The following is a 104,212-nucleotide window of genomic DNA, read 5'->3' as shown; positions in this document are numbered from 1 at the left end:
ATCAGAGAAACGAAACGATCGAACAAGTACGCGGCGTCATGCGGACCCGCCGCCGCCTCGGGGTGGTACTGGACACTGAAGGCGGGACGGTCCAGGAGCTGCAGACCTTCAACGACCTGGTCGTTCAGGCACACGTGGGAGACCTCCGCGCGCCCGAACCTGGTGTCGGACACCCTGTCCAGGGGCGCATCGACGGCGAAACCGTGATTGTGCGCGGTGACCTCGACCTTGCCGGTCGTGCGGTCCTGCACCGGCTGATTGATCCCCCGATGCCCATACTTCAGCTTGTACGTACCGAAGCCGAGCGCCCGGCCCAGAATCTGGTTACCGAAACAGATACCGAAAAGCGGCGTCGACCGCTCCAGAACACCCTGCATCAGGGCGACCGGGTGATCGGCCGTCGAGGGGTCACCGGGACCGTTGGAGAAGAACACACCGTCCGGGTTCACCGCGTACACCTCCTCCAGCGTCGCCGTCGCCGGCAGGACGTGCACCTCGATGCCGCGCTCCGCCATCCGGTGCGGCGTCATCCCCTTGATACCGAGGTCGACCGCGGCAACCGTGAACCTCTTCGTCCCGATCGCGGGAACGACGTACGCCTCCTTCGTCGCCACCTCGGCGGAGAGGTCGGCGCCGGTCATCTCGGGGGCCTGACGCACCCTGGCCAGCAGCGTCCCCTCATCCGCGATCGCGTTCCCGGAGAAGATTCCGACCCGCATCGCCCCCCGCTCCCGCAGGTGGCGGGTAAGGGCGCGGGTGTCGACACCACTGATGCCCACCACGCCCTGCGCCACCAGCTCCTCGTCCAACGACCGCCGCGAGCGCCAGTTGGACGGCCTACGCGCAGGATCACGGACCACATAACCCGACACCCAGATACGCGCCGACTCCGGATCCTCGTCATTCACCCCGGTGTTCCCGACATGCGGAGCCGTCATCACCACCACCTGCCGGTGGTATGACGGGTCGGTCAGCGTCTCCTGATAGCCGGTCATGCCGGTGGAGAACACCGCCTCGCCGAAGGTCTCCCCCACGGCCCCGTAAGCACGGCCACGGAACGCACGGCCGTCCTCCAGGACGAGTACGGCGGGAGCCTGGGCTCCCCGGGTGGAGATCGTCATCGTGCGGTGCCTTCCGTAGTGGTGCTGGTGAGGTGGGTGACCGCGTCGACCCAGGCCTGGTGCTCGGCCGCGTGGTCGGAGCGGAAGCCGGAGTCGATCAGGGTCTCGCCATGTGCCCAGGTGATGATCAGCAGGCCGCCCTCGGGGAGGACCTTGCCCGCCAGTGCCTTGTCGAGACGGGCCTCTCGCAGGGCCTCGGCCGGGATGAAGAAGTCGCTCGCGCCGGGGCGTACGACGTCCAGGCCGCGCGCGGTGAGCGTGAGCTCGGCCCGGCTGCGGGTGCCGAGGCCGTGCGCCACGATCCGGTCGAGCCACTGCCCGGCGGTGGTGGAGGCGTGGTAGCGCCCGGTGAGCGTGAGGAGCACCTCATCGCCGTCGAAGCCCTCGGGGGTGGCCGTCAGCTCGGGCAGGTCGGACTGGAGCCTTCCGCGCCACTTCCAGCCCTCGCGCATCAGCCAGTAGACGAGGGCGACGAAGACCAGCAGGCCGATCACCCAGGCGATGCGGGCGGACCAGTCCGTCACTTCCGCCGACTTCTGCTCGGCGGCCAGGAGGTACAGGGGGGTCAGTGTTGTCACGCGAGCTTCCCGTCGACGACCGTGGCACGGCCCCGCAGGAAGGTATGGGTGACGCGGCCCGGCAGCTCACGCCCCTCGTAGGGGGTGTTTCGGCTGCGGGACGCGAAGCCCGCGGGGTCCACTGCTCCACGGTATGCCGGATCGACCAGGGTGAGGTTGGCGGGCTCACCCGCCGAGACGGGACGGCCGTGTCCTTCGAGGCGGCCGATGGCCGCGGGGCGGAACGACATGCGGTCGGCGACGCCCGCCCAGTCGATCAGGCCGGTGTCCACCATCGTCTGCTGGACGACGGAGAGCGCGGTCTCCAGGCCCACCATGCCCATGGCCGCCGCCGCCCACTCGCAGTCCTTGTCCTCGTGCGGGTGCGGGGCGTGGTCGGTGGCGACGCAGTCGATCGTGCCGTCGGCGAGCGCCTCGCGCAGGGCCATGACGTCGGCCTCGGTGCGCAGCGGCGGGTTCACCTTGTAGACGGGGTTGTAGGAGCGGACCAGCTCGTCGGTGAGGAGGAGGTGGTGCGGGGTGACCTCGGCGGTGACGTTCCAGCCCTTGGACTTGGCCCAGCGGACGATCTCCACGGACCCGGCGGTGGAGAGGTGGCAGATGTGGACGCGTGAGTCGACGTGGGCGGCGAGGAGGACGTCGCGGGCGATGATCGACTCCTCGGCGACGGCGGGCCAGCCGCCGAGGCCCAGTTCGGCGGAGACGATGCCCTCGTTCATCTGGGCGCCCTCGGTGAGGCGGGGCTCCTGGGCGTGCTGGGCGACGACGCCGTCGAAGGCTTTTACGTACTCCAGGGCGCGGCGCATGATCACCGCGTCGTCGACGCACTTGCCGTCGTCGGAGAAGACCTTCACCCCTGCGGCCGAGTCGTGCATCGCGCCGAGCTCGGCGAGCTTCTTGCCCTCCAGGCCGACGGTGACGGCGCCGATCGGCTGGACGTCGCAGTAGCCGGACTCCTTGCCGAGCCGCCAGACCTGCTCGACGACGCCGGCGGTGTCGGCGACGGGGAAGGTGTTGGCCATGGCGTGTACGGCGGTGAAGCCGCCCGCCGCCGCTGCCCGGGTGCCGGTGAGGACGGTCTCGGAGTCCTCGCGGCCCGGCTCGCGCAGGTGCGTGTGGAGGTCGACGAGGCCCGGCAGCAGGATCTGGCCGGCCGCCTCGATGACGGTGGTGGCGTCGGGGGCCTCGATGCCGGTGCCCACCTCGGCGACGGTCTCGCCGTCGATCAGCACGTCCTGCGGCTCGCCGCCGAGAATCCGCGCACCGCGGATAAGGATCTTGCTCATGGTTACTTGGTCTCCTCGGTACGGGCGGGGCTCTCGGCACGAGCAGGGCCCTCGGGACGGGCAGGGGCTGACAGGGCGGTGTCGGAGCCGCCGAGCAGCAGGTAGAGGACGGCCATCCGGATGGAGACGCCGTTGGCGACCTGCTCGACGACCGTGCAGCGGTCGGAGTCGGCGACCTCGGCGGTGATCTCCATGCCGCGGACCATGGGCCCGGGGTGCATCACGATGGCGTGCTCGGGCATCTTCGCCATGCGCTGGCCGTCCAGGCCGTAGCGGCGGGAGTACTCGCGCTCGGTCGGGAAGTACGCGGCGTTCATCCGTTCGCGCTGCACACGCAGCATCATCACCGCATCGGACTTCGCCAGCACGTCGTCGAGGCTGTAGCTGACGTCGCAGGGCCACTGTTCGACGCCCACGGGCACCAGGGTGGGCGGGGCCACCAGGGTGACGTGCGCCCCCAGGGTGGTCAGCAGGTGGACGTTGGAGCGGGCGACCCGGCTGTGCAGGATGTCGCCGACGATGGTGATCCGGCGGCCGTCCAGGTCGCGGCCGAGGCCGGTGTCGGCGCCGACGAGCCGGCGCCGCATGGTGAAGGCGTCGAGGAGTGCCTGGGTGGGGTGCTCGTGGGTGCCGTCGCCGGCGTTGACCACGGCCCCGTCGATCCAGCCGGAGGTGGCGAGCCGGTAGGGGGCGCCGGAGGCGCCGTGCCGGATGACGACGGCGTCGGCGCCCATCGCCTCCAGGGTGAGCGCGGTGTCCTTCAGGGACTCGCCCTTGGAGACGGATGAGCCCTTGGCGGAGAAGTTGATGACGTCGGCGGAGAGGCGCTTGGCGGCGGCCTCGAAGGAGATGCGGGTCCGGGTCGAGTCCTCGAAGAAGAGGTTGACGACGGTACGGCCGCGCAGGGTCGGAAGCTTCTTGATCGGCCGGTCCGCGACCCTGGCCATCTCCTCGGCGGTGTCGAGGATCAGGACGGCGTCGTCGCGGGTGAGGTCGGCGGCCGAGATGAGGTGGCGCTTCATCTGGGGTTCTCCGGTGGCTGGAGGGCGTGCGTTCAGGCGTGCGGGCGCGCAGGAGTCAGCCGTACGGTCCCCCGGAAGGGTGTACGGAGGGCTCGGGCTACTGCGCGTCCGCGGGAGCGGCCTGCTGGACGCCGAGCAGCACGGCGTCGCGGCCGTCCTCCTCGGCGAGCTGGACCTTGACCGTCTCCCGCAGCGACGTGGGGAGGTTCTTGCCGACGTAGTCGGCGCGGATCGGGAGTTCGCGGTGACCGCGGTCGACGAGGACCGCGAGCTGCACGGCGCGCGGGCGGCCGATGTCGCCGAGCGCGTCGAGTGCGGCGCGGATCGTGCGGCCGGAGAAGAGCACGTCGTCGACCAGGACGACCAGCTTGCCCTCGATCCCCTCGCCGGGGATGTCGGTACGGGCCAGGGCCCGTGCGGGGCGCAGCCTCAGGTCGTCGCGGTACATGGTGATGTCGAGGGAGCCGACCGGCATCTTCCGGCCGGTGATCTCTTCGAGTTTGTCGGCGAGCCGGCGGGCGAGGAAGACGCCCCGCGTCGGAATGCCGAGCAGCACCACGTCGTCGGCGCCCTTGGCGCGTTCGACGATCTCGTGGGCGATACGGGTCAGAACACGGGCGATGTCGGGGGCCTCGAGAACGGGGCGTGCCGCGTTGCCGGTGTCGTCGTGCTGTGCGTCCATAAGAAACGGACCTCCTTCTCCGCCTCACGGGACGGACCTTAAAGGACGTCGAAATTACGTCATCCACGTTACCAGGGCTTGTGTACGGCCCTGGCCCCGCCCCCTGGAGGTGCCGGTCCGGACCATTCGGCTTGACGCATCCAAGTAACGCTGCGTAACCTCACAGTGAGTTACCAGCCACGCGGCGGAGCCGCACACTGTTCCAGCGTCCGGGGAGCCATATGTCCAGCGAATACGCAAAACAGCTCGGGGCCAAACTCCGTGCCATCCGCACCCAGCAGGGCCTCTCCCTCCACGGCGTGGAGGAGAAGTCACAGGGTCGCTGGAAGGCCGTCGTGGTCGGTTCGTACGAGCGCGGCGACCGTGCCGTGACCGTACAGCGCCTCGCCGAGCTGGCGGATTTCTACGGGGTCCCGGTGCAGGAGCTGCTGCCCGGTACGACTCCGGGCGGGGCCGCCGAGCCGCCGCCGAAGCTCGTCCTGGACCTGGAGCGCCTCGCCCACGTCCCGCCGGAGAAGGCCGGTCCGCTGCAGCGCTACGCGGCGACCATCCAGAGCCAGCGCGGTGACTACAACGGCAAGGTGCTCTCGATCCGCCAGGACGACCTGCGCACGCTCGCCGTGATCTACGACCAGTCGCCGTCCGTGCTCACGGAGCAGCTGATCAGCTGGGGCGTGCTGGACGCGGACGCGCGTCGCGCGGTCTCCCACGACGAGAGCTGAGACCTGCCGGGGTCCGGGCAGCCCGCTGCCGCGGACCCCACAGCAGAAACGTGCCGCCGGGCCGGCGGGAGCCTTCGGGTTCCCGCCGGCCCGGCGTTTCTGTCCGTACCAGGGGGTCCGTACCGGGTGGTGCGTACGCCGAAGGGCCCACGGTCGGCTGACCGTGGGCCCTTCGTGGCGTGCGGGCCGAGCGGATCCGGCCAGGAGGTCACTGCTCCCGGCGGAGGTTCGGCTTGAGGTCCTTGAAACGGGCCAGCATGCCGTTCACGAACGACGGGGAGTCGTCGGTGGAGAACTCCTTGGCGAGCTGGACCGCCTCGTCGATCACCACGGCGTCCGGGGTCTCGTCCATCCAGATCAGCTCGTACGCGCCGAGCCGGATGATGCTGCGGTCGACGACCGGCATGCGGTCGATCTCCCAGTCCACGGCATAGGTGACGATGAGGTCGTCGATCCGGTCCGCGTACTGCGCGTACCCCTCGACGAGCTCCATCGTGAATTCGCCCACCGGCGGCTGACGGTCGTCGGTCCGCGAGTGCCGGACCCAGTCCGCGAGGACGCTCTGCACGGACTCACCGCGCTGGTCGGCCTCGAAGAGGATCTGGAAGGCGCGCTTGCGGGCCTTGTTCCGAGCAGCCACGGTTAGCTGTTCACCCGGCCGAGGTAGTCGCCCGTGCGGGTGTCGACCTTGATCTTCTCGCCGGTGGTGATGAAGAGCGGCACGCCGATCTCGTAACCGGTCTCCAGGGTGGCGGGCTTGGTGCCACCGGTGGAGCGGTCGCCCTGGACGCCCGGGTCGGTGTGCTGGATGTTCAGCTCGACCGCGGCGGGCAGCTCGACGTAGAGCACCTCGCCCTCGTGCTGGGCGACGGAGGCGGTGAAGCCCTCGATCAGGAAGTTGGCGGCGTTGCCGACGGCCTTGCGGTCGACCATGAGCTGGTCGTACGTGTCCATGTCCATGAAGACGAAGTACTCGCCGTCCATGTACGAGAACTGCATGTCGCGGCGGTCAATGGTGGCCGTCTCGACCTTCACGCCGGCGTTGAACGTCTTGTCGACGACCTTGCCGGAGAGCACGTTCTTGAGCTTGGTGCGCACGAAGGCGGGGCCCTTGCCGGGCTTGACGTGCTGGAACTCGACGACGGACCAGAGCTGGCCTCCGTCGAGCTTGAGCACCAGGCCGTTCTTGAGGTCGTTCGTGGAAGCCACGGTTGCGGAATCTCCTGGACTGAAGCTGGTGGAACGACCGGGAACGCGCGCTAGAGCGCGAGCAGCTCCTTGGTCGTCATGGTGAGTAGCTCGGGTCCGCCGTCCGCCTCGGGGCGCACGACGAGCGTGTCATCGATCCGGACACCGCCCCGGCCCGGGAGGTGGACCCCCGGTTCGACGGTGACCGGCACACAAGCGTCCAGTTTACCCATGGCTGTCGGTGCCAATTGCGGGTCCTCCTCGATTTCGAGGCCCACACCGTGCCCGGTCCTCTGCTGGAGGCCCTCGCCGTGTCCCGCGGACTCCAGCAGATGCCGGGCCGCACGGTCCACGTCACGGTAGGCGGCGCCCGGCGTCAATGCCTCCCTCCCTGCCCTCTGAGCGGCGAAAACGAGGTCGTAGAGCTCGATCTGCCACTGGGCGGGGGCCGTGCCGATGACGAAGGTCCGGCCGATCTCGCACCGGTAGCCGTGGTAGCTCGCGCCCAGGCGGACGGAGAGGAAATCCCCCTCCTCCACCCTGCGGTCGGAGGGCCGGTGGCGTCCCTGGCCGGAGTTGGGGCCGGTGGCCACGGAGGTGGCGAAGGCGGGGCCGTCCGCCCCGTGGTCGACCAGGCGGCGTTCCAGTTCCAGCGCCAGATGGCGCTCGGTGCGGCCGACCAGGATCGATTCGAGGAGTTCACCGAGGGCCTGGTCGGTGATCTCCGCGGCGATCCGCAGACAGCCGATCTCCTCCTCGTCCTTGACGATCCGCTGCTGCTCCACGGTGAAGCCCAGATCGGCCAGGCGCAGGCGCGGGGCTGCCTTCCCCATGGCACGGTGGCGGGCCACGGTCAGGTCGTGCTCCTCCACTGCGAGCGAATCGGCGCCCGAGGCGGCGGCGAGGCCGGCGGCGGCCACCACCGGATCCTCGTCCGGGACGGGCAGGACGTCGACCCGGAGGGCCTCGTCGGGCCGCCCGTGGCCGGACTCACCGGTCGGGGCGCGGGGGCAGAGCAGGACGTCCTCGCCGGGGCCGAGCAGCAGCACGGCGCCGGGAGGCGCTCCGCCCGCGAGATAGCGGACGTTGGCGGGGCGGGAGACCAGGGCGGCCGCGGACCCCGCGGCGGCGCACCGGTCGCGGAGCAGCCCGCGTCGGACGGCGTGCACCTCAGACATGCTCCGAGCGTACGAGCGGGGGCGGCTCCCCGCCCGGCCAGCGCAGCCGACCGGGGGGAGGGGCGCCGCGGCGCCCTTATATGCGGCCGCGGCACCCTGTAAGCGGTCGATTCCCTCGGAGAGGGCCTGGGCTACCAGGCGGGCGGGGAGGCGATGGAGCGGGCGAGCACGTCGTCCAGGACCCGGGCGGTGGTCTCCACGTCGTACGTCGAGTTGTCGATGATCGGCAGGCCGGAGCCGTACCAGCCGGCCATCCGGCCGTGGATGCGGGCGACCTCCTCGTCGGAGAGCCTGCGGTTGCCGCTGCGGGCGGCGTTGCGCTCCAGCACGATCTCCAGGCCGGGCAGCAGCACGACGGGCAGCAGCCCCGGGCCCACATGGCGCTTCCAGCCGCCGAGGCCGACGACCGGGCGGTCGGGGAAGACGGCGTCGTCGAGGATGCAGGAGATGCCGTTGGCGAGGAAGTTGCGGGCGGCGAAGCCGCAGGTGCGGCGGGCCAGCCGGTACTGGGCCTCGGAGTGGTCGTTCCAGCCGGCCTGCGGGTCCGCGAAGCCGGAGCAGACCCATTCGCGGACGTCGTCCAGGGAGACATGGGCGGTGGGCACCCGGCGGCGGGCCGCCCAGAGCCGGGCCACGGTGGTCTTGCCCGCGCCAGCCGGGCCGATCAGCAGCACGGCGAGCGTGGCGCTGCCGGTGCCGGGCTCGGCGGGGGGTGCGGGCAGCGGTACGGGGCCGCCGGGGGGCAGCTGGACGTACCCGGTGGCCTGGCCGCCGGCGGGCGGTGGCGTGGGTCCGGTGCCGCTCCAGCCGTGCTGGGGGGCCGGAGGCTGCGGGGCGTGCCCCTGGACCGGAGGCGGCGGGGCCTGGCCGGGGGCCGGGGGCGGCGGGGGTATCGGGGGCGGGCCCGGCGGACCGGGGTGGCCGGGGTGCTGGGCCTGGTGCGACCAGCCCGCAGGCCCGTTACCGGGTCCATGGGGCGGCGGCAGTGGGGCCCCCACTGCGTGCTGCATCCGGTGCCACTCCGTCTCGTAACCGCAACTGACGCTGATGGGACGGCCACCGTACCTTCCCGGGCCGTCTCGGGGTGAACGGCCCGGGAGGGTACGAAGTGCCCGCCGGCCGCGCGGGCCGGTACGGGTGTCAGTCCGTCAGTTCGTCGGACAGGGCCCGCAGGGCGAGCCGGTAGGAGCCGATGCCGAACCCGGCGACCGTGCCGGTGGCCACCGGGGCGACCACGGAGGTGTGCCGGAACTCCTCGCGGGCGTACGGGTTGGAGATGTGCACCTCGATCAGCGGGGCGGTGCGCTGGGCCGCCGCGTCCCGCATCCCGTACGAGTAGTGCGTGAAGGCGCCCGGGTTGAGGACGACCGGAATCGAACCGTCCGCCGCCTCGTGGAGCCAGCGGATCAGTTCGCCCTCGTCGTTGGTCTCGCGCACGTCGACGTCGAAGCCGAGCTCCTTGCCGAGCGTGGTGCAGGTCTCGACGAGTCCGGCGTAGGAGGTGGCCCCGTAGACGTCGGGCTCGCGTGAGCCGAGCCGGCCGAGGTTGGGGCCGTTCAGGACGAAGACCCTGCGGGTCACGCGGAGACCTCCCCGTAGGCGGCGAGCAGCACGGCCGGGTCGGGGCCCTCCAGGACGGTGGGCTTGCCGAGGGCGTCCAGGACGATGAAGCGCAGCAGGTTGCCGCGGGACTTCTTGTCGACCTTCATGTTCTCCAGCAGCTTGGGCCACTGGTCGGCCCGGTAGGCGAGCGGCAGGCCCACCGACTCCAGGACCGTGCGGTGCCGGTCGGCGGTGGCGTCGTCCAGGCGTCCGGCGAGCCGGCCCAGCTCGGCGGCGAAGACCATGCCGATGGAGACGGCGGCGCCGTGGCGCCACTTGTAGCGCTCGTTCTTCTCGATGGCGTGGGCCAGAGTGTGGCCGTAGTTGAGGATCTCGCGGAGCCCGGACTCCTTGAGGTCGCTGGAGACGACCTCGGCCTTGACCCGGATGGACCGCTCGATCAGCTCGGCGGTGTGCGGCCCGGCGGGTGTACGCGCGCCCTCGGGGTCGGCCTCGACCAGGTCGAGGATGACCGGGTCGGCGATGAAGCCGGCCTTGATGATCTCGGCCATGCCGGAGACGTAGTCGTGGACCGGCAGCGAGTCCAGCGCGGCGAGGTCGCAGAGCACCCCGGCGGGCGGGTGGAAGGCACCGACGAGGTTCTTGCCCTCGGCGGTGTTGATGCCGGTCTTGCCGCCGACGGCCGCGTCGACCATGCCGAGCACGGTGGTGGGGATCGCGATCCAGCGCACCCCGCGCAGCCAGCTGGCCGCGACGAACCCGGCGACGTCCGTGGTGGCGCCGCCGCCGATGCCGACGATGACGTCGGTGCGGGTGAAGCCGGTCTGGCCGAGCGCCTTCCAGCAGTAGGCGGCGACCTCGACGGTCTTGGCCTCCTCCGCGTTCGGCAGCTGGATCGCGATGGCCTCGTACCCCTGGTCGGCGAGGTCCTGGCGGACCGCCTCACCGGTGTCGGCGAGCGCCTCGGGGTGCAGGACGGCGACCCGCCGGGCGCGGTCGCCGATCAGCTGGGGCAGCTCGCCGAGGAGCTGGTGGCCGACGAGGACCTCGTACGGGTCGGAGCCCGCGGAGCCTGCGACCTGGATGCGGGTGGGGCCCTGCTGTGTCATGCCGGTGTTCTCCACGCCGGGGGCCGCTTGGCCCTCCGGCAGTTCCAGTGCGTCGATGATCGCCTGGGCGACCTCTTCGGGGGTGTTCTCGTCGGTGGCGACGACCGTGCGGGCGACCTCTTCGTAGAGGTGGCGGCGGGCGTCCATCAGCTCGCGCCACTGCCGGCGCGGGTTGACCGCGAGCAGCGGGCGGGCGGCGCCGAGACCGACGCGGCGGACGGCCTCGTCCACGTCCATGGAGAGGTAGACGACCGGCCGGTCCGCCAGCAGCTCCCTGGTCGCCCCGTCCAGGACGGCCCCGCCGCCGAGGGAGAGGACGCCCGCGTGCCCGGCGAGGGCCGCGGCGACGGCCCGGCGCTCCAGGGCGCGGAAGTGCTCCTCGCCCTCGTCGTAGAAGATCTCCGCGATCGGCTTGCCGGCCTCGGCGACGACGTCCGCGTCGGTGTCCCGGTAGGTGGTGCCGAGCCGGGCGGCGAGGAGCTCGCCGACGGTGGACTTGCCGACGCCCATCGGGCCGACGAGGACGACCAGGGGGCCGCTCATCGGATCTGGAGGTTGTCGAGGTACGACCGGACGTTGCGGGAGGTCTCGGGGACGCTGTCGCCGCCGAACTTCTCCGCGACCGCGTCGGCCAGGACCAGGGCGACCATCGCCTCCGCGACGATGCCCGCGGCCGGGACGGCACAGACGTCGGAGCGCTGGTGGTGGGCCTTGGTGGCCTCGCCGGTGACGACGTCCACGGTGGCCAGGGCGCGCGGCACGGTCGCGATGGGCTTCATCGCGGCGCGGACCCGCAGCAGCTCGCCGGTGGTGAGCCCGCCCTCGGTGCCGCCGGAGCGGCCGGAGGTGCGCCTGATGCCCTCGTCGGTGGCGACGATCTCGTCGTGGGCCTTCGAGCCGGGGACCCGGGCCAGCTCGAAGCCGTCGCCGACCTCGACGCCCTTGATGGCCTGGATGCCCATGAGCGCGGCGGCGAGACGGGCGTCGAGGCGGCGGTCCCAGTGGACGTGCGAGCCGAGCCCGACGGGCACGCCGTACGCCAGCACCTCGACGACTCCGCCGAGGGTGTCGCCGTCCTTGTGGGCCTGGTCGATCTCGGCCACCATCGCCTTGGAGGCGTCCGCGTCCAGGCAGCGGACCGGGTCGGCGTCCAGCTTGTCCACGTCGGCGGGGACCGGGTAGACGCCGTACGGCGCCTTCGCGGCGGCCAGTTCGACGACATGGCTGACGATCTCGATGCCCGCGGTCTCCTTGAGGTAGGAGCGGGCGACGGCTCCGAGGGCCACACGTGCGGCGGTCTCCCGGGCGCTGGCGCGCTCCAGGACTGGCCGGGCCTCGTCGAAGCCGTACTTCTGCATCCCCGCCAGGTCGGCGTGGCCGGGGCGGGGCCGGGTCAGCGGGGCGTTACGGGCCAGCTTGGCCAGCTCGTCGGGGTCGACCGGGTCGGCCGACATGACCTGCTCCCACTTGGGCCACTCGGTGTTGCCGACCATGACGGCGACCGGGGAGCCCATGGTGAGACCGTGCCGTACGCCGCCGAGGAAGGTGACCTCGTCCTGCTCGAACTTCATCCGCGCACCGCGGCCGTAGCCGAGCCGTCGCCGGGCGAGCGCCTCCGCCACCATCTCCGTGGTGACCGGGACGCCGGCGGGAAGACCCTCCAGCGTCGCCACCAGTGCGGGGCCGTGCGACTCCCCTGCGGTCAGCCAGCGCAACCTGCTCAACGGTGCTCCCTCATGCTCGCGCCTGAAAATCAAACGGCGCGACCGGGTGCGCGGCCCCGGCCCGCCGCCTTTGATCCTCCCACGACTGTGCGCGGTGTCCGGCCGCCGGTCCAGCAACCGGACGCCTCTTCATCAGGTCGAACGTGTCAGCGGGCCGCGATCGCGGCTTCCCCTGCCTGCCGCATGGCCGCCAGCGGGACCGGGCTCCGGCCTGTCATCTGCTCGACCTGGAGCAGCGCCTGGTGGACGAGGAGGTCGAGCCCCCCGACGACCGTGCCGCCGCGCGCCGACCAGGCCGAGGCGAGGGGCGTCGGCCAGGGCTCGTACAGCACGTCGAAGAGGATGCCGGGGCGCTGCGGTACGTCGGCGGCCACGGAGTCCGTCGTACCGGCCGGGGTGGTGGCGATGACGAGCGGTGCCTCCAGCGCGCGTGCGCCCTCGGCCCAGTCGGCGATCCGGACGTCCACGCCGAGACGCTGCCCCCAGCCCCGCATCTCGTCGCCGCGTTCCCGGCTGCGTACGTAGGCGGTGACCGGTCCGGCGCAGATCACCGCGAGCGCGGCGAGGGCGGAGGAGGCGGTGGCGCCGGCGCCGAGGACGGCGGCGGAGTCGACCTTCTCGACCCCGCGCTCGCGCAGGGCGGCGATCATGCCGGGGATGTCCGTGTTGTCGCCGACCCGTCGGCCGTCCTCGGTGAGAACGACCGTGTTGACGGCCTCCACCGAGGCGGCGGTCGGGCTGATCTCGTCCAGCAGCGGGATGATCGCCCGCTTCAGCGGCATGGTCAGGGACAGCCCCGCCCAGGAGCGGTCCAGCCCCCCGACGAAGCCGGGCAGCGCCGCCTCGTCGACCTCGAACCGGTCGTAGGACCAGTCGTCGAGGCCGAGCTCGGCGTAGGCGGCGCGGTGCAGGACCGGGGAGAGGGAGTGGGCGATGGGCGAGCCGAGGACGGCGGCCCGGCGGGGCCCGTTCACTGGCCGGACTTCCCTTCCTCGTACTCGCGCCGGTTCTTCTCGTGCTCCTCGTTGGTCTCCGCGAAGACGGTCTTGTCCTCGTTGATGGAGACGAAGTAGTACCAGGGACCCGGCGTCGGGTTCATGGCCGAGTGCAGAGCGTCCCCGCCCGGGTTGCTGATCGGGCCGGACGGCAGGCCGATGATCTTGTACGTGTTGTACGGATCGTCGAGCTTCCGGAGATCGTCGACGGCTCCGATGTCCAGGGTGCTCTGACCCTTTATGTAGTTGACCGTGGAGTCGAATTCCAGCCGCCCGACGGTCTCCATGTTGCCGGGCTTGAGCCGGTTGTAGACGACGCGCGCCACCTTGTCGAAGTCGTGCTTGTACTTGCCCTCGACCTGCACGAGGCTGGCGACGGTGATGAGCTCCCACGGGCTCTTCAGGCCGAGCTTCTGCGCGCTGGTGGCCAGGTCGAGCTTGTCGTACTCCTTGTTGGCCCGGGTGACCATCCGCTTCAGCGCGTCCTCGGGCTTCGATCCCTTGGCGACGGGGTAGGCCGCCGGGTACAGGAAGCCCTCCAGCGGATCCTTCACGTCCGGGTTGTCGTCCGCCCACTCGGGCAGGCCGAGCGACTCCGCCTTGGTCTTGGCGACCTTCGCCGTGGAGCCCTTGTCGAGCCCCAGGCGGAGGTCGATCTTCTCGTAGACCGTGGCGTTACGGGTGCCCTCAGGGATCACCAGGAGGTTCTGGCTCTTGGAATCGAGCATCAGCGCGACCGCACTGGCCCCCGACATCTCCTTTTTGAGGAGGTAGACGCCGGCCTGGATCGACCGGCCCTTGGGGTTGCCGTTCTGCGCGGCGACGAAGGCGTCGGAGGACTTGACGACACCCTGTTTGCGCAGGATGTTCGCGATGTCGTAGCCGAGCGCCCCCTCGGGGATCTCGACCTCGACCTGCTCCTCGGTGCCCTCCCCCGCGAAGTCCGCCGGGGCGCCGAACTGCTTCTTCCAGTAGGTGTAGCCGACGTACGACACTCCCCCGAGGCCGCCGACCAGGACGAGGGAGACGACCAGGCAGGCGCAGCCGTTGCGGCTCTTTTTCTTCTTGCCCTTGCCGCCCCGCCGGTCGCTGCCGCTGCGGTCGCGGCGCGCGGAGCGCGAGGAGTCGTCGTCCGGGTCATCGTCGTCGTCGCGGGGCTCGCGGCCGACGGGTTCGTCGGAGCCGGTGAAGAAAGGATGCGTCTCTTCCTGCGGCTCGTCCGGATCCCAGTCCGTCGACGGCTTCTGCTGCTGCTCGGGCTGCTGGTGCTCGGCCTCGCGGCGGCCCGGTGGCTGCGGCGGGGGGTAGGCATCGGGTGTGCCGTAGTAGTCGTGCGATTCGCCGTAGGCCGACTGCTGCTGGGCGTACGGGTCCTGGGGCTCGGCCCCGTACGGCATGGCGCCCTGCTGCCCGGTGTCCCAGCCGCCGTTGTACTGCGGCTGGGCGGGGGGCTGCTGGCCGTACGGGTCCTGCTGGGGCGTGCCGTACTGCTGGTGCTGCTGCGGCTGCTCGTACTGCTGGTGGTTCTGGTGCTGCTGGTTCTGGTCGTACGGCTGCTGCTGCGGGTACTGCTGGTGGCTCTGCTGCTGATGCTGCTGGTGGTTCTGCTGCTGGGCGTACGGGTCCTGCGGATAGGACTGCTGCTGGTCGCCGTACTGGCTCTGGCCGTGGGCGGCCTGCTGGCCTCCCCATCCCTGGTCCCCGTACAAGGGGTCCTCGGGATGCCACGGTTCGGAGCCGGGGCCCCGGCCATACTCAGTCATCGATCCCCTAGAGCCGCGAGACGACGTTCCGTCTCTTCGCTTCGCTGTGCGGTGTTTGTTCGAACCACCGACGCATCGCGCGGAACGTTACCGTATCGCGATCAGACAACCACTTCGACGCCCTCACCCGGGGGATTGCCTGACGCCCGTTCGGACTCCAGAGCGTTCTGAAGGATCACCACAGCGGCAGCCTGGTCGATGACAGACCGGCCCTTCTTGGACTTCACGCCCGAGGCGCGCAGCCCCTGAGTGGCCGTCACTGTGGTCATCCTCTCGTCCACCAGACGCACCGGAACGGGTGCGATCGAACGGGCGAACGTCTGGGCGAACTCGCGGACCTTGGCTGCCGCCGGGCCCTCGCCGCCGCCGAGGGAGCGCGGCAGGCCGAGGATGACCTCGATCGGCTCGTACTCCTCCACGATCTGGCGGAGCCGCCGGTGGGCGGCCGGGACATCGCGTCCCGGCACGGTCTCCACCGGCGTGGCCAGGATCCCGTCGGGGTCGCACGAGGCGACCCCGATCCGGGCGTCCCCGACGTCGACGGCGAGCCGTCGTCCGCGGCGCATCTGTGTCATGCCGCCCGTCACGCCGTCTCGGTGACGAGGCGTTCGACAGCGGCGACGGCGTCGCCGATGGCGGCCGGGTTCGTACCGCCGCCCTGGGCGACGTCCGGCTTGCCGCCGCCACCGCCGCCGAGCGTCTTGGCGGCCGTACGGACGAGGTCACCGGCCTTGAGACCCCGCTCGCGGGCGGCCTCGTTGGTGGCGATGACCGTGAGGGGGCGGCCGTTGGCCGTGGTGAACAGGGCCACGACGGCCGGGCGGCCGCCCTGGATACGGCCGCGGACGTCGAGGACCAGCTTGCGCAGGTCGTCGGCGGAGGTGCCGTCGGGGACCTGGCCGGTGACCAGGGCGGTACCCCGGACGTCCTTGGCGGACTCGACGAGTCCGGCGGCGGCCTGGAGGACCTTCTCCGCGCGGAACTTCTCGATCTCCTTCTCGGCGTCCTTCAGCTTGCCGAGCATGCCCGCGATCTTCTCCGGGAGCTCCTCGGGGCGGCCCTTGACCAGCTCCTGGAGCTGGGCGACGACCGTGTGCTCCCGGGCGAGGAAGTTGTACGCGTCCACGCCGACGAGGGCCTCGATACGGCGCACTCCGGAGCCGATGGAGGACTCGCCGAGCAGCTTGACCAGGCCGAGCTGGGCGGTGTTGTGGACGTGGGTGCCGCCGCACAGCTCCTTGGAGAAGTCGCCGATGGTGACGACCCGGACCCGCTCGCCGTACTTCTCGCCGAACTCGGCGATGGCGCCCTGCTTCTTGGCCTCGTCGATCGACATGACCTCGGCCTGGACGTCGAGTTCGCGCGAGAGGACCTCGTTGATCTTCTGCTCGACGTCGGTGAGGACCGTGCCGGGGACGGCGGCGGGCGAACCGAAGTCGAAGCGGAAGCGGCCCGGGGAGTTCTCCGAACCGGCCTGGGCGGCCGTCGGGCCGAGCGCGTCACGCAGCGCCTGGTGGGTGAGGTGGGTGGCGCTGTGGGCGCGGGCGATGGCCCGGCGGCGGGTGTTGTCGATGGAGGCGAAGACCGGGGCCCCGACCGTCACCTCGCCGACCTGCACGACACCCTTGTGGACGTGGACGCCGGGGACCGGCTTCTGGACGTCACGGATCTCGATCACGGCACCGGTGTCGAGCCGGATGCGGCCGGTGTCGGCGAGCTGGCCGCCGCCCTCGGCGTAGAAGGGGGTGCGGTCGAGGACGACCTCGACCTCGTCGCCCTCGGTGGCGGCGGGCGAGGGCACACCGTCGACCAGCAGGCCGACGATGGTGGACTCGCCGGCGGTGGAGGTGTAGCCGGTGAACTCGGTGGCGCCGGAGTTGTCGGCGACCTCGCGGTAGGCGGACAGGTCGGCGTGACCGGTCTTCTTGGCGCGGGCGTCGGCCTTGGCCTTGTCGCGCTGCTCCTGCATGAGGCGGCGGAAGCCGTCCTCGTCCACGGAGAGCCCCTGCTCTGCGGCCATCTCCAGGGTCAGGTCGATCGGGAAGCCCCAGGTGTCGTGGAGCAGGAACGCCTTGTCACCGGCGAGGACCTGGCCGCCGGCGGCCTTGGTCTCGGTGACGGCGGTCTCCAGGATGTTGGTGCCGCCCTTGAGGGCCTTGAGGAAGGCGGCCTCCTCGGCGAGCGCGACCGTCTCGATGCGCTTGCGGTCGGTGATCAGCTCGGGGTACTGGAGCCCCATCGTGTCGATCACGACGTCGACCAGGTCCTTGACGACCGAGCCGGTGGCGCCCATCAGGCGCATGTTGCGGATGGCGCGGCGCATGATGCGGCGCAGCACATAGCCGCGGCCCTCGTTGCCGGGGGTGACGCCGTCGCCGATGAGCATCACCGACGTACGGATGTGGTCGGCGACGACGCGGAGCGAGACGTCCGTGCCCTTTTCGGCGCCGTAGCGGACGCCGGTCAGCTCGGTGGCCTTGTCCATGACGACGCGCAGGGTGTCGGTCTCGTACATGTTCTGTACGCCCTGAAGGATCATGGCGAGGCGTTCGAGGCCGAGACCGGTGTCGATGTTCTGCGACGGCAGGTCCCCAAGGATCGGGAAGTCCTCCTTGCCGTCACCGGCACCGCGCTCGTACTGCATGAAGACCAGGTTCCAGATCTCCACGTAGCGCTCGTCGTTGACGGCCGGGCCGCCCTCGACGCCGAACTCGGGGCCGCGGTCGTAGTTGATCTCCGAACACGGGCCACAGGGTCCGGGGACGCCCATGGACCAGAAGTTGTCCTTCTTGCCGAGGCGCTGGATGCGCTCGGCGGGGACACCGATCTTGTCGCGCCAGATCTGCTCGGCCTCGTCGTCGTCGAGGTAGACGGTGATCCAGAGCTTCTCGGGCTCCAGGCCGAAGCCGCCGTCCTCGACGGAGTTGGTCAGGGCCTCCCAGGCGTACTGGATGGCGCCTTCCTTGAAGTAGTCCCCGAAGGAGAAGTTGCCGCACATCTGGAAGAAGGTGCCGTGCCGGGTGGTCTTGCCGACCTCTTCGATGTCCGGCGTACGCACGCACTTCTGCACGCTGGTGACGCGCGGGGCGGGCGGCTTGACCTCGCCGAGGAAGTACGGCTTGAAGGGGACCATGCCCGCGGGGACCAGCAGCAGAGTCGGGTCGTCCGCGATGAGCGACGCCGAAGGCACGACGGTGTGACCGCGCTCCTCGAAGAAGCTCAGCCAGCGGCGGCGGATTTCAGCCGACTCCATTAGTGGTCCTCATTCCGGTTGTTCGAGTTGTAGGGGAGCTTGCGGTACGTGTTCGGGTGCGCGGCGGGCCCGCCCGCCTCGACGGCGTAGTGCCGCTGGACGGGGAGGTCGGGGTCGACCGGTGCCTCCAGGCCCAGGGCGCCGCCCAGTTCGGCTTCGCGCCGGACCATGTTGTCGCGGACGTCGAGGGCGAAGTCCTTGAGCTTGTGGCCGGTCTCGATCGCCTTGTCCGCGGCCTGCGCGGCGAGGCTCTCGGGCGTCAGCTGCTTGATCTTGCGGTTGACCTTGGTGGTGGCCCAGACACCGGCGGCTGCGCCGGCGGTGAACCAGAACGTGCGGCGGAACATCGCTGGATCAGTCCTTCTGTCCGCGGGCGTTTCGGCGTTCGCGCTTGCGTCCGCGCGCCGAAGGTACGGTCCGGCCGACGATCACCGTACGGCGGGAGGAGCGGCCGCGCGCCGGTTCCGGTTCGGGCTCGGGGGCGGTGCGGCGGCCGAGGGCCTGCCGTACGCCGTAGCCGAACGCGGCGACCTTGACGAGCGGTCCGCCGAAGGTGGAGGCGACGGTGGAGGAGAGCGCGGAGGCGTTGGAGGTGACCTCCTGGACGTCGCTCGCGATGGCGTCCACCTTGTCCAGCTGGGTCTGCGCGGACCGTACCGTCGCCGAGGCGTCGGCCAGCAGCGGAACGGCCTGTTCGGTCACGTCCGCCACCAGCTTGGTGGTCGCCCTGAGCGTCTGGGCGAGCCTCACCAGCACCACGGCGAGGAACGAGACCAGGATCGCCCAGAAGACGGCCACGAGAATCCCGGCCACCTCTCCACCGGACACTGTGCACCGCTCTCTGCTCGTCGGTCGGCCCCCTCGGGGGCTTGCTCTCCGTCGGTGCGGCCGGCTCCTGCCCGCGCGCCCGATCGTCGTCCCACGAGCCTATCGCGCCGTACATCGCCTCCCCTACCGCATTCCCGGCGGGCCCTGCGGCATTCTCCGGGGGCGGGCCCGGAGTTCGACAACGAGATTGTACGGAGAGCATCCGTGACAGTACTCTGCGTGTTTCATGCGACGCCTGCAGCACCCCTGCCCGAACCCGGACGATCCGGACCCGCGCCCCACCCCTTCCACCGGCAACGTCCCGGCCGAGCTGAACCGGTTCATCGGCCGTGCGGACGAACTGGCCGCGCTGGGCGGGCTGCTGGAGGAGTCCCGGCTCGTCACCGTCGTCGGAGTGGCGGGTGTGGGCAAGACCCGGTGTGTCAGCAGGGTCGCCGCACTGATGGAGAAACGGTACTGCGACGGGGTCTGGCTCGCCGAGCTGTCCCCCGTCCACGATCCCGGCCTGCTGGAACACGCCGTGGCCGAGGCGCTGGGGCTGACCGATCACACCGGCCGGCCGCCGCGCACCGCCCTCGTCGAGCACCTCCGTGACCGCCGGGCGCTGCTGGTGCTGGACGGTTTCGAGCACCTCGTCGACGGCTGCGCCGACCTGGTACGGGAGTTGCTGCGCCGGGCGCCGGGGCTCCAGGTGCTCGCGGCGGGGCGCCGCCCTCTCCTGGTGGACGGTGAAGTGACGTTCACCCTCGCCCCGATGTGCGACGAGGACGCCGTGGAGCTCTTCTGGGGGCGGGCCCGCTCGGTGCGGCCGGACCGGGAGCCGACGGCCGGGGACCGGGCGGCGGCCCGGGAGCTCTGTCACCGCCTCGACGGGATTCCGCTGGCGCTCGAACTGGCCGCCGGGCGGCTGCGCGCGCTCTCGGTCGACCAGGTGCTGCTGCGCCTGGACGACCGGTTCCGGCTGCTGACGGGCGGCAGTCGCGGCGCTCCGCCCCGCCACCGGGCGCTGCGTACGGCGATCGGCTGGAGCCATGAGCTGTGCACGCCCGCGCAGCGGCTGCTGTGGGCGCGGCTCTCGGTCTTTGCCGGGCAGTTCGACCTGGAGGCCGCCGAGTACATCTGCGGCGGCGACGGCCTGGCGGCGGACTCGGTGCTCGATGTGCTGGAGGAGCTGCTGGCCCAGTCGGTGGTGGAGCGCGAGGACAGCGCGGTCGGGACCCGCTACCGGCTGCTGGAGTCGGTCCGCGAGTACGGCGCCGAGTGGCTGGCGGCGACCGGGGACACCCGGCGGATGCGGCGCCGCCACCGGGACTGGTTCCTGGGGCTCGCGACCTGGTGCGAACTGGACTGGTTCTCCGCGCGCCAGGCGGAGGTGGCGGCCCGGATCGACAGTGAACTGCCCAACCTCCGCCGGGCGATGGAGTGCTCCATGGAGAGCCCCGACGAGGTGCATCTGGCGCAGCACCTGGCGGGCTCCCTGTGGTTCTACTGGGCGGGGTGCGGGCGGCTGTCGGAGGGCCGGTACTGGCTGGAGCACGTACTGGAGGAGCCGACCCCGTACGACGCCTCGCGGCTCAAGGTGCTCTGGGTGCTGGGGTATGTGGCGGTGCTCCAGGGCGACGCGGTCGCGGCGGTCTCGGCGCTCCAGGAGTGCCGGGAGGAGGCCGAGCGGGCCGGGGACGCCACGGCAATGGCGTACGCGGTGCACCGCACCGGCTGTCTGGCGATCGTCACGGACGACCCGCCGCGCGCCGAGGAGCTGCTGCGCGAGGCGCTCGGCCGCTATCGGGAGATCGGCGAGCTGAACAGCAATGTGGTGATGGCGCAGGTCGAACTGGCGATGGCGGTGGCGTTCCTGGGCGATCTGGATGCGGCGGCGGCCATCTGCGAGGAGGTCCGGGAAGTCTGCGAGGACCACGGTGAGCGGTGGGCGCTGGCGTACGCCCTTTACGTCCTGGCGTACGCGGCGTTGCGGCGGGGGCGGCCTGAGCAGGCGCGGCAGATGCTCGGGGAGTGCCTGTCGATCGGCCGGACCTTCGACGACCTGCTGTCCACGGCGCTCTCGCTGGAGCTGCTGGCGCTGGTGACGGCGGTGGAGGGGGACGCCCGGGAGGCCGCGGTGCTCCAGGGGGCGGCGGAGCGGATCTGGCCCTCGGTGGGGCTGCCGCTGTTCGGCTCGGTGTATTTCGGGCGGCCGCGGGTGGAGTGCGAGGAGCAGGTGCGGCGGGAGCTGGGGGACACGGCGTACGAGGCGGGGCTGCGGGCCGGGAAGCGGCTGGACCGGGCGGGCGCGGTCGAGCGGGCGCTGGGCGGGGGCGGTGGCGGGGCTCGGGTGCACCGCGACACGCCCGGGACGGACGGGGGTCCTGCTGCCGGGGGAACGCGAAGGCCCGCCGCCTCCCGGATGACAGGGAGGGGCGGGCCGGAGCGCTGGTGAGAGCGGCTACGCCTGGATCAGCGGGCGTAGTACTCGACGACGAGCTGCTCGTCGCAGATCACCGGGATCTCCTTGCGGTTCGGGTCCCGGTCCAGGCGGAAGGCCAGGGCCTTCAGGTTCACCTGGAGGTAGCGCGGGGTCTCACCGTCGGTGTCGTAGCCACCCTCGCGGGCCACCTGGAAGGGGACCTTGGTGCGGCTGCGCTCGCGGACCTGGACGACGTCGTCGGGGCGCACGCGGAAGGACGGCTTGTCGACCTTGCCACCGTTGACCTCGATGTGGCCGTGGACGACCATCTGACGGGCCTGGTAGATGGTGCGGGCGATGCCCGAACGCAGGACCAGGGCGTCGAGGCGGCGCTCGAGCTCGACGACCAGCGCCTCGCCCGTCTTGCCTTCGGCCTTCTTGGCGCGGTCGTAGGCGCGCGCCATCTGGCGCTCGCTGATGTCGTACTGCGCACGCAGGCGCTGCTTCTCCAGCAGACGGACCTTGTAGTCCGAGTTCTGCTTGCGGCCACGGCCGTGCTCGCCCGGCGGGTACGGACGAGCTTCGAAGTACTTGACAGCCTTGGGCGTCAGAGCGATGCCGAGGGCACGCGACTTCTTGACCTTGGGACGCGACTGGTTAGGCACGTTCTCCAGACCTCCGTTGTAGGTTAGGTTAGGCTTACCTTACTCAAGGAGATCGCATGTCTCGCCCTGGGAACACCACTCACGTCACGGACAGCACAGACAGCGGCAGCACATCAGAAGGTGCTGCTACGACGGAAGGCCGATCTGATCGTGGTCAGCCGCGTCCCAGCGGGCTTGAAAACACTCGGATGCCGTCAGCAGCCGAGCGCACACGAACTCTCGTACAGAGTACCTGCTCCGCGCTGCTCGTCGTACCGGGGCTCGATCTGGCCCGTGCGGAGCCCCTGGTCCCGGACAGCAGGAGCGTGGGGCCCGAGGGCGACCTGTTCCTCGAATTCCCCGCGGACTCCCCGGCCGTACGGGCCGCGACGCACGCGCAGGGCGACGAGCTGACCGCCGTGCTGGAGATCACGGACGTCGCCCCGGTCTCCGTACCGCACCGCATCCGCGGCCGGGCCTGGATCTCCGGCTGGCTCACCTCCGTACCCGGTATCGCGGAACCGGGCCGCATGATGCTGCGGCTGGAGTTCGGAGAGGCGTACGTGGACGACCTCTGGGGCGCCGAGGACATCGAGGCGGAGGACTTCCGGGACGCCGCCCCCGATCCGCTGGCCGGCCACGAGGCGGAGCTGCTCCAGCACCTGCACTCCGCCCACGACGACCAGATGCGCACCCTGTGCGGGCTGCTGGGCGAGCGCACGGCGCGGGCCTGCTCCTCCCACCGGCCCACCGCCGTGCCCGTGGCGCTGGACCGCTTCGGGCTGCGGGTCCGGTTCGTGGAGGACAAGGGGTCGTGCTTCGACGCCCGCTTCGAGTTCCCCGAGCCCGTGCGGGACGTCACCGGGCTGCGGCGGGCGATGCACACCCTCTTCGAGGCGGCCGCGTCCTGATACCGGGGGCCGGCTCCCGTCGCCCGGCTGTTCAGGACGGGTCCGCGCCGCCGCCCGTACGCCCCAGGCGCTCGCGGACCCGCTCGACCACGTCCGCGTACCTCGCCTCGGCGCCGTGCCGGGTGGGGGTGTAGTACTGCCGGTCGCGGACCGCGTCCGGCGCGTACTGCTGGGCGGCGATACCGCCCTGGACGTCGTGCGGATAGACATAGCCCTGGGCATGGCCGAGCTTGGCCGCGCCCTTGTAGTGGCCGTCACGCAGATGGGCCGGGACGGGCCCGGCGAGCCCCTTGCGCACGTCCTCCTGCGCGGCGGAGATCGCGAGCGTCGCCGCGTTGGACTTGGGCGCGAGCGCGAGGGCGATCGTGGCGTGGCTGAGGGTGAGCGCCGCCTCCGGGAAGCCGATCATCGCGACGGCCTGGGCGGCCGCCACCGCCGTCGGCAGTGCGGTGGGGTCGGCGAGGCCGATGTCCTCGCTGGCGGAGATCATCAGCCGCCGGGCGATGAACCGGGGGTCCTCCCCCGCCTCGATCATCCGGGCCAGATAGTGCAGGGCGGCGTCCACGTCGGAGCCGCGGATCGACTTGATGAGCGCGCTGGCCACGTCGTAGTGCTGGTCGCCGTCCCGGTCGTACTTCACGGCGGCCCGGTCGACGGTGGCCTCGACCGTCTCCAGGGTGATCTCCGCCTCGTGCGTGGCGAGCGCCGCACCGGCCGCCGCCTCCAGGGCCGTGAGCGCCCGGCGCGCGTCTCCGCCCGCGATGCGCAGCAGATGCGCCTCCGCGTCCTCGGGCAGGGTGAGGGCACCGCCGAGCCCGCGCTCGTCGGTCAGCGCCCGGCGCAGCAGATCACGCAGGTCGTCGTCGGTCAGCGATTCCAGGGTGAGCAGCAGGGACCGCGACAGCAGCGGGGAGATGATCGAGAAGTACGGATTCTCCGTGGTGGCGGCGATCAGGGTCACCCAGCGGTTCTCCACGGCGGGGAGCAGGGAGTCCTGCTGGGCCTTGGAGAAGCGGTGGATCTCGTCCAGGAAGAGGACGGTCTCCTTGCCGTACCCACCGGTGGCGCGGCGCGCGCTCTCGATGACGGCCCGGACCTCCTTGACCCCGGCGGTGATCGCGGAGAGCTCGACGAAGCGCTTGTTGGTGGCCTTGCTGACCACGTACGCCAGGGTCGTCTTCCCGGTGCCGGGCGGGCCCCACAGGATCACCGACGACGCACCGGCCGGACCGCCGCTCCCCTCGACGAGCCGGCGCAGCGGCGAGCCCGGCTTCAGCAGATGCTGCTGGCCGACGACCTCGTCGAGGATGCGCGGACGCATCCGGACAGCGAGGGGGCTGCTGGACGGGTCCTTCTCCTGGCGGTCTTCTGCGGCTGCGGTAAAGAGGTCGGGCTCCACGTCATGAAGCCTATGCGACCCCACTGACAGAGCCCCGGGCGGCGGGCGCCGGTCAGCTGGTCCAGAAGTCCCACCAGCGCGTCAGGATCAGCATCCCGATGACGCCGATCCACAGCACCGGAAGCACCCAGGGGAACTCGGTCAGGCCGTTCCGCAGCCACGCGGGCGCGGGAAGGATGCGGTGCTTGACGTTGTGCGTGGTCACGTAGCAGAACATGACGATGGTGGCGACCCAGGCCAGGCAGCACCACAGGCAGAGCGAGTTGATGTTGTAGAGCGACTGGTACTGGAGCCAGGTGCAGAAACCGACGCCGAACAGGGTGCCCGCGTTGAGGCCGAGCCAGAACCAGCTGCGGTACCGGGCGCCGGCGAGCAGGCCGATCCCGATGGCGATGACCATGCCGTACGTGACCAGGCCGAGCATCGGGTTGGGGAACCCGAACGCCGAGGCCTGCTCGCTCTTCATGATGTTGCCGCACGCCACGACCGGGTTGAGGCTGCAGCCGGGCGTGAAGGAGGGGTCCTCCAGCAGCTTGAACTTGTCGATCGTGATGACCCAGGAGGCCAGCAGTCCGGCCGCGCCGGTGATCACCAGGAGCAGGGCGAGACCCCGTCCGGCCCCGAAGGTGCGCTTGCCGCCGCCCTCGTCCTGGTCGGACGAGGGGTGGTGGTCTACCGCTGCAGTCGTCATATCGCCGTTCCATCACTGAGTGGTCAGCCGGGCACGGTCATTGTGCCGCACCCCCGGACGGGTCAGCCGTTCGATGGACATAAAGGTGTACGCCCGGGGGGTGGGGAATCCCGTCCACCGCGGGATGCTCGGGTCCATGACGGAACACGTGGTGGATGTGCGTGAGGATGAATCCGCACCCGCCGGGTTGACGGTGGGCGCATCGGTCGCCCGTGAGGCCCGCCGGTCCGATGCCTGGGCCCGGCCGTTGCGCCCCTGGGACGGGTACTTCGCCGTGGTCTGGGCGGTCACGGTCGTCCTCGTGCTCGGCGCGGCCGAGCCGTCCTGGCGGCTGCGGGTCGTGGCGGCCGCGCTCGTCGGGCTGACGCTGCCCTGGTACCTGTGGGCGGGGCGTCCGGCGCTGCGCGACGACACGGCGGCCGGCACGCCGGGCCGGCGCTATGTCCTCGGTGCCGTCCTGCTCTTCCTGCCCGCGGCGGTGCTGGTCGGTGAGACGCAGCTGGTGACCTTCGCGCTCGCCCCGCAGTGCTTCACCCTGCTGCGGCTGGGCACCGCGCTGCGGGTGCTGGGCGTCCTGGGCGCGGTGCCGTACGCGGGATGGGTGCTGGTGTGGCGGCCACCGGCCGGCGAGGCGGGGTTCCGTCTCCTGCTGGCGGCGGCGACCTTCGCCTTCGCCGCGTTCCTGGGCCGCTGGACGATCCGGATCATCGACCAGAGCAGGGAGAGGGCCGCGCTGATCGCCGAACTGGAGGCGGGCCGGGAGGAGATCGCCCGGCTCTCGGCGGCCCACGGTGCGCTGGCGGAGCGGGAGCGGATGTCGCGGGAGATCCACGACACGCTCGCGCAGGGGTTCACCAGCCTGCTGATGCTCGCCCAGGCCGTCGAATCGGAGCTGGACCACGATCCGCCGCGGGCCCGCCGCCATGTGGCGCTGATGGCGCGGACCGCCCGGGAGAACCTCGCCGAGGCCCGGTCGCTGGTCGCCGACGGCTCCCCCGCCGATCTGGCCGGCGCCTCGCTGGCCGACGCCCTGCGCCGGCTGACCGGGCGCCATACCGCGCAGACCGGCGCCCCGGTCCGGCTGCGGGTGTCCGGCACCGCCCGGCCGTTGCCCACCGCGCACGAGGTGGTGGCCCTGCGCGCCTGTCAGGAGGCCCTCGCCAACACCCGTAAGCACGCGGGGAACGCCGTGGCGGTGGCTGTCCTGCTGGAGTACGCCCCCGATGCCCTGACCCTGTCCGTACGGGACGAGGGCCAGGGCTTTGATCCCGGGGCACCGCACGAGGGCTACGGCCTCGCCGGGCTGCGGGCCAGGGCCGAGGAGGCGGGCGGAGTGGCGTCCGTCCGCAGCGCTCCCGGCTCGGGCACGTCGGTGACCGTACGCCTCCCCCTGAATCCGCTGTCCGGCGAACCTCCGAGGAGCCCCCGATGATCCGTGTCCTGCTGGCCGACGACCACCCCGTCGTACGGGAGGGGCTGCGCGGGATGCTCGACGCCGACCCCGGTCTCGAGGTCGTCGGCGAGGCGTCGAGCGGTCCGCGGGCCGAGGCGCTCTGTGCCGAGCTGCTGCCGGACATTGTGCTGATGGACCTGCGGATGCCGGGCGGCGGGGGCGTGGAGTCCATCCGGCGGATCCGGGCGGCGGGGCTGCCGTGCCGGGTGGTCGTGCTCACCACGTACGAGAGCGACAGCGACATCCTGCGGGCCGTGGAGGCCGGGGCGTCCGGTTATCTGCTCAAGGACCTGGGACGGGCGGAGCTGGCGGCCGCGGTGCGGGCGGCGGCCCGTGGGGAGACGGTGCTCGCCCCTTCGGTGGCGGCCCGGCTGGTGGACCGGTTGCGGTCGGTGCCGGAGCTGCCCCGGCTCTCGGAGCGGGAGACGCAGGTGCTGCGGCTGGTGGCGGAGGGGTGCACCAACGCGGAGATCGGGCGGCGGCTGTTCATCGGGGAGTCGACGGTGAAGACGCATCTGCTGCGGGCGTTCGGGAAGCTGGGCGTGAACGACCGGACGGCGGCGGTGACGGGGGCGATGCGTCAGGGGCTGATCTGAGGCCCTGCCACGCGAAACGGCGCGGGCGGGAGGGTATGGAGCCCTTCCCGCCCGCGCCCTGTTCCGCTGCGTCTCAGCCGAGCCGCGTCGTCAGCTCCGCCACGACCTCGGCCAGCGGCACCGCGCTCTGCTCGCCGGACTCCATGTCCTTGAGCTGGACGACGCCCTCGGCCAGATCGCGTTCGCCCGCGACCAGGGTGAAGCGGGCGCCCGAGCGGTTGGCGCTCTTCATCGCGCCCTTCAGGCCGCGGCCGCCGAACGCGAAGTCGGCGGCGATGCCTGCGCGGCGCAGTTCGGTGACGACGGCGAAGAGGGCCCGGCGGGCCTCCTCGCCGAGCGGGACCGCGTACACGCTGGTGGTGGCGGGGATGTCGAGCTCGACGCCCTCCGCCTCCAGTGCGAGGACCGTGCGGTCCACGCCGAGGGCCCAGCCGACCGACGGCAGCGCGGGGCCGCCGATCATCTCGGACAGGCCGTCGTAGCGGCCGCCGCCGCCCACCGCGGACTGGGAGCCCAGGCCGTCGTGGACGAACTCGAAGGTGGTGCGGGTGTAGTAGTCGAGGCCGCGGACGAGCTTCTCGTCGTCCTCGTACACCACTCCGGCCGCCGTCAGCAGCGCGCGGACCTCCTCGTGGTACGCCTTGCAGGCGTCGCAGAGGTAGTCGCGGAGCTTGGGGGCGTCGGTGAGCTGCTTCTGTACGTCGGGCCGCTTGTCGTCCAGGACGCGCAGCGGGTTGATCTCGATGCGGCGGCGGGTCTCCTCGTCGAGGTCGAGGTCGCGCAGGAAGGTCTGGAGCGCCTCGCGGTAGACGGGACGGCACTCCTTGTCGCCCAGCGAGTTCAGCAGGATGCGGAACTGGCGCAGGCCGAGCGAGCGGTACGCCTGGTCGGCCAGGATGATCAGTTCGGCGTCCAGGACCGGGTCCTCGGTGCCGATGGCCTCGGCGCCGACCTGCGAGAAGTGGCGGTAGCGGCCCTTCTGCGGGCGCTCGTAGCGGTAGTACGAGCCGGAGTACCAGAGCTTGACGGGGAGGTTGCCCGCCTTGTGGAGGTTGGCCTCCAGGGCCGCGCGCAGGACGGACGCGGTGCCCTCGGGGCGCAGCGCCAGCTCGGCGCCACCCTTGGTGGTGAGGGTGTACATCTCCTTGGTGACGATGTCGGTGGACTCACCGACACCGCGCGCGAAGAGCTCGACGTCCTCGAAGCCGGGCGTCTCGATGTAGCCGTAGCCGGAGTCGCGCAGGGGCGCGGAGATGGCCTCGCGCACCGCCAGGAACTTCGCGGAGTCCGGCGGGGTCAGGTCGTACGTGCCCTTGGGGGCCTGAAAGGTGCTCACGTGGATACGTCTCTCGTCTTCTACAGTCCTCGGCGCGGCGACGCGTCCAGACCGTTCATGAACGGGTTGGAGGCGCGCTCGCGGCCGATGGTCGTCTGGGGGCCGTGGCCGGACAGCACCACGGTCGAGTCGTCGAGCGGCAGGCACACGCGGGCCAGCGACTCCAGGAGCTCGGCGTGGTCGCCGCCGGGCAGGTCGGTGCGTCCGACGGAGCCGGCGAAGAGCAGGTCACCCGAGAAGAGGACCGGCGGAATGTCCGCGGCCTCGGGCATCCCGAACGTCACCGACCCCTTGGTATGGCCGGGCGCGTGCGAGACGCCGAACTCCAGGCCGGCCAGGGTCAGCTTCGCGCCGTCGGTCAGCTCCTTGACGTCGTCCGGCTCCCCCACGGTCAGCTCGCCCATGAGCGGCATCCCGATGGAGCGGCCCAGGGCCTTCTCCGGGTCGCTCATCATGTAGCGGTCCTCGGGGTGGATCCAGGCGGGGACATCATGGGCGCCGCAGACGGGGACGACCGAGGCGACATGGTCGATGTGGCCGTGGGTGAGCACGACGGCGACGGGCTTGAGCCGATGCTTCTTCAGCGCTTCCTCGACGCCCTGGGCGGCCTGGTGGCCCGGGTCGATGATCACGCACTCCTCACCGGCGGCGGGGGCGACCAGGTAGCAATTGGTCCCCCAGGCCCCGGCGGGGAACCCGGCAATGAGCACGATCGTCCTTAATGTTCGTCCGGAGGATGCGGCCGCAGCGGAGGATGCAGCAGATCAGAGCCTACCGGCGCTCCTCATGACACAGGTAACCCATATACGGTACGGGCAGCCCAGCCCTGATCTCACGACGTAACAAGGAGCCCAACCGGTGTCCAGCAGCGAACAGCGGCGGCGGCAGCTCGCCCGGGAAAAGTTCGAGCGCCAGCAGAAGCGCCGCGAGGAAGCCCGTCTCAGGACGAGGCGCATCACGGCGATCGTCGCAGCGTCGGTGGCCGTGGTCGCCGTCGTGGGCGTGAGCGCGTTCGTCGTGGCGGGCAAGGACGACGGCAAGGACGGCAAGAAGAACGACGCGGCCGCGAGCCAGAGCCCGGAGCCGACGCCCTCGGAGAGCGAGAGCAAGGCTCCCGCGCCGCCGATGACGATCGACAAGAAGGCGTCGTACACGATGTCGCTCGGTACGAGCCAGGGCGACATAGCGTTCACCATGGACGCGGCGAAGACCCCGCAGACGGCGAACTCCTTCAAGGCGCTCGCCGACAAGGGCTACTTCGACGGGACCAAGTGCCACCGGCTCACCACGCAGGGCATCTTCGTCCTGCAGTGCGGTGACCCGAAGGGCGACGGCACGGGCGGCCCCGGCTACAACATCCCGGACGAGAACCTCACGGCGCTCGGCAAGGCGGGTGCCGACGGCGCGGTGACGTTCCCCGCGGGGACAGTGGCGATGGCCAACACCGGCCAGCCGGGCACCGGCGGCAGCCAGTTCTTCCTGGTCTACAAGGACACGAAGCTGCCCCCCACCTACACCCCGTTCGGCAAGCTCGACAAGGCCTCCCTGAAGGCTGTGGAGAAGGTCGGCGCCGCGGGTGTCGAGGGCGGCGCGGGCGACGGTGCGCCGAAGCTGGCCGTGGAGATCAAGAAGGCGACCGTGAAGAAGGTCTGATCCGGCCGCACGGCCCGGGGCGGCTCTCGCGCCCCGGGCCGTCGTGCGCGAGCGGATAATTTCAGCCGCGCTGAGTGCGGACAGCCGGGTGGCCGGTCGCCTAGATTGGCGTTGTGCAGGGCGGGCGAGGCCCGCCCGAGGAAACTGTGGACGATGCCCGGGGGGCGAACCCCCTCGCAGGCATCAGGTGGAGGAGGCGCTGTGAGCAGCGACCCGTGGGGCCGCGTCGACGAGACGGGCACCGTGTACGTGCGTACAGCCGACGGCGAGCAGGTCGTCGGATCGTGGCAGGCCGGTTCCCCCGAGGAGGCTCTGGCCTATTTCGAGCGCAAGTACGACGGCATTGTGGTCGAGATCGGCCTCCTCGAACGGCGGGTGAAGACCACCGATCTGTCGGCGAAGGACGCGACGACCGCGATCGACCACCTGCGTCAGCAGGTCGACGAGCACCACGCGGTGGGCGACCTGGACGCACTGCGCAAGCGGCTGGACGCGCTCGTGGCGACGGTCGAGGCACGGCGCGAGGAGCGCAAGGTCCTCAAGGCCAAGCAGACCGACGAGGCCAAGCACGCCAAGGAGGCTCTGGTCACCGAGGCCGAGGAGCTGGCGCAGAGCGAGCAGTGGCGGTCGGCCGGTGAGCGACTGCGGGCGCTGGTGGACACCTGGAAGGGTCTCCCCCGTCTGGACCGCAAGTCGGACGACGAGCTGTGGCACCGCTTCTCGCACGCCCGCTCGGCGTTCTCCAAGCGGCGCAAGGCCCACTTCGCCGCGCTGGACGCCCAGCGTGAGGACGCCCGTAAGGCCAAGGAGAAGCTGGTCACGGAGGCCGAGGCGCTGTCCGGCTCCACGGACTGGGTGACCACGGCCGCGCGCTACCGCGACCTGATGACCGAGTGGAAGGCCGCGGGCCGCGCCCAGCGCGAGTCCGAGGACGACCTGTGGAACCGCTTCCGCGGCGCCCAGGACGTCTTCTTCGCCGCCCGCAGCGAGGTCTTCGCGGAGCGCGACGCCGAGCAGGGCGAGAACCTCAAGCTCAAGGAGGAGCTCGCCACCGAGGCCGAGAAGCTGGTGCCGGTGAAGGACCTGAAGGCGGCCCGTGCCGTCTTCCGGGGCATCAACGAGCGCTGGGAGGCCATCGGCCACGTACCGCGTGACGCCCGCCCGAAGGTCGAGGGCCGGATGCAGGCGGTGGAGCGGGCGCTCCAGGAGTCCGAGGAGTCGGAGTGGCGCCGGACGAACCCGGAGGCGCGGGCCCGCGCCGAGGGTCTGACCGGTCAGCTCCAGGCTGCCGTGGACAAGCTGCGCGGCCAGATCGACACCGCGCGCGCTTCGGGCAACAACGCCCGCGCGGACAAGCTGGCCAAGGAGCTGGAGGGCCGCCAGGCGCTGCTGGACCAGGCGCTGAAGGGCCTGGAGGAGTTCGGCGGCTGATCACGGCTGTCAGAAGGCCCCGGTACGCGATGCGTACCGGGGCCTTTCCGTTGCCGCTGTTACGGCCTGCGGGCAGAAGTGACCCGGTAGACGTCGTAGACGCCCTCCACACCGCGTACGGCCTTCAGGACGTGGCCCAGGTGCTTGGGGTCGCCCATCTCGAAGGTGAAGCGCGAGGTGGCCACTCGGTCGCGGGAGGTCTGGACGGCTGCCGACAGGATATTGACGTGCTGGTCGGAGAGGATCCGGGTGACGTCGGAGAGGAGCCGGGAGCGGTCCAGCGCCTCGACCTGGATGGCGACCAGGAAGACCGAGGACTGGGTGGGGGCCCATTCGACTTCGAGGATCCGCTCGGGCTGCTGCGAGAGGGACTCCACGTTGACGCAGTCGGCGCGGTGCACGGAGACGCCGCTGCCCCGGGTGACGAAGCCGATGATCGGGTCGCCGGGGACGGGCGTACAACAGCGGGCGAGCTTGACCCACACGTCCTCGACGCCCTTGACGACGACGCCGGGGTCCGCGTTGGCGCGGCGCTTGTTGCGGCCGTGGGAGGGCGGGGTGGACTCGGCGAGGTCCTCGTTGGCCTCGTCGTGGCCGCCGAGGGCCTGCACCAGCTTCTGTACGACGCCGGCCGCCGCAACATGGCCCTCGCCGATCGCCGCGTACAGCGAGGAGATGTCGGGGTAGCGCATCTCGTGGGCGAGGGTGACCAGGGAGTCGCCGGTCAGGATCCGCTGGATCGGCAGGTTCTGCTTGCGCATGGCCCGCGCGATGGAGTCCTTGCCCTGCTCGATGGCCTCGTCGCGGCGCTCCTTGGAGAACCAGGCGCGGATCTTGTTGCGGGCGCGCGGCGACTTGACGAAGCCGAGCCAGTCCCGGGAGGGTCCGGCGCCGGCGGCCTTGGAGGTGAAGACCTCCACCAGGTCGCCGTTGTCGAGGGTCGATTCGAGCGGGACGAGCCGCCCGTTGACGCGTGCTCCTATGGTCCGGTGGCCGACCTCGGTGTGGACGGCGTACGCGAAGTCGACGGGCGTCGCCCCGGCGGGCAGCGCTATCACGTCGCCCTTCGGCGTGAAGACGAAGACCTCGTTGCGCGAGAGGTCGAAGCGCAGGGACTCCAGGAACTCGCTGGGGTCCTCGGTCTCCTTCTGCCAGTCCAGGAGCTGGCGCAGCCACGCCATGTCGTTGACGGTGTCCTGGCCGCGGCCGGTGTTCTTGGGGATGTCGGTGCGCACCTTGGAGGCGCCGGCGACGGCCTCCTGCTTGTACTTCCAGTGCGCGGCGATGCCGTACTCGGCGCGGCGGTGCATGTCGAACGTACGGATCTGGAGCTCGACGGGCTTGCCGCTGGGGCCGATCACCGTGGTGTGCAGCGACTGGTACATGTTGAACTTGGGCATCGCGATGTAGTCCTTGAACCGCCCGGGCACCGGGTTCCACCGGGCGTGGACGGTGCCGAGCGCCGCGTAGCAGTCGCGGACTGTGTCGACCAGTACCCGGATTCCCACCAGGTCGTAGATCTCGGCGAAGTCGCGGCCTCGCACGATCATCTTCTGGTAGACGCTGTAGTAGTGCTTGGGGCGGCCGGTGACGGTGGCCTTGATGCGGGCGGCGCGCAGGTCGGACTGGACCTCGTCGGTCACTATGGCGAGGTATTCGTCGCGCTTGGGGGCCCGCTCGGCGACGAGGCGGACGATCTCGTCGTACATCTTGGGGTAGAGGATCGCGAAGGCGAGGTCCTCCAGCTCCCACTTGATGGTGTTCATGCCCAGCCGGTGCGCCAGGGGGGCGTAGATCTCCAGCGTCTCGCGGGCCTTCTTCTCCTGCTTCTCCCGCTTGAGGTAGCGCATGGTGCGCATGTTGTGCAGCCGGTCGGCGAGCTTGATGACCAGGACCCGGGGGTCCTTGGCCATGGCGACGACCATCTTGCGTACGGTCTCGGCCTGCGCGGCCTCGCCGAACTTGACCTTGTCCAGCTTGGTGACGCCGTCGACGAGGAGGGCGACCTGGTCGCCGAACTCGCGCTTGAGGGTGTCCAGGCCGTACTCGGTGTCCTCGACGGTGTCGTGCAGCAGGCCGGCCATCAGGGTGGCCGGATCCATACCCAGCTCGGCGAGGATCGTGGTGACGGCGAGCGGGTGCGTGATGTACGGGTCGCCGCTCTTGCGCTTCTGGCCGCGGTGCCAGCGCTCGGCCACCTGGTAGGCGCGCTCGATCTGGCGCAGCGTGGCCGTCTCGATCTTGGGGTCGTTGCCCCGGACCGTACGCAGCAGGGGTTCGAGAACCGGGTTGTACGGGCTGGAGCGCTGTACGCCCAGTCGGGCGAGGCGGGCCCGCACCCGGTTGGAGGAGCCGCCGGAACGGGGGGCGGCACCGGCCGGGACAGCGGGCTTCACGGGGGCCGGGGGCGTGGGGGCGGGGGGCTTCGGCGCAGGCGTGGCGGCCGGTTCCGCGGAGGGCTCGGACGCCTCAGGGGCCTTGGCGGGCGGGCTCGCGGGCGTGGCCGGTTTCGGCTGCCCGGCGGGGGGCGTGGCGGCCTGGGGGCGCTCGGAACCGGCTTCGGGCTCCGGGGGCGCGGGCTTCGGCGCGTTCGAGGGCGCGGCCTTCCCGGGCGTGGCGGGGGCCGCCACGGGCTTGTCGGGCTGCGGGGCGGCGGCTGACTGGGCCTCGTCTGGCAAGAGCGCTCCTCGTGCGGATCCGGGGTACCCGGAGAGCCCATGGTAACGATCCCCCGGCAGGTCCTCGCCCGGGGACGGTGAGAGCTTGGAGAACGAAGGGCGGGCACCCGGATGTTCCCGGGTGCCCGCCCTTCCTGCTCGGGTCGTTCTCAGACCGTGATCAGCGCTTCCAGCGGAGCGCCCCGCAGAGCGGGCTCCAGCCGGGCCCGGCCCGCCAGGAAGCCGAGCTCCATGAGGACCGAGACCCCCGCGACCTGGGCGCCGGCCCGCCGGATGAGCTCCAGCGAGGCCTCGGCGGTGCCGCCGGTGGCCAGGACGTCGTCGATGACCATGATCCGGTCCTCGGCTTCGAGGTCCTCGGCGTGGATCTCGATCTCCGCGCTGCCGTACTCCAGCTCGTAGGACTGGCTCAGCGTGGCTCCGGGCAGCTTCCCGGCCTTGCGGACCGGTACGAAGCCGATGCCCGCCCGGACCGCGACGGGCGCGGCCAGGATGAAGCCGCGCGCCTCCAGGCCGACGATCTTCGTGGCGCCGTGCCGTACGCACAGCTCCGCGAGAGCGTCGGTGAGCGCCGCGAAGGCCGCCGGGTCCGCCAGCAGCGGGGTGATGTCCTTGAACACCACGCCCGGCTTCGGGTAGTCCGCGACATCGCGGATCCGGCTGAGCAGCAGCTCCCTGGTGGATTCGGTGGTGCTGGTCATCGGCGCTTCCCCGGCGTGCGGCCGTGGCCGCGGGGCTGCTGACGCTGGCCCACGACGGCACCGGCGGTCTCGCCGTCCTCGTCGTCCTCGTCGGCCTGCCGGTACACCGGGCCGTCGTCCTCGGGGGACTCGCCCCGGGCGGCCGCGGCCGCCCGCTTGGCGAGAATCCGCTTCTTCAGCGCCTTCATCTGCGGCTCGCGCTCCTTGAGGTCGGCGACGAGCGGCGTGGCGATGAAGATCGAGGAGTACGCACCGGCGGCGAGACCGACGAACAGCGACAGCGAGATGTCGTTCAGCATGCCGGCGCCGAGGACACCGCCACCGATGAAGAGCAGGCCGGCCACCGGCAGCAGCGCCACCACGGTGGTGTTGATGGAGCGGACCAGCGTGCTGTTGATCGACCGGTTGGCGATCTCGCTGTACGTGTAGCGGGTCTGCTTGGTGATGTCCTTCTGGCCCTCCTTGAGGCTGTCGAAGACCACCACCGTGTCGTACAGGGAGTATCCGAGGATGGTCAGCAGACCGATCACCGTGCCCGGGGTGACCTCGAAGCCGACCAGGGCGTAGACACCGACCGTGATGGTGATGTCGTGGATCAGGGCGATGAGGGCGGCGACGGCCATCCGCCACTCGAAGGCGATCGCCAGATAGATCACCACCAGGACCATGAAGATCCCGAGACCCGTCCACGCCTTGTTGGCGATCTGCTCACCCCAGCTGGGGCCGACCAGGTCCGCGTTGATCTCCTCGGCCGGGATACCGAGCTCTTCGGAGAGGGTCTCCTTGATCTCGTTGGCCTTGGCCGTGTCGACCTCGGTGATCTGGATGCGCAGACCGCCGTTGCCGAGCTCCTGGACGATGGCCAGGTGGCCCGAGGCCTCGGTCGCCACGTCCGTCGCCTCGGAGGTGGAGATCTGGGCCCTGCTGTCGGTCGTGAAGACCGCGCCGCCCTTGAACTCGATCCCCATCCGGAGGCCGCCGACCGCCACGCCGATGATGGCCGTGATGGTGATCAGTATCGAGACGCCGTACCAGATCTTGCGGTTGCGGATGAAGTCGTAACCGACCTCGCCTCGGTAGAGCCGGGCGCCGAGATTGCCGAGTCGCGACATCTCACGCCTCCTTCGGGTCGGTGGAAACGCCGGCACGGCGCGAGCGGCGCAGCGGCGGCTGGGCGCCGAGCCGCTTCGGGTCCAGACCGGACCAGGAACCGCCACTGGAGAAGAACTTCGTCCGGCCCATCAGCGTCATCAGGGGCTTGGTGAAGAGGAACACGACGACGACGTCGAGCAGCGTGGTCAGGCCGAGCGTGAACGCGAAGCCCTGGACCTTGCCGACGGTGACGAGGAAGAGCACCGCGGCCGCCAGGAACGACACGAAGTCGGAGACCAGGATGGTGCGCCGGGCCCGGGGCCAGGCGCGCTCGATGGCCGGGCGCAGGGTGCGGCCCTCGCGGATCTCGTCCCTCACGCGTTCGAAGTACACGATGAAGGAGTCCGCTGTGATGCCGATCGCGACGATGGCGCCACAGACTGCCGGGAGGTTCAGCGCGAAGCCGATGGCCGGGCCCAGCAAGGCCATGATCGTGTACGTCAGGATGCCGGAGACCAGGAGGCTCAGCAGGGCGATGAAGGCCAGGCCGCGGTAGTAGGCGACCAGGTAGATCACGACCAGCGCCAGACCGATCGCACCGGCGATCAGGCCCGCCTTGAGCTGCTCACCGCCGAGGGCGGCGGTCACCGTGGTGACGCTCGACTCCTCGAAGGTCAGCGGAAGCGCACCGTAGGACAGGATGTTGCCGAGGTCCGCGGCGGACTCCTGGTCGAAGCTGCCGGAGATCTGGGCGTTCTTGCTGAGCGCCGTCCGCACGGAGGGGGCGGAGACGACCTCGCCGTCCAGGACGATCGCGAACTGGTTCATCGGCGGCTGCTGCTGCGAGAGCCGGCTGGTGATCGTCTGGAACTTCTTGGCGCCGGCGGAGGTGAACTCCATCGACACGATCCACTCACCGGTCTGCTGGTCGATGGCGCCCTCGGCGTCGTCGACGTCACCGCCGGAGACCTCGGCCGGGCCGAGCACGTACTTCTCGTAGCTGCCGGGGACGTTCGAGCCGCAGGCGACGATGGAGTCGGTGGGCAGGGCGTCCTTGCCGGCCGCCGTGCGCTGCTCGGGGTCGGTGCAGTCGAGCTTGGCGAACTCCTCCTGGAGCTTGGCCGTCGCCGGGTCCGCGGAGGGCGAGGCCTCGGGGGTGCCGGACGGCTTGGGCTCGCCGGAGCCGGTGGGGGTCGGCGTGGGGGCCTTCTTCAGGGCCCCGGTGACCGCACGGCCCTGGGTGGTGGAGCTCGGGGAGGGGGTGGCCTCCTCTCCGGTGGCCTCCTCGCCCTTGTCCTCGGGCTTCGCGGACTCACCGGCGCTCGGCGTGGCGCTTCCCGAAGGGGTCGCGGAGCCGGAGGGCGTGGGCTGCTCGGGGCCGCTCGCCGCCACCGTCAGAACGGGCCGGAAGTAGAGCTGGGCGGTGGTACCGACCTGCTCCCGGGCCTGCTCGGAGTTGGTCCCCTTGGGGATGTTGACGATGATGTTGTCGCTGCCCTGGGTCTGGACCTCGGCCTCCGAGACGCCCAGACCGTTGACGCGGCGCTCGATGATCCCGACCGCGGTGCCCATGTTGGTCGCGTTGATCGCGTTGGGCTTGCCGGGCTGGTTCTTCGCCTTGAGCGTGATCGACGTGCCGCCGGCGAGGTCGATGCCCAGCCTCGGCGTGGTGTGCCCGGACAGGAACATCCCGCCGGTGAGCGCGACCATGGCGATGAGGATCAGGACCAGGGAACGCCCCGGCCTGCCCTGACCGCCGGACGGCCCTCGGCCCTTCTTGGGTGCTGCCACCTTCTCGTTTCTCCCTGTCCAACCGCCCCGCGCCGGGTACGCGCCCGAGCGGCCACGAAGTGTTGTGGGGACCTGCCCCCGCAGACGACCTGCACGGTCCCGGGGACGCCGCGCGCCGGTGGGCGCGCGACGTCCCCGGGATCGTGAGAACTACTTGGCTTCGGGTTCGCCGTCGGCCTTGCCGTCGCCCTTGGAATCCTTGACGTCCTTGGCCGCCGCGTCCTCGGTCCCGGCGTCGTCGGCCGTCTCGTCCTTGCCCAGGTCGATCTTGGCGACGTCGGCCTTGTCCGCGCCGGACTCACCGGTCAGCGAGGAGGCGTCGTCGGGAACGACCGTGCCGTCCGCGTCCAGCTCCTCGTCGTCGCCGTGCACGATGCGGTTGTACTCCGCGTCGTCCAGAACGGCACCGATCGAGTTCTTCGCGTAGATGGCGTGCACGCCGGGAGCGACCTCAAGGAGAACGGTGTCGTCGTGGACTTCCTTGACGGTCGCGTACATGCCCCCGATCGTCCGGACGCCGGTACCGGGCTGCATGTCGCTGCGCATCTGCGCGGCCGCCGCCTGCTTCTTCTTGGCGGAGCGGGTCATCAGGAACATGGCCCCGATGAGCACGATGAAGGGGAGGAGAGTCAAGATATCCACGGGACGGGAATTCCTTCGCACGACCGCGCTGGCATGCGGCCTGTATATACGGGGGTGGGTACACCGACCTGTAAGGGCGGCATCGGCGGAGTCTAAGCGAGTCCGCATCGTTGGAACAACGCCCAGCATGGCACCGTGGTTCCTGTCCGCGCGAACCTGTGAATTATCACGCCCCGAACAGACCCTGTTGTCCCTTTGCTCCGTGCTGCGGCGGAACCAGTCCCAGGTGGGCCCAGGCCGCCGGGGTCGCGACACGGCCGCGCGGCGTCCTGGCCAGCAGTCCTTCCCTGACGAGGAAGGGTTCGGCGACCTCCTCGACGGTCTCGCGCTCCTCCCCCACGGCGACCGCGAGGGTGGACAGGCCGACGGGGCCGCCGCCGAAGAGTTTCAGCAGGGCGCCGAGGACCGCACGGTCCAGCCGATCGAGTCCCCTTTCGTCAACCTCGTACACCTTGAGGGCCGCCGCCGCGATGTGCCGGTCGATCGTGCCCTCGGCCTTGACCTGGGCGTAGTCCCGGACGCGGCGCAGCAGGCGGTTGGCGATACGGGGGGTGCCCCGGGAGCGTCCGGCGATCTCGGCGGCGCCCTCCACGTCGATGCCGACGTCCAGGAGGCGGGCGGAGCGGTGGATGACGCGCTCCAGCTCGACGGGGGCGTAGAACTCCATGTGGCCGGTGAAGCCGAAGCGGTCGCGCAGCGGGGGCGGCAGGAGTCCGGCCCGGGTGGTGGCGCCGACCAGGGTGAAGGGCGGCAGCTCCAGCGGGATCGCGGTGGCGCCGGGGCCCTTGCCGACGATGACGTCGACGCGGAAGTCCTCCATCGCCATGTAGAGCATCTCCTCGGCGGGCCGCGACATGCGGTGGATCTCGTCGAGGAAGAGGACCTCACCCTCCTGGAGGGAGGAGAGGATCGCCGCGAGGTCGCCGGCGTGCTGGATGGCGGGGCCCGAGGTGATCCGGATCGGGGCGTTCATCTCCGCCGCGATGATCATCGAGAGGGTGGTCTTGCCCAGGCCGGGGGCGCCGGAGAGCAGTACGTGGTCGGCGGTGGCGCCACGGGCGCGGGCCGCTTTGAGGACCAGGTCGAGCTGTTCGCGGACCTTCTCCTGGCCGACGAACTCGTCCAGGTCCTTGGGGCGCAGGGCCGCCTCGACCGCGGTGTCCTCGCCGTCAGCGTCCGCGTCGACCAGCCGGTCGTCGAAGGCCGGCCCGGTCGGCTCGTCGGTCTCGGGTCCGGTCTCGTCCCAGTTCATCAAGGGCCTCTTCGGTGGTTCGGTGCCGGTCAGCGGGCGCGGTTGAGAGTCTGCAGGGCGGCCCGCAGCAGCTGCGGTACGGGGGGTGCGACGCCCTCGGCGACGGCTGCCTCGGCCTGCGGGGCGACGGCGCTGACGGCTTCGTCGGCCTCGCGGCTCGCATAGCCGAGGCCGATGAGCGCGGCCTGCAGCTGGTCGCGCCAGCCGGAGGTGACGGGGGTGCCGATGCCCTGCTGCCCGATGTGCGCGCCGACCGGGGCGCCGAGCCGGTCCTTGAGCTCCAGCAGCAGCTTCTGGGCGCCCTTCTTCCCGATGCCGGAGACGGCCGTGAGGGCCTTCTCGTCTCCGGTGGACACGGCGAGGCGGAGCGCGTCGGGGCTGTGCGTCGCGAGCATGGCCTGGGCGAGCCGGGGGCCGACGCCGCTGGCGGTCTGGAGCAGCTCGAAGACCTGGCGCTCGTCGTCGTCGGCGAAGCCGTACAGGGTGAGGGAGTCCTCCCGGACGACGAGGGAGGTGGCGAGCTTGGCCTCCTGGCCGACGCGCAGGACGGCCAGGGTCTGCGGGGTGCACTGGATGGCCATGCCGATACCGCCGACCTCGATGACGGCCGTGGTCGGGGCGAGGGCGGCCACCGGGCCGGAGACGAAGGCGATCATGCGGCGGGGCCTTTCAGCGTGCGAGGCGTGCGGGGTGTGCGGGATGCACCGGGCGTACGGGAGATGCCGGGCGGGGGCTGAGTCCGGGACGCGCCGGAGGTGCGGTGGGCGGCGACTGCCTGCTGGAGCCGGTTCTGCGCGGGTGCCCGCCAGATGTGGCAGATGGCGAGCGCGAGGGCGTCGGCGGCGTCGGCGGGCTTGGGCGGCGCGTCCAGCCTCAGCAGCCGGGTCACCATGGCGCCGACCTGCGCCTTCTCGGCGCGGCCCGATCCGGTGACGGCCGCCTTGACCTCGCTGGGCGTGTGCAGGGCGACCGGGATGCCGCGGCGGGCGGCGCAGAGCATGGCCACCGCGCTGGCCTGGGCCGTGCCCATCACCGTACGGACGTTGTGCTGGGCGAAGACCCGCTCCACGGCCACGTAACCCGGGGAGTGCTCGTCCAGCCACTGCTCTATGCCGCGCTCGATGGCGACGAGCCGGTCGCCGAGCTCCGCGTCGGCGGGGGTGCGCACGACACCGACGCCGAGCATGGTCAACGGGCGGCCCGCGACGCCCTCTACCACGCCGACACCGCACCGGGTCAGCCCCGGGTCAACACCCAGAACCCGCATGGAGCCCCCCTGTCCTCGACGCTCACAACGCCCACTCGTTCATCTGTTCCCGCAGGCTATCGGCTCGCGCTGACAATCCGTCGCAACCGAACCGCCGCAACCGACAAGACGACGGGCCGACGGGGTGTGTCCCCGTCGGCCCGTCGCACCGAGCTGTGCCGGCCGCGCCTCAGGCGTCGACCTTCTCCATGACCTCGTCGGAGACGTCGAAGTTGGCGAAGACGTTCTGCACGTCGTCGCTGTCCTCCAGCGCGTCGATGAGCTTGAAGATCTTGCGCGCGCCCTCTTCGTCCAGCTCGACCTGCATGGTCGGCAGGAAGTTGGCCTCGGCGGAGTCGTAGTCGATGCCCGCCGCCTGGAGCGCGGTGCGCACCGCGACCATGTCGGTGGCCTCGCTGACCACCTCGAAGGACTCACCGAGGTCGTTGACCTCCTCGGCACCCGCGTCGAGCACCGCGCCGAGGACGTCGTCCTCGCCCAGCTCGCCCTTGGGGACGATCACGACGCCCTTGCGGTTGAAGAGGTACGAGACGGAGCCCGGGTCGGCCATCGAGCCGCCGTTGCGCGTCATGGCGACCCGGACGTCCGAGGCGGCACGGTTGCGGTTGTCGGTGAGGCACTCGATGAGCACCGCGACACCGTTGGGGCCGTAACCCTCGTACATGATCGTCTCGTAGTCGGCGCCGCCCGCTTCGAGACCGCCGCCGCGCTTGACCGCGGAGTCGATGTTCTTGTTCGGGACGGAGCTCTTCTTCGCCTTCTGGATGGCGTCGACGAGGGTCGGGTTGCCATCGGGGTCCACGCCGCCGGAACGCGCCGCGACCTCGATGTTCTTGATCAGCTTCGCGAAGAGCTTGCCGCGCTTGGCGTCAATCACGGCCTTCTTGTGCTTCGTCGTAGCCCATTTAGAGTGGCCGGACATCTGCCTTCTCCTTCGCGTCACCAAAATCGAGTCGAACCCGAGAGATCCTACCGGGGTCCGCTCAGTTCACTGCGCGCACCATCTCCACGAACAGAGCGTGCACGCGATGGTCGCCGGTCAGTTCGGGATGGAACGACGTGGCGAGGACATTCCGCTGCCGGACGGCCACGATGTGGCCGCCGTGCTCGGCGATGACCTCGGCCTCGGCCCCGACGGACTCCACCCAGGGGGCGCGGATGAAGACACCCTCCACCGGGCCGCCGTCGATGCCGTCGACCTCGACCGCGGCCTCGAACGACTCGTTCTGCCGGCCGAAGGCGTTGCGCCGCACGATCATGTCGATGCCGCCGACGGTCTCCTGGCCCGAGCGCGGGTCGAGGATCTTCTCGGCGAGCAGGATCATCCCGGCGCAGGTGCCGTAGACCGGCATCCCGGCCCGGACCCGCTCGCGGAGCGGCTCCATCATGCCGAAGAGGACCGCCAGCTTGGACATGGTGGTGGACTCGCCGCCCGGGATGACCAGGCCGTCGACCTCGGCGAGCTCCTCGGGGCGCCGGACCGGCCTGGCCAGGGCGTCAGCCGAGGCCAGGGCGATCAGGTGCTCCCGTACGTCGCCCTGCAGTGCGAGGACGCCGATCACAGGGGTGTCGCTCATCAGTGGTTACCAGCCGCGGTTGGCGTAGCGCTCGGACTCGGGCAGGGTGTCGCAGTTGATGCCGACCATGGCCTCGCCCAGGTTGCGGGAGGCGTCCGCGATGACCTTCGGGTCGTCGTAGAAGGTGGTGGCCTTCACGATGGCGGCGGCGCGCTTGGCCGGGTCGCCGGACTTGAAGATGCCGGAGCCGACGAAGACGCCCTCGGCGCCGAGCTGGCGCATCAGCGCGGCGTCGGCCGGGGTGGCGACGCCACCGGCGGAGAACAGCACGACGGGCAGCTTGCCGAGCTCCGCGACCTCCTTGACCAGCTCGTAGGGGGCGCGGAGGTCCTTGGCGGCGGCGTACAGCTCGTTGTTGTCGAAGCCGCGCAGACGGGCGATCTCGTTCTTGATCTGGCGCAGGTGGCGGACGGCCTCGACGACGTTGCCGGTGCCGGCCTCGCCCTTCGAGCGGATCATGGCCGCGCCCTCGGCGATGCGGCGCAGGGCCTCGCCCAGGTTGGTGGCGCCACAGACGAAGGGGGTGGTGAAGGCGAACTTGTCGCTGTGGTTGACCTCGTCGGCCGGGGTCAGGACCTCGGACTCGTCGATGTAGTCGACGCCGAGGGACTGGAGCACCTGGGCCTCGACGAAGTGGCCGATGCGGGACTTGGCCATGACGGGGATGGAGACGGCCCCGATGATCTCCTCGATCATGTTGGGGTCGGACATCCGGGCCACGCCGCCGTCCTTGCGGATGTCGGCGGGCACCCGCTCCAGGGCCATGACGGCCACGGCGCCCGCGTCCTCGGCGATCTTCGCCTGCTCGGCGTCGACGACGTCCATGATCACGCCGCCCTTGAGCTGCTCGGCCATGCCGCGCTTGACGCGGGCGGTGCCGATGGCGGTGGACTCGGCGGACTGCGGGGTGCTGGGAAGCGTGGACACGGGACCTCACTCGGTGAAAGACGCTGAAGACTGCACCGCCGAGCAAACGCTGTGGGACCAGTCCACAGCAAGGGCCAATAGGGAGGCCGTGGATCGTTTTGGCCCTGTATCCGCTGCCGGCTCAGGTCCCGGGGCGGTCCGCCAGGGCCACCGGCGGGGCGTCGTCCATCTCGAAGGCCAACGGGAACGGCGCGTGCCCGGCCAGCCGGAACAGCCGCACGGTACGGTGCCGGCGCAGTGCGCGGGCGGCGCGCACGGAGTCGTTGTGGAAGCGCCGGGCCATCGGTACGCGGCGTACGGCGGCGGCCAGTTCGGTGGCCGCGTCCTCGCCGCCGGGCACCTCCTTCACCGCCTCCACCTGGGCCGGTTCGCCGAACACGGCGCGCAGGGCGGTGCTCAGCTCGCTCTCGGCGACCTCGCGGTGGTCCTCCTCGGCCTGCCGGGCGGCGTGCGCGGCCTCGTACAGCACGATGGAGGCGGCCGGGTCCAGGACACCGGAGGTGGCCAGCTCCTGGGTGACCGAGGCGCGGCGCAGGAGCTGGGCGTCGAGTGCGGCGCGGGAGGCGTCGATGCGGGAGTGCAGTCGGTCCAGGCGGCCGGCGGTCCAGCTGAGGTACACGCCGATCACGACGAGGGCGACGGCGATCCAGATGATCAGGGTTACGGTCACGGTCGCACACGCTACCGTCGCCGGGGCCCTCCCTTCTCAACGGGAGGCCCCGGCTCTCGACGGGAGGCCCCGGCCCCGCTCTCAGTCCCGCGCCAGCCCGAACCGGGCCCGCAGCCCCGACCGCTCGTCCGCCGCCACCGAGGCGGCCCCGTCCGTCACCGTCTCGTACACCGAGAGGATGTCGGCCCCTACCGTCGCCCAGTCGAAGCGCCGCACATGGGCCTCGCCCCGCTCCCGCAGCCCGGCCCGGCGCTCGGGATCGCCCAGCAGCCGGATGGCGGCGGCGGCCAGCGCGTCGGCGTCCTCGTTGGCGAAGAGGTCGCCCGCCGCGCCCTGGTCCAGCACCTGCGCGAAGGCGTCCAGGTCGCTCGCGAGGACCGGCGCACCCGCCGACAGCGCCTCGACCAGGATGATGCCGAAGCTCTCGCCGCCGGTGTTCGGGGCCACGTACACATCGACGCTGCGCAGCAGCCGGGCCTTGTCCTCGTCGCTGACCATGCCGAGGAACTCGACGCGCCCGCGCAGCTCCTTCGGCAGGGATGCCACCGCCTCCTCCTCGTCGCCGCGCCCCGCGACCAGCAGCCGGGTCTCCGGGCGGGCGGCGAGGATCGCGGGCAGCGCCTTCATCAGGACGGGCAGCCCCTTGCGGGGTTCGTCGATGCGGCCGATGAAGCCGAGGGTCTGGCCCTGCCACTCGGCCTTCGGCTCGGCCTTGGCGAAGAAGCCGACGTCGACGCCGTTCGGGATGACCACGGCGTCCCCGCCGAGGTGCTCGACCAGGGTGCGCCGCGCGTACTCGCTGACCGCGATCCGCGCGCTGATCTTCTCCAGGGCGGGCTGGAGGATCGGATACGCGGCGATCATCGCCCGGGAGCGCGGGTTGGAGGTGTGGAACGTGGCCACGATCGGGCCCTGCGCCGACCAGCAGGCGAGCAGGCCGAGCGACGGGGAGGTCGGCTCGTGGATGTGGATCACGTCGAAGGTGCCGTCGTGCAGCCAGCGGCGTACCCGGGCGGCCGACAGGAAGCCGAAGTTCAGCCGGGCTACGGAGCCGTTGTACGGGACGGGGACGGCCCGGCCCGCCGAGACGACGTACGGGGGCAGCGGGGTCTCGTCGTCGGCCGGGGCCAGGACGGAGACGGTGTGGCCCAGTCCGATGAGGTGCTCGGCCAGGTCCCGGATGTGGAACTGCACGCCGCCGGGTACGTCCCAGGAGTACGGGCAGACGATGCCGATCTTCACGTGGGTTCCCCCCGGGGGTCCAGGTCGTCCAGCCAGAGCCTCTGGAGCATGTGCCAGTCCTCAGGGTGTTCGGCGATGCCGAGGGCGAAGGCGTCGGCCAGTCCCTGGGTCATGGCGGCCGTCTTCTCGGCTCGGGTGCCCTCCTCCGGCAGCTCGACCGCGGGGTGGATGATCCCCTTCATCACCGGCGTGCTGTCGTACGAGAGGGTCACCGGCAGCAGCATCGCGCCCGTCTGCTGGGCGAGCAGGGCGGGGCCGGCGGGCATCCGGGCGGTGGCGCCGAAGAACGAGACCTCCACCCCGGAGGCGGAGAGGTCCCGGTCGGCGACCAGGCAGATCAGGCCGCCCGCGCGCAGCCGCCGCGCCAGGGTCCCGAAGGCCGCCCCGCCGCTGTGCGGCAGGACCTCCATGCCCAGGCCCTCGCGGTAGGCGACGAACCGGTCGTAGAGCGTCGCGGGCTCCAGCCGTTCGGCGACGGTGGTGAAGGGGACCTTCAGGTCGGTGGTGACCCAGGCGCCGGCGAGGTCCCAGTTGGCCAGGTGCGGCAGGGCGACGATGACCCCGCGCCCGGCGTCCAGCCCCTCGGCCAGCCGGTCGGTGCCGGCGATGTCGATGCTGTTCCTGATCCGCTCCGGGCTCCAGGCCGGCAGCCGGAACGACTCCATCCAGTAGCGCATGTACGAGCGCATCCCGGCCCGCGACAGCTCGGCCAGCCGTTCCGGGCTCGCGTCCGGGACCACCCGGGCCAGGTTCGACTCCAGGCGCAGCACGCTCTTGCCGCGCCGCTTCCAGACCTGGTCGGCGATGGTGCGGAACAGGGCCGTGGCGGCGGGCTCGGGCAGCTTCTTGACCGCGCCCCAGCCGAGCCCGTACAGACTGTCGGTGATCTTGCCCTTGAGCGCGCTCATCGGTCGGCCGGACCGTTGGCCGCGGAGGCGGCGTCGGCGTCGGCGGACTCGCGGCGCACGGTCACCACGCGCTGGATCAGCGTCACCAGGGAGCCCACGGCGACGATCCACAGCGCGATCGGGAGCAGGATGTCGATGTGCGGGACGCCGAACGCGTGCAGTCCGGCGAGGCCTGCCGCGACCAGCGAGATGACCAGGCGTTCGGCGCGCTCCACCAGCCCGTTCACCGCGACCGGCAGGCCGATCGACTCGCCGCGCGCCTTGGTGTACGAGACCACCTGGCCGCTGGCCAGGCAGAAGATCGCGACGGCGCACAGGACGTTGTCGTCACCGCTGCCCGCGTACCAGAGGGCGAAGCCGGCGAAGATCGCCCCGTCGGCGACCCGGTCCAGCGTCGAGTCGAGGAACGCGCCCCACCGGCTGGAGATCCCGGCCTGCCGGGCCATGTTGCCGTCGACGAGGTCGGAGAAGACGAAGAGCGTGATGACGATGGTGCCCCAGAAGAACTCCCCCATCGGGAAAAAGACCAGCGCACCTGCCATCACTCCGGCCGTGCCGATGAGAGTGACCGCGTCGGGGCTGACCCCGAGACGGAGCAGCAGAGCGGCGAACGGTGTGAGGACACGCGTGAAAAATGCACGCGCGTACTTGTTCAGCATGGCTTTCCCGAGGGTTCGGTTGGCCGAGCGGCCCCTTCGGCCACCGGCTGGCCCATCGTAGTCACGACCGGTGCCCTCCACCGGACGGGCACCCGCCGCAGGGTGTCACGGGATGCTGCCGCCGCCCCCGACATATGGACGCGCCCCCTCCGCGGTGCCAAGCTCGAAGGACCGCGGGCGTCGCCGGGGCCGCCGCGACGGCCCTCCCCGTGCCCGTGACCACCGCTCCCCCATCGCGCGGTCGGCTCCTCTCCCGTACCCGCACCGCGCCACCCGCCGGGAGGCACACCATGGGCGAGAAGACGCACGCACACCCCGGGGCCGCCGGAGGAGTACCGGCGGCCGGCCACCCCTCCGACGTACGGAACGTGGTGCTGGTCGGCCACAGCGGATCGGGCAAGACCACCCTGGTCGAGGCCCTGGCCCTGACGGCGGGGGCCGTGAACCGGGCGGGCCGGGTCGAGGACGGGGCGACCGTCTCCGACCACGACGAGATCGAGCGGCGCCGGCGGCGTTCCGTCCACCTCTCCCTGGTCCCGGTGGCGTGGGACGGCCGCAAGGTCAATCTGCTGGACGCCCCCGGGTACGCCGACTTCGTCGGGGAGCTGCGGGCCGGTCTGCGGGCGGCGGACGCGGCCCTCTTCGTCGTCTCGGCGGCCCAGGCGGCCGAGTCCGTGGCCGCGACGACCCGGGCGGTGTGGGAGGAGTGCGCGCTCGTGGGGATGCCCCGGGCGATCGTCGTCACCCATCTCGACACCGCGCGCACCTCCTTCGAGGAGATGACCCGGATCTGTGCGGCGACGTTCGGCGGGGACGACCCCGATGCCGTACTCCCCCTCTATCTGCCGGTGCTCGGCCCCGAAAGCGCCGATGGGCACGCGCCGCTCACCGGGCTGACCGGGCTGCTGACCCAGCGGATCCTGGACTACTCCTCCGGGGAGCGGGCCGAGCTGCCGCCCGCGCCCGGCCAGGAGGCACCGTTGAAGGAGGCCCGCGACCGGCTGATCGAGGGGATCATCGCCGAGAGCGAGGACGAGTCGCTGATGGACCGGTACCTCGACGGCGGAGGTGGCAGCGACATCGACATAGCGACACTGATCGCGGATCTGGAGCGGGCCGTCGCCCGGGGCACCTTCTTTCCGGTGCTGGCCGCCGCCCCCGCGGCCGAGGGCGCCCGGCAGGGCATCGGCACGGTGGAGCTGCTGGAACTGATCACGCGCGGCTTCCCGACCCCGCTGGAGCGCACCCCGCCCGTGGTCACCACACCGTCCGGCGAACCCGAGGCCGCCCCGGTCTGCGATCCGGAGGGCCCGCTGCTCGCGGAGGTCGTCAAGACGTCGTCCGACCCGTACGCGGGCCGCGTCTCGCTGGTCCGGGTCTTCTCCGGCACCCTGCGGCCCGACGACACCGTGCATCTGTGCGGCCACGGCCTGGACGCGGCGGGGCAGGCCCCGCGCCCCTGTCACGAGGCGGAGATCCGGGTGACCGCGCTCTCCTCACCGTTCGGCCGGCAGCAGCATCCGGTGGACCGGTGCGTCGCGGGCGATCTGGTCTGCGTGGCCCGGCTGGGCGAGGCGGAGACCGGCGACACGCTCTCCGCCTCCGGCGCCCCGGTCCTCATCGAGCCCTGGTCGACCCCGGACCCGCTGCTTCCGACAGCGGTGAGGGCGCACGGGAAGGCGGACGAGGACAAGCTCTCCCACGGGCTGGCCCGGCTGGTCGCGGAGGACCCCACCCTGCGCCTGGAACAGAACCCGGACACCCACCAGGTGGTCCTGTGGTGCCTGGGCGAGGCCCACCAGGAAGTCGCCCTGGAGCGGCTGCGCAGCCGCTACGGCGTCCAGGTCGACGCCGAACCGCACCGGGTCGCGCTGCGCGAGACGTTCGGCGGGCGGGGGGCCGGGCGCGGGCGGCACGTCAAACAGTCCGGCGGGCACGGGCAGTTCGCGATCTGCGAGATCGAGGTGGAGCCGCTGCCCGCGGGCAGCGGCATCGAGTTCGTGGACAAGGTCGTCGGCGGTTCGGTGCCGCGCCAGTTCATCCCGTCGGTGGAGAAGGGCGTACGGGCCCAGGCCGCCCGGGGCCTGTCCGCCGGGCACCCGCTCGTCGACGTGCGCGTCACCCTCCTCGACGGCAGGGCGCACTCGGTGGACTCCTCCGACGCCGCGTTCCAGACCGCCGGGGCGCTCGCCCTGCGCGAGGCCGCGGCGGACGCCCGTATCCAGCTCCTGGAGCCGGTCTGCGAGGTCACCGTGCTGGTCCCCGACGACTATGTGGGCCCGGTGATGAGCGATCTGTCGGGGCGGCGGGGCCGGGTGGTGGGCACCGAGCAGAGTCCGGGCGGACGCACCCTCGTACGGGCGGAGGTGCCGGAGACGGAGATCGGCCGGTACCCGCTCGACCTGCGCTCCCTGACGCACGGCACCGGCCGTTTCGGCCGTACGCACGCCCGGTTCGAGGCGATGCCGCCGCAGCTCGCCGACCGGGTGCGCGCGGAGCGGGGCGCCGGATCACCCGGCGCGTGACCGGCGCACTGTCGCAAACACCACCCGCGTCGCTTGAGGTGACGGGTGGTGCGGGGATCCGGGCGATACGCTGTGGGCGCAGCTCAGAAGGTATGCCGCGTAGGGTAGTTGGGCACACCCGCAGGAGCAGACCGTGCGGCGAGTGGGGGCGGCAGTGGCCAACGACGTATTCGACTTCTCACCCGGGGCGCAGATCCCGATCCAGGGGTCCGGCGGCCAGTCCGTGGCGACCAACGCCCTGGCCTCGGCCGCGTACCGGGACAGCCCGGTGGACGTGATCCTCGATGCCAACAGCGAGTGGCACAAGTCCACCGTGAAGCCGGGGGCATCGAAGCTCTTCAAGTCCGACTATTTCAAGCCCAATCTCGGCGAGGCGTTCTCCCGGGCCGTCCAGGAACGCATGCTGGGCGGCTCCCGCGCGGCGCTCATCCAGTCCTTCGGCACCGATCCGCAGACGGTGGTCGAGCACTGCCTGTCGGCGACCAACCTCCGTAAGGCGCGCGACACCCGGCTCACGATGATCACCGCGGTGTTCGGCTTCCTGTTCCTGCCGGGGATGATCGCCTGGGTCATCGCGTTCCGCATCAAGGACGCCCTCGCGAAGTCGAAGGACGCCGCGTTCCGGGCGGTCGGCACGGTGCTGCTCGCCGTGTTCGGGATCGGCGCGCTGATCCTGGTGTGGAAGCTGCCCACGGACGGGGTCCTGCCCCTGTACGTCCGGGGGGCGATCGTCGCCCCGCTGATCGGCTGGTTCCTCGCCAAAAGGGTCGCGGAGACCTCGGCCAAGGACCTGCGGGCCCGCTGGGACGGGCTGCTGTCCGGCACCGGTGTCATCGCGAAGATCCCGGAGGCGGTGCCGAAGAACCCCAACGAGACCGCGCGCGAGGAACTGCGCCAGTCGCTGGAGAAGCTCTCCGCCGAGCAGCAGTCCAACGCGGTCTTCTACGCCGGTCCCAAGGGCATCCTCGGCATGGGCACCCGGTGGGGCAGCTGGCAGCTGGCCGAGGAGCTGACCCCGAAGGACCCGACGCGGGAGATCCACCAGTTCCGCAGCTGGGACCTGATCCGGATCATCCACGACCAGCTGAAGATGCTGGAGCGCGGCCCGCTCAACACCGGCGGCTTCCCCAAGCCGTCCGTGAAGCACTGGATCGTCTCCCCCATCGGTGAGAACGCCGACTCCGTCTCCCGCCCCGACGGCGAGGACGTCGCGACCTTCCAGGTGAAGCCGCACGAGATACAGCGGATCTGCAACCACCAGCAGTTCGGCAGCGGTGACCGGCACTACCTGGGTGTGCAGTTCACCCTCTGGGACGGTCAGCTCGTGATCACCATGATGATCACGGTCACCGTGCTCCACGAGACGCTGCGCATCGAGGTCACCGGGCATGCGCTGGGCCCGGTGCACGGGCTGTTCTTCGCGAAGCCCGCGGCCCGGACGAAGACGGTCAACAAGACCGTCAGGTTCTGGGAGACCCGGGACATCCAGCTGCCGGTGGTGGAGGCGCGGGAGGTCGTCCGGCTCGCCCTGCGGGCGCCCTTCACCTGGTATCCGCCGGTGCTGGACTACCTGGGCGGGAAGATAGTGCTTCCGGAGCCCTTCGGACTGCGGCACGCGTGGGCGGCCAAGCCGTGGAACCACCGCTTCATGGCGGACGACGCGATGCGCGCGGCCACCCCGGTGCTGCGCGTGGTCCACTCGGCGGCGATGCGGGTCCTCGCGGAGAACGGCGTGGACACCGAGCGCTTCGACAGCCGCTCGATGATACTGAGCGGCCTGGTCCAGGACCCGGCCCCGCGCAAGGCCGACGTCTACGACGCCTAGTCCGTACGTACAGGGAGAAGGGCCCCCAGGTGGGGGCCCTTCTCCCTGTACGGCTCGGTCCCGCTCAGGCGGCCGGCCAGGCGCCGGCCAGCATCGCCCGGGTGTCGCCCAGGAGCTGCGGCAGCACCTTGGTGTGGCCGATCACCGGCATGAAATTGGTGTCCCCGCCCCAGCGCGGCACCAGGTGCTGGTGCAGGTGGGCGGCGATCCCGGCCCCGGCGACCGAACCCTGGTTCATCCCGATGTTGAACCCGTGCGCCCCGGAGGCGGTGCGCAGGGCCGCCATCGCCCGCTTCGTGAAGTCCGCCAGCTCCGCCGTCTCCGGACCGTCCAGCTCCGTGTAGTCGGCGACGTGCCGGTAGGGGACGACCATGAGGTGCCCGCCGTTGTACGGGTAGAGGTTCAGCACCGCGTAGACGTGCTCGCCGCGCGCCACCACGAGCCCGTCCTCGTCGGATTTCGCCGGAATCGAACAGAACGGGCAGCCGTCCTCGGCGCCCGGGCCGCTCGGCTTGTCCTGGCCCTGGATGTACGCCATCCGATGGGGCGTCCACAGACGCTGAAACGCGTCGGGCGTCCCCACGCCGATCTGCTGCTCCGGCTCACTCGTCATGCCGATCAGCATATTGCGTCACCCGCGCGGAGCGTGTCGCCGGGGCCGCACCCGAGCCCGCCCGGCGATGCTGAGGCGATGAGCCAGCGACCCGCCCCGGAGGCCCCCGCCCGGCCGACCCGCTGGGAGCAGCGCACGGAGCTTCCGCTCTTCGCCGCCTCCCTGCTCTTCCTGGCGGGGTACGCGGCCCGGGTCCTGGCCCCGCGCGACGCCCAGCCGTGGCACGACATCTCCCTGATCCTGGTCTGGTCGACGTGGCTGCTCTTCCTCGCGGACTACGCGGTACGGCTGCACCTCAGCGGCCAGGGCGCACGCTTCGTCCGCACGCACTGGCTCGACACCCTGGTCCTGCTCCTGCCGCTGCTGCGCCCCCTGCGCATGGTCAAGGTCTACACGGCGGTGCAGCAGCGCCGTGACCGGCCGCGGCTGAACCTGTACGCCCGGGTGATGTCGTACGCGAGCCTGAGCGCCGTCCTGCTCGGCCTCTCCGCCGCGCTCGCGGTGTACCGCCTGGAACGCGCGGCGCCCGGCGCCTCCATCCGCACCTTCGGGGACGCGGTGTGGTGGGCGTGCGCGACGCTCTCGACGGTCGGTTACGGCGATGCCGCACCGGTCACCTTCTGGGGGCGGACGGTGGCGGCGGGGCTGATGGCGTGCGGTCTCGCGCTGCTGGGGGCGGTGACGGGCTCGTTCTCGTCGTGGCTGATCCAGGTGTTCACGCGGGAGGACGAGCAACGGCCCCCGGAGCGCGGGTAGCGCTCCGGGGGCCGTTGCCCACTGCCGGATCAGACCTGTACGCGGTCCTCGACGGCCTTCGCGATCTTGGCGATGGCCTCGTCGACCGGGATGCCGTTCTCCTGCGATCCGTCGCGGTAGCGGAAGGAGACGGCACCGTTGGCCATGTCCTCGTCACCGGCGATGATCATGAACGGAACCTTGTTCTTCTGCTGGTTCCTGATTTTCTTCTGCATCCGGTCCGAGGAGGCGTCCACGTCCACCCGCAGCCCCTGCTTGCGCGCCTTGGCGGCGAACTCCTGGAGGTAGGGGATGTGGGTGTCGCCGATCGGGATGCCGACGGCCTGGACCGGGGCGAGCCAGACCGGGAAGGCGCCCGCGTAGTGCTCCAGGAGCACCGCGAAGAACCGCTCGATGGAGCCGAACAGCGCGCGGTGGATCATCACCGGGCGCTGCTTGGAGCCGTCCGGGCCGGTGTACTCCAGGTCGAAGCGCTCGGGCAGGTTGAAGTCGAGCTGCACGGTCGACATCTGCCAGGTGCGGCCGATGGCGTCCTTGCACTGCACGGAGATCTTCGGGCCGTAGAACGCGGCGCCGCCCGGGTCCGGGACCAGCGGGAGGCCCTGCTTCTCGGCGACCTGGCGGAGGGTCTCGGTGGCCTCCTCCCAGGTCTCGTCGGAGCCGACGTACTTCTCCGGGTCCTTGGTGGAGAGCTCCAGGTAGAAGTCGGTGAGCCCGTAGTCGCGCAGGAGGTTCAGCACGAAGGTGAGCGTGCGGTCGAGCTCCTCCGCCATCTGCTCCTTGGTGCAGTAGATGTGCGCGTCGTCCTGGGTGAAGCCGCGCGAGCGGGTCAGACCGTGCACGACGCCCGACTTCTCGTACCGGTACACCGTGCCGAACTCGAAGAGACGCAGCGGCAGTTCACGGTAGGAGCGGCCGCGTGCATCGAAGATCAGGTTGTGCATCGGGCAGTTCATCGGCTTGAGGTAGTAGTCCACCCCGTCGTCGAGCTGCATGGGCGGGTACATGCCGTCGGCGTACCAGTCCAGGTGGCCGGACTTCTCGAAGAGCTTGCCCTTGGTGGCGTGCGGGCTGTAGACGAACTCGTAGCCCTCCTCCTCGTGACGGCGGCGCGAGTAGTCCTCCATGGCCCGGCGGATGACGCCGCCCTTGGGGTGGAAGACCGCGAGGCCGGGGCCGATCTCGTCGGGGAAGGAGAAGAGGTCCAGCTCGTTGCCGAGCTTGCGGTGGTCGCGCTTGGCGGCCTCCTCCAGGAACTCCAGGTGCGCCTTCAGCTCGTCCTTGGTGGGCCAGGCGGTGCCGTAGATGCGCTGGAGCATCGGGTTCTTCTCGCTGCCGCGCCAGTAGGCCGCGGCGTTGCGCATCAGCTTGAACGCCGGGATGAACCGGGTGGTGGGCAGGTGCGGACCCCGGCAGAGGTCCTTCCAGCACAGGTCGCCGGTCTTCGGGTCGAGGTTGTCGTAGATGGTCAGCTCGCCGCCGCCCACCTCGACGTCCGCGCCGTCGTCCGAGGAGGCGGAGCCCTTGATGCCGATGAGCTCCAGCTTGTACGGCTCGTTCGCGAGCTCCTCGCGGGCGTCCTCGTCGGAGACCACGCGGCGGGAGAACTTCTGGCCCCGCTTCTGGATCTCCTGCATCTTCTTCTCGATGGCCTTGAGGTCCTCGGGCGTGAACGGCTTCTCGACGTCGAAGTCGTAGTAGAAGCCGTCCTTGACCGGCGGGCCGATGCCGAGCTTGGCCTCGGGGAAGAGTTCCTGCACGGCCTGGGCCATCACGTGCGCGGTGGAGTGGCGCAGGATGTTCAGGCCGTCCTCGGAGGAGATCTCCACCGGCTCGACGGACTCGCCGTCCCGGAGCTCGTAGGAGAGGTCCTTCAGCTCGCCGCCGATGCGCGCGGCGACGACGGTGCGCTGACCGGGGAAGAGCTCGCCGGCCGTCGTGCCCGTCGTCACCACGTGCTCTTCCCGCTCGGAATCGCGTTGGATGATCACACGGACGTCTGACACCGGTCTCTCCTGACTGAGGGGGTCGCCTGCCTTCGTATGGCTAAGCAATGCGAATCGTACCGAGCCCCACGCCCCCGATGCCAACGCCTTCCCCCTCGCTACAAGGGCTCCTCCCCCGCGCACGCCTCCTCGAAGAAGTCCACGTTCTCCTGGAGCGACTTCATCAGCCGGTCCCGCTCGGCCTCGTCGACCTGGACGGGCGCGACCTGCGAGGCCCCGGTGAGCCGCCGGAAGCCGCCCCGCCGCTCAAGGCGTCCCTCCACCCGCAGCGGCAGCCCGACGAGGTGGGCGTGGCCCGCGATCCGGTACGCCTCCTCGTCCAGCTCCACCCGTACGTGCGCGACCTCCGCCCCCGCCAGCACCCGCAGCCGTACGATCCCGGCGCCACGCGGCCCCGAGCGGCGCAGCCGGACCACCGCGCCGGTGATCCGGACCGGGACGGCGGGCTCCTCCCGGAGGTAGCGGGCCCCGGCGGAGCGCAGGGCGGGCAGGTCGCCCGGGGAGAACTCGACCGGCGCGGGGCGGGCCGGGCAGCCGTCCGGGGTGCCTGCGGCGGGCGCCCACCGCAGGTCGATCCCGGCGCCCTCCGTACCGCGCACCAGGGTCACCAGGGCCTCGGTCAGCTCCCGGCTGACGCCCGCCGCCACCGCGCTGTCGAACGCCTCCATGCCGCCGGTGGCCCGCTGGTAGTCGACGGCCTCCCGGGTGGCGTGCAGCGCGTGGCAGAGCTGGACGGCGACGGCCCGTCCGGAGTCGACGGGGACGAACGCGGTGAGCCGGCGGCCGCCCGGCGCGGGCCCGATGAGCGTCCCGTCCAGCGCCGCCCGGGCCTTCCGCCGGTGCCGGGCCCCGTGGTAGCCGGCCCGGCCGCGCGCCGCGAGCGCCCCGGCGAGGAGGATCTGCCGGGCCGCCGAGCGCAGCTCCTCCGTCTCCGCCCATCCCGAGGCGCCCGCCGCCCCGGCCGCCGATTCGGGGATCTCGCGCCACCAGCGGACCTCGTCGCTGGGGACGGCGAGGGAGACCAGGATGTCCCGGGCCGAGGGGGCGGCGCTGCGGGAGAGCGCGGTGAGCGCCTCGGCCAGCAGGTCCTCGGTGTCGGGGAAGGCGGTGTTCTCGGGGACCAGCAGGCTGGCTCCGGCGGCCGTTCCGGGCGGGGACCAGCGGCTGTACCGCCCGGCCGCTCCCCCGCGCCGCTGCCAGCCGTACCGGTGCAGGAGCGCGGTGAGGACCGCCGGGTCGGGCAGCGGGGTGCCGTCCCCGCCCGGGTCGGCGTACTCCGTGCTCGCGGCGGGGTGCGACCGGGCGCCGGGCAGCTCCGCCGGTCCCGTGGGTTCGTCCATCGACCGGTGCATCAGGGTCTCCCTCCGGCCCCGACCCGGGCCATGATGTCGCAGAGTGCGCGGTCGTCGAAGATCCGTGAGGTCGGGATGCGCACGGTGGTCCGGTACCGGCCCGTCACCGCGTGGCCGGCCAGGTTGGTCCAGTAGCAGCAGTGCCGCAGATCGAGGCTGCCGGGCCCGGCGCTCAGCCATTCGTCCTGGCTGCGGGGCACGAGCATCACCACCAGGATCTTGTGCACCGAGACCGGGGTGCGGGCGAGCTTGACGAGATGGGCGTTGTCGAGCGTGAAGGAGAACGCCCCGCCCGCCGGGTGCGGCGGTATCTGGTAGGTGCACTTGAGCTGCACCTTGATGGTCACTTCGTCGTCGACGGTGTGGGCGGCGGCGCCGTGGCTGACGTGCCAGTCGATGCCGTTGTCGGGGAAGGGCTGGGAGAGCGAACATCCCGCCGCCGCGGCGACGGCGTGCAGGTAGCCCACCTGGAGGGTCTCCATGCAGGCGGTGGTGGCGAGGGAGCCGCGCAGCGGGGTGTTCGGCTGCTCCACCGTCCCGAACCCTTCGGCGCGGGCGGGCCCCCCGGGATCGGGCTGCGCGAGCGCCATGGCTCCGTATGCCTTCCGGACGTGCCATCAGATAGGACCGGGGACAGGACCGACGGGCAACTTCCCTCCCCCTCACCTGTGTTGTCACCGCAGGAGAACGCCCGCAAACGGCGTATCAGGCAAACAGCACGGGTATCACCGATATCGGGCAGAGGAATCACTCCATCTGCCGTGCAGGTGCGAGGAGTTCGGGGATGATGCACTGGTTCGAAGGGCCGCTGGCCGCTTTTGACACGGAGACGACAGGCGTGGACGTCGAGCAGGACCGGATCGTTTCGGCCGCTCTCGTCGCGCAGGACACGACGGGCGGACGCGTCCGCGTCACCCGCTGGCTGGTCAACCCGGGGATCCCGGTGCCCGCGGGGGCCACGGAGATCCACGGTCTGACCGACGATCACCTTCAGCGCAACGGCCGTTGGCCCGCTCCCGTGGTCGACGAGATCGCCCGTTCGCTGGCCGAGCAGTGCGCGACGGGCCGCCCGCTGGTCGTGATGAACGCGCCGTTCGACCTGACCCTGCTGGACCGCGAGCTGAAGCGGCACCGGGCCTCTTCCCTGGCCGGGTACATGGCGGACGTGCCGCTGCGGGTGGTGGACCCCCGGGTGCTGGACAAACATCTGGACCGCTACCGCAAGGGCCGCCGCACGCTCACGGATCTGTGCGAGCTGTACGAGGTGCCGCTCGACGGTGCCCACGACGCGGCGGCCGACGCCACGGCCTCACTGGAGCTGGTGCGCGCGATATGCCGCCGCTTCTCCTCCCGGCTGGAGCGGCTCTCCCCCGCCGAGCTGCACACCCTCCAGGCCACCTGGCACGCGGCGCAGGCCCGGGGCCTGGAGGCGTGGTTCGCCCGGAGCGGGACACCGGAAGTGGTGGATCAGGCCTGGCCGCTGCGCCCGGAGCTGCCCGCCGCTGCCGCCTGAACACAGAGAAGCCGGTCCGCCGTGATGCTGGCGGACCGGCTTTTCCCGGTGGGCGATACTGGGTTCGAACCAGTGACCTCTTCGGTGTGAACGAAGCGCTCTCCCACTGAGCTAATCGCCCGGGAACGGGTTGAACCATACAGGGCTCGGCGGGCTTCGTTCAAACCGCTTCCGGCGGGGCCGGCCCCGGGACTTACTCAGACGCGGAAACGCGGAAAGTGAGTATCCGAGCGCATGTACGAGGCAGCGGGCCGGGGCCACACTCCGGTACATGGAACATGTGCCGCCGCCCGCCGAGGAACTGGCGCTCCTCGACCGAGAACTGGCTCAGCTGGACGCCCGCAGGGCCCACCTGCTGACCCGCCGCGCCTGGCTGGTCAGCGCATTGCAGCCGCAGCCGCAGGCGCCGAACGCACCCCGCTGGGGTACGCCGCCCGTGGGCCACGGCTGGGCCCCGGGGCAGCCGTGGGGGTCCGGGCCGCGGACCGCGAAGCCGTCCGCGCCGCGCAGCGCGCAGAACGTGCTGCTGACGCTGGGCGGTCTGCTGCTGACGGTCGCGGCCGTCGCGTTCACCCTCGTCAGCTGGGGTTCGATGGGCATCGGCGGCCGGTCGGCCGTCCTGGCCCTGGTGACCCTGGCGGCGCTCGCCGCCCCCGCGGTCCTGCTGCGCCGCAAGCTCGCGGCGACGGCGGAGGCGCTGGCGGCGCTCGCCCTGGTGCTCACGCTGTTGGACGTCTACGCGATCCATGCGGTGGCGGCACCGGACGCCGACGGGCTCACGTTCACGGCGGTCGCGTCGGCGGTGCTGGCCGCGCTCTGGGCGGCCTACGGCCTGGCGCTGGGCAAGCTGCACCTGCCGCTGCCCGCGGCCGTGTTCTTCGTCCAGTGGCCGTTGCTTCTGGGGGCCTGGGCCGTCGGCGCCCCGGCGATCGTGGTCGGCTGGGCGCTGCTGGTGACGGCGGTCGTCGACGGGGCGATCGCACTGTGGGGCAAGGGCCTCGGTGTACGGGTCACGGCGGGGACCGGTCTGGCGGTGATGGGGTCCGCCGCACTGCTGGTCGGGCTCGGGGAGTCGCTGACGGCCGGCGGCCCGCTCGGCGCCCTGCTGCCGGGCACGCTGCTCCTGACGGCGGCCGTCGCGGCGCTGGCCGGTGCGTGGCGCACCCCTGACGGCTATGCGCAGGTGGGCGGCGCGGTGGCCGGCCTGGCGGCGGTGGCCGCGGTCGGAGGCGTGCTGCGGGCGGCGGTGCCGGGCACCTGGCAGGTGCCGGTGTATCTGCTCTGCGGCCTGGCCCTGCTGTTCGTCGTACGGGTGCGGCTGCCGCGGAGCGCGGGGCGCGGGGTGCTGCTAGCGGCGGGCGCGGTGGTGGCCGGTGCGCTGGTGTGGGCGCTGCCTCCGGTCGCGGCGGTGCTGCTGGGTCCGGTCCAGTTGGTCGCCGAGGTGTGGGCGGGGGCGCCGGACGGGTTCCGGGGCACGCTCGGGGCTTCGATGCCGTGGTCGGAGATGGTCGCGGCCCCGGTGGTGCTCGCGGTGGTGGCCGGGGGGCTGGGAGCCGCGTTCCGGTGGTGGCCGGCGCTGGTGCGGGTCGCCGCCCCGCTGATCACGCCGGGTGCGAAGGTGCGCGGCGCGGCGGGCGCGGGGGCGCTGGGCCTCGGCTGGGGGACGCTGCTCCTGGCGGCGGCGACGCTGGATGTGCCGTACCCGGTGGCGGTGGCCCTGGAGACGGTGCTGGTGGCGGGGCTGCTGGCGGTGGCGGTGGCGGTCCGGGGTGCCGACCGGGGTGCCGGTGGCGCGGGATCGGCCGAAGGCGCCGGACCGGGCGGTGGTATCGGGACCGCCGTGCGGGTGGGCGCGCTGGTGGGTGCGGTCGGCGGGGCGGTGAGCGCGGGGCTGCTGTCGCTGGCCTCGGAGGCGGCGACGTACGCGGTGTTCGGGGCGCTGGCCCTGCTGTTCACCGGGGCGGCGCTGCGGACGCGTGCGGTGGTGGAGCAGGCGGTGCTCGCGGTGGCCGCGGTGGTGTGGGGCACGGTCCTGACGGGATGCGCGGCCCGTTCCCTGGGGCTCGCGCCGCACGAGGCCGCGCCGCTACTGCTCGTGGTGCCCGCGGTGACGGTGGGGCTGGGGGCCCGGCTGCGGCGGCACCCGGTGGCGTTGCCGGTGGAGCTGACCGGGGCGCTGGGTGCGCTGGTCGCGGTGGGGCTGGCGGTGGGCCGGGCGCCGTTCCTGGCCCTGGTGCTCGCCCTGTGCGGGGTGCTGGCGGCGGGAGCGGCGGTGCGCCCGGAGCGGCGGCCCGTGGCGGGGTACCTGGCGGCGGTGCTCTTCGTGGCGGCGACCTGGGTCCGGCTGGCTGCTTCGGAGGTCTCGGTGCCGGAGGCGTACACCCTGCCGGTGACGGTGCCCGCGCTGGTCGTCGGCGTACTGCGGCGGCGCAAGGACCCCGGGGCGTCCTCCTGGACGGCGTACGGGCCGGGGCTCGCGGCGACGCTGCTGCCGAGCCTGGCCGTGGCCTGGACCGACCCCGACTGGCTGCGCCCGCTGCTGCTGGGCGTGGCGGCGCTGGTGATCACGCTGCTGGGGGCGAAGTACCGGCTGCAGGCGCTGCTGCTGCTCGGCGGTGCGGTGCTGGCCCTGGACACCCTGCACGAGCTGGCGCCGTACGTCGTCCAGGTGGCCGGTGCACTGCCGCGCTGGCTGCCGCCGGCGCTGGCCGGGCTGCTGCTGCTGGCCGTGGGCGCCACGTACGAGCAGCGGCTGCGCGAGGCACGCAGGCTGAAGGACGTGCTGGGCCGGATGCGGTGAGCGGTGCCCGGTCCGGGATCCCGCAGGGGGTTCCGGACCGGGAACGCAGAGGGCCCCGAGACTTCGGAAAGTCTCGGGGCCCTCTGTCCGGGTGGGCGATACTGGGTTCGAACCAGTGACCTCTTCGGTGTGAACGAAGCGCTCTCCCACTGAGCTAATCGCCCGGGCGCACCGCAAACATTACCCCATGTCAGCGGCGCTCCCGGACCGTCCCCGGCGCTACTCGCCGACCTTCCACGGCAGGGCGAGGCCGAACTTCCAGACGTAGATCCCGACCAGCACCGCCATGATCACCAGCCCCACCGTGGTGAGGATGATGTTGCGCCGCCGGACCTTGGGGTCGAGGGCCCGCTGGGCGGCCTCGGTGACCTTGCGCTTGGTCCAGCGCAGCACCAGCTGGGCCCACACGAACTCGGTCGCCCAGATCGCCATGCCACCGAAGATCACCAGCCAGCCGGGGCCGGGCAGCACCAGCATCAGCACTCCGGCCACCACCACACCCAGGCCGACGACGAAGACGCCGACCTGCCAGCTCACGTGCAGCGGCTTCGACGCCTTGATGAAGCCCGGCGCCCGCGATCCCAGCTCGCGTTCCGCCTTGGCCGTTCCCCCCGTAGCGGACTCCGGGGCCGCCTCTTCGGCGACCACGCTCCGCTCGTCACTCTCCGCGTTCATGAAGCTCAACCTACCCGACCCGTCGTCGTCACTTGAATGGGCGCATGACTCAAAGTTACACACCGCTGGGCGAGGGACCCGAAGCATCACAAATGGGTCAGAGGGGTTTACAACGCCACCGTAGGTGGCATGTCGATTTCGCCGACGTGCGAATCCCCGAGCGCACACTGAGCGAAAGGCCCTGGCGCTTATGAACACCACGGTCAGCTGCGAGCTGCACCTGCGCCTCGTTGTGTCGAGCGAGTCCTCACTGCCTGTACCCGCGGGCCTGCGGTATGACACGGCCGATCCCTATGCCGTGCACGCCACCTTCCACACCGGAGCGGAGGAGACGGTCGAGTGGGTTTTCGCCCGTGACCTCCTTGCCGAGGGGCTGCACCGGCCCACCGGCACCGGAGACGTCCGCGTCTGGCCATCACGTAGTCACGGTCAAGGCGTCGTCTGCATCGCACTGAGCTCCCCAGAGGGCGAAGCCCTGCTCGAAGCCCCGGCGCGAGCCCTGGAGTCGTTCCTGAAAAGGACCGACGCCGCGGTTCCGCCCGGCACCGAGCATCGTCACTTCGATCTCGATACGGAGCTCTCACACATCCTGGCCGAGAGCTGAGCCAGGCAGAGAGCTGCCCGGCGCCGTCCGACTCGGGGAGACGGCGTCGCGCGGACAACCTCATAGGGCAGACACAGGCGCCGTCGCCGCGGAATCCACCGCGGTGACGGCGCCTGTGCGTGCGCCACGGTCCCGGCGGCAGGTGGACGGCCCTGCGTGGTGCCCCGCTCCCCCGGAGGCCCGCACCGGGCCGGGGAGCGGCCGGGCGAGCCAGTAGAGTCAGCCGCCATCGGCAGGCGCCCGCCCGCCGGAAGGCCAGGGAGCGAAGCGTGCTGATCCCTCACGACACCCGGATCGCCCTCGACACGGTGGTCGATCTGGTGAACACCGCCCCGGAGGGCGAGCTGCCGCCGGACGGCCCGACGGACGGACTCGTGGACGGGCTGGAGGACGGGCTCGCCGACATCGCGGCGCTGTACGACTTCGCCGAGCGGCACCACATCAGCGGCGTCGGCACCCTCGGCGAGAAGGACCTCGGGGCCGTGCGGGACGTCAGGAGCCACTTCGCCGAGGTCTTCGCGGCGCCCGACGCCCGTACCGCGGTCGACCTCGTCAACCGGCTCGTGGCCGCGGCCGGGACCACGCCCCAGCTCACCGACCACGACGGCTACGACTGGCACGTGCACTACTTCGCGCCGGACGCCTCGCTCGCCGACCACCTCGCGGCCGACTGCGGCATGGCCCTGGCCTTCATCATCGTGGCCGGCGAGCAGGAGCGGCTGCGGCGCTGCGAGGCGCCCGGCTGCGGGCGCGCCTTCGTCGACCTCTCGCGCAACCGCTCCCGGCGCTACTGCTCCAGCCGCACCTGCGGCAACCGGCTCCACGTCGCCGCGTACCGGGCCCGGCGCCGGGAGGCCGGGGCGTGAACCGCGGGCAGGCCGGGTCGCAGGCCGGGTCATAACAGGAAGAGATCGTGCAGCGCCGCCATCAGCAGCAGACTCCCGATCACCGTCAGGAAGATCATCAGGGGTGGCTGGGAGAGCGCGAAGAGGCAGCCACGGGGCTCTTCGGCAGGGGGTGCGGGGGCTTCGCCCCGGGATGTGTCCACCATCTCGGAGTGATCATGACTCACCCATGACCCGGTTGGCGGTCAACCTGTCCTATTGACCCGGGAGTTCACCGTCCCGTGGCTCCCAGGATTCGCTCCGGCGTCCGAGTTGCCGTCAGGCATTCGGGCCCCGCCCCGGGGATGAAGGCCGGGCGGTCAGATGCCGTGCTTCTTGAGGATCGCCTCGATGTCGCTGAAGTCGTCGCCGGGCGCCGCCGCCTCCTGCTTCTTCTTCGGCTTCGGTGCTGCTGCCGCTGCGGCCGGCCGGGCCTGGCTCCCCGCACCGAGCGAGGGCGCGGAGGCGCCGGGGGCGACGGCCTCGTTGCGCTCGGCGGCCCGCGCGGCCCTGCGCTCCGCGCGGGTGGTGCCGCTGCGGCGCTCGACGGTCCGGGTGGTCATGAAGAGTAGCCAGGCAAGGCCGAGCACGCCGAAGCCGATCCAGACGCTCGGCTTGAACGCGATGCCCGAGACCCACTCGACGACGCCGGTCAGGACGAGCCCGATCGGTACGAGGGAGTAGGCGGCGATCCTGGTCGCGGCGAGGAACCGCTTGCGGTAGGCGGTGACCGCGGCGATGCCCAGGCCCGCCGCCGACGCCGCGGAACAGATGGTCTCGGCAAGCATCGGGGCCTCCAGGCGCAGGGGAAACGTCCCCTCCATCCTGCACCGACGACCGGCACAGGGGCCACGGCACCGGTCCACTTCAGGGACATTTCAGGGCCGGGCTCCTCCGCAGGTGCCGGTCACAGGCCTGCGGGTGCCCGGTCGCAAGCCCTGCCGGTGGCGGGCACAGGCCCTCCGCCACCTGCCGCCGGTGCCGATTGGGAGCTGTCCGCCCGGCCTGAAAGACTGGCCTCATGAGCGATTCCACCCCCGCAGCACCGGTCGTCCTCGACATCTGGTGCGATCTCGAATGCCCCGACTGCCACCAGGCCCTCAGCGATGTGCGCGCCGTGCGCGCCCGGTACGGCGACCGCGTCGAGATCCGGCTGCGGCACTTCCCGCTGGAGAAGCACAAGCACGCCTACGCCGCGGCGCAGGCCGCCGAGGAGGCCATCACCCAGGGCCAGGACTGGCCGTACATCGAGGCGCTCCTGGCGAGGACCGCGGACCTCGGCCGGACCGGGGAGCCGGTGCTGCTCGATGTCGCCCGTGAACTGGGCCTGGACGCCGAGGAGTTCGACACCGCGCTCATCGACGGCCGCCATCTGCTGATCGTCGACGCCGACCAGGCCGAGGGCAAGGCGATCGGTGTCACCGGTACGCCCACCTATGTGATCGGCGAAGAGCGGCTGGACGGCGGCAAGAGCCAGGAAGGGCTGCGCGAGCGGATCGAGGAGATCATCGACCGCCGCCTGGCCGCGCAGGGCTGACGCCCGCCTCCGGAGAGGCGGGGCCGGCTACAGCGCCTTGGCCAGGTTGTACCGGGTCGTCGCGTAGCCGAGGGACTCGTACAGCCGCAGCGCCGGGGTGTTGGCGGCGAAGACGTGCAGGCCGAGCCGGTCGTGGCCCCAGGAGCGGGTCTCGTTCTCGGCCAGGAGCATCAGGGCCCGCCCGAAGCCGCGCCCCCGGTGCTCCTCACGTACCTCGACGTCGAAGACGAACCCGGCGGTCCTGCCCGGCTCCAGCTCCCGCAGGGCCAGCCAGACATGGCCGACCACCGCGCCGCCGTGCACCAGGACCCGGAACCGCACGCCCTCGGTCGCCAGGCCGTCCGGGAGGTTCCCGGCGTGGTCGGCCTCCGACTTGAGCCGGGCCTGCTCCGGCGGTACGCCCCGGTCGGTCCACTCCTGCGCGTACGACCGCACCGCGTCGCTCAGCCAGTCCGCGTACTCCTGCTCGCTCATCGGACGCGCGGTGAGGCCCTCGGGCAGCGGGGCGGCGGCCGGGCCGAGGGCCTTGACCATGTTGCGGCTACGTTCGGTGTAGCCGAGCGCAGCCGCCAGCCGCCGGGCGGGCTCGTTCTCCGCCGGGACCTCGGTCCGCACATGGGTGCAGCCCCACCCCCGCAGCACTTCCTCGGCGGCGAGCGCGGCGATGGTGCCCCGGCCACGCCTGCGCCGCGCCTCGTCGACGCTCAGGGAGCGCACCACCCCGGCCGAGGCGCCGAACGCGTCGTCGGTACTGATCGATACGGCGCCGACGGGCCGCCCGTTGTCACAGACGTCGTAGCTGCGCGCCCGCGCCCCGTCGGCGTTCTGCTGAAGCGGCCCGGACGGCCGGAGTGTCGTGGTCATCAAGGGTTTTGTATCCCCTGGACGGCCATACGTCACGCGCTTTTCCGGCCCCGCGCGATCCGGACGGAAGGTCCTACGGGTCCAGGTCGTTCCCGGCCCGCTCGTCGAAGATCCGCATGGCCTTCGCCGTCACCGGTCCGGGCTCCGGCGCCAACTCCCGGTCATCGACCCGGTGCACGGCCTGGATGTCACGGAGCGTCGAGGTCAGGAAGATCTCGTCGGCCTCGGCGAGCACCTCCATCGGAAGGTCGCTCTCCTCGGCCCCGGTCCACTCCACGGCCAGCGCGCGGGTGATCCCCGCGAGGCACCCGGAGGCGACCGGCGGGGTGTGGATGCGGCCGTCCAGCACGACGAACACGTTGGACCCGGTCCCTTCGCAGAGCCGGCCGACCGTGTTCGGGAACAGCGCCTCGGAGGCGCCCCGTTCGCGGGCCCGGGCGAGGGCGACGACGTTCTCGGCGTACGAGGTCGTCTTGAGCCCGGTGAGCGCACCGCGCTCGTTACGGGTCCAGGGGACCGTGATCACCGCGGTGGTGTCCGGGCGGCGGCTCACTCCGTCGAGCGCGACGACGAGGCTGGGCCCGGCGGTGCCCCGGTCCGAGCCGAGCGGGGAGAGCCCGCCGGTGTAGGTGATCCGCAGCCGCCCCAGGGTGACGGGGTTGGCGTCGATGACCGCCGTCGCGGCGCGCCGGACCTCGTCGAGGTCCGGGTCGGGCAGGCCGAGGCCGCGGGCGGACCGGGCGAGACGGTCGAGGTGCCGGGTGAGGGCGAAGGGCCGGCCCTCGCCGGTGCGGACCGTCTCGAAGATGCCGTCACCCACGGTCAGCCCGTGGTCGAGCACCGACAGCCGGGCATCATCGGCGTCCCGCAGTCCGCCGTTGACCCAAATCCTCATGAAACGGTCCTTCCTGTCTGTTCGAACCCTGTCTGCTCGAACGTTCCAGACGCTACAGCGAGCAGCCGCGACGCCTTCAGTTCGGTCTCGTCCCATTCGCGCTCCGGGTCGGAGCCCCAGGTGATGCCGGCGCCGGTCCCGAACCGCAGGAGCGGCGCGGAGCCGGTCCGGTCGATCCAGAAGGTCCGTATGCCCACGGCCAGGGAGGCCGTTCCCCGGTCGGCGTCGACCCAGCCGATCGCGCCGCAGTAAGGCCCGCGCGGCGACCGCTCCAGCTCCTCGATGATCCGCAGCGCGCTGGACTTCGGCGCCCCGGTGACGGAGCCGGGCGGGAACGCCGCCGCGAGCAGCTCCGGCCAGCCGGCGCCCTCGGCCAGTTCGCCCCGGACGGTGGAGACGAGGTGGACCAGGCCCGGGTGCTTCTCGACCACGCAGAGGTCGGGGACGGTGACGCTGCCGGTCGCGCAGACGCGGCCCAGGTCGTTGCGGACCAGGTCCACGATCATGACGTTCTCCGCGTGGTCCTTCTCCAGCAGATCGTCCTCGGTGCGCCCGGTCCCCTTGATCGGCCCGGATTCGACGGTCCGCCCGTCCCTCCGGAGGAACAGCTCGGGGGACGCGGTCGCGACCTCCACCCCGTGCTCCGGCAGGCGGATCGTTCCTGCGTACGGCGCCGGGTTGCCGCGCGCGAGCAGGGCGGTCAGGGCATCGACGTCGGCCCGGCCGGGGTCGGGCAGCGGCGCGGAGAGGACCCGGCAGAGGTTGGCCTGGTAGACCTCGCCGGCCGCGATGTACGCCCGGATCCGCCGTACGCCCGCCGTGTAGGCCTCACGGTCCAGCGAGGTCGCCCACTGCCCGGCGGCGGGCCCGCGCCAGGCACCGGGCACGGGAGCGGGCACCTCCTCCCGGCGTACGGAGGAGAAGCGGGCACAGACCGTACGACCCTCGAAATCGGCACAGACCGCCCAGAAACCGGACGAGTCAAGAGCCGCGGGATCGTGGGTCACGTCCTGGAGACCGGAGGCGACGAGGCCGCCGAAGCGGGCCATGGGAGCGAGGGGGAACACCCTGCCGAGTCTAGAACCGCCCGCGATGACCTGCGTCGGGGCGACGGCACGGCGGCGCTACGGCGACCATCTGCGCAAACGCGTTTTTGTACTGGCCCGGGAATCCGCTAGAGTTCAACACGTCGCCGGGACGCGCAAGCGGTCCGGGAAAGACAAGCGGACGTAGCTCAGTTGGTAGAGCGCAACCTTGCCAAGGTTGAGGTCGCCAGTTCGAACCTGGTCGTCCGCTCGCAGAAGACGGGGGATCTTCCCGAACCCCCGTCCCTGGTGGAGTGGCCGAGAGGCGAGGCAACGGCCTGCAAAGCCGTCTACACGGGTTCAAATCCCGTCTCCACCTCCAAGGACGATTAGCTCAGCGGGAGAGCGCTTCCCTGACACGGAAGAGGTCACTGGTTCAATCCCAGTATCGTCCACTGATCCGCAAGGATCATCGGTCCGCAAGGATCCCCGCGCGATTAGCTCAGCGGGAGAGCGCTTCCCTGACACGGAAGAGGTCACTGGTTCAATCCCAGTATCGCGCACGCAGTGAACGGCAGTACACGCATGGTAATCCCGCGCGATTAGCTCAGCGGGAGAGCGCTTCCCTGACACGGAAGAGGTCACTGGTTCAATCCCAGTATCGCGCACCACCGAGAACCCCCGGTCGTTTCGACGACCGGGGGTTCTTCCGTCGTGCCGCCGACTGTCAGGAGGAGAAGAGCATCCGGCCGAAGCCCTTCTGGCGGTGGTGGCCGTAGTGCCCGCCGTGCTGCTGGCCGTACTGCGGGGCGCCCCAGGCGGGTGCGTGGGCCGGAGGGGCCGCCGCCGGGTAGGCCTGCGGGGCGGGCGGCGGGGGCGGGGCCTGCTGGGACCACTGCGACTCCAGGCGGGTCAGCGACTCCAGCTCGCCGTAGTCGAGGAATATCCCCCGGCAACCGCTGCACTGCTCGATCTGGACTCCGTTGCGGTTGTACGTCTGCATCTGCGCGTGACACTTGGGACACTGCATCATCGGCTCGGCTCCTCGCCCTCGTTGTGCCGCCGCCGGAATGCCTGCCCGGCCGCGGTCCGTTCAGCCTACGATGCCGACCCGGCCGCCAACTCGGGCGGGAACGTAGCGATTCGGGCACAGGAATCGATCATCAGCTGCTCCATCTCGTCCGGCACCCGGCCCTCCGCCGCGCACTTGGCGAGGGCGACGGCCGCCGTCTGGACCGTCAGCGCGCGGGCGGCAACGTCCAGTTGCGGCCAGGGGTCCCCCTCGGCCGGCACCGCGGGCCCCCCTGCGGACCGGTAGGCGTCCAGGAACAGCAGCCAGTCCTGCGGGGCCAGCACCCCGGCCGCGTACCAGGCGGCGGGGCGGGCGAGGTCCCAGGCCGGATCCCCCCGACCCGCGTCGTCCACATCGATGAGCAACCAGGGCCCGTCCGGGGCGGGATGGCGGACGAGCTGCCCCAGGTGCAGGTCCCCGTGACAGAGGAACCCCGACCGTGCGGCGGGGGGCGCGGCCTCGCCCCGCGCCCAGGCCGGCAGGGCGCGCCAGGCGGCCTGTACGGGGAGGACCGCGCCGTCACCGGGGAGAGCGGCGATCATCCGGGCGACCGCCCGGGCCGCCTTGACCGGACCGCGCATCGGCGGGAGCGGGGGCGGCGGGGCGGTGCGGTGGAGCCGGGCGAGCAGGACAGCGGCTGCGGCCCAGGGGGCCGCGTCGGGATCCCTGGGGTCGACGGGGACGCCGTACGGCCAGAAGGTGACGGGTCGGAGGGCGGTCCCCGCCGTACCGGGCGTGTCCGGGGTGCTGAGCGGCGGGAGAAGGATGCCGGTCAGCTCCGGCGCCGAGGCCAGGGCGAGGCGGGCCGCCAGGGCCTCACGGTCGGAGTCGGCGGCGTGGGCCTTGGCCACGACGGGGCCACTGCGGACCACGGTGCCGTCCGGCCGGTCGGCCAGGAGCTGGGGCGGCGGGCAGGCGCAGGGGGTTCCGGGCGGGTGGTGGAGGCGGTGCGCGAGGGTGCCGAGGTCATGGATGAGGGGCTTGTGGATGGCCGGGGCGTGGGCGGCTGGCTCGTGGGCGGCCGGCTCGTGGGCGGCCGGCTCGTGGGCGGCCGGCTCGTGGGCGGCCGGCTCGTGGGCGGCCGGCTCGTGGGCGGCCGGCTCGTGGGCGGCCGGCTCGTGGGCGGCCGGCTCATGGATGGCTGGCTCGCGGGTGGCCGGCTCACGGGCCGCTGGCTCGTGGGTGGCCGGCTCACGGGTGGCCGGCTCACGGGTGGCCGGCTTATGGATGACCAGCTCACGGTCGGCCGGCTCATGGTCGGCCGGCTCATGGTCGGCTGAATCGCGGTCGGCTGACGTGGTACGCAACGGCTCCCCCGGCGGCGGTCGGTCCCGGCCCTGCCACCGGTCCCTGCTGAGCGTACGCGGCGGGTGGGGCCGAGGGCGGTAGAGCCGCGGGGCGGTGGGTCCGATGGGGTGCCAGGGGGCGGGGTGCCCCGGGGGCGTGGTGCCCGGTGGGGGCGGGGCGTGGGGATCGGCGGGCCTGGGGGGCGTCGAACCGGGCGCTCCCGGTTCGTGCCGGCGGCTCCCGGCTCCTGGGGAGACCGGGTCCGGACAGCGCGATGCCCGGTCAGCTCCCCAGCTGACCGGACAAACGCTGCCGTCCGCCGCACCCCCGTCCCCACGGGGCTGTTGGCCCGATACCCGGGTCCGGACCGCTCTTCCGGACCCCGGGCGCAGCTCAGCGCCCCAGCATCACAGCCACGGACGACGCTTGTGTGACCACCGCGTCCCAGCCGCCGAAGGCGACTGCGAGCAGGGCCGCCAGGGGAAGAACCATGGCCGTCGCCACCAAGGGGTGACGGGTGCCGGACGGGCGGGCGCCGAACGAGGCGTAGGCCTTGCGTCCCTGCGTGCGGATCATGGTCCGCGTTGCCGTGTCCGACATGGTTCCTCTCCTGACCTGATGTGGAGCGGCGGGCGTGTGACCTCGGGGGACGAGTGCTGCGCCCGCCGCTTGATCTCAACATTAGGTAACCGGCGAGCACGGGGCGTCATGCCCGCGTACCGAATCCCGGGCCTCCCGGAGGATGAGCCGTCGGTAGTCGGCGTACTCCCCTGGGTGGAGACGGTCCACACGGCCTTGGGGTCATCCCGGAGGGGACACACGGGGGACACCACCCCCGGGAAGGGGCCCGTCGGGTGACTTCACTCACTCCCCGCACCCTCCGAAGGAGGGTGCGTTGCGCTCCGCGGCGGCCTCCTGAGGACGTCATCGCGTGCGTCCAGGTGGTACCCACACCCTCCTCGACCGGCTCGTCCCGGCCACCATGGCTCGAACCAACGCCCTTTGTTCGAAGGCCCTTTGTCGCCCCTCCCGGGCCGACGAGCCCGGAACCACCGCCCCCTGACCGCGCTTCACCTCTCCCGTCGGGCACGGACAATCGAATCCCCGGCGAGGGCGCGGCCTCTGAGCGCACCGGGCGCGGGGTACGTAAGCTGTGCCTCGTCAGGCGGACCAGGCAGCGGGGATGGGCAGACGATGGCGATGATGCGGCTCCGGCGCGAGGACCCGCGTCTCGTCGGCTCGTTCCGGCTGCACCGACGGCTCGGCGCGGGCGGCATGGGCGTGGTCTACCTCGGCTCCGACCGGCGCGGCCAGCGGGTGGCCCTCAAGGTGATCCGGCCCGACCTGGCGGAGGACCAGGAGTTCCGTTCCCGGTTCGCGCGCGAGGTGTCCGCCGCGCGGCGGATCCGGGGCGGCTGCACGGCCCGGCTGGTCGCCGCCGGCCTGGAGGCGGACCGCCCGTGGTTCGCGACGCAGTACGTTCCCGGGCCCTCCCTGCACGACAAGGTCGCCGAGGAAGGCCCCCTGGCCGCAGTAGAGGTGGCCTCGATCGGCGCGGCGCTCTCCGAGGGCCTGGTGGCGGTGCACGAGGCGGGCGTGGTCCACCGGGATCTGAAGCCGTCGAACATCCTCCTCTCCCCCAAGGGCCCCCGCATCATCGACTTCGGCATCGCCTGGGCGACCGGGGCCAGCACGCTCACCCATGTCGGTACGGCGGTGGGGTCGCCCGGCTTCCTCGCGCCCGAGCAGGTCCGGGGCGCGGCGGTCACCCCCGCCACGGACGTCTTCTCGCTCGGCGCGACCCTGGCGTACGCGGCGATGGCCGACTCCCCCTTCGGGCACGGCAGTTCCGAGGTGATGCTCTATCGCGTGGTGCACGAGGAGGCGCAGCTCCACGGGGTGCACGACGCACTGGCCCCCCTGATCAGCGCCTGTCTGGCCAAGGATCCGGAGGAGCGACCGAGCACGCTCCAACTGTCCATGCGGCTCAAGGAGATCGCGGCCCGCGAGGCGCAGGGCCTGCACGATGGCCGCCCGCCCGTCCAGCGCTCGGCCCAGGAGGCGGATCGGCCCACCGGCCGTCTCGACGGCCCGTACACCGAGCAGCACACCCGCCGCGCGGAAGGCCCTTCCTCGGCCGCCCGCCCGCAGCAGGGCCGGCGTCCCGCGCCCTCGCGTTCGGGTGCGCCGCGCACCGGTGGGTCCCGGCCGCAGCGCAGCACCACGGGTTCCGGGAAGCGGCCGGGTGCGACGAACGGCAGGCCGGGGACCCGTTCCGGGGCCCGGACGACCTCGGCGGGGCGGCGTCCGGCCAATCCGCGGCTGCTGCGCCAGCGGCTGGTGGTGTTCGTCGTGGTGACGCTGCTGGTGGCGCTGGGGATCGCGGCCGCACAGGGCTGCCAGGGTCCGGCGCGGGGGCTGGGCGGGAGCGAGCAGCCCAGCCGGGCGCCGCAGGCTCAGGAGCAGATCCAGGAGCAGGTGCGGGCCGAGCCGCGCTGAGTACGGCGGCGACGGCCCTGGCTTCAGTTTTCCGGGCGGCCCGTCGCCACCGCGTAGAAGGCGACCGCTGCCGCCGCGCCGACGTTCAGCGAGTCGACCCCGTGTGCCATCGGGATACGGACCCACTCGTCGGCCGCCATCAGCGCCTTCGTGGAGAGCCCCTCGCCCTCCGCGCCCAGCATCAGCGCGACCCGCTCCAGCCGGTGCGGGGCCGCCTCGTCGATGCTGGTCGCCTTGGGGTCGGGGGTGAGGGCGAGGAGCCGGAAGCCGGCTTCCCGTACGGTCTCCAGCGTCTTCGGCCAGGCTTCGAGCCGGGCGTAGGGGACGGAGAAGACCGCGCCCATGGAGACCTTGACCGAGCGCCGGTAGAGCGGGTCGGCGCAGTCCGGGGAGAGCAGGACGGCGTCCATGCCGAGCGCGGCCGCGCTGCGGAAGATCGCACCGATGTTGGTGTGGTCGTTGACCGACTCCATGACCACCACCCGGCGTGCGGTGGTGAGCAGTTCGTCGGAGGTGGGCAGGGGCTTGCGCTGCATGGAGGCGAGCGCGCCGCGGTGCACGTGGTAGCCGGTGACACGTTCGGCGAGCTCGGGGGCGACGGCGTACACCGGGGCCGGGACCTCGTCGATGACGTCGCGCATGACGTCGACCCACTTGGCGGAGAGCAGCATCGAGCGCATCTCGTACCCGGCGTGCCGGGCGCGTCTGATGACCTTCTCGCCCTCGGCGATGAAGAGGCCTTCGGCGGGCTCGCGCCGTCGCCGCAGCTCTACGTCGGTCAGTCCGATGTAGTCGCTCAGGCGCGGGTCGTCGGGGTCGTCGACGGTGATGAGATCTGCCACAGGGTGATACTGCCTTGTCCGGTGTGCGGTGCCAACGCCTGGGATCAGATGCGTAACCGCGGGTTACTTGGATGCTGGAGTGCTGAGGGTGATGCCAGTGCTGCGGGTGCTCAGGGTGATGCGGGTGATGCGGGTGATGCGAGTGCTTGGGACTGCGGTCATTCCGCCGGCGGGGCGTCCAGGCGCGGTGCGGAGTGCGGGCCAACCGCGACGACATCGCCGATGACGATCACGGCGGGCGGGCGCACGTCCTCGGCGACCGCCCGTTCGCCGACGTCCGCGAGGGTCGCGTCGACCCGGCGCTGAGCGGCGGTGGTGCCCTCCTGGACGAGCGCGACCGGGGTGGCTGGGTCCTTGCCGTGGGCGATCAGGGCGGCGGCAATGGCACCGATCTTGTCGACGGCCATCAGCAGGACGAGGGTGCCGCGCAGCCGGGCGATGGCCTCCCAGTCGACCAGCGAGCGCGGGTCCTCAGGGGCGACATGGCCGCTGACCACGGTGAACTCGTGGGCGACGCCCCGGTGGGTGACCGGGATACCGGCCGCTCCGGGGACGGAGATGGTGCTGGAGATCCCGGGGACCACCGTGCAGGGGATGCCCTCGGCGGCCAGCGCCTGGGCCTCCTCCATGCCCCGGCCGAAGACGAACGGGTCGCCGCCCTTGAGCCGGACCACGGCCTTGCCCGCCTTGGCGTGCTCGATCAGGGCCTGGTTGATCGCCTCCTGGGCCATGAACCGGCCGTACGGGATCTTCGCCGCGTCGATCACCTCGACGTGCGGCGGCAGTTCGTCGAGCAGGTCGCGGGGGCCGAGGCGGTCGGCGATGACCACATCGGCCTCGGCGAGGAGGCGGCGGCCGCGCACGGTGATCAGGTCCGGGTCGCCGGGGCCGCCGCCGACCAGGGCGACGCCGGGGGCGCGGGTGCGGTGGTGCGGGGCGGCGAGGGTGCCGTCGCGCAGGCCCTCGACGATGGCGTCGCGGATGGCGGCGGAGTGCCGGGGGTCGCGGCCCTGGGAGGTGGTGGTGAGGACGGCGACCGTGACGTTCTCGCTGCGGCCGGTGGCCGGGGTCCAGGCGGTAGCGGCTTCGGCGTCATCGGCCCGTACGCACCAGGTGCGGGTGCGTTCGGCCTCGGCGGAGGCGGCGTCGTTGGCGGGGGTGTCGGAGGAGGCGACCAGGGCGTACCAGGTGTCGGCGAGGTCGCCGTCCTGGTAGCGGCGGCGCTCCCAGCGGATCTCGCCCGCGTCCGCCATCGCCTCGACGGAGGCCGTCGCGGAGGGGGAGATCAGGGTGATGACGGCACCGGTGGCGATGAGCTGCGGCAGGCGGCGCTGGGCGACCTGGCCGCCGCCGATGACGACGACCCGGCGGCCGTGCAGGCGCAGTCCGACGGGGTACGCGGGGTGATCGGCGTGAGCTGCGTGCTCGGCGTGGTCTGCGTGCTCGGCCATGGCGGTGCGGGCTCCTCGTGCGGGGTGCTGCGTAGGGCCGCTGCGGCGGTGGAGCGGCTGTGACGTGCGGAAGTGGGGGGGCCTGGGTGGGGAACACGATACGGGGTGGTGGGGGGTGGGGCCTGGGGGCGGGGGGCCTTGGGTGGGCGGTGGGGTGGGGCGCCTGCGGCGGGCCTGTCCCCTCCCCGCCCCTTCCCGAAACCGGGGCTCCGCCCCGGACCCCGCTCCTCAAACGCCGGAGGGGCTGGAAGGGGGCGGAGCCCCGGAGGGGCCGGACTACTTCTCCGTCACTCCCGCCGCGTCGAACGTCGCCACCTCGTGCATCGCCCGCGCCGCGCTCTGCACGATCGGCAGCGCCAGCAGCGCGCCCGTGCCCTCGCCCAGGCGGAGGTCCAGGTCGACCAGCGGGCGCAGGCCCAGCTTGTTCAGGGCTGCCACGTGGCCGGGTTCCGCGCTGCGGTGGCCGGCGATGCAGGCGGCCAGTGCCTCGGGGGCGATGGCGCGGGCGACCAGGGCCGCCGCTCCCGCACTCACGCCGTCCAGGATCACCGGCGTACGCAGGGAGGCTCCACCGAGGAGGAAACCCGCCATCGCGGCGTGCTCCAGGCCGCCGACCGCCGCGAGCACGCCGATCGGGTCGGACGCGTCCGGCTGGTGGAGGTCGAGCGCACGCCGTACGACGTCGACCTTGCGGGCGTGCATCTCGTCGTTGATGCCGGTCCCCCGGCCGGTCACCTCGGAGGCATCGCTCCCGGTGTAGACGCAGATCAGCGCGGCCGACGCGGTGGTGTTGGCGATGCCCATCTCACCGGTGAGCAGCGCCTTGTTGCCCGCCGCCACCAGGTCGCGGGCGGTCTCGATGCCGACCTCGATCGCGGCCAGGACCTCTTCCCTCGTGAGGGCGGGGCCCGTGGTGAAGTCCGCCGTGCCCTTGCGCACCTTGCGAGGCAGCAGCCCGGGGGTGGCGGGCAGGTCGGATGCGACACCGACGTCGACTACGCAGACCTCCGCGCCGACCTGCGCGGCGAACGCGTTGCAGACGGCTCCGCCGCCGAGGAAGTTCGCCACCATCTGCGCCGTGACCTCCTGCGGCCACGCCGTGACGCCCTGGGCGTGCACCCCGTGGTCACCGGCGAAGATCGCGACGGCCGCGGGCTCCGGGATCGGCGGCGGGCACATCCGGGAGAGGCCGGACAGCTGCGCCGAGATGATCTCCAGCATGCCGAGCGCACCGGCCGGCTTGGTCATCCGCTTCTGCCGCTCCCACGCCTCCCCGAGCGCCTTCGCGTCCAGCGGGCGGATGGCGGAGATCGTCTCCTGGAGCAGGTCGTGCGGCTCCTCGCCGGGCAGCGCGCGTCGGCCGTACGTCTCCTCGTGGACGACCCAGGAGAGGGGGCGGCGCTTGGACCAGCCCGCCTGCAGCAGCTCGGGCTCCTCGGGGAACTCGTCGACGTAACCGACGCAGAGGTACGCCACGACTTCGAGGTGCTCGGGCAGTCCGAGCGCGCGGACCATCTCCCGCTCGTCGAAGAAGCTGACCCAGCCGACGCCGAGGCCCTCGGCACGGGCCGCCAGCCACAGGTTCTCCACGGCGAGCGCCGAGGAGTAGGGGGCCATCTGCGGCTGCGTGTGGCGGCCGAGGGTGTGCCGGCCACCGCGGGTGGGGTCGGCGGTGACGACGATGTTGACCGGGGTGTCGAGGATCGCCTCGATCTTCAGTTCCTTGAACTGCTTCGCCCGGCCCTTGGGGAGCGACTTGGCGTAGGCCTCCCGCTGGCGCTGGGCCAGTTCGTGCATGGAACGGCGCGTCTCGGCGGACCGGATGACGACGAAGTCCCAGGGCTGCGAGTGGCCGACGCTCGGCGCGGTGTGGGCGGCCTCCAGCACCCGGAGCAGGACCTCGTGCGGAATCGGGTCGCTGCGGAAGCCGTTGCGGATGTCCCGGCGCTCGCGCATGACCCGGAGCACCGCCTCGCGCTCGGCGTCGTCGTAGCCTGGCGCGGGCGGGGTGAACGGCTCAGCGGGGGCCGTCTCCGCTGCCTGCTCCTCGACCGGCCCGTCCACTCCCGGGGTCTCGATGACCTCGGGTCCGGTGCCGTCCTCGGCGTCGGCGTCAGCCGCGGCTGCGGGGGCAGCGGCGGGCTGTGCGGGCTCGGGCTCCGCCGGTGAGGGCTCGGCCGCCGCTGCCGGTTCGGGCTGGGGGGCGGGCTCCGCCTCGGCGGGCAGAGCGGTTGCGGCGGCGGGCTCCAGGGCCTGCTCGGGGGCCTCTGCCAACTCCGTGGTTTCGGCGGGGGCCTGGGCCTGGGCCGGTTCAACGGCCTCGACCGGCTGTACGGGAGCCGAGGGCTCCGGTACGGAGGCCTCCGCCGGGGCGGGCTGCCCCTCGGGCGACTCGGCCGGAAGGATGTCGGCGGGCACATCCGGTACCTCGGCGAGTGCCTCGGCCGGCTGCTCCGCCGGGGCCTTGGGCGCCTGCGCGGTCACCTGCTCCGTCGGGACCTCGGCCACCTGCTCGGTCGGCTGCTCCCCCCGGGCCCCGGCCACCTGAGCGGCCGGTTCCTCCGTCGGGGCCTCGGCCACCTGTGCGGCCGGCTCCTCGTCCGGAAGCTGGGCAGCCGCTTCCGCCGGGGCCTCCGGCTCCGTGGCAGTGGCCGGCTCGGGAACGACCGTTTCTGCCGGGGCCGCCTGCTGCACCGGCTCGGGCTGCGGGACGACCTGCTCGGGCTCGACCGCCGCCTCGGGCTGGACCGGCTGTTCCACGGGGGCCGGAACGACCGTCTCGGCCGGCACCGGCTGCTCCGGCACGGCGGGAGGAGCGATCTGCTCGGGCTCGACGGCCGCCTCGGGCTGGACCGGCTCCGGCTGGACCGGTTCGGCCGGAGCCTTCACCGCCGCCTCGGCCTCCACCGTCTGCTGCACGACCTGTTCGGGCTGCACGATCTGCTCGGGCTGGGGCGCAGCCTCCGGTGCGACCGGCGGCTGGGCCTCGGCCGCCGCCTCCGGCGCCACGGCCTCGGGCTGGACCGCCGCTTCGGGAGCCGCACCCTGCTCGGCCCCGGCCGCCACCTCGGCCACCGCGACCGGCTCGGCCTCGGTTGTCGGCACCCCCTCGGGCTGAACCTCAGGCCGGACCTCACCCTCAGCCTCAGGCTCGGCGACGGGCTCAGCCGGCGCTTCCGTCTGCGCCGCCTGCACCGGCTCGGGAGCCGTCACTTCCGGCTCGGGCTGCGGCGGCGGGCCCCACGGGGCCGCGCCCTGCGGCGGGATCTCGCCCAGCTGCGGGCCCGGCAGCACCGGGGCCTCGTCGGCCGGGGCGTCGAAGTACTCGGGGCCGGTCGCCGACGGGCTCGCGTGGCGGGCGGGGGGTGCGGTCCTCACCGCTCCGGCGGGGCCTCGGTCGGCCAGTGAGCGGACCACTCCGCCGCCCTGCGTACCGCCGCCGTACGACGGGGCCTCGGCCGAAGCCGGGCCCCGGTGCAGGGGGCGGCGCGCCGCCGCGCGGGCACCGACCGGGGTGGGCGTCTGCACGGGGGCGGGGGCGGGGATCCGTACGGCGTTGAGGTCGACGGAGCCGGAGTCGCGGCCTCCGGACTCATGGGTGCCGTGTGCCCCGGCCGGGATCCGGGCCTCCTGGCCCTGCGCGGGAACCTGCGGCTCCACCGCGTACTCCTGCTGGGGCTGCGGCGGCTGCTGGGCCGGGAACTGCTGTGCGGCCTGGTCGGGGGCGGGGGCCGCGGCGGGAGCCGGTGCGGTGTCCTGCGCGTCCGGGGCGGAGACGGCCTGCGGAGCCGGGGTGACCACGGCCTGAGGCGCGGGAGCGGAGGCAGCCTGCGGAGCGGGCGCGGAGACGGCCTGGGAGGTCGTCTGGGCCTGGGCCTGGGCCGTCTGCGGGTCGCTCCACGCGCCCTGGGAGGTCGGCATCAGCAGAAGGTCGTCGTCCTCGGGTGCGTGCTCGGAGGGGTCGAGGAAGGTGTACGCGCCCGGGGCGGGGATGCCCGGCTGCTCCACCATGCCTGCGTTCTCCGGCTGTCCCTCGCCCGGGATCTGGCCGGTGTCAGTCATGCGTACCCCTCGCCCATCGTCAGTGCTCCTTCGGCCCATCGCCCGGGACGCCGAACCACGGCACGCCGGTGCTCGTCATCAAGAACGAGCGGGCTCGCCGCGCGGCACGAAACGCCCGCGGACCTCTTCTTATTCTCGCGGCCGTTCGCCGCCGCGGCAGGCAGTTCCGCCACGGCTCGCTGTGGACTGCGCCACGTCGCGCGTCCCCCGGTTGGTGCCGTACCACAGAGCGGAACAAAACAGTCCACTTTTCCGGACATTGACGAACGAAGCGACGAACGTCCGGGCGCGGTACAACAATCGGCCAGCCTACCTCCCGTACCGGACCGAAAGGTCAGGGGGCGAGGTCCGAACGTCGTGCGGAGAGAAGGAACACGACGGACCGTTCGCGCTCGGTCCACACCTCGGTGTCCAGGTCGACGGACTGGAGCAGCGAGCACTCGACGGTGTAGCCGTTGCCGGTGAGTGCCGCGCCGAGCGCCTCGGCCTCGTCCCGGTTGGAGGCGTGCGTGACGATGCGTTCGGGGCGCCGGTCCATGACCGCCCGGACCACCGGGACACCGCCGCCCCCGACCCGTACGACGTCGGGTTCGGGCAGCCGTTCCAGGACCTGCGGGGCGCGGGCGCAGATGATCTGGAGGGGTACGCCGAAGGCGCGGGCGGCGGCGTCCGTACGGGAGCAGGCGCCCGGGTCGGCGTCCACCGCGATGACCGCCGCGCCGAAGCGGGCCGCCTCCACGGCCAGGGCGCCGCTGCCGGAGCCGATGTCCCAGACCAGGTCGCCGGTGCGGGGGCCGAGGCGGGCGAGCTGGGCGGCGCGCAGGTTCGGGGACTCCCCCTCGCCGGACTCCCGCATGCGTTCCGCTCCGGCCTCCCGGTAGGCCTCGGCGGGCAGGGCCCAGCCCCGGATGCCCTGGGGGTAGGCGGGCTCGCGGCCGGCGAACCAGGCACCGGTGGCAGTGGTCTCGGGGCCGCCGCCGATGACGATGACGACGTTGGGGTCGCGCCAGGTGTGGTCGGCGGCCTTGTCGGAGGTGAGGACGGTGACGCGTTCGCGGTCGGTGCCGAGCTCCTCGCAGATCACGAAGGTGCGGTGGACGCCTTCGAGGAGGAGGGCCAGTTCGGCGGGGCCCGCGCCCGGCGAGGTGAGGACGGCGACCTTGTGGTGCGCCCGGCAGACGTTGACGGCGCGGCGCAGGGTGCGCGGGTGGGCGACGACGACCTGGGCGTCGTCCCAGGGCATTCCGGCCCGCGCGAAGGCGGTGGCCACGGCGGAGACGGCGGGGACGACTTCGACTTCGAGGCCGTGTTCGGGGGCGCGCAGGGTGCGGACGACGCCGAAGAAGCCGGGGTCGCCGTCGGCGAGGACGACGGCGCTGCCGCGGTGGCCGGCGATGCGGCGGGCGGCCAGGTCGACGCTGCCGAGCCGGATGCGCTCGGCGCTCGTGGGCACTTCGGGCAGGGCGAGGTGGTGTGCGGCGCCCGCGACGAGCGTGGCGGCCGAGAGCGCGGCCGTGGCCGCTCTGGTCAGTGGCGAGCCGTCCCAGCCGATCACCGTGACCCGGTCGGCCATCGTCGTCTGTCTCCTGGGGTGTCGGAGGGAGCGGGGCTTCGGTCCGCGCGGTGGCGGGCAGGGGTGAGAGTACCTGGTCCGGACCGGGGCCCGGCCGGTGGCCCGGTTCCGGGGGTCCGGGGCTACTTCCAGTCGTTGTACGTGCCGTAGCCGCCGGCGTCGGCCAGCTCCTCGGCGACGCCTTCGAGGTCCTCGGGGAGGAGTCCCCAGACGATGAGGTCGGTGCGGATGTCGGTCCAGCCGCCGTCGGTGCCGTTCTCGGTGCGGGTCCGGGCGATCCGGGCGTTGCGCAGGACGCCCTCGCTGATGCAGCCGAGCTTCTGCGCGACCTGCTGGGAGGCGGTGTTGTCGGCGGGGGTGCGCAGCTCGATGCGTTCGAAGCCCTGGTCGCGGAAGAGCCATTCGGCGACCGCCAGCACGGATTCGGTGGCGTACCCCTCGCCGCGGGCCCAGGGGGCGGTGATGTAGCGGACCTCGGTGGCCAGGGTGCGCCAGTCGGTGTTGATGAGCTGGACGCTGCCGACGAGCCGCTGGGTGAGGAACTCGGTGACGGCGAGGGCGATGCCGTGGCCCGAGGTGCGTTCCCCGGGGGCGATTCTGCGGACCCAGCGTTCGGCGTCGACCTGGGTGTACGGGTGCGGTCCGTCGGTCCACGCGGTGACCATCTCGTCGTTCATCATCTCGATGTACGCGGGGATGTCGGCCATGTCGAAGGGGCGCATCACCAACCTGTCCGTGCTGATGGAGATGGACGGAAAGGTGGTAGTCATGCGCAGCTCCATGCAGAAGACCGGGTAAAAGCACAGCATGCAGCATCGCATCCGCGTTGTGCATGGGCGGGTCCGCACGACGGAGCCCCGCGCCTTCCTGGCGGAAGGGGCGGGGCTCCGTCGGTCAAGTGCCTGATGGAGGTCAGGACTTGGCGGGGTCGGAAGGTGGCGGGGGTCAGGAGGTGGCGGGGGCGCCGAAGGCCGGGACGATCGAGCCCTTGTAGGTGTCCTCGATGAACTTCTTGACCTCGTCGGAGTTGAGGAGCTTGGCGAGCTTCTCGACGCGCGGGTCCTTCTCGTTGCCGGCCTTCACCGCCAGGAAGTTGGCGTACGGGTTGCCCTCGGCCTTCTCCAGGGCGAGGGAGTCCTGGGCCGGGGAGAGCTTGGCCTCAAGGGCGTAGTTGCCGTTGATGACGGCGGCGTCCACGTCGTTCAGGGCGCGGGGCACGGTGGCGGCCTCCAGCTCCTTGAACTCCAGGCCCTTCTTGTCGGTGATGTCGCTCAGCTTGGCGGTGGTGCCGACGCCGTCCTTGAGCGTGATGAGGCCGTTCTCGGCGAGCAGCTGGAGGGCGCGGCCGCCGTTGGTGGTGTCGTTGGGGACGGCTATGGTCTGGCCGGCCTTGATGTCCTTGAGGTCCTTGATCTTCTTGGAGTAGAGACCCAGGGGCTCCAGGTGCACGTTCACGACCGGGACGATGGTGGTGTTGTTCTTCTCGTTGAAGTCGTCCAGGTAGGGCTTGTGCTGGAAGAAGTTGGCGTCGACCTGGCCGGACTGGGTGGCGGTGTTCGGCAGGACGTAGTCCGTGAACTCCTTGACCTCCAGCTTGAGGCCCTCCTTCTCCGCCAGGTTCTTCTTGACGAAGTTCAGGATGTCGGCGTGCGGCGTCGGGGACGCGGCGACGACGAGGGCCTTGGAGGTGTCCGCCTTCGCCCCGCTCTCGCTCTTGGCGGCCGGGTCGGAGTCCGTACCGCAGGCGCTCAGGCCGAGGGCGAGGGCGGCGGCGGAAGCGACAGCTGCGGTGATCTTGATGTTCTTGCGCACGAAAAGTGCCTCTTTCTTATGGTGGTGCGCCCGGACAAGGAGTTCGGGCTCGGTGGGGACGGGAAAGTTCAGGGGGCGGCGGCCTAGGCGGTGCGGCCGCGGCGGGCCAGCAGCCGGACGGCGAGGTCGCCGATCAGCTGGATCACGCTGACGAGGACGACCAGGAGCGCGACGGTGATCAGCATGAACTGGTTGTCGAAGCGCTGGAATCCGTAGGTGACGGCCTTGGAGCCGAGCCCTTCGCCGCCGACCGCACCGGCCATCGCGGAGTAGCCGATGAGCACGATGAGGGTGGTGGTGACGCCCGAGACGAGCGAGGGCAGGGCCTGCGGCAGGAGCACCTTGCGGACGATGGTGGGGATGGACCCGCCCATCGACTGGACCGCTTCGACGAGCCCGTGGTCGACCTCCCGGATCGCCGTCTCGACGAGCCGGGCGAAGAACGGGATGGCGCCGACGGCGAGCGGGACGATCATCGCGGTGGGGCCGATGAAAGTACCGACGACCCAGGTGGTGAAGGGGATCAGGGCGATCAGCAGGATGATGAACGGCAGCGAGCGGCCGATGTTCACGATCACGCCGATGACCTTGTTCACCGCGGTGTTCTGGAGCAGTCCGCCCTTGTCGGTGAGGACCAGCAGGACACCGAGCGGCAGTCCGCCGACGACGGTGACCAGCGCCGACCAGAGCACCATGTAGAGGGTGTCGAAGGTGCCCTGGGTCAGCAGGGGCTGCATTTCGGACCAGGTCACTTGACGGCCTCCTTGGTGATCGCGGCGGGCGTCTGCTCCGGTACGACGGTTGCGGCGGGCGCGGCGGACCCGGTGGCCGCGGCGGGGGTCTTCGGGCCGGTCTCGTCCTCGACGACCTCGGCCTGGAGGCCCTGCTCGCGCAGGAAGCCGATGGGGACGACGTTCTCCTCGAACCGGCCGGGCAGCTCGATGCGCATCCGGCCGATCTGCTTGCCGCCGACGGTGTCCATCGCGGCGCCGAGGATCGAGATGTCGATGTTGTACGTACGCGAGAGCTGGGAGATCACCGGCTGGGTGGCGGCCTCCCCGTGGAAGGTGACGTCCACGACCGTGCGGTCGGGTCCGGAGGCGGTCCCGCCGACCGGGAACAGCTCGCTCGCCAGCTCGGAGCCGGGGGTGGCGAGCAGTCCGCCGACGGTGCCGGACTCCACGATCCGGCCGCGCTGCATGAGGGCGGCGGAGTCGCAGATCGTCTTGACGACGTCCATCTCGTGGGTGATCAGCAGGATGGTCAGGCCGAGCTGCTGGTTGAGGTCGCGCAGCAGCTGGAGGATGGAGCGGGTGGTCTCGGGGTCGAGGGCGGAGGTCGCCTCGTCCGAGAGCAGCACCTTGGGGTCGCCGGCCAGGGCGCGGGCGATGCCGACGCGCTGCTTCTGGCCGCCGGAGAGCTGCTTGGGGTAGGCCTTCGCCTTTTCGGCGAGGCCGACCAGGTCGAGGAGCTCCCTGGCCTTGCGGGTGCGTTCCTGGCCGGAGATTCCGAGGATCTCCAGCGGGAGCTCCACGTTGTCCAGGACGGTGCGGGAGTCCAGCAGGTTGAAGTGCTGGAAGACCATGCCGATCCGGGTGCGGGCCGCGCGCAGTTCCGCGCTCGCCCGCCGGCCCCGTCCGGCGAGGGCGGTGAGGTCCTGGCCGGCCACGGTCACCGTGCCGGAGGTGGGGCGCTCCAGCAGGTTGACGCAGCGGATCAGGGAGGACTTCCCGGCGCCGCTCTGTCCGATGACGCCGTATATCTCGCCCTCACGGACGTGGAGGTCGACTCCGTCGAGTGCGGTGACCTCACGGTCGCGCGACTGATAGACCTTCGTGAGGCCCGTAGTGGTGATCACAGGGGTTTCCGTCACTGTCGAGTGCGCGGCGCGGGTGTCCGCCGGGCACGGGGCAAACGTCTGAAGAGACTGGTTCGGGCTGGTCGGCCGGTTTACGTCTCAGCACGGCTGTGTACGGCGGTCGGCCGGGGAACAGCGCATGCTCGGGCGGCTCGTTCCACAGGGGGCGAACGGCGCAGGCTCGGTCTCGCTTCGGGGCGTGAGACTCAGGCGGGGGCCCTCAGAAGGCGCGCATTCGACACATACAACGAGCACCGGGCGTACTGATCGCCTCGGTCGCAAGGGTGCGGCTGCTCGTCGTGGTCATGGGCCCAAGTAAAACAGACGTCCACCTCGGCGCGAACCCGGCTGTCCGAATACCGGACAGCCGTGGATGGTCCGCCGCCTCGTTCCGGACCGCCCCGCCGACGTATGCCCGTAAGGCTCTGACCTGCGATGACTGGGGTGTACGAGGGGGTCGCGGGGTCCTGGGGGCAGGCATCGGGGGGTCCGGGCCGGGTCGTCGTTGTGGTCAAGGCCACGATCGCCGCCGCCGGGCCGGGGCTGGGCGGGGCCGCACGCGGGCGGGTGGTCCGGCCGTAATACCCTCGCTACATGCTTGACGCCCTGACGGTCGCGGTCGCCGTGACCGCGCTCGCCCTCGCCGCCTGGTGCGGACACGCCGCCTACAAGGACCAGCCGACGAAGGACTGGCACTTCATCGGGATGGCCGTCGTGACCGTCCTGGCGCTGGCCCAGTTGGTGGTGGGCATCGTCCAGCTGGCGCGCGGGGAGCGGCCGGAGCAGGGGATGGCGGTGTTCATCGCCTATCTGATCGGCTCGTTCGCGGCCGTACCGGCGGCCGGTGTCCTGTCGCTGTCCGAGCGGACCCGCTGGGGCTCGGTGACGGTGGCGGCGGGCGCCCTCGTGCTGGCGGTCCTCGAAGTACGGCTCTACGACATCTGGGGTAACTGACGTGAGTGACACCGACCGGCGCCCGGACCAGTCCCCCGCCACCCCCGGCACGAAGCCGTCCTTCGAGCTGGGCACAGGACCGGGCCGGGTGCTCGTCTGGTTCTACGGGGTGTTCACGGTCGCGGCGGCCTCGCGCTCGGTCGTCGAGGTGATCCGGGGCTTCGACCGGGCTCCGCTGGCCTACTCGCTCTCGGCCGTCGCCGCCGTGGTCTACGGGTTCATCACGTACTCGCTGGTGCGCGGCGGCGAGAAGGCCCGCCGGGCGGCGCTGGTGTGCTGCGCCGCCGAGCTGCTGGGCGTCCTTGTCGTCGGCGCCTGGACGCTGGCCGAGCCGTCCGCGTTCCCCGACTCCACCGTCTGGTCGGACTTCGGGATGGGGTACCTCTTCATCCCGGTGATCCTGCCGGTCACCGGGATGATCTGGCTGCGGCGCGCCAAGAGGGCCTGACGCGGAACCCGGGGCTGGCGCCGGCCTGTCAGGCGCCGGCGCGTCAGGCGTCGACCTGTCAGGCGCTGGCCACGAACTCCTGGGCCGCCGCTTCCTTCTCCAGCAGGATGAGCCGGACGCCGTCCGTGCCCGTGGCGTCTCCGACCTGGGCGTAGCCGGCCCGCCGGTAGAGCCTCAGGTTGCTCTCGCTGCGGTGGCCGGTGTGCAGCCGGAAGCGGGTGGCCGCGCGGTCGGCCGCCAGGGCCGCCTCCGCCGCGTTCAGCAGCCGGGTGCCGAGCCCGTGACCCTGGAGCCGGGGGTGCACACAGAGCTTGCCGATCTGTCCCGTACCGTCCGGGTCGGTGAATCCGCGTACCGAGCCCACGACTTCGTCGCCGAGGCGGGCCACGAACACCAGGTCGTCGGCGACTTCGCCGCGTACCGCGTCGAGGGTCTGGACGAGCGGGTCGATCCGGTAGTTGTCGTACAGCTCTGCCTCGCGCTGGAAACAGAGGTACTGGAGCCGGAAGATCTGCTCCACGTCCTGTGCCGTCGCCGCCGAGATGATCACGCTCATGCCCATGTGTGCACGCCTCCCGCTCACCTGTCCGCCCGGTTGCCTACCGCCCTCTTCCCCGCAGTTCAGGGGTGACAACCTCCGCCGCCAGCATTCTGCGCAGACATCCAAGGCAACGGGAACGGATCGGGCCCAAACTCCCCTGTGACATACCCAACTCCCCTGCGATTTCTCGGTAGGTCGGGTCGGTGGGCGCCAGCATCGCATTCAGCAGCCGGGCACAGCGTTCGGGCAGCCGGGCCATCGCGGCGCGCAGCGCACGGCGTTCGGCGGCGCCGAGGGCGACCCCTTCCGGGCTGCCGGCAGGAGGAGCGGCGGGTTCCGTTCCGGCGTACGGGCGTTCCCGCCGGGCCGTGCGGCGCCCTCTGCGGGCCTCCGCCCGTACGGTGTCGCGCACCCAGCGGGCCGGGTCGCGGGGCGGTCCGGCCGCGGCGGGGCGTTCCAGGAGCCGCAGCCATACGGTCTGTTCGAGGTCGGCGGGGTCGAGTCCGGCGGCGGGTGCCTCGGCCCTCGCCTCCGCGCGCACCAGGGGTTGTAAGGCGCGGACGGTGAGGGCGGTGCGGGTGGCCCGGTCGGGTTCATGATCGAGAAGCGTCATGCCCCGGCGGACGTGGTGGTGGAGCGGCCGGTTGCTCCGCGCGCCCGGCACCACCCGACCGGGGCATGTACGGGCCCGGTGGCTGACGCCGCGTACTCGCGGGAGCCGGCCGGACCCGTACGACCGCGAGGTCAGCGCCCCTTGAAGTCCGCCGCGGCGAGCAGCGCGGTGTCCGGGTGGTCGGCGAAGATGCCGTCGATGCCGGTGGCGAGGTACGCGGCGGCGGCGCCGAAGACGTCACCGTAGGCGTTGGGGTCGGTTCCGCGCCGGAAGTCGGCGGGCAGGAAGCTGTTCTCGTTGCGCAGTGTGTACGGGTGCAGGAGCAGGCCGCGGGCGTGCGCGTCCTTCACGAGCGTGGTCGGCCTGGTGAGCCGGCCTGCCGCGTCCTTGGGGATGACCAGGTCGAGGGTGGGGCCGATGCCCTGGGCGTAGGAGGCGATCCACTTCAGCCCGGCGGGCTTCACTAGGTCGGCCACCGTGCGCGGGTCGCCGGACTCCACGAAGTCCCAGGGGCGGGTCGTCGGGCCGGAGAGCAGCACGACGCGCGGGGTGGCGACCAGGCGGGCGAGGCGCTGGATGGAGGTGGGCTCGAAGGACTGGAGGATGAGCGGGGAGTTCTTGCGGTCCCGGCCGTAGCGGCGGAGCAGCCGGGCGAGCGGCTCCTCCAGGCCGAGGCCCAGGCTCCGGAAGTAGGTGGGGTGCTTGGTCTCCACGTACAGCCAGACGGGCTTTCCGCGCTTGCGGCCCTCCTTGTCGGCCCAGCGCAGGACCTCCTCGAAGGTGGGGATCGTCCAGCGGCCGTCGTAGAGGGTGTTGTCGGGGCGGTTGCCGGGGATGCGCTCCTCGGCCCGCAGGGTCTTGAGCTCGGCGAGGGTGAAGTCCTCGGTGAACCAGCCGGTGTAGGAGACGCCGTCGATGCTCTTGGTGGCCTTGCGGCCGGCGAACTCGGGGTGGTCGGCGACGTCCGTGGTGCCGGTGATGTCGTTCTCGTGCCGGCAGACGAGGTGGCCGTCCTTGGTCGGCACGAGGTCCTGCTCGACGATGTGCGCGCCCAGGTCCAGCGCCAGCTGGTAGGAGCCGAGGGTGTGCTCGGGGCGGTAGCCGCTGGCCCCGCGGTGGCCGATCACCGTCGGCACGGGGAGGTCCCGCAGCGGGCCGTGGCCGCCGCTGTGACCGCCGCGTCCCCGCTCGGCGGCGTGTGCCGTGCCGGTGAGGCCCAGGGCCGCCGTGGAGAGGACCGCGGCGCCCAGAAGGGCCCGCCGGCCGGGACTGCCGGTCACACGCTCCGTCATGAATGCTCCTCGCTCGGTGCTGTCCTGACCCTTTCGGGCGGGGCCCGATCGTAGGCAGGCGGGCGGGTCCGCGGGGCGGATCGGGGGCGAACACGGCGGAAACACACGTCAACATCGCGTATCCACTCCGTGAACCCGATGTGCGATCAGTGCATACCCGCGAGTATCGTCCTCACCTGCACAGTCCAACACTTCGCACCGACGGACACCACCCCGCATCACCCCCGCACCACCTCACCCGACCTGGCCGGCCCGGCCACGACACCGGAGGAACCGTTGTCCCGTCTCACGGTCATCAAGGCAGTGCTCGGACCGATTCTGCGCCTGATGTTCCGCCCACAGGTGGAAGGCGCGGAGAACATTCCCGGGTCCGGGCCGGTGATCCTCGCGGGCAACCACCTCACGTTCATCGACTCGATGATCATGCCGATCTGCTGCGACCGGCCGGTGTTCTACATCGGCAAGGACGAGTACGTGACGGGCAAGGGGCTCAAGGGCCGCCTGATGGCCTGGTTCTTCACCGGCTGCGGCATGATCCCGGTGGACCGGGACGGCGGCCGGGGCGGGGTCGCGGCGCTGATGACGGGGCGCCGGGTGCTGGAGGAGGGCCAGGCCTTCGCGATCTACCCGGAGGGCACCCGCTCCCCCGACGGCCGGCTCTACCGGGGCCGTACGGGGATCGCGCGGCTGACGCTGATGACGGGCGCCCCGGTGGTCCCGTTCGCCATGATCGGCACCGACAAGCTCCAGCCGGGCGGCGCGGGGCTGCCCCGGCCGGGCAAGGTCACGGTGCGCTTCGGCGAGCCGATGGAGTTCTCCCGCTACGAGGGCATGGACCGCGACCGCTATGTGCTGCGGGCGGTGACCGACTCGGTGATGTCCGAGGTGATGCGGCTCTCCGGCCAGGAGTACGTGGACATGTACGCCACGAAGGCCAAGGCCGCCTAGATCTCGTAGAGCCTTTTGCGTGTAAGGGCCCGCACCCCTGAGAGACCGGGGTGCGGGCCCTTCCGTATGCGGCAACTACGGATGTTCGATACCGTCCTCCAGCTTCTGGCCCCGCAGCAGGAACCAGGCGGCGACGGCCGCCGCGAGGAGCACCGCCGAACCGACGCCCGCGGCGGACCGCATACCGTCGACGAACGCCTCCTGGGCCGCCGAGACCAGCGGACCCGCCTGGGCGGCGGGCAGCGCGGTGGCCGCTTCGACGGCCCCGCCGAGCGACTCGTGGGCCGCCGCCTCGACGTCGGCGGGGATACCGGCGGGGGTCGGGAAGCCCCGGTAGATGCCGGTGACGATGGAGCCGAGCAGGGCGATACCGAGGGCCGCGCCGAGCTCGTACGCCGTCTCCGAGACGGCCGACGCGGAACCGGCCTGCTCCTTCGGGACGCTGGAGAGGATGACGTCGGCGGTGACGGTGAAGGAGAACCCGGCGCCGACGCCGACGACCAGCAGCATGGAACCGAGCAGCGGGTAGCCGGTGTGCTGGTCGAGGAGGGTCACTGTGCCCAGCGCGAGACCGACCGCGCCGAGGCCGCCCGCCACGACCGAGCGCACCGAGAACCGGCGGGCGGCGAAACCGGCCAGCAGACCGGCGGCCACCGCGCCGATGGCGGCGGGCAGTTCGGCGAGTCCGGCCTCCAGCGGTCCGCGGCCCTGCACCAGTTGGAGGAACTGGGAGAGGAAGAAGACCAGGCCCGACAGTCCGAGGATGGTCAGCAGGTCGGCGAGGACAGCGCCGGAGAAGCCCCGGTGGTGGAAGAGCCGCATGTCGAGCAGGGGGGCGGGCAGGTGGAGCTGCCTGCGGACGAACCAGGTGAGCGCACCGGCGCCGACGAGCGCCGCGACGCCGGGTCCCCAGCCCAACCCGTGCGAGGCCGTCTCCTTGATGGCGTACACGACGCCGATCATGCCGACCAGGGAGAGCCCGACGCTGGGCATGTCCCACGGGCCGGGCGCCGGGTTCTTCGACTCCGGGATCATCTTGATGCCGACGACGACGAGCACGGCCATCACGGGCAGGTTGATCAGGAAGACCGAACCCCACCAGAAGTGTTCGAGCAGGAATCCGCCGACGACGGGGCCGACGGCAGCGCCCGCCGACGCGGCCGCGCCCCAGATGCCGATGGCGAGACTGCGCTCGCGCGGGTCGTGGAAGAGGTTGCGGATCAGGGCGAGGGTGGACGGCATCAGGGTGGCCCCGCGACACCGAGGAGCGCCCGGGCCACGATCATCATCTCGGGCGTGGTCGCGTACGCGTTGAGCACGGAGACCGCGCCGAACGCCACGGCACCGACCAGCAGCAGCTTCTTGCGGCCGATGCGGTCGCCGAGGGAGCCCATCGAGACGAGCAGGCCGGCGATGACGAAGGAGTAGACGTCACCGATCCAGAGCAGCTGGTTGCCGGTGGGGGCGAGATCCTCGCTGAGGAACGGGGTGGCGAGGCCGAGGACTGTGGCGTCGACGGCCACCAGCAGCACGGCGAGGACGAGCACGGCGAGCGCGATCCACCGTCCTGGGCGGCGCACGTCGTCCGTGGCCTTCGGGTGCTGGTCGATGCTGGTCACTGCTCCACGCTCCGGCGGGCTCCGCCGAGCAGCAGCTCGACGATCATGTACTGGAAGTCCTGTGTGGCGACCCGTCCCACCTGCACGGCCCAGGCTCCGGTGCCGATGAGCCCGTAGAGGGCCTCGGTCAGCCAGGCGGGGGTGAGGTCGATACGGAATTCGCCGCGTTCCTGGCCGCGGCGGAAGAAGGCGGAGACCCGGGCGTCGGCCCGGTTCCAGCCCTCGTTGACCTGGTCGCCCTCGAAGAGCTGGTTCTCGGTGACGAGGAACGAGAGCAGACCGGCGCTGGGCTCGACGGCCGCGATGAGGCGGCGAAGCCCCTCCTCGGAGGTGCCTTCGTCGAGCCGGGCGGCGTCCAGGGCCGCCTCGAACTCCTGGATACCGAGGTCCTCCAGCGCCTTCACCAGCGCGTCGCGTCCGGCGAAGTGGCGGTGGAGGGTGGCGCGCCCGATACCCGCCGCTTTGGCGACCTCGTCCATGGTGGCGGTCGATTTGTGGGTCAGCAGGGCGGCGGCGCTGCGCAGCACCTGCTCACGGTCGAGAGTCATGAGACGACCATAACCCAAGTGAGACGCGATTGTCTCATCGAGAGGGCGCAGGTATGCCTATGCGGTACGTGAGCCGAGCTGTGCGGGGTGCTGTGCCACGAGGGACCGGGCACCTTGAGGGACCTGGTGCCTTCGAGTGGCGGGATCGACAGGAGGTGAACCCACTCCTTGCCACTCTCAACTTATAGCGCATGGGGGGTCTTGCCGCAAGGCCCCCCATATGCCGCAGAATCGACGGCCGAAGCCAGGTCCCGGCGGACCGGCTTCGGGAATTCGACGTCGACAAGGGCGGAACTGTGATGATCGACGTAATCGTCGCCGGTGGTGGACCGACCGGACTGATGCTGGCCTGCGAACTGCGGCTGGCCGGGGTGCGGACCGTCGTACTGGAGAAGCTGGCCGAGCCGACCCGGGAGACCCGGGGGCGCGGGCTGCATGTGCGGAGCGTCGAGGTGATGGACCAGCGCGGGCTGCTGGACCGGTTCCTCGCGGTGAGCGAGAAGTTCCAGGTCGGCGGGTTCTTCGGGGGCATCCAGAAGCCGTGGCCGGACCGGCTGGACACCGCGCACCCGTACGGCCTCTCCACCCTCCAGCCGGTCACCGAGCGGCTGCTCCGCGAGCGGGCCGTCGAGCTCGGCGCCGAGATCAGGCGCGGCTGCGAGGTGACCGGGGTGAGCCGGCAGGACGACGGGGTGACCGTCACTCTTGCCGACGGCACCCACCTGCGCTCGCGCTACCTCGTCGGGTGCGACGGCGGCCGCAGTGTGGTGCGCAAGGAACTGGGCATCGCCTTTCCCGGCGAGCCCGCCACGGTCGAGACGCTGCTCGGCGACATGGAGATGACCGAGGATCCGGAGGTGGTCGCCGCTGTCGTGGCGGAGGTCCGCAGGACCCAGCTGCGGTTCGGCACCATCCCCAACGGGGACGGGACCTTCCGCGTCATCGTGCCCGCCGACGGGGTCTCCGAGGACCGTGCGGCCGCGCCGACCCTGGAGGAGTTCAAGCAGCGGCTGCGGGATCTCGCGGGCACCGACTTCGGCGTCCACTCGCCCCGCTGGCTGTCCCGGTTCGGTGATGCCACCCGTCAGGCGGAGCGGTACCGGGCGGGCCGGGTGCTGCTGGCCGGCGACGCGGCGCACATCCACCCGCCGACCGGCGGTCAGGGGCTCAACCTCGGTGTGCAGGACGCGTTCAACCTCGGCTGGAAACTGGCCGCCGAGGTCAACGGCTGGGCGCCGGAAGGGCTGTTGGACAGCTACCACACCGAACGGCACCCGGTGGGCGCCCGCGTGCTGGACAACACCCGCGCGCAGATCACGCTTCTGGGGACCGGTCCCGGGGCGACCGCGCTGCGGGAGATGTTCGCGAAGCTGATGGACTTCGAGGAGGTGAACCGGTACGTGACCGGCATGATCACCGCCGTCGACGTCCGCTACGACCTCGGCGAGGGCCACGAACTGCTCGGCCGGCGGCTGCGGGACCTGCCGCTCGGGCAGGGCCGCCTCTACGAGCTGATGCACGGGGGCCGCGGCCTGCTGCTCGACCGGACCGGCGGACTCTCCGTGGCGGGCTGGGAGGACCGGGTCGACCATGTGGCCGACGCGGCGGAGGAACTGGACGTGCCCGCCGTCCTGCTCCGGCCGGACGGGCATGTGGCCTGGGCCGGCGAGGAGCAGAAGGAGCTGAACGGTGCGTTGCCGCGGTGGTTCGGGGCGCCGGTACCGGTGGGCTGAACCGGCCTCGCCCCGATCACCCACCTCACAGACACTCGACGGAACGGACGCCGTGAACACCCTCCCCACCAGCGCTTTCCTCCTCCCCGACCACCTCTCCCCCAAGGCCGACCCGGCGCTGATCGCCGCCGACGAGCAGCACTTCGCGGCCATCGCCCGGACCCTGGACGCGTCGATCGCCGAGCTGACCGCCCGCCTCGACGCCGAGCGCAGGGCCCCCGGCGGCACGGGACGCCAGGCGATGGACCGCGACGCGGAGATCCACCGGCTCACCGCCCGCCTGCGCACCCTGCGCCGCTTCGGGCTCGACCTCTGCCTCGGGCACATGGCCGGCGAGGACGGCTCCGCACCGGTGTACGTCGGCCGGCTCGGCCTCACCGACAGCGAGGGCCGCCGGCTGCTGGTCGACTGGCGCTCCCCCGCCGCCGAGCCGTTCTTCGGCGCCACCCACGCCAACCCGATGGGGCTGCGGAGCCGCCGCAGATACCGCTGGAGCAGTGGCCGGATCAGCGACTACTGGGACGAGGTGTTCGCCCCTGACGCCGTCGCCGGGCATGCCGCGCTCGACGACCAGTCGGCGTTCATCGCCAGCCTCGGCAGCAACCGGTCGGAGCGGATGCGGGACGTGCTCGGCACCATCCAGGCGGACCAGGACGCCATCATCCGCGCCGGTTCCCGCGGCGCGCTCGTGGTGGACGGCGGGCCGGGCACGGGAAAGACGGTCGTCGCCCTGCACCGCTCCGCGTACCTCCTGTACTCCGACCCCCGGCTCGCCCACCGGCGCGGCGGGGTCCTGTTCGTCGGCCCGTCCCGCCCCTACCTGGGGTACGTCGCCGATGTCCTCCCGAGCCTCGGGGAGGAGGGTGTCCGGACCTGCACCCTGCGGGACCTGGTGGAGGAGGGGGCCACCGCTGCGGCGGAGGCGGACCCGGAGGTGGCCCGGCTGAAGGCGTCCGCCGGGCTTGTGAAGGCGGTCGAGGCGGCCGTCCGGTTCTACGAGGAGCCGCCCACCGGGTCCCTGACGGTCACGACCCCCTGGTCCGAGGTCCGGCTGAGCGCCGCCGACTGGGCCGTGGCGTTCGAGGCTGCCGGACCCGGGGCCGTACACAACGAGGCGCGCGACCAGGTTCGGGAGGAGCTGCTCACGCTGCTGGTGGAGAAGCACGACGGCGAAAGCGTCCCGCTCGACCTGCTGCGCAAGGCGCTGGAGCAGGACCGGGAGCTGGCCGCGGCCTTCGACCGGGCGTGGCCGCTGCTGGACGCGGCCGAGCTCGTCGGTGACCTGTGGTCGGTCCCCGCGTATCTGCGCATGGCCGCTCCCTGGCTCACCCGGGACGAGGTGCGGCTGTTGCAGCGCTCGGACGCGCAGGCCTGGACGGTGGCCGATCTGCCGGTCCTGGACGCGGCGCGGCAGCGGGTGGGCGACCCGGAGGCGTGGCGTCGCAGGCGTCGGCAGGAGGCGGCCGTGGCCGCCGAACGCGCGGGCATGGCCCAGGTCATCGACTCGCTGCTCGCGGACGAGACCCTGGCCGACGCCGATGTCGACAGCGAAGGTGCGCTGGTGATGCTGCACGGCCAGGACATGAAGGACACCCTGGTCGACCCGGCCGCGTCCACCGGCGCCGAACCGGACCGGCTGGCGGGCCCGTTCGCGCACATCGTCGTGGACGAGGCGCAGGAGCTGACCGACGCGGAGTGGCAGATGCTGCTGCTGCGGTGCCCGTCCCGGAGCTTCACCATCGTCGGGGACCGCGCCCAGGCCCGGCACGGGTTCACCGAACCGTGGCAGGAGCGGCTGGAACGGGTCGGGCTCGACCGGGTGGCTCTGGCCTCCCTGACCGTCAACTACCGGACGCCGGAGGAGGTCATGGCGGAGGCCGAGCCGGTGATCCGGGCCGTGCTGCCGGACGCCAATGTGCCGACGTCGATCCGTACCGGCGGGCGCCCCGTCCGCCGTGGACCGGTCGCGGAACGGGATGCGGTCCTGGAGGCGTGGCTCGACGCGCATACGGACGGGATCGCGTGTGTCATCGGCGATCCGACGTTCCGGGCGACGCCCCGCGTGCGGTCGCTGACCCCGGAGCTGTCGAAGGGCCTCGAATTCGACCTGGTGGTGCTGGTCGCCCCGGAGGCGTTCGGCGAGGGGATCGAGGGGGCGGTCGACCGGTATGTGGCGATGACCCGGGCGACCCAGGAGCTCGTCGTCCTCACGAGCTCCTGAGGCCGGGCGGCTTTCTTCCTCAGTGCCAGGGAAGGGCCGCGCGGTGGCGCCAGTACGACTCCGGCTCCTCCACCAGGGCGTCCAGCCGGTCCCGCTGCTCCTCGTCGAGGCCGACGACGGGGGCGTGCAGATTTCCGGCGAGCTGGGTGACGGTGGCGGCGCCGGAGAGGACGACTCCGGCCCAGGGCTGGTGGAGAACGAGCGCCAGGGCCACCGCGTCGCCGCCCACCCCCGCGTCGGCGGCGATCTCGCGGAACACGGCGGGCGCCTCGTCCCCCGCCAGGCGGCCGTTGGCCATGCCCTCCTTGACGATCACTGTGAGCCCGGCCTCGTGGGCCTCGGCGAGGGCGGGCGCGGCCGAGGTCTCCAGGGCGTTGTAGGTGGCCTGGACGGTACGGAAGAGGGGGTGGCCGTCGACCGTGAGCGCGAGCGCGGCCCGGATGGCGTCGGCCTGGTTGGGGCCGCTGGTGGAGAAGCCGACGGCGACCCCCTCGGCGGCGAGGGCGGCGAGGCGCTCGTGGAGTTCCTTGTCGGCGAGGGCCGGGCTGTCGGGGGTGAGCGAGTGGATCTGGTAGAGGTCGAGCCGGTCGCCGAGGAGTTCGCGGGTCTCGGCGCGCTGGCGCTCGAAGGTGGCGAGGCTGTGGTCCTTGACCTCGTGGGCCTCGGCTTCGGTGCTCCAGTCGGCGGTGTAGGTGTACCCCCACTTGGAGCCGACGACGAGGTCGGTGAAGGAGGGCCGGGCGTCGAGCCATTCGCCGAGGAACTCCTCGGCGCGGCCGTAGGAGCGGGCCGCGTCGACGTACCGGACGCCCTGCGCGTACGCCGCGTCGAGCAGCTCGTGGGTGCGGGCGCGCAGATCCTCCACGTCCCGGCCTTCCGGGAAGTCCTGATCACGGTGGAGGTTGATGTATCCGGGCCTCCCGACGGCTGCGAGGCCCAGTCCGATGTGGGCGGTGGGGGTCGTCGCGGTGGCCAGGGCGGTGAAGGGCATCGCGGGCTCCTCGGGGTCGGTTGCGGATACTCCTACCCCGGTCAACGTAGCCCGCGACACCTTTCGTACACCTGCGACGACACCGTACGTACGCCGCCCGGGCGCGACGTCACGTACGCGAGGCCGTACGGCTTCCGTGGCGCGGTACGGCTACCGGCTCGCGGTCGCCCAGGCGTTCTGGGCCTCCAGGTCCTTCTTCACCTCGGCGAGCTGTACGGCGACGGCGGAGGGGGCCGTTCCGCCGCGGCCGTTGCGGGAGGCGAGGGCGCCGCGCACGTTGAGGACCGTGCGGACCTCCGGGGTGAGGTGCTCGGAGATCGCGGCGAACTGCTCGTCGGTCAGCTCGTCGAGCTCGATGGAGTGCCGCTCGCACTCCTTGACGCAGGCGCCCGCGACCTCGTGCGCGACCCGGAACGGCACGCCCTGCCTCACCAGCCACTCCGCGATGTCGGTGGCGAGCGAGAAGCCGGCCGGGGCCAGCTCCTCCATGCGCTCACGGTTGACGGTGAGCGTGGCCATCATGCCGGTGAAGGCGGGGAGCAGGACTTCGAGCTGGTCGCAGGAGTCGAAGACGGGCTCCTTGTCCTCCTGGAGGTCGCGGTTGTACGCGAGCGGGAGGGCCTTCAACGTGGCGAGCAGGCCGGTCAGGTTGCCGATGAGACGGCCGGACTTGCCCCGGGCCAGCTCCGCGATGTCCGGGTTCTTCTTCTGCGGCATGATCGAGGAGCCGGTGGAGAAGGCGTCGTGGAGGGTGACGAAGGAGAACTCCTTCGTGTTCCAGATGATGACCTCCTCCGCGATCCGGGAGAGGTTGACGCCGATCATCGCGGTGATGAAGGCGAACTCGGCGACGAAGTCCCGCGAGGCGGTGCCGTCGATGGAGTTGGCGACCGAGCCGTGCTCGAAGCCGAGGTCGGCGGCGACCGCCTCCGGGTCCAGGCCGAGCGAGGATCCGGCGAGCGCCCCGGAGCCGTACGGGGAGACGGCTGTGCGCTCGTCCCACTGGCGCAGCCGCTCGGCGTCCCGGGACAGCGACTGGACGTGGGCGAGCACGTGGTGGGCGAAGAGCACCGGCTGGGCGTGCTGGAGGTGGGTCCGGCCGGGCATCGCCACGTCCGGGTGGGCCTCCGCGAGGCCGACCAGGGCGCCCTGGAGGTCGGCGATCAGGCCGCCGATGATCCGGGCGTGGTCGCGCAGGTACATCCGGAAGAGGGTGGCGATCTGGTCGTTCCGCGACCGGCCGGCCCGCAGCTTGCCGCCGAGGTCGGGGCCGAGGCGCTCCAGCAGTCCGCGCTCCAGCGCGGTGTGGACGTCCTCGTCGGCGATGGTTCCGGTGAAGGAGCCGTCCGCGACATCGGCTTCGAGCTTGTCGAGGCCGTCCTGCATCCGGGTCAGCTCGTCCTCGGTGAGCAGGCCCGCCTTGTTGAGGACGCGGGCGTGGGCGCGGGAGCCGGCGATGTCGTACGGCGCGAGCCGCCAGTCGAAGTGGACGGAGGCCGACAGCTTGGCCAGCGCCTCGGCCGGTCCGTCGGCGAAACGCGCGCCCCAGAGCCGGACGTCACCGTTGTTGCTGCTCACTGCGTGCTCCTCAAAGCAAAGACAAGGGCCAAGGCGTAGGCCGAGGTGCGGATATGCGGCCGCCTCCCTGCCGCGTGACGACGGGGAGGCGGCTGTACAACGAGGGGAGGTCAGGCGAGGTCGCGCTTGGCCGCAATCTTGGACGAGAGGCCGAAGAGCTCGATGAAGCCCTGCGCCTTGGACTGGTCGAAGGTGTCGCCCGAGTCGTAGGTGGCGAGGTTGAAGTCGTACAGCGACTCGTCGGACTTCCGGCCGGTGACGACGGCGCGGCCCGCGTGCAGGGTCATCCGGATGTCGCCGGTGACGTGCTGGTTGGCCTCGTTGATGAAGCCGTCCAGCGCCCGCTTCAGCGGGGAGAACCACAGGCCGTCGTAGACCATCTCGCCCCAGCGCTGCTCGACCTGCCGCTTGTAGCGGGCCAGCTCGCGCTCGACGGTGACGTTCTCCAGCTCCTGGTGGGCGGTGATCAGCGCGATCGCGCCGGGCGCCTCGTACACCTCACGGGACTTGATGCCCACGAGCCGGTCCTCGACCATGTCGATCCGGCCGATGCCCTGGGCGCCGGCCCGCTCGTTGAGCTGCTGGATCGCCTGGAGGACGGTGACGGGGCGGCCGTCGATGGCGACCGGCACACCCTCCTTGAAGGAGATGACGACCTCGTCGGCCTCGCGGGGGGTGGCCGGGTTGGAGGTGTACTCGTAGATGTCCTCGATCGGCGCGTTCCAGATGTCCTCCAGGAAGCCCGTCTCGACGGCCCGTCCGAAGACGTTCTGGTCGATGGAGTACGGGGACTTCTTGGTGGTCGCGATCGGGAGGTTCTTCTCCTCGCAGAAGGCGATCGCCTTGTCCCGGGTCATCGCGTAGTCGCGGACCGGGGCGATGCACTTCAGGTCGGGGCCGAGCGCGGAGATACCGGCCTCGAAGCGGACCTGGTCGTTGCCCTTGCCGGTGCAGCCGTGGGCGACGATCCCGGCGTTGTGCTTCTTGGCGGCGGCGACGAGGTGCTTGACGATCGTCGGCCGGGAGAGGGCCGAGACCAGCGGGTAGCGGTCCATGTAGAGGGCGTTGGCCTTGATCGCCGGGAGGCAGTACTCCTCGGCGAACTCGTCCTTGGCGTCCGCGACCTCGGCTTCGACGGCACCGCAGGCGAGCGCGCGCTTGCGGATGACGTCCAGGTCCTCGCCGCCCTGGCCGACGTCCACGGCAACGGCGATGACCTCGGCGCCCGTCTCCTCGGCGATCCAGCCGATGGCGACGGAGGTGTCCAGGCCGCCCGAGTAGGCGAGTACGACGCGCTCGGTCACGGGTTTCTCCTTACGGTGCAATCACTGATGGGTATAACTATGCAGTGGTCCGTATGCTTTGTCAAAGTGGCAGGTCAGATGCGGCGGGAACGGCGCGGACGTGCCGGATTCACCGGCCCGGTTCACCGTCCGGCGATGCTCCACGCACCGCCGCCGGACGCGGCGGCACCACCAAGGTCGGCCCACGCGGTGCCGTCGAGCTTGAAGGCGTCGAGGAGGTAGGCCGAGACCGCGTCGGCGACGAGGGCGACGCGGGCGGGGTCCTCGTCGGTGGTCTCGGCGACCATCTCGCCGGCGATGCCGCCCAGGGTGTGCTCGCCCTCGGCGATGGTGAGCAGGCTCTTCGGGGACGGGCTGAGGCGGTAGGCGTCGGTGAACCACTCCGGGCCCCTGGTGGAGAGCTGCGACCGGTCCTTGCCGCCCGCGACGACCAGGGCCGGGGTGGTCATGGTGGAGTAGTCCGGCCTCATGAACGGAAGGTGCTCGACGGCGAACGGGGTGAGCGTGTCGCCGGTTCCGGTCGCGGCGATCAGCGCGCCGGCCGAGACCCCGGGGTGGGAGAAGTCCTCTCCGGGAACGCCGTCGGCGTCGAGCACCCGCGCACCGAGGATCGCGCCGGCGGTCTGGGCGCCCCAGGAGTGGCCGACGACCGCGATGCGCTCACGGTCGACTCGGGTCGCCAGGCCGCCGGCCTGGAGAAGGATGTCGCCGAGGCCGTCGAGGACCGCGTGGAGGTCGGCGATCCGGACGCGCCAGATGGTGGCGAAGCGCGGGTCGTCCCATCCGATGCCGTTGCGGCGGGAGTCCAGGTGGGTGGGCTGCACCACGATGAATCCGGCGGCTGCCCACCGGTCGACGAGGGGCTCGTATCCGTCCAGGGACCAGGCGTTGCCGTGGGAGAACACGATGACGGGCAGGTCGTGGCCCGACAGCGGGGCGGTGACCTTGACCTGCAGATCGACGCTGCGGCCGGGCGCGGCGACGGCGATGGGCTTGACCGCGACGATCCGCCGGCCGAGGGGGCTGGAAGACATGGGGGACCTGCGCTTTCTCCGTGGGGTCGCTCTGCCATACTTTGGCGGAGCGTCGTTCCGCCAATTTAGCGGAACATTGTTCCGCGAGCAATGGAGGTCCCGTGACGGAACCGGTCGGAGTACGCCGAGCACAGGCGCAGCGCACCCGCAGCGGTGTGCTGGCGGCCGCGTCGGCGGTCTTCGTGGACCAGGGCGTCCAAGCCCCCATCCGCGACATCGCCGAGCGCGCCGGCGTGGGCGTGGGCACGATCTACCGGAACTTCCCGACCCGGGCGGACCTCGTCACCGCCGTCTACCGCCACCAGATCGACGCCTGCACCGCACTCGCTCCCCGCCTCCTGGAGGAATCGGCCTCCCCGTTCACCGCGCTGACCCGCTGGGTGGACGCGTTCGTGGAGTTCCTGGTGACCAAGCACGGCCTCGGTGCCGCCCTGGGGTCCGGTGATCCGGGGCTGGAGAACCTCCACGCCCTCATGCTCGACACCTTGGTCCCGGCCTGCGCGACGTTGCTCGACGCCTGCGCCGCCGCCGACGAGGTCGATCCCGGCATCACCGCCTACACGCTCATGCGCGCCATCGGGAACCTCTGCATCACCGGCCCCGACTACGAGCAGGACGACGCCAAGCGGATGGTCGCGGCCCTCCTCGCCGGGTGCCGTCGCCCGGGTTAACGGCAGAGACCGGATCATCAGGCCGAGCAGGCCTCTCCGGTGGCCTTCGGGGGCTCGCGGGGGCTCTCCCGAGGTGGGCCGCTGGGCCGTACGGAGCAGGTCCGGTGGGCCGACGGCCCCGGCCGCCGTACGGTCCGGAACATGCGCCGACCTCTGCTGACCTTCGCCGTACTCCTCACCCTGGCCATCGGCTCCCTCGGGGCCGGGACCGCCGACACCCCGCCCCTCCCCGACCGGATGGCGGACACGGGCGGCGGCTCCCAGCTCATCACCGCCGAGGCCCCGGACACCGGCTCCACGACCGGCACGGTGACCTGGTGGGAGCGGCGCGGGGGCAGGTGGGCGGAGGCGGGGTCCGCGCCCGCGCGGTTCGGCGCGAACGGGCTGGCCGAGGGCGCCACCCGGGAGCAGGGCACCAGCACCACGCCGACCGGGCTGTACGACCTGCCGTACGCCTTCGGCATCGAGGAGGCCCCCGCCGGGACGCGGTACGCGTACCGCAAGGTGAACGAGGACTCCTGGTGGTGCCAGGACAACGCCTCGGCGTCGTACAACCGTTGGGTGGAACCACGACCGGCGGACTGCCGGGCGGACGAGGCCGAGCACCTGGTCTCCTACGGGACGCAGTACGCCCGCGCGCTGGTGATCGGCTTCAACTACGAGCGTCCGGTACGCAACCGGGGCGCCGGGATCTTCCTGCATGTCAACGGGCGCGGGGCGACGGCCGGGTGTGTCTCGGTCCCGGCGGACGCGATGGCGGAGATCCTGGCCTGGGCGGACCCGGAGCGCGAACCGCACATCGCGATCGGGACCACCTCGGGCCCGACCGCGATCACGCGTTACTGAACGGAACGGTTCAGCGGTCGTTCTGAGCGAGCCTCAGCAGGTGGTCGGCGAGCGCCTGGCCGCCGCCCGCGTCGCGGCTGATGAGCATCAGCGTGTCGTCGCCCGCGATAGTGCCGAGGATGTCGTGCAGTTCGGCCTGGTCGATGGCCGAGGCGAGGAACTGGGCGGCGCCCGGCGGCGTACGCAGGACCACGAGGTTGGCCGAGGCCTCCGCCGAGATGAGCAGTTCGGCCGAGAGCCTGCGCATCCGCTCCTCCTTGGCGGAGCCGCCCAGCGGTGCCTGCGGGGTGCGGAATCCGCCCTCGCTAGGCACCGCGTAGATCAGCTCGCCGCCGGTGTTGCGGATCTTGACCGCGCCCAGCTCGTCGAGGTCGCGGGAGAGCGTCGCCTGGGTGACGCTCAGCCCGTCGTCGGCGAGGAGCTTGGCCAGCTGGCTCTGCGAGCGGACCGGCTGCCGATTCAGGATGTCCACGATCCGGCGGTGGCGGGCGGTGCGCGTCTGCGGCACGGACGGTCCGCCGTGCTCGGTCTCCTGCGCCTCGGTCATCGTCGTCGCCTCATTCTCCGGAGGGTCATGCTCCGGATCGTCCGTCCCCGTGTGCCGCGTCGAGAGCGCTCGGCAGGATCTCCAGGAACGCGTCCACCTCCGCGTCACCGATGATCAGCGGCGGCATGAGCCGTACGACATCGGGGGCGGGCGCGTTCACCAGGAGGCCGGCTCCCTGGGCCGCCTGCTGCACCTGCGGTGCGAGGGGTCCGGTGAGCACGATACCCAGCAGCAGGCCACTGCCGCGGACATGGGAGACCAGCGGGTGTCCCAGCGCCTCCACGCCGTCGCGGATCCTCTCGCCGAGCCGCTTGACCTCGTCGAGGGCGCCGTCGGCCGCGAGGGTGTCCAGGACGGCGAGTCCGGCGGCGCAGGCGATCGGGTTGCCGCCGAACGTCGTGCCGTGGTGCCCCGGCTTCAGCAGGTCGGCCGCCGGGCCGAACGCGACGGCCGCGCCGATCGGGAGGCCACCGCCGAGGCCCTTGGCGAGGGTGACGATGTCGGGCTCGACGCCCTGGTGGGCCTGGTGCTCGAACCACTGGCCGCAGCGGCCGATCCCGGTCTGGACCTCGTCCAGGACGAGCAGGGTGCCGGTCGCGCGGGTGATCTCCCGGGCGGCCTCCAGATACCCCTTGGGCGGGACGACGACGCCGTTCTCGCCCTGGATCGGCTCGATGATCACCAGGGCGGTCTCCGTGGTCACCGCTGCCCGCAACGCGTCGACGTCCCCGTACGGCACATGCGTGACGTCACCGGGCAGCGGGACGAACGGCTCACGCTTCCCCGGCTGGCCGGTGAGCGCGAGGGCTCCCATCGTCCGGCCGTGGAAGCCGCCGTCGGTGGCGACCATGTGGGTGCGGCCGGTGAGCCGGCCGATCTTGAAGGCGGCTTCGTTGGCCTCCGCGCCGGAGTTGGCGAAGAAGACCCGGCCCGTGCGGCCGAAGAGCTGGAGCAGCCGCTCGGCGAGCGCGACCGGTGGTTCCGCGATGAAGAGGTTCGAGACATGCCCGAGGGAGGCGATCTGGGTGGAGACGGCCTCCACGACGGCGGGGTGGGCGTGGCCGAGGGCGTTGACCGCGATCCCGCCGACGAAGTCGAGGTAGCGGGTGCCGTCCTCGGCCCAGACGTGGGCGCCCTCACCGCGGACGAGCGGCAGCTGGGGCGTGCCGTAATTGTCCATCAGCGCGTTCTGCCACCGCGAGGTGAGTCCCGCGGCCTCTGTGCCGAGCGCCTCTGTGCCGGTCATGATTCCCCCTGTTCAGGCCCTGTGTGTACGTCGATGGGGGCGTCCGGCACGACCATCGTGCCGATGCCCTCGTCGGTGAAGATCTCCAGCAGGATCGAGTGCTGGACCCGGCCGTCGATGACGCGGGCGGTCTCCACGCCGTTGCGCACGGCGTGCAGGCAGCCCTGCATCTTGGGGACCATGCCGCTGGACAGCTCCGGCAGCAGCTTCTCCAGCTGGCTCGCGGTGAGCCGGCTGATGACGTCGTCGCTGTTGGGCCAGTCCTCGTACAGCCCCTCGACGTCGGTGAGGACCATCAGCGTCTCGGCGTTCAGGGCGGCGGCGAGCGCGGCGGCCGCGGTGTCGGCGTTGACGTTGTAGACGTGGTGGTCGTCGGCGGAGCGGGCGATGGAGGAGACGACCGGGATGCGGCCGTCGTCGAGGAGCGCCTGGATGGCCCCGGTGTCGATGGCGGTGATCTCGCCGACCCGGCCGATGTCGACGGACTCGCCGTCGATGGTGGGCCGGTGCTGGACGGCGGTGATGGTGTGGGCGTCCTCGCCGGTCATGCCGACGGCGAGCGGGCCGTGCTGGTTGAGGAGGCCGACGAGCTCGCGTTGGACCTGCCCGGCGAGCACCATCCGGACGACGTCCATCGCCTCGGGGGTGGTGACCCGCAGCCCGGCCTTGAACTCGCTGACCAGCCCCTGTTTGTCGAGCTGGGCGCTGATCTGCGGGCCGCCGCCGTGCACGACGACGGGCTTGAGGCCGGCGTGCCGCAGGAAGACGACGTCCTGGGCGAAGGCGGCCTTCAGCTCCTCGTCGATCATGGCGTTGCCGCCGAACTTGATGACGACGGTCTTGCCGTTGTGGCGGGTCAGCCAGGGCAGCGCCTCGATGAGGATCTGCGCCTTCGGGAGTGCGGTGTGCTTCCGCGCGGCGCTCATGAGCTGTACGCGCTGTTCTCGTGGACGTAGTCCGCGGTGAGGTCGTTGGCCCAGATGATCGCCGACTCGGTGCCCGCGGAGAGGTCGGCGGTGATCTTGACCTCCCGGTAGCGCATGTCGACGAGGTCGCGGTCCTCGCCCACTCCGCCGTTCTTGCAGACCCAGACGTCGTTGATGGCGACGTTGAGCCGGTCCGGCTCGAAGGCGGCCTTCGTGGTGCCGATCGCGGAGAGGACGCGGCCCCAGTTGGGGTCCTCGCCGTGGATGGCGCACTTGAGGAGGTTGTTGCGGGCGATGGACCGGCCGACCTCGACGGCGTCGTCCTCGGTGGCCGCGTTGATCACCTCGATCCGGATGTCCTTGGAGGCGCCTTCGGCATCCCCGATGAGCTGCCGGGCGAGGTCGGCGCAGACGGCCCGTACGGCCTCGGCGAACTCCCCCTGCTCCGGGGTGATTCCGCTGGCGCCGGAGGCGAGCAGCAGCACGGTGTCGTTGGTGGACATGCAGCCGTCGGAGTCGATCCGGTCGAAGGTGGTGCGGGTGGCGTCGCGGAGGGCGGCGTCCAGCACGGGGGCTTCGACATCGGCGTCGGTGGTGAGGACGACGAGCATGGTGGCGAGGCCCGGGGCGAGCATGCCCGCGCCCTTGGCCATGCCGCCGACGGTCCAGCCGTCGCCGCCCGCGACGGCCGTCTTGTGCACGGTGTCGGTGGTCTTGATGGCGATGGCGGCCTTCTCACCGCCGTGCTCGCTGAGCACGGCGGCGGCCTGCTCGATGCCCGGGAGCAGCTTGTCCATGGGGAGCAGGAGGCCGATGAGCCCGGTGGAGGCGACGGCGACCTCGCCGGCGCTGTGCCCGTCCAGCACCTCGGCCACCTTCTCGGCGG

At 71.7% G+C, this 104,212-nt stretch carries 94 protein-coding genes, 7 tRNA genes and 1 pseudogene (1 of these 102 running past the window's edge); 28 read left to right on the top strand and 74 right to left on the bottom strand.

The features are described 5' to 3' along the window. The 5 genes from carA to pyrR all read right to left on the bottom strand — a co-directional run. Nucleotides 1-1,121, bottom strand: a 1,121-nt coding sequence (gene carA / locus IE264_RS30500; protein ID WP_190167730.1) for a glutamine-hydrolyzing carbamoyl-phosphate synthase small subunit, incomplete at its 3' end; no start/stop codon positions are given. Next, nucleotides 1,118-1,699 carry a PH-like domain-containing protein gene (locus IE264_RS30495; RefSeq protein ID WP_032760863.1) on the bottom strand — a complete coding sequence of 194 codons (582 nt, stop codon included), beginning with the start codon at nt 1,697-1,699 and terminating at the stop codon, nt 1,118-1,120. The genes carA and IE264_RS30495, both read right to left, overlap by 4 nt. Next, nucleotides 1,696-2,985, bottom strand: coding sequence for a dihydroorotase (locus tag IE264_RS30490; RefSeq protein ID WP_015607356.1), 1,290 nt, complete (start codon nt 2,983-2,985; stop codon nt 1,696-1,698). The genes IE264_RS30495 and IE264_RS30490 overlap by 4 nt, the downstream gene beginning before the upstream one ends. 2 nt (nt 2,986-2,987) lie before the next feature. Beyond that, a complete protein-coding gene (locus tag IE264_RS30485) occupies nt 2,988-4,007 on the bottom strand; it encodes an aspartate carbamoyltransferase catalytic subunit (protein WP_015607357.1) in 1,020 nt (339 codons plus the stop codon). 97 nt (nt 4,008-4,104) lie between these two features. Then, nucleotides 4,105-4,689, bottom strand: a complete 585-nt coding sequence (gene pyrR, locus IE264_RS30480) for a bifunctional pyr operon transcriptional regulator/uracil phosphoribosyltransferase PyrR (protein ID WP_018515203.1) — start codon at nt 4,687-4,689, stop codon at nt 4,105-4,107. Nucleotides 4,690-4,910: 221 nt separating this feature from the next. Between pyrR and bldD the strand changes: the two genes are divergently transcribed. After that, entirely contained in the window at nt 4,911-5,411 is a 501-nt protein-coding gene (bldD, locus tag IE264_RS30475) for a transcriptional regulator BldD (RefSeq protein ID WP_006123181.1), read from the top strand. A 208-nt stretch (nt 5,412-5,619) separates the two neighbouring features. Here bldD and nusB read toward each other — a convergent pair whose 3' ends face one another. The 13 genes from nusB to IE264_RS30410 all read right to left on the bottom strand — a co-directional run bounded on the left by nusB (nt 5,620) and on the right by IE264_RS30410 (nt 18,997). Beyond that, the gene (nusB, locus tag IE264_RS30470; protein WP_015607359.1) at nt 5,620-6,051 is read right to left on the bottom strand and encodes a transcription antitermination factor NusB; all 432 of its coding nucleotides are present in this window, start codon (nt 6,049-6,051) and stop codon (nt 5,620-5,622) included. A 2-nt stretch (nt 6,052-6,053) separates the two neighbouring features. Then, entirely contained in the window at nt 6,054-6,620 is a 567-nt protein-coding gene (gene efp, locus IE264_RS30465; protein WP_015607360.1) for an elongation factor P, read from the bottom strand. 50 nt (nt 6,621-6,670) lie between these two features. Beyond that, entirely contained in the window at nt 6,671-7,777 is a 1,107-nt protein-coding gene (locus IE264_RS30460) for a M24 family metallopeptidase (protein ID WP_032760864.1), read from the bottom strand. A 131-nt stretch (nt 7,778-7,908) separates the two neighbouring features. Further along, on the bottom strand, nt 7,909-8,787 hold the full coding sequence (locus IE264_RS30455; protein WP_015607362.1) for a Pro-rich N-terminal domain-containing protein: 879 nt from the start codon (nt 8,785-8,787) through the stop codon (nt 7,909-7,911). Between the two features lie 130 nt (nt 8,788-8,917). Further along, the gene (aroQ, locus tag IE264_RS30450; protein WP_015607363.1) at nt 8,918-9,358 is read right to left on the bottom strand and encodes a type II 3-dehydroquinate dehydratase; all 441 of its coding nucleotides are present in this window, start codon (nt 9,356-9,358) and stop codon (nt 8,918-8,920) included. Further along, on the bottom strand, nt 9,355-10,992 hold the full coding sequence (gene aroB, locus IE264_RS30445) for a 3-dehydroquinate synthase (protein WP_015607364.1): 1,638 nt from the start codon (nt 10,990-10,992) through the stop codon (nt 9,355-9,357). Before aroB ends, aroQ begins: the two co-directional genes overlap by 4 nt. Further along, nucleotides 10,989-12,173, bottom strand: a complete 1,185-nt coding sequence (aroC, locus tag IE264_RS30440) for a chorismate synthase (RefSeq protein ID WP_015607365.1) — start codon at nt 12,171-12,173, stop codon at nt 10,989-10,991. Before aroC ends, aroB begins: the two co-directional genes overlap by 4 nt. Nucleotides 12,174-12,319: 146 nt before the next feature. Further along, entirely contained in the window at nt 12,320-13,147 is an 828-nt protein-coding gene (locus IE264_RS30435) for a shikimate dehydrogenase (RefSeq protein WP_032760865.1), read from the bottom strand. Beyond that, nucleotides 13,144-14,931, bottom strand: coding sequence for an endolytic transglycosylase MltG (mltG, locus tag IE264_RS30430; protein WP_032760867.1), 1,788 nt, complete (start codon nt 14,929-14,931; stop codon nt 13,144-13,146). The genes IE264_RS30435 and mltG overlap by 4 nt, the downstream gene beginning before the upstream one ends. Nucleotides 14,932-15,032: 101 nt before the next feature. After that, nucleotides 15,033-15,506, bottom strand: coding sequence for a Holliday junction resolvase RuvX (ruvX, locus tag IE264_RS30425; protein WP_015607368.1), 474 nt, complete (start codon nt 15,504-15,506; stop codon nt 15,033-15,035). An 8-nt stretch (nt 15,507-15,514) separates the two neighbouring features. Further along, nucleotides 15,515-18,184 (bottom strand): alanine--tRNA ligase, encoded by a 2,670-nt coding sequence (gene alaS, locus IE264_RS30420; protein ID WP_015607369.1) that lies wholly within the window; start codon nt 18,182-18,184, stop codon nt 15,515-15,517. Continuing rightward, nucleotides 18,184-18,531: a DUF6167 family protein gene (locus IE264_RS30415; RefSeq protein WP_032760872.1), complete on the bottom strand. Its 348-nt coding sequence runs from the start codon at nt 18,529-18,531 to the stop codon at nt 18,184-18,186. Before IE264_RS30415 ends, alaS begins: the two co-directional genes overlap by 1 nt. A 7-nt stretch (nt 18,532-18,538) precedes the next feature. After that, a complete protein-coding gene (locus IE264_RS30410; RefSeq protein WP_032760875.1) occupies nt 18,539-18,997 on the bottom strand; it encodes a DUF948 domain-containing protein in 459 nt (152 codons plus the stop codon). A 241-nt stretch (nt 18,998-19,238) separates the two neighbouring features. Here IE264_RS30410 and IE264_RS30405 point away from each other — a divergent pair, with 241 nt between their 5' ends. Next, on the top strand, nt 19,239-21,449 hold the full coding sequence (locus IE264_RS30405; RefSeq protein ID WP_032760878.1) for an ATP-binding protein: 2,211 nt from the start codon (nt 19,239-19,241) through the stop codon (nt 21,447-21,449). 17 nt (nt 21,450-21,466) lie between these two features. Here IE264_RS30405 and rpsD read toward each other — a convergent pair whose 3' ends face one another. Beyond that, nucleotides 21,467-22,081, bottom strand: a complete 615-nt coding sequence (gene rpsD, locus IE264_RS30400) for a 30S ribosomal protein S4 (RefSeq protein WP_015607373.1) — start codon at nt 22,079-22,081, stop codon at nt 21,467-21,469. Between the two features lie 188 nt (nt 22,082-22,269). On the opposite strand from rpsD, the gene IE264_RS30395 reads away from it, so the two are divergent. Continuing rightward, nucleotides 22,270-22,971, top strand: coding sequence for a DUF2470 domain-containing protein (locus IE264_RS30395; protein WP_015607374.1), 702 nt, complete (start codon nt 22,270-22,272; stop codon nt 22,969-22,971). Between the two features lie 31 nt (nt 22,972-23,002). Here IE264_RS30395 and IE264_RS30390 read toward each other — a convergent pair whose 3' ends face one another. Then, complete coding sequence (locus tag IE264_RS30390) at nt 23,003-24,370, bottom strand: replication-associated recombination protein A (RefSeq protein ID WP_015607375.1); 1,368 nt, start codon at nt 24,368-24,370, stop codon at nt 23,003-23,005. 52 nt (nt 24,371-24,422) lie between these two features. Next, on the bottom strand, nt 24,423-25,061 hold the full coding sequence (locus tag IE264_RS30385; RefSeq protein WP_015607376.1) for a vitamin K epoxide reductase family protein: 639 nt from the start codon (nt 25,059-25,061) through the stop codon (nt 24,423-24,425). Between the two features lie 73 nt (nt 25,062-25,134). Here IE264_RS30385 and IE264_RS30380 point away from each other — a divergent pair, with 73 nt between their 5' ends. Together IE264_RS30380 and IE264_RS30375 are read left to right on the top strand one after the other, a co-directional pair. Beyond that, nucleotides 25,135-26,493: a sensor histidine kinase gene (locus IE264_RS30380; RefSeq protein WP_078657679.1), complete on the top strand. Its 1,359-nt coding sequence runs from the start codon at nt 25,135-25,137 to the stop codon at nt 26,491-26,493. Next, the gene (locus IE264_RS30375; protein ID WP_015607378.1) at nt 26,490-27,110 is read left to right on the top strand and encodes a response regulator; all 621 of its coding nucleotides are present in this window, start codon (nt 26,490-26,492) and stop codon (nt 27,108-27,110) included. Before IE264_RS30380 ends, IE264_RS30375 begins: the two co-directional genes overlap by 4 nt. A 73-nt stretch (nt 27,111-27,183) precedes the next feature. Here the strand turns inward: IE264_RS30375 and hisS are convergent, their stop codons facing one another. Together hisS and IE264_RS30365 are read right to left on the bottom strand one after the other, a co-directional pair. Continuing rightward, entirely contained in the window at nt 27,184-28,446 is a 1,263-nt protein-coding gene (hisS, locus tag IE264_RS30370) for a histidine--tRNA ligase (RefSeq protein WP_015607379.1), read from the bottom strand. Between the two features lie 20 nt (nt 28,447-28,466). Beyond that, nucleotides 28,467-29,156 carry an MBL fold metallo-hydrolase gene (locus tag IE264_RS30365; RefSeq protein ID WP_015607380.1) on the bottom strand — a complete coding sequence of 230 codons (690 nt, stop codon included), beginning with the start codon at nt 29,154-29,156 and terminating at the stop codon, nt 28,467-28,469. Between the two features lie 148 nt (nt 29,157-29,304). Here IE264_RS30365 and IE264_RS30360 point away from each other — a divergent pair, with 148 nt between their 5' ends. Together IE264_RS30360 and IE264_RS30355 are read left to right on the top strand one after the other, a co-directional pair. Next, on the top strand, nt 29,305-30,099 hold the full coding sequence (locus IE264_RS30360) for a peptidylprolyl isomerase (protein ID WP_015607381.1): 795 nt from the start codon (nt 29,305-29,307) through the stop codon (nt 30,097-30,099). A 201-nt stretch (nt 30,100-30,300) separates the two neighbouring features. After that, nucleotides 30,301-31,530 (top strand): DUF349 domain-containing protein, encoded by a 1,230-nt coding sequence (locus tag IE264_RS30355; protein WP_015607382.1) that lies wholly within the window; start codon nt 30,301-30,303, stop codon nt 31,528-31,530. Between the two features lie 59 nt (nt 31,531-31,589). On the opposite strand, the gene IE264_RS30350 is transcribed toward IE264_RS30355, so the two are convergent. The 15 genes from IE264_RS30350 to pgsA form a co-directional block, all read right to left on the bottom strand. Beyond that, complete coding sequence (locus tag IE264_RS30350) at nt 31,590-34,208, bottom strand: RelA/SpoT family protein (RefSeq protein WP_190167729.1); 2,619 nt, start codon at nt 34,206-34,208, stop codon at nt 31,590-31,592. 149 nt (nt 34,209-34,357) lie between these two features. Next, nucleotides 34,358-34,909, bottom strand: coding sequence for an adenine phosphoribosyltransferase (locus IE264_RS30345; protein ID WP_015607385.1), 552 nt, complete (start codon nt 34,907-34,909; stop codon nt 34,358-34,360). Beyond that, the gene (gene secF / locus IE264_RS30340) at nt 34,906-36,021 is read right to left on the bottom strand and encodes a protein translocase subunit SecF (protein WP_015607386.1); all 1,116 of its coding nucleotides are present in this window, start codon (nt 36,019-36,021) and stop codon (nt 34,906-34,908) included. The genes IE264_RS30345 and secF overlap by 4 nt, the downstream gene beginning before the upstream one ends. A 1-nt stretch (nt 36,022) precedes the next feature. Then, nucleotides 36,023-37,792 (bottom strand): protein translocase subunit SecD, encoded by a 1,770-nt coding sequence (gene secD, locus IE264_RS30335; protein WP_015607387.1) that lies wholly within the window; start codon nt 37,790-37,792, stop codon nt 36,023-36,025. A 150-nt stretch (nt 37,793-37,942) separates the two neighbouring features. Next, nucleotides 37,943-38,434: a preprotein translocase subunit YajC gene (gene yajC, locus IE264_RS30330; RefSeq protein WP_015607388.1), complete on the bottom strand. Its 492-nt coding sequence runs from the start codon at nt 38,432-38,434 to the stop codon at nt 37,943-37,945. 166 nt (nt 38,435-38,600) lie between these two features. Next, nucleotides 38,601-39,686, bottom strand: a complete 1,086-nt coding sequence (gene ruvB / locus IE264_RS30325; protein ID WP_015607389.1) for a Holliday junction branch migration DNA helicase RuvB — start codon at nt 39,684-39,686, stop codon at nt 38,601-38,603. A gap of 29 nt (nt 39,687-39,715) precedes the next feature. Beyond that, nucleotides 39,716-40,342 (bottom strand): Holliday junction branch migration protein RuvA, encoded by a 627-nt coding sequence (gene ruvA, locus IE264_RS30320; RefSeq protein WP_032760805.1) that lies wholly within the window; start codon nt 40,340-40,342, stop codon nt 39,716-39,718. Continuing rightward, nucleotides 40,339-40,953 (bottom strand): crossover junction endodeoxyribonuclease RuvC, encoded by a 615-nt coding sequence (ruvC, locus tag IE264_RS30315; RefSeq protein WP_015607391.1) that lies wholly within the window; start codon nt 40,951-40,953, stop codon nt 40,339-40,341. The genes ruvA and ruvC overlap by 4 nt, the downstream gene beginning before the upstream one ends. 169 nt (nt 40,954-41,122) lie before the next feature. Next, complete coding sequence (locus tag IE264_RS30310) at nt 41,123-41,875, bottom strand: YebC/PmpR family DNA-binding transcriptional regulator (protein ID WP_015607392.1); 753 nt, start codon at nt 41,873-41,875, stop codon at nt 41,123-41,125. A gap of 61 nt (nt 41,876-41,936) precedes the next feature. After that, nucleotides 41,937-42,530, bottom strand: a complete 594-nt coding sequence (gene pdxT, locus IE264_RS30305) for a pyridoxal 5'-phosphate synthase glutaminase subunit PdxT (protein WP_015607393.1) — start codon at nt 42,528-42,530, stop codon at nt 41,937-41,939. 6 nt (nt 42,531-42,536) lie between these two features. Beyond that, nucleotides 42,537-43,457 carry a pyridoxal 5'-phosphate synthase lyase subunit PdxS gene (pdxS, locus tag IE264_RS30300; protein ID WP_015607394.1) on the bottom strand — a complete coding sequence of 307 codons (921 nt, stop codon included), beginning with the start codon at nt 43,455-43,457 and terminating at the stop codon, nt 42,537-42,539. 121 nt (nt 43,458-43,578) lie between these two features. Beyond that, nucleotides 43,579-44,127, bottom strand: coding sequence for a hypothetical protein (locus IE264_RS30295; RefSeq protein WP_015607395.1), 549 nt, complete (start codon nt 44,125-44,127; stop codon nt 43,579-43,581). Between the two features lie 81 nt (nt 44,128-44,208). Further along, the gene (locus IE264_RS30290; RefSeq protein ID WP_015607396.1) at nt 44,209-45,369 is read right to left on the bottom strand and encodes a glycosyltransferase family 4 protein; all 1,161 of its coding nucleotides are present in this window, start codon (nt 45,367-45,369) and stop codon (nt 44,209-44,211) included. Beyond that, nucleotides 45,366-46,277, bottom strand: coding sequence for a phosphatidylinositol mannoside acyltransferase (locus IE264_RS30285; RefSeq protein ID WP_015607397.1), 912 nt, complete (start codon nt 46,275-46,277; stop codon nt 45,366-45,368). Before IE264_RS30285 ends, IE264_RS30290 begins: the two co-directional genes overlap by 4 nt. After that, nucleotides 46,274-46,936, bottom strand: a complete 663-nt coding sequence (gene pgsA / locus IE264_RS30280) for a phosphatidylinositol phosphate synthase (RefSeq protein WP_032760808.1) — start codon at nt 46,934-46,936, stop codon at nt 46,274-46,276. Before pgsA ends, IE264_RS30285 begins: the two co-directional genes overlap by 4 nt. A gap of 290 nt (nt 46,937-47,226) precedes the next feature. Between pgsA and IE264_RS30275 the strand changes: the two genes are divergently transcribed. Continuing rightward, nucleotides 47,227-49,461 (top strand): elongation factor G-like protein EF-G2, encoded by a 2,235-nt coding sequence (locus IE264_RS30275; protein WP_032760811.1) that lies wholly within the window; start codon nt 47,227-47,229, stop codon nt 49,459-49,461. A 154-nt stretch (nt 49,462-49,615) separates the two neighbouring features. After that, nucleotides 49,616-51,286 (top strand): AbeC-like domain-containing protein, encoded by a 1,671-nt coding sequence (locus IE264_RS30270; RefSeq protein WP_032760812.1) that lies wholly within the window; start codon nt 49,616-49,618, stop codon nt 51,284-51,286. 64 nt (nt 51,287-51,350) lie between these two features. On the opposite strand, the gene IE264_RS30265 is transcribed toward IE264_RS30270, so the two are convergent. Continuing rightward, a complete protein-coding gene (locus tag IE264_RS30265) occupies nt 51,351-51,911 on the bottom strand; it encodes an HIT family protein (RefSeq protein ID WP_015607401.1) in 561 nt (186 codons plus the stop codon). A gap of 66 nt (nt 51,912-51,977) precedes the next feature. Here IE264_RS30265 and IE264_RS30260 point away from each other — a divergent pair, with 66 nt between their 5' ends. After that, on the top strand, nt 51,978-52,655 hold the full coding sequence (locus tag IE264_RS30260; RefSeq protein WP_015607402.1) for a potassium channel family protein: 678 nt from the start codon (nt 51,978-51,980) through the stop codon (nt 52,653-52,655). Nucleotides 52,656-52,684: 29 nt separating this feature from the next. On the opposite strand, the gene thrS is transcribed toward IE264_RS30260, so the two are convergent. The 3 genes from thrS to IE264_RS30245 all read right to left on the bottom strand — a co-directional run bounded on the left by thrS (nt 52,685) and on the right by IE264_RS30245 (nt 56,603). After that, a complete protein-coding gene (gene thrS, locus IE264_RS30255; RefSeq protein WP_032760813.1) occupies nt 52,685-54,661 on the bottom strand; it encodes a threonine--tRNA ligase in 1,977 nt (658 codons plus the stop codon). 98 nt (nt 54,662-54,759) lie between these two features. Further along, on the bottom strand, nt 54,760-56,013 hold the full coding sequence (locus IE264_RS30250; protein ID WP_015607404.1) for a hypothetical protein: 1,254 nt from the start codon (nt 56,011-56,013) through the stop codon (nt 54,760-54,762). Then, complete coding sequence (locus tag IE264_RS30245; RefSeq protein WP_015607405.1) at nt 56,013-56,603, bottom strand: DUF4365 domain-containing protein; 591 nt, start codon at nt 56,601-56,603, stop codon at nt 56,013-56,015. The genes IE264_RS30250 and IE264_RS30245 overlap by 1 nt, the downstream gene beginning before the upstream one ends. A gap of 194 nt (nt 56,604-56,797) precedes the next feature. Between IE264_RS30245 and IE264_RS30240 the strand changes: the two genes are divergently transcribed. Then, a complete protein-coding gene (locus IE264_RS30240; RefSeq protein WP_015607406.1) occupies nt 56,798-57,526 on the top strand; it encodes a 3'-5' exonuclease in 729 nt (242 codons plus the stop codon). Nucleotides 57,527-57,575: 49 nt separating this feature from the next. On the opposite strand, the gene IE264_RS30235 is transcribed toward IE264_RS30240, so the two are convergent. Beyond that, a tRNA-Val gene (locus IE264_RS30235) sits at nt 57,576-57,647 on the bottom strand. A 150-nt stretch (nt 57,648-57,797) separates the two neighbouring features. On the opposite strand from IE264_RS30235, the gene IE264_RS30230 reads away from it, so the two are divergent. Beyond that, nucleotides 57,798-60,326 (top strand): SCO7613 C-terminal domain-containing membrane protein, encoded by a 2,529-nt coding sequence (locus IE264_RS30230; protein WP_032760814.1) that lies wholly within the window; start codon nt 57,798-57,800, stop codon nt 60,324-60,326. 92 nt (nt 60,327-60,418) lie between these two features. On the opposite strand, the gene IE264_RS30225 is transcribed toward IE264_RS30230, so the two are convergent. After that, nucleotides 60,419-60,490: transfer RNA gene (locus tag IE264_RS30225), tRNA-Val, on the bottom strand. A gap of 55 nt (nt 60,491-60,545) precedes the next feature. Next, entirely contained in the window at nt 60,546-61,001 is a 456-nt protein-coding gene (locus tag IE264_RS30220; RefSeq protein WP_032760816.1) for a TIGR02611 family protein, read from the bottom strand. Nucleotides 61,002-61,191: 190 nt separating this feature from the next. Between IE264_RS30220 and IE264_RS30215 the strand changes: the two genes are divergently transcribed. Next, nucleotides 61,192-61,605, top strand: coding sequence for an SsgA family sporulation/cell division regulator (locus IE264_RS30215; protein ID WP_003959770.1), 414 nt, complete (start codon nt 61,192-61,194; stop codon nt 61,603-61,605). A 269-nt stretch (nt 61,606-61,874) separates the two neighbouring features. Beyond that, nucleotides 61,875-62,471 carry a CGNR zinc finger domain-containing protein gene (locus IE264_RS30210; protein WP_032760817.1) on the top strand — a complete coding sequence of 199 codons (597 nt, stop codon included), beginning with the start codon at nt 61,875-61,877 and terminating at the stop codon, nt 62,469-62,471. 29 nt (nt 62,472-62,500) lie between these two features. Here the strand turns inward: IE264_RS30210 and IE264_RS30205 are convergent, their stop codons facing one another. Both IE264_RS30205 and IE264_RS30200 read right to left on the bottom strand, forming a co-directional pair. Next, nucleotides 62,501-62,656 (bottom strand): hypothetical protein, encoded by a 156-nt coding sequence (locus IE264_RS30205; protein WP_164711272.1) that lies wholly within the window; start codon nt 62,654-62,656, stop codon nt 62,501-62,503. A gap of 153 nt (nt 62,657-62,809) precedes the next feature. Next, a complete protein-coding gene (locus IE264_RS30200) occupies nt 62,810-63,277 on the bottom strand; it encodes a hypothetical protein (protein WP_032760819.1) in 468 nt (155 codons plus the stop codon). A 233-nt stretch (nt 63,278-63,510) separates the two neighbouring features. Here IE264_RS30200 and IE264_RS30195 point away from each other — a divergent pair, with 233 nt between their 5' ends. After that, nucleotides 63,511-64,026 carry a DsbA family protein gene (locus IE264_RS30195; RefSeq protein ID WP_032760820.1) on the top strand — a complete coding sequence of 172 codons (516 nt, stop codon included), beginning with the start codon at nt 63,511-63,513 and terminating at the stop codon, nt 64,024-64,026. A gap of 27 nt (nt 64,027-64,053) precedes the next feature. Here the strand turns inward: IE264_RS30195 and IE264_RS30190 are convergent, their stop codons facing one another. The 3 genes from IE264_RS30190 to IE264_RS30180 form a co-directional block, all read right to left on the bottom strand. After that, nucleotides 64,054-64,890 (bottom strand): GNAT family N-acetyltransferase, encoded by an 837-nt coding sequence (locus IE264_RS30190; RefSeq protein WP_032760822.1) that lies wholly within the window; start codon nt 64,888-64,890, stop codon nt 64,054-64,056. 73 nt (nt 64,891-64,963) lie between these two features. Continuing rightward, a complete protein-coding gene (locus IE264_RS30185) occupies nt 64,964-65,785 on the bottom strand; it encodes an aminotransferase class IV (RefSeq protein ID WP_031123645.1) in 822 nt (273 codons plus the stop codon). After that, the gene (locus tag IE264_RS30180) at nt 65,782-66,834 is read right to left on the bottom strand and encodes a chorismate-binding protein (RefSeq protein WP_032760825.1); all 1,053 of its coding nucleotides are present in this window, start codon (nt 66,832-66,834) and stop codon (nt 65,782-65,784) included. Before IE264_RS30180 ends, IE264_RS30185 begins: the two co-directional genes overlap by 4 nt. A gap of 174 nt (nt 66,835-67,008) precedes the next feature. Between IE264_RS30180 and IE264_RS30175 the strand changes: the two genes are divergently transcribed. The 5 genes from IE264_RS30175 (at nt 67,009) to IE264_RS30155 (ending at nt 67,481) form a co-directional block, all read left to right on the top strand. After that, nucleotides 67,009-67,081: transfer RNA gene (locus IE264_RS30175), tRNA-Gly, on the top strand. Nucleotides 67,082-67,118: 37 nt separating this feature from the next. Next, nucleotides 67,119-67,192, top strand: a tRNA-Cys gene (locus IE264_RS30170). Between the two features lies 1 nt (nt 67,193). After that, nucleotides 67,194-67,265 (top strand) — tRNA-Val (locus IE264_RS30165). A 36-nt stretch (nt 67,266-67,301) separates the two neighbouring features. Next, nucleotides 67,302-67,373, top strand: a tRNA-Val gene (locus IE264_RS30160). Between the two features lie 33 nt (nt 67,374-67,406). Continuing rightward, nucleotides 67,407-67,481 (top strand) — tRNA-Val (locus tag IE264_RS30155). A gap of 56 nt (nt 67,482-67,537) precedes the next feature. Here the strand turns inward: IE264_RS30155 and IE264_RS30150 are convergent. The 3 genes from IE264_RS30150 to IE264_RS30140 form a co-directional block, all read right to left on the bottom strand. After that, nucleotides 67,538-67,843: a TFIIB-type zinc ribbon-containing protein gene (locus IE264_RS30150; RefSeq protein WP_015607415.1), complete on the bottom strand. Its 306-nt coding sequence runs from the start codon at nt 67,841-67,843 to the stop codon at nt 67,538-67,540. Between the two features lie 65 nt (nt 67,844-67,908). Continuing rightward, nucleotides 67,909-68,871: a phosphotransferase family protein gene (locus IE264_RS30145; RefSeq protein ID WP_032760827.1), complete on the bottom strand. Its 963-nt coding sequence runs from the start codon at nt 68,869-68,871 to the stop codon at nt 67,909-67,911. Nucleotides 68,872-69,562: 691 nt separating this feature from the next. Further along, the gene (locus IE264_RS30140) at nt 69,563-69,769 is read right to left on the bottom strand and encodes a hypothetical protein (protein ID WP_015607417.1); all 207 of its coding nucleotides are present in this window, start codon (nt 69,767-69,769) and stop codon (nt 69,563-69,565) included. Nucleotides 69,770-70,363: 594 nt separating this feature from the next. On the opposite strand from IE264_RS30140, the gene IE264_RS30135 reads away from it, so the two are divergent. Beyond that, nucleotides 70,364-71,668, top strand: coding sequence for a protein kinase domain-containing protein (locus tag IE264_RS30135; RefSeq protein ID WP_190167728.1), 1,305 nt, complete (start codon nt 70,364-70,366; stop codon nt 71,666-71,668). Nucleotides 71,669-71,691: 23 nt separating this feature from the next. Here IE264_RS30135 and IE264_RS30130 read toward each other — a convergent pair whose 3' ends face one another. The 8 genes from IE264_RS30130 to IE264_RS30095 form a co-directional block, all read right to left on the bottom strand. Further along, complete coding sequence (locus tag IE264_RS30130) at nt 71,692-72,510, bottom strand: TrmH family RNA methyltransferase (protein ID WP_015607419.1); 819 nt, start codon at nt 72,508-72,510, stop codon at nt 71,692-71,694. 158 nt (nt 72,511-72,668) lie between these two features. Further along, nucleotides 72,669-73,961 (bottom strand): uroporphyrinogen-III C-methyltransferase, encoded by a 1,293-nt coding sequence (gene cobA / locus IE264_RS30125; protein WP_032760829.1) that lies wholly within the window; start codon nt 73,959-73,961, stop codon nt 72,669-72,671. Between the two features lie 276 nt (nt 73,962-74,237). After that, nucleotides 74,238-78,023: a nicotinate-nucleotide--dimethylbenzimidazole phosphoribosyltransferase gene (gene cobT, locus IE264_RS30120; RefSeq protein WP_032758417.1), complete on the bottom strand. Its 3,786-nt coding sequence runs from the start codon at nt 78,021-78,023 to the stop codon at nt 74,238-74,240. A gap of 334 nt (nt 78,024-78,357) precedes the next feature. After that, a complete protein-coding gene (gene cbiE, locus IE264_RS30115) occupies nt 78,358-79,596 on the bottom strand; it encodes a precorrin-6y C5,15-methyltransferase (decarboxylating) subunit CbiE (protein ID WP_015607422.1) in 1,239 nt (412 codons plus the stop codon). A gap of 122 nt (nt 79,597-79,718) precedes the next feature. After that, entirely contained in the window at nt 79,719-80,405 is a 687-nt protein-coding gene (locus IE264_RS30110) for a GNAT family N-acetyltransferase (protein WP_015607423.1), read from the bottom strand. Between the two features lie 136 nt (nt 80,406-80,541). Next, the gene (locus IE264_RS30105) at nt 80,542-81,408 is read right to left on the bottom strand and encodes a MetQ/NlpA family ABC transporter substrate-binding protein (RefSeq protein WP_015607424.1); all 867 of its coding nucleotides are present in this window, start codon (nt 81,406-81,408) and stop codon (nt 80,542-80,544) included. An 83-nt stretch (nt 81,409-81,491) separates the two neighbouring features. Continuing rightward, on the bottom strand, nt 81,492-82,160 hold the full coding sequence (locus IE264_RS30100) for a methionine ABC transporter permease (RefSeq protein WP_031123655.1): 669 nt from the start codon (nt 82,158-82,160) through the stop codon (nt 81,492-81,494). Further along, nucleotides 82,157-83,266, bottom strand: coding sequence for a methionine ABC transporter ATP-binding protein (locus IE264_RS30095; protein WP_015607426.1), 1,110 nt, complete (start codon nt 83,264-83,266; stop codon nt 82,157-82,159). Before IE264_RS30095 ends, IE264_RS30100 begins: the two co-directional genes overlap by 4 nt. Before the next feature lie 594 nt (nt 83,267-83,860). Here IE264_RS30095 and IE264_RS30090 point away from each other — a divergent pair. Both IE264_RS30090 and IE264_RS30085 read left to right on the top strand, forming a co-directional pair. After that, nucleotides 83,861-84,220: a hypothetical protein gene (locus IE264_RS30090; RefSeq protein WP_015607427.1), complete on the top strand. Its 360-nt coding sequence runs from the start codon at nt 83,861-83,863 to the stop codon at nt 84,218-84,220. Between the two features lies 1 nt (nt 84,221). Further along, nucleotides 84,222-84,668, top strand: a complete 447-nt coding sequence (locus IE264_RS30085; RefSeq protein ID WP_032758416.1) for a hypothetical protein — start codon at nt 84,222-84,224, stop codon at nt 84,666-84,668. Nucleotides 84,669-84,726: 58 nt separating this feature from the next. On the opposite strand, the gene IE264_RS30080 is transcribed toward IE264_RS30085, so the two are convergent. From IE264_RS30080 to IE264_RS30070, 3 genes are all read right to left on the bottom strand, one after another. Continuing rightward, nucleotides 84,727-85,230: a GNAT family N-acetyltransferase gene (locus IE264_RS30080; RefSeq protein ID WP_015607429.1), complete on the bottom strand. Its 504-nt coding sequence runs from the start codon at nt 85,228-85,230 to the stop codon at nt 84,727-84,729. A gap of 37 nt (nt 85,231-85,267) precedes the next feature. Then, on the bottom strand, nt 85,268-85,822 hold the full coding sequence (locus tag IE264_RS30075; RefSeq protein WP_078657524.1) for a sigma-70 family RNA polymerase sigma factor: 555 nt from the start codon (nt 85,820-85,822) through the stop codon (nt 85,268-85,270). Between the two features lie 131 nt (nt 85,823-85,953). Then, nucleotides 85,954-87,114: a glycerophosphodiester phosphodiesterase gene (locus IE264_RS30070; protein WP_032758415.1), complete on the bottom strand. Its 1,161-nt coding sequence runs from the start codon at nt 87,112-87,114 to the stop codon at nt 85,954-85,956. A gap of 276 nt (nt 87,115-87,390) precedes the next feature. On the opposite strand from IE264_RS30070, the gene IE264_RS30065 reads away from it, so the two are divergent. Then, the gene (locus tag IE264_RS30065) at nt 87,391-88,062 is read left to right on the top strand and encodes a lysophospholipid acyltransferase family protein (RefSeq protein ID WP_031123659.1); all 672 of its coding nucleotides are present in this window, start codon (nt 87,391-87,393) and stop codon (nt 88,060-88,062) included. Between the two features lie 75 nt (nt 88,063-88,137). Here IE264_RS30065 and IE264_RS30060 read toward each other — a convergent pair. Continuing rightward, a pseudogene (locus IE264_RS30060) lies at nt 88,138-89,681 on the bottom strand (MFS transporter). Continuing rightward, nucleotides 89,678-90,229, bottom strand: a complete 552-nt coding sequence (locus tag IE264_RS30055) for a TetR/AcrR family transcriptional regulator (RefSeq protein ID WP_015607434.1) — start codon at nt 90,227-90,229, stop codon at nt 89,678-89,680. Before IE264_RS30055 ends, IE264_RS30060 begins: the two are co-directional and overlap by 4 nt. Nucleotides 90,230-90,528: 299 nt before the next feature. Between IE264_RS30055 and rox the strand changes: the two genes are divergently transcribed. Both rox and helR read left to right on the top strand, forming a co-directional pair. Continuing rightward, a complete protein-coding gene (rox, locus tag IE264_RS30050; RefSeq protein ID WP_032758413.1) occupies nt 90,529-91,962 on the top strand; it encodes a rifampin monooxygenase in 1,434 nt (477 codons plus the stop codon). A 52-nt stretch (nt 91,963-92,014) separates the two neighbouring features. Next, entirely contained in the window at nt 92,015-94,183 is a 2,169-nt protein-coding gene (gene helR / locus IE264_RS30045; RefSeq protein WP_032758412.1) for an RNA polymerase recycling motor ATPase HelR, read from the top strand. A gap of 19 nt (nt 94,184-94,202) precedes the next feature. Here the strand turns inward: helR and IE264_RS30040 are convergent, their stop codons facing one another. The 4 genes from IE264_RS30040 to IE264_RS30025 form a co-directional block, all read right to left on the bottom strand. Beyond that, nucleotides 94,203-95,174, bottom strand: coding sequence for an aldo/keto reductase (locus tag IE264_RS30040; protein ID WP_032758411.1), 972 nt, complete (start codon nt 95,172-95,174; stop codon nt 94,203-94,205). A 150-nt stretch (nt 95,175-95,324) separates the two neighbouring features. Beyond that, nucleotides 95,325-96,752, bottom strand: coding sequence for an argininosuccinate lyase (gene argH / locus IE264_RS30035; protein WP_032758410.1), 1,428 nt, complete (start codon nt 96,750-96,752; stop codon nt 95,325-95,327). 110 nt (nt 96,753-96,862) lie between these two features. Further along, nucleotides 96,863-98,056: an argininosuccinate synthase gene (locus tag IE264_RS30030; protein ID WP_015607439.1), complete on the bottom strand. Its 1,194-nt coding sequence runs from the start codon at nt 98,054-98,056 to the stop codon at nt 96,863-96,865. Between the two features lie 122 nt (nt 98,057-98,178). Next, complete coding sequence (locus IE264_RS30025; protein ID WP_032758409.1) at nt 98,179-99,090, bottom strand: alpha/beta hydrolase family protein; 912 nt, start codon at nt 99,088-99,090, stop codon at nt 98,179-98,181. A 101-nt stretch (nt 99,091-99,191) separates the two neighbouring features. Here IE264_RS30025 and IE264_RS30020 point away from each other — a divergent pair, with 101 nt between their 5' ends. Further along, the gene (locus IE264_RS30020; RefSeq protein WP_032758408.1) at nt 99,192-99,761 is read left to right on the top strand and encodes a TetR/AcrR family transcriptional regulator; all 570 of its coding nucleotides are present in this window, start codon (nt 99,192-99,194) and stop codon (nt 99,759-99,761) included. 141 nt (nt 99,762-99,902) lie between these two features. Then, entirely contained in the window at nt 99,903-100,607 is a 705-nt protein-coding gene (locus IE264_RS30015) for a L,D-transpeptidase family protein (protein ID WP_032758452.1), read from the top strand. A 10-nt stretch (nt 100,608-100,617) separates the two neighbouring features. On the opposite strand, the gene IE264_RS30010 is transcribed toward IE264_RS30015, so the two are convergent. The 4 genes in view from IE264_RS30010 to argJ are tightly spaced (at most 25 nt apart) and all read right to left on the bottom strand, a layout consistent with a single transcriptional unit that may run on beyond the window. Next, nucleotides 100,618-101,154 carry an arginine repressor gene (locus IE264_RS30010; protein WP_015607443.1) on the bottom strand — a complete coding sequence of 179 codons (537 nt, stop codon included), beginning with the start codon at nt 101,152-101,154 and terminating at the stop codon, nt 100,618-100,620. Nucleotides 101,155-101,179: 25 nt separating this feature from the next. Beyond that, entirely contained in the window at nt 101,180-102,400 is a 1,221-nt protein-coding gene (locus IE264_RS30005) for an acetylornithine transaminase (RefSeq protein ID WP_032758407.1), read from the bottom strand. Next, a complete protein-coding gene (argB, locus tag IE264_RS30000) occupies nt 102,397-103,326 on the bottom strand; it encodes an acetylglutamate kinase (protein ID WP_015607445.1) in 930 nt (309 codons plus the stop codon). Before argB ends, IE264_RS30005 begins: the two co-directional genes overlap by 4 nt. Continuing rightward, nucleotides 103,323-104,212, bottom strand: the 3' portion of a protein-coding gene (gene argJ, locus IE264_RS29995; RefSeq protein ID WP_032758406.1) for a bifunctional glutamate N-acetyltransferase/amino-acid acetyltransferase ArgJ. It continues 265 nt past the right edge of the window; only the last 890 of its 1,155 coding nucleotides appear in the window; the start codon falls outside the window, past its right edge — the gene reads right to left on this strand; the stop codon is at nt 103,323-103,325. The genes argB and argJ overlap by 4 nt, the downstream gene beginning before the upstream one ends.

Source organism: Streptomyces microflavus (assembly GCF_014650075.1).
Lineage (GTDB): Bacteria > Actinomycetota > Actinomycetes > Streptomycetales > Streptomycetaceae > Streptomyces > Streptomyces microflavus.
This window is presented reverse-complemented; position numbering and strand designations above follow the sequence as displayed.

Bases quoted from the DNA above. Each gene is read 5' to 3' on its own strand.
- IE264_RS30490 (WP_015607356.1), bottom strand. From the start codon at position 2,985: ATGAGCAAGATCCTTATCCGCGGTGCGCGGATTCTCGGCGGCGAGCCG.
- IE264_RS30485 (WP_015607357.1), bottom strand. From the start codon at position 4,007: ATGAAGCGCCACCTCATCTCGGCCGCCGACCTCACCCGCGACGACGCC.
- pyrR (WP_018515203.1), bottom strand. From the start codon at position 4,689: ATGGACGCACAGCACGACGACACCGGCAACGCGGCACGCCCCGTTCTC.
- bldD (WP_006123181.1), top strand. From the start codon at position 4,911: ATGTCCAGCGAATACGCAAAACAGCTCGGGGCCAAACTCCGTGCCATC.
- IE264_RS30460 (WP_032760864.1), bottom strand. From the start codon at position 7,777: ATGTCTGAGGTGCACGCCGTCCGACGCGGGCTGCTCCGCGACCGGTGC.
- IE264_RS30455 (WP_015607362.1), bottom strand. From the start codon at position 8,787: ATGCAGCACGCAGTGGGGGCCCCACTGCCGCCGCCCCATGGACCCGGT.
- aroB (WP_015607364.1), bottom strand. From the start codon at position 10,992: ATGAGCGGCCCCCTGGTCGTCCTCGTCGGCCCGATGGGCGTCGGCAAG.
- mltG (WP_032760867.1), bottom strand. From the start codon at position 14,931: ATGACTGAGTATGGCCGGGGCCCCGGCTCCGAACCGTGGCATCCCGAG.
- ruvX (WP_015607368.1), bottom strand. From the start codon at position 15,506: ATGACACAGATGCGCCGCGGACGACGGCTCGCCGTCGACGTCGGGGAC.
- alaS (WP_015607369.1), bottom strand. From the start codon at position 18,184: ATGGAGTCGGCTGAAATCCGCCGCCGCTGGCTGAGCTTCTTCGAGGAG.
- IE264_RS30415 (WP_032760872.1), bottom strand. From the start codon at position 18,531: ATGTTCCGCCGCACGTTCTGGTTCACCGCCGGCGCAGCCGCCGGTGTC.
- IE264_RS30405 (WP_032760878.1), top strand. From the start codon at position 19,239: ATGCGACGCCTGCAGCACCCCTGCCCGAACCCGGACGATCCGGACCCG.
- IE264_RS30395 (WP_015607374.1), top strand. From the start codon at position 22,270: ATGCCGTCAGCAGCCGAGCGCACACGAACTCTCGTACAGAGTACCTGC.
- IE264_RS30385 (WP_015607376.1), bottom strand. From the start codon at position 25,061: ATGACGACTGCAGCGGTAGACCACCACCCCTCGTCCGACCAGGACGAG.
- IE264_RS30380 (WP_078657679.1), top strand. From the start codon at position 25,135: ATGGACATAAAGGTGTACGCCCGGGGGGTGGGGAATCCCGTCCACCGC.
- IE264_RS30375 (WP_015607378.1), top strand. From the start codon at position 26,490: ATGATCCGTGTCCTGCTGGCCGACGACCACCCCGTCGTACGGGAGGGG.
- IE264_RS30345 (WP_015607385.1), bottom strand. From the start codon at position 34,909: ATGACCAGCACCACCGAATCCACCAGGGAGCTGCTGCTCAGCCGGATC.
- secF (WP_015607386.1), bottom strand. From the start codon at position 36,021: ATGTCGCGACTCGGCAATCTCGGCGCCCGGCTCTACCGAGGCGAGGTC.
- ruvB (WP_015607389.1), bottom strand. From the start codon at position 39,686: ATGAACTGGGACGAGACCGGACCCGAGACCGACGAGCCGACCGGGCCG.
- ruvA (WP_032760805.1), bottom strand. From the start codon at position 40,342: ATGATCGCCTTCGTCTCCGGCCCGGTGGCCGCCCTCGCCCCGACCACG.
- ruvC (WP_015607391.1), bottom strand. From the start codon at position 40,953: ATGCGGGTTCTGGGTGTTGACCCGGGGCTGACCCGGTGCGGTGTCGGC.
- IE264_RS30310 (WP_015607392.1), bottom strand. From the start codon at position 41,875: ATGTCCGGCCACTCTAAATGGGCTACGACGAAGCACAAGAAGGCCGTG.
- pdxT (WP_015607393.1), bottom strand. From the start codon at position 42,530: ATGAGCGACACCCCTGTGATCGGCGTCCTCGCACTGCAGGGCGACGTA.
- IE264_RS30285 (WP_015607397.1), bottom strand. From the start codon at position 46,277: ATGAGCGCGCTCAAGGGCAAGATCACCGACAGTCTGTACGGGCTCGGC.
- pgsA (WP_032760808.1), bottom strand. From the start codon at position 46,936: ATGCTGAACAAGTACGCGCGTGCATTTTTCACGCGTGTCCTCACACCG.
- IE264_RS30275 (WP_032760811.1), top strand. From the start codon at position 47,227: ATGGGCGAGAAGACGCACGCACACCCCGGGGCCGCCGGAGGAGTACCG.
- IE264_RS30265 (WP_015607401.1), bottom strand. From the start codon at position 51,911: ATGCTGATCGGCATGACGAGTGAGCCGGAGCAGCAGATCGGCGTGGGG.
- IE264_RS30260 (WP_015607402.1), top strand. From the start codon at position 51,978: ATGAGCCAGCGACCCGCCCCGGAGGCCCCCGCCCGGCCGACCCGCTGG.
- IE264_RS30250 (WP_015607404.1), bottom strand. From the start codon at position 56,013: ATGCACCGGTCGATGGACGAACCCACGGGACCGGCGGAGCTGCCCGGC.
- IE264_RS30245 (WP_015607405.1), bottom strand. From the start codon at position 56,603: ATGGCGCTCGCGCAGCCCGATCCCGGGGGGCCCGCCCGCGCCGAAGGG.
- IE264_RS30240 (WP_015607406.1), top strand. From the start codon at position 56,798: ATGATGCACTGGTTCGAAGGGCCGCTGGCCGCTTTTGACACGGAGACG.
- IE264_RS30230 (WP_032760814.1), top strand. From the start codon at position 57,798: ATGGAACATGTGCCGCCGCCCGCCGAGGAACTGGCGCTCCTCGACCGA.
- IE264_RS30220 (WP_032760816.1), bottom strand. From the start codon at position 61,001: ATGAACGCGGAGAGTGACGAGCGGAGCGTGGTCGCCGAAGAGGCGGCC.
- IE264_RS30215 (WP_003959770.1), top strand. From the start codon at position 61,192: ATGAACACCACGGTCAGCTGCGAGCTGCACCTGCGCCTCGTTGTGTCG.
- IE264_RS30205 (WP_164711272.1), bottom strand. From the start codon at position 62,656: ATGGTGGACACATCCCGGGGCGAAGCCCCCGCACCCCCTGCCGAAGAG.
- IE264_RS30200 (WP_032760819.1), bottom strand. From the start codon at position 63,277: ATGCTTGCCGAGACCATCTGTTCCGCGGCGTCGGCGGCGGGCCTGGGC.
- IE264_RS30195 (WP_032760820.1), top strand. From the start codon at position 63,511: ATGAGCGATTCCACCCCCGCAGCACCGGTCGTCCTCGACATCTGGTGC.
- IE264_RS30190 (WP_032760822.1), bottom strand. From the start codon at position 64,890: ATGACCACGACACTCCGGCCGTCCGGGCCGCTTCAGCAGAACGCCGAC.
- IE264_RS30185 (WP_031123645.1), bottom strand. From the start codon at position 65,785: ATGAGGATTTGGGTCAACGGCGGACTGCGGGACGCCGATGATGCCCGG.
- IE264_RS30180 (WP_032760825.1), bottom strand. From the start codon at position 66,834: ATGGCCCGCTTCGGCGGCCTCGTCGCCTCCGGTCTCCAGGACGTGACC.
- IE264_RS30150 (WP_015607415.1), bottom strand. From the start codon at position 67,843: ATGATGCAGTGTCCCAAGTGTCACGCGCAGATGCAGACGTACAACCGC.
- IE264_RS30140 (WP_015607417.1), bottom strand. From the start codon at position 69,769: ATGTCGGACACGGCAACGCGGACCATGATCCGCACGCAGGGACGCAAG.
- IE264_RS30135 (WP_190167728.1), top strand. From the start codon at position 70,364: ATGGCGATGATGCGGCTCCGGCGCGAGGACCCGCGTCTCGTCGGCTCG.
- cobA (WP_032760829.1), bottom strand. From the start codon at position 73,961: ATGGCCGAGCACGCAGACCACGCCGAGCACGCAGCTCACGCCGATCAC.
- cobT (WP_032758417.1), bottom strand. From the start codon at position 78,023: ATGACTGACACCGGCCAGATCCCGGGCGAGGGACAGCCGGAGAACGCA.
- cbiE (WP_015607422.1), bottom strand. From the start codon at position 79,596: ATGGCCGACCGGGTCACGGTGATCGGCTGGGACGGCTCGCCACTGACC.
- IE264_RS30110 (WP_015607423.1), bottom strand. From the start codon at position 80,405: ATGCTGTGCTTTTACCCGGTCTTCTGCATGGAGCTGCGCATGACTACC.
- IE264_RS30090 (WP_015607427.1), top strand. From the start codon at position 83,861: ATGCTTGACGCCCTGACGGTCGCGGTCGCCGTGACCGCGCTCGCCCTC.
- IE264_RS30080 (WP_015607429.1), bottom strand. From the start codon at position 85,230: ATGGGCATGAGCGTGATCATCTCGGCGGCGACGGCACAGGACGTGGAG.
- IE264_RS30075 (WP_078657524.1), bottom strand. From the start codon at position 85,822: ATGACGCTTCTCGATCATGAACCCGACCGGGCCACCCGCACCGCCCTC.
- IE264_RS30070 (WP_032758415.1), bottom strand. From the start codon at position 87,114: ATGACGGAGCGTGTGACCGGCAGTCCCGGCCGGCGGGCCCTTCTGGGC.
- IE264_RS30055 (WP_015607434.1), bottom strand. From the start codon at position 90,229: ATGACTCTCGACCGTGAGCAGGTGCTGCGCAGCGCCGCCGCCCTGCTG.
- rox (WP_032758413.1), top strand. From the start codon at position 90,529: ATGATCGACGTAATCGTCGCCGGTGGTGGACCGACCGGACTGATGCTG.
- IE264_RS30040 (WP_032758411.1), bottom strand. From the start codon at position 95,174: ATGCCCTTCACCGCCCTGGCCACCGCGACGACCCCCACCGCCCACATC.
- IE264_RS30025 (WP_032758409.1), bottom strand. From the start codon at position 99,090: ATGTCTTCCAGCCCCCTCGGCCGGCGGATCGTCGCGGTCAAGCCCATC.
- IE264_RS30015 (WP_032758452.1), top strand. From the start codon at position 99,903: ATGCGCCGACCTCTGCTGACCTTCGCCGTACTCCTCACCCTGGCCATC.
- IE264_RS30010 (WP_015607443.1), bottom strand. From the start codon at position 101,154: ATGACCGAGGCGCAGGAGACCGAGCACGGCGGACCGTCCGTGCCGCAG.
- IE264_RS30005 (WP_032758407.1), bottom strand. From the start codon at position 102,400: ATGACCGGCACAGAGGCGCTCGGCACAGAGGCCGCGGGACTCACCTCG.
- argB (WP_015607445.1), bottom strand. From the start codon at position 103,326: ATGAGCGCCGCGCGGAAGCACACCGCACTCCCGAAGGCGCAGATCCTC.